The sequence below is a fragment of the Parabacteroides sp. AF18-52 genome (assembly GCF_003479145.1).
Classification (GTDB): domain Bacteria; phylum Bacteroidota; class Bacteroidia; order Bacteroidales; family Tannerellaceae; genus Parabacteroides; species Parabacteroides faecis.
This window is the reverse complement of record NZ_QUGR01000008.1, coordinates 115,607-230,949: the sequence shown is the minus strand read 5'-3', so window position 1 is coordinate 230,949 and position 115,343 is coordinate 115,607. Positions and strand designations below refer to the sequence as shown.

Sequence of the window (115,343 nt, the reverse complement as noted above, 5' to 3'; positions counted from 1 at the left end):
CATGGGGCCAATGACAAGGCGAGTGTGTGGGTTAGCGAACGAACGCCTCCTTTGGATGCTGCATATCCTTCACTGCCCGGTTCGTTCATCGGATTACGAGCGGATGATATGTTGATCACCCTGCCGTAAAGATTGGGAGTATCCAATGATTCGCGGTGGATAGCTAGCAGCCGCGATGTGATAAACACCGGTCGTAGGCTTACGGATAAGATTTGGTCAAAATCTTCCACACTTGTTTCCGTGATCGGGGAAAAGTCGCTGATATCTGCATTATTGATAATAATATCCAGATCTCCCCACTCGTCAAAGAGATGTTGCATGCAACTTTCAAGAGCCTCTTTGTCGCTGATGTCAACAGGATAAAAAGTCGTACCTGTTTTTTCAGCAGTCTCTCTTCCCGAAATCTCATTCCGGTCGCAGAAAGCGACCCGGTTGCCTGCCATACGGAATGCCCTGACGATGGCTTTACCGATCCCGTCGGCTCCTTCGGTTACGAAAACTCTTCGCATTTTATGAATAGGACTTGTTTTCTTTTTGCCATAGCTGCTTTTTGCCGAAGAAGTTTTTTTAGCCTGAAATTCTTCATATTTTTTTTCAAGATAGTTGTCTGCCATGATGTTATAATATTTATCCGATAAAATAGTTTTTGGGGTTGTCGTGATTGTCTTTTCAAAGGTACGGATAAATTTCTATTCTACATTGAAAAAGAGCTAACCGGCTTCGGAACCGGATCGGACACCTTCTATTAAAAATCTCAAATAGAAGAAAATGGAACAGTTATAAGGAAATATTCGTTGTTATGCCGGAAAGTTTATCCTTTATCTTTGCTGCAATGATAAGTACTAATATAGAATATGCCGTTATTGAGTATAAATCATTAAGCATTTATTATTCATAATTAAACTGTAGGGGTGTTTGGAAAGGGATTTTAGAACAGTCCGGCTTTTATTTTTAAGAGGTCGCACATTAACCAGGCGGCCTCTTTCTTCCTTACTTAATAGACTCCGATATTTTCCGGTATATCCCGGTATTTGGTCGGAGATACACCTAAATGTTTCTTTACATATTTTCCAAAGAAAGATAAGTTGGAGAAATTGAAATCATCCGCAATTTCTTTGATCGATTTATCGGAGTGTTTCAATTGGTATTTTATTTGTTCTATGGCTGAGTCGTTTATCCATTCCAGGGCGGTCCGTCCGCTGACCTGCTTGACGACAAAGGAAACGTATTTGGGTGAATAACAGAGACGGTCGGCATAATAGGAAACCGACCGGTGGAATCCGTTGTCTTTCGATACTTCCATAATGAAACATTTGAAAACATAAGAAGCCCTTTTTATGCCCGTTTCCGGCTCCTCTTCATTATCCAGTTCGGTGTCTGAATACTTGTAGATAGCGGCCATCATATCACAGAATATGGCTGAAAATAAATAATGTAATACATCTTTCTTATAATGAATAGATGGATCGTTTATTTTCTTTATGATAAGGTCTTCATATAATTTAATGGGAGATTTATCTTTTTCTTCAATATGCCGCAGGGGATTTTTATGAATATGAGATAATATGTTATTGGAAATTTCTTCTCTTTTTACGACACGCTGTAAAAAGTTGGTGGAAAATCCCATAATTCTGAGCTTATGGCTGCGACTGAATTTTGTCTGGCTTAGTATCGTAGTCGGCAAGCAGATTATGATGTCGTCTTTTTTTAGTAAATAGGTCTTATTGTTCATGTCTAGCTGAATAGATCCTTCCACACAAGAAATAATCAGGAAGAAATTCAATCTGATGGTAATATTATTATAAGAAATGTCTTCCAGATTGCGGGCAGCCACAACATCCTTGTCTACATAATCTATCATGTGACTAAAGTCCTTGAAATCCTCAACGTCTATCGTTGTTATTACGTTATTATCCATACTGTTTGCTTTTATCGGTGTAAAGATGAGCATTAAAAGAGTAACCGGAATATTCTATTTCTCATCTTTTTTATTCCAAAAGTCTACTGATTGGTATTTAGGCTATTAAAAAAGTGTAATAAAGAAAATGGGACAGTATTCGGGAATTTTGTGTTATCACGCTTTTATCCCCATCGCGTACTTTTGAGGCAATTTTTATAAAGAATATAGTATGTTAAAAGTAAATGGGAATTGGATACGACTGATAGGGATTGTCGGTTGTACGATGTGGATGACATCCTGTAAGCAAACACCGGATGTACAAGTGAAACCTTCTTATTCTGTGATGAAAGTGGCGTTGGCTGATAAAGAACTTTCAACTTCCTACTCGGCGACTATCCGGGGGCGGCAGGATATCGATATCTATCCGCAAGTATCGGGAACTATTGAGAAGCTCTGCGTGTCGGAAGGGGAGAAAGTGCGTCGGGGTCAAGTACTTTTTATCATAGACCAGGTTCCTTATAAGGCGGCTTTGCAAACGGCTATAGCCAATATGGAAGCGGCAAAAGCCGGATTGGGGACAGCAGAATTGACGTATGACAGTTCGAAGGAACTATATGCGCAGAAGGTTGTCTCGGAGTTTAGCCTGAAAACGGCTGAAAATACGTTTCTCACAGCCAAGGCACAATTGGTGCAGGCGGAAGCACAGGTCGTGAATGCCCGTAATAATCTGTCTTATACGGAGGTGAAGAGCCCTACGGACGGTGTTGTAGGAGCTTTGCCATACCGTGCCGGAGCATTGGTCGGACCGACCCTCCAGCAGCCGTTGACGACGGTGTCTGATAATTCGGATATGTATGTCTATTTCTCCATGACCGAGAACCAGCTTCTGGCTCTGACCCGGCAGCACGGGACGATGGACGATGCTCTGGCGAATATGCCGGAAGTGGATCTTCAATTGAATGATAACTCGTTGTACGGGAAGAAAGGTAAAATAGAATCTATCAGTGGCGTGATCGACCGGCAGACCGGTACGGTTGTGGCTCGTGCGGTCTTCTCGAATGAGTCGCGCCTGCTTCACAGCGGGGCATCCGGTAGTGTGATCATGCCGAGCACCTATAAAGACTGCATCGTTATCCCGCAGGGGGCGACCGTTCAGATGCAGGATAAGACCCTTGTATATAAAGTTGTAGACGGAAAAGCAACTTCTACGTTAATTACCGTAGCCGGAATAAATGACGGACGCGAGTACGTTGTGCTGACCGGTTTGAAGGCCGGTGATGAAATTGTATCTGAAGGTGCCGGGTTGGTACGTGAAGGAACACAAGTAAAATAAAAGTAAAGCTATGAAAGGTAATATATTTATAAAACGGCCGGTGATGGCTATATCCATTTCCGTGCTGATCCTCGCTGTGGGGCTTATTTCGCTTTTTACGCTGCCGGTGGAGCAGTATCCTGATATCGCACCGCCTACAGTCTATGTAACGGCCAACTATACAGGAGCCGACGCGGAAGCGGTAATGAACAGCGTTATCATGCCGTTGGAGGAGAGTATCAACGGGGTGGAAGACATGATGTATATTACGTCTACTGCTACCAATGCCGGTTCGGCTACCATACAGGTTTATTTCAAGCAGGGAACGGACCCGGATATGGCGGCGGTCAATGTACAGAACCGCGTATCCAAAGCACAAGGATTGTTACCAGCCGAAGTGACCAAGATCGGTGTGACTACCCAGAAGCGTCAAACCAGTTTCCTGCAGATCAACTCGTTTGTCTGTACGGATGGTAATTATGACCAGACATTCCTTGCCAATTATCTGGACATTAATGTGATTCCTCAGATCAAACGTATAGAAGGCGTGGGCGACGTCATGGAGCTGGGCGATACCTATAGTATGCGTATCTGGCTGAAACCGGAATTGATGGCCCAATACGGGTTGGTTCCATCGGATGTAACAGCCGTGCTCGGTGAACAAAATATCGAAGCGCCGACAGGTTCGTTGGGTGAGAACTCGATGAATGTTTTCCAGTTCACGATGAAGTATCGCGGACGTTTGAAGAGTGTGGATGAATTTAGGAACACGGTTGTCCGTTCGCAGAGCGACGGTTCGGTGCTCCGTCTGAAAGATGTGGCTAACGTGGAACTGGGTACACTTACCTATAGTTTCAAGAGTGAGATGGACGGTAAACCTGCCGTTATGTTCATGGTATTCCAGGTGGCAGGTTCCAATGCAACGGCTGTGAATGAGAAGATCACTGCTCAGATGAATATAATGGAGAAGGATCTTCCGAAGGGAACGGAGTTTGTGACGATGATGAGTTCGAACGACTTCTTGTTCGCATCTATCCATAATGTGGTGGAAACGTTGGTCATTGCCATCTTACTGGTAATCCTCGTGGTTTATTTCTTCCTGCAGGATTTCAAGAGTACATTAATTCCTTCCATATCTATTATAGTCTCGTTGATCGGAACATTCGCTTGTTTGATGATTGCTGGGTTCAGTATCAATATCCTGACCTTATTTGCTCTCGTGCTTGCGATCGGAACCGTTGTGGATGATGCGATCGTGGTGGTGGAGGCGGTGCAGTCAAAGTTCGATGCCGGATATAAATCCTCCTATCTTGCCACTAAGGATGCGATGGGAGATGTAACGATGGCTATCGTTTCCTGTACCTGCGTGTTTATGGCAGTATTTATCCCTGTGACATTCATGGGAGGAACATCCGGTATTTTCTATACGCAGTTCGGTATTACGATGGCGACTTCAGTTGGTCTTTCCATGATTTCGGCCTTGACGCTGTGTCCGGCTCTTTGTGCCATACTTATGCGTCCTTCGGATGGAAATAAGAGTGCGAAAAGTCTTAACGGACGAGTTCGTGCAGCCTATAACACTTCATTCAACGCCGTATTGGGCAAATATAAGAAAGGTGTCATGTTCTTTATCCATCACCGCTGGATGGTATGGACGCTGACCGCAGCAGCTATTGTTTTGCTGGCATTTCTGATGTCGAGCACCAAGACAGGGCTCGTTCCGCAGGAAGACCAGGGTGTGATCATGGTAAATGTCAGCACTTCACCGGGTAGTACGTTAGGTGAAACGACAAAGGTCATGGACAAACTGGAGGATATATTGAAAAATACTCCTGAAATAGAACATTATGCAAAGGTAGCAGGATACGGACTTATGTCCGGACAAGGAACCTCTTACGGTACGATCGTTATCCGTTTAAAAGACTGGAGCGAACGAAAAGGGGAAGAGCATTCGTCGGATGCCGTGGTTGGCCGCCTGAATACCCAGTTCTATGCGATAAAGGAAGCACAGATATTCAGTTTCCAACCGGCGATGATCCCCGGTTATGGTATGGGTAACTCCATCGAGTTGAACCTGCAGGACAAGACCGGTGGCGACATGACGGCTTTCTACAACTCGACTATGCAGTTCCTGGGAGCTTTGAATCAGCGTCCGGAAGTTGCGATGGCATATACCTCTTATGCGATGAACTTCCCGCAGGTGTCGGTCGATATCGATGCGGCCAAATGTAAGCGTGCAGGTATTTCACCGGCTACCATACTCGATGCCCTGGGCAGTTATTGCGGTGGTGCATATATTTCCAATTACAATCAGTTTGGAAAAGTGTACCGTGTGATGATGCAGGCTTCCCCTGAATACCGTCTGGACGAACAGTCGCTGAATAATATGTTTGTTCGCAACGGAACGGAAATGGCGCCGATAAGTCAGTTTGTGACATTGAATAAGGTGCTTGGTCCGGAAGTATCCAACCGTTTCAACCTGTACAGCGCTATCACAGCAAATGTGAATCCGGCTGAAGGTTATTCTTCCGGTGAGGTGCAGAAGGTCATCGAAGAGGTGGCAGCCCAGACACTGCCTACGGGATATGGTTATGAATATGGTGGTATGGCCCGTGAAGAATCGAATAGCGGTGGTGCGAAAACGCTGTTTATCTATGTGGTTTGTATTTTGCTTATTTATCTGATCCTGGCTTGTTTATATGAGAGCTTCCTGGTGCCGTTCGCCGTTATCCTCTCCGTGCCGTTCGGTTTGATGGGGAGTTTCCTGTTTGCTAAGATATTCGGACTGGAGAATAATATTTACCTGCAGACAGGGGTGATTATGTTGATCGGTTTGCTGGCGAAGACGGCTATTCTGATCACGGAATATGCGATAGAGCGCCGCCGTAAAGGAATGGGTATCGTCGAGTCGGCTTATTCTGCCGCCCAGGTTCGTCTGCGTCCGATCCTGATGACGGTGCTTACGATGATCTTCGGTATGCTTCCGTTGATGTTCTCCTCCGGTGCCGGTGCCAACGGTAACAGCTCGTTGGGAACAGGTGTTGTCGGTGGTATGGCAGTCGGAACGCTGGCGTTGTTATTCGTAGTTCCGGTGTTCTATATTATCTTCGAGTTTTTACAGGAGAAGATCCGTAAGCCGATGGAAGAAGAAGCCGATGTGCAGGTGGCTCTGGAGCAGGAGAGAAGTAATGCGGAGCGTGGCACGTCTGATATAAACAACTAAAATAATAAAATATGAAGAAGATAATCCTGTTATCCGCAGTTACTGTTCTGTTGAGCAGTTGTGGTATATACAGTAAATATAAACCGGAGACGGCCGTACCCGACAATTTGTACGGAGAAGGGATAGAGACGGCCGACACTGCCGGAATAGGTGACAGAGACTGGCATGAGCTTTTCTCCGATCCGAAGTTGCAGGCCCTTATCGAACAGGGATTGCAAAACAATACTGACTATCAGTCGGCACAACTCCGTGTGAAGGAGGCTGAAGCGGCTTTGATGTCCGCCCGCCTGGCGTTCCTGCCTTCCTTTGCCTTGTCTCCGCAAGGGACCGTGAGCAGTTTTGATGCCCGCAAGGCGACACAGACTTATTCGCTGCCTGTCACTGCCAGTTGGGAACTCGATATATTCGGGCGTATGCACAACGCTAAACTGCAGGCAAAAGCGGTTTACGCACAAAGCGAGGATTACCGGCAGGCCGTGCGGACCCAGCTGGTAGCCGGAATCGCCAATTCCTATTATACGCTGTTGATGCTGGACGAACAGCTTGCCATCACACGTGAGACGGAGGAGGCATGGCGTGAAACGGTTTCTTCTACCCGGGCCCTGATGAATGCGGGCATGGCTGATGAGGCGGCCGTATCACAGATGGAAGCTACTTATTATCAGGTACAGGCATCCGCCCTCGATCTGAAAGAGCAGATCAATCAGGTGGAGAACAGTCTGGCTTTGCTGTTAGCCGAGACGCCCCGTTATTTTGAACGGGGCACATTGGATGAGCAACAGTTTCCGGAGGACTTGTCGGTAGGTGTTCCTGTTCAGATGTTATCCAACCGTCCTGACGTCCGTTCGGCAGAGCGTTCACTGGAAGCAGCGTTCTATGGAACCAATCAGGCCCGTGCCTCTTTTTATCCTTCCGTAGTGCTGAGCGGGAGTGCGGGTTGGACCAACTCGGCCGGGGCGATGATTGTCAATCCGGGTAAGTTCCTGGCTTCGGCAGTCGGCTCGCTGACACAGCCTTTGTTCAACCGTGGACAGGTCATTGCCCAATACCGCATCGCGCAGGCACAGCAGGAAGAAGCCAGCCTGGCTTTTCAGCAGACTTTACTGAATGCCGGAAGCGAAGTGAACGATGCGTTGGTTGCTTATCAGACAAGCCGGGAGAAAACGATCTTGTTCGACAAGCAGATCGTTTCGCTGGAAAAGGCGTTGAAAAGCACCTCTCTGCTGATGGAGCACGGTACTTCTACTTATCTGGAAGTCCTGACCGCCCGCCAGTCTTTACTGAGTGCGCAACTGTCGCAAACGGCTAACCGTTTTTCTGAGATACAGAGTGTGGTAAACCTTTATCATGCACTGGGTGGTGGAAGAGAAAAGTAACATCTATCTAAGAACAGAAAATGATGAATCAAGCTGTTATAGGTACAAATGCCGGCATAGTTTGGAGGATAATGGATGGAGTTCGTATACGGCAACGCTGGAGTTTTTCTGAATTGAAAAGGGCTACCGGTCTTTCGGATATGGACTTGTATGCCGCTGTCGGCTGGCTGGCACGGGAAAATAAAGTAGAGTTTTTCACTGATTCCCAAACAGAAGATGATAATTTTTTTTTGAGTTTGCATTATTCTTATTGAAACCGTAAACCTTCTCTATTATTTATTCTAGATTTGGAGCGGGATTGTATCTTGGGAAAGATAGCAGTCCCGTTTTTTTATTTTCCTTTCACCTTCGTACTTCGGAGCACTGTTTGCGACACCAAATTATCCGTTTTATTCCTGTAACAGTAAAACCATATAACCTTCCCACGATGATAAAACATGTGTGGAAAGGCTATACTTCATTCTTTATATTATTATTTTTTCCAAATACAACGATAATTAAATCTACGGTTCGGTGCAGCATCACCATTCACACACAAAGAAATCGGGTCTTTCAATTCCGACGGGTTATCAACCCATTTAAAATCAAAGAAAAAAGTATCACCGACCAATCCCAGATCATCACGATTCACGGCCAATTCCAGACACTTATCTTTTATACAATAAGGAAGAACATCGACAGTCACCCATTCCCCACTCTTTTCGTCATACCGTTTCAACTCGGTCGATTTCCCATCTACCACCGTTTTGTTTATCAAATAATCATAGCCATACCAACCTGTCGAAGAATTATTATCCGCATCAATCAACAACAACATCCAGTTCGGATCCGTTGAAGGAGTCATATTATTCATTGTTTCCACATAGAAATAAATATTTTCTTTATCTACTGCTACTTTGGATAAGACAATATCATTCCTTCCGGAGTTATTTACATAATGGTTTCCACCATATCCTTTATAATCGCGATGAGTTATATCGCCTTTAGTATCACGATACTCGACTTTAACTTTATTCCATTTATCAAACTTTCCATTTACAGGCATCGTTTGATAGCCTTTATTCTCAGGTATCGGACGGACTCCTTTATAACGACGGATATTCTGTGCCATCTGCATATAGTAGTTATCGGTATAACCTCCTTTCATCGGTTGAATCGTACGGTTAAATTCTGCATTATACTGGTCTACAAAATAAAATGGATTTTTACGTCCCAGAAATTCCGTCGGTCCCGGTAATTCCGATCCCGGCGCTTTTCCTGAGCTGTATTTTCCGGCAGTCCATTCATTCCAGTCATTCAAATACAGAAACTGAGGATCATTTTTTAAAGCTTCTTCCCAACGATCCTGAAAGTAGATTCCATATGCAGTAGGATCATCCACTGTCTTTCCCAACCACGGGACATAAGTTGGTTCAGGCATATCATGGTCATTTAATCGAGGTTCTTTATGATCACGAGTCCAGGATTTTCCAACAATGGAAGTTGGATGTTGGGCGGGAGTAACGGCTGCCTGTTCATTTTTCCCCTGAAAAGTAGCAACCAAATCAGACGGATGCATTTTACAAACCCGTTCGTCACCCAAATCATAACCGAAACTCCAGTTTCCTTCCGTTCCGACAAAACGTTCGCCAGCCCATTCATAATATCCCCACCACATGGTTCTAAGCGTAAAGAAATCCTTTACTTCCCGTGTATAATCTGTATAGAACTCATTCGTATAGTCCGGATCATTATAATGGGGATACGAAGAATCGGTCAAAGCTTTCGGATCATAATGAGGATTCGGATTCTTTACACCGCCGCCATTAGCATCCATTGCCGGTTTTCCATTATATAATAATAAAGGTTTATCTCCCCAATAAAACCATAAATCTTTATATTTATTTTCTTTATACACTTTATCATACAAATCCTGCACAACCGAAATTACCGGTCCGTTAAAAGCCCAGAAACAAAATTGAGGAACTTTATTCCCTTCTGCCTTCATTTTTTGCATGGTGGTAAATAAAGTCTCCCATTCGTCCCAGTAACGAACGGCATTTGTTACATCCATAACTAAGACATCCACACCAGCATCAGCCAACATAGACATATCTTTACGGATTACATATTCGTCCCGGCTCAGAAAATAGCCGACCTCCGGTTCTCCCCAATGGTAAGATCCCTCCGTCCATGCCGGATGATTAGCATCCAAACGAGCTTCCGGTGCTTCTTCCAATACTTTACTGACATCTGCACGATAAGGAGATTTCAGATTAGCCAAATTATCCGAATGCCATGTAATATAAAAAATACCGACTACACGACGTTTGTCATCCTTAACATTACCAACCTCTTCCTGGCTCGGCATAGTCCGTCCCAAAGCATCGGTCGCCACCCATGTATCAGAATAAATATCCCAGTAAGAATCAGCAATATCAATATTCGATTGAATAGTATCCTTTTGATTTCCACATCCGGATAAAGTCGTTAGTAATCCTAAAACACCAAGCAGGTTTATACAAAGTTCATTAACAAGTTTCATAATCTATAAATTCAAAGTTTATAAAAATAAGATACAACAAAACCGATCCAAGATTCAAAAACGAATCCCGCATTCATTCAGTAACAAAAGATTATTATCAGGAAAAGTAATCCGGGTTACTTTTCCTGATAAATTTCTATCCGGTATATTCCTGACGGAAATCTGTAAAAAGAGACATCTCCCCTGTTTTCAATAAGCGGATAATCGTCTTTATCAAAAACTCGTTTATTGACATCTATCTTTTTATTATCGGGTAAAGCAACAATACCTAAAGTATTGGGAGGTAATGTTATTTTCCAGATCAACCGATCATTTTCCTGAGACCACTCGCTTTCTGTTTTCCCATAAGACGTATCTATCGATGCCTTCGCCCAATCTAAAAAGGAGGTCATTGTCGGTTCAAAGCGTATTACTTTAAATCCCGGTCCTGATATATCCGGACGTATCCCCGCTATATCTTCATAAAACCAGGTATCATAACTTCCTTGCATGGGATGATTCAGTGAAGATCCGGTTAAGCATACCTCCTTACTCTTCTTGTTTATCGGAAGAACTTCCCAAAGAGAGGTTGCATCTGCATCCGTCCACATATAAGCAAAACTATTTTCGCCTGTTTTAGTGAACATATCCCATGCGGCTTTACCATTGCCAAAACGCGATAAGGCTTGTCCGATACGTCCCAAACCAAAGATCCCGGTATGCATGAAATTATTATACTTCTCCTTCATATTTCTGGCTATTGCATCAGAAACAGCTCTCTCATCTCCTGCAGGAACCAACCCAAAATCAAGAGCCATCGCATCAGCAGTTTGACTTCCGAACGTTTTATTTTCTTTGTCATAAAATTCAGCAACAAAAGCTGCAGCTATCTTGTTTTTCAAATCGTTAAAATATTCAGCATCGTCATCATTACCTAATATAGCCGCTGTTTTAGCCATAATGGATGCATCTAAATAATGAAAGGCGGTAGAACTTAATGGGACAGGACAATCAATCGTATTGTTTCCTTCCGGCGGACACCAATCCCCCAAACCATAAGGCACAATATGTCTGGTTGGAAGCGTATCGTTAACCGACAAATGTTCCACATGTTCCACCCATTGTTTCATTTCATGATAATATGTACGTAAAGGTTCCTCATTTCCAAAATACAAATAAGTATACCAGGGTAATTGAACAACAGCTGTCCCCCAATCCGGAGAAGCAACCCCGCAAAGACGTTTTCCCGGAGCGATCATATATGGGATTCCCGGTGCTTTATCTGCAAAATAGAAGATCGTATTGAAAAGCTTTTGATGAAGTGTATTTTTTTCAAAAACGGAAGAGGTGGAACTTATGTCCTTCATATATTTCATCCAGAAATTATTCAGGTCAAAATTATAATTCTCGAAAGGAGCTACGGCATGTGCATCTCCTAACCAGCCACATCGTTCTCTATGGGGGCAATCTGTCGGTAGACCATGCGTATTACTTAGCATTGTCCTGATCGCCAGCTCATGCAACTTATTGATCTGTTGATCCGAACACTCAAATTCTCCTCTCTTGTTAACATCGGTATGTACAAGTATCGTTTTTATCCAATCCAATTCAGGTTCCGTCACCATACCGGAAAGTTCTAAATAACGATAACCATGGTATGTAAAACGAGGATTCCAAACCTCCTGCCCATTTCCGGCACAGATGTATTCGTCCGTTTGTACGACACCTGTTGCAAATACGCCAGTCGTATTATATTCTACCGAACCGTCCTCACGAAGAAGTTCTCCCATCCGCATTTTCAAATGCGTCCCTTTGGGTTGCTTTACCTTTATTTGTGGCACACCGGCAATATTCACTCCAAAATCAAATACCCAGTTACCGGAAGGATCTTTCCATTTCTTCACAGCTTTGATCTCATTTTTTAAACGGATAGGTTCTATAAGCTGAGGATATAAATCTATCGGAATATTGCTTTCAGCCAGTACAGCCTCATTCCAATTATCCGCTAAAATTCCAGCCTTTGACCAGTCTTTGATTTCCTTTGTTGCATCATAAACTTCACCTGCATAAATATTACCTTTTAATACCGGTCCGGGAATCCATTGCCAGGATTCATCCGAAACGATCGTTTCCTTAGAACCATCTTCATAAGTTATTTCCATTTGCAATCTGAAAAGAGGATCGCCATACTTCGCCCAGTCCCCCCAGACTTTGTCTTGTCCGTACCAGCCTTCACCGAGCATCACGCCTAAACAGTTTTCGCCTTTTACCAATCCGGATGTGATATCAAATGTTGAATATAAAGCATACTGCTCATAATTCGTTTGAGCAGGATCGAGAATCCTCTTTTTATCGACGAGTCGACCATTCAAATAAAGATCACCACATCCCAAACCACAAAAATAAACAACAGCTCTCTGTAGTTGCGTTCCTGTCTTCTCAGTATTAAATTCCTTACGAAAATAAGGCATCGGACCACCTTGCTTCCAAACAGAAGTTATCCATTTCGCTTTCCAATCAGACGTATTTAGTCCCAGGGAAAAAGATGCTGGTTCACTCCAGCTTGTCACTTGCCCTTTTCCATCCCAAATACGTAAACGCCACCAATAAAGCGATCCTTTTTCCAGTATAGCGACATCCGGACGAACATTCACTTGTTGCTCCGATTCCCTCTTTCCTGAACTCCAAATATTATTTCCCTTCTCTAAGTCTTTTCGGGAAGAAGCAATCTCTATTTCCCAGGCAGATTGAGTAACATTATTTTCTTCTGACTCGATGCGCCAACTAAGAACAGCTTCATCAACCCCTTCCGGGTTAACCAAACCGCGACACTTTAAATCCACCACTTTCACTTTACCTCCGGAATAGCCTTCAGTACATCCCATAAACCCAAAAAGAGAAATAAAAAACAACAAAAAACAAACACTCTTTGACTTCATATATTCCTTGATTTATTATATCTGATGAAAATAACATCTAAAGATATATTTAAATTACTTTTCATAGATATAAATGAGGGTGCTACAAAGTTTTTTTTCGGAAATTATCTGCATACACCCTCCTCTACTATTCAGATTTATCGAAAAATCATTTAAATCGTATATTTCTGATGTTTATTGTCACATCTGCATTAGTGCCGAAATCACAACGCATATAATCACCAGAACTACCCCAGCCGACAGTAGCCATTCCTGCTGTATAATCTTGTTCAAATGTTGTCCATTCCTCTGCTGCCGGAAACTCTATCGTCGTCGAATTGGCTTCAGACGGTCCGGAAGATGAAGTACACCAGAATATCTGAAGTTTAATACTCTTAGTAGACTTATATCGGAACACCATAGTAGAACCTTCTTTTGCCGCAGACAAACCGTTTGAATAAATATAAGGATCCCCTCCGGTCGTAACAATTGTATATTCATTCGAATTTTCCGGATTAGAAGCAACTAATGTCATATCATTCATATTTGCCTGGAAAGTGACATATTCCACATCCGGATAAACGACATCATCCGGATCTATGGTCGGAGTGATCATAAACTCTCTTTCAACAGACTTACTGCCATCTAACTGATTCACTGCACAAACCGTCAATTTTGTTTCAGCAATAAAACCGGTAACAGTATATGCCCCTGTTTGAGTTGCATTAATCGTAACTACCTGCTCCACATTCTTTTTATCTAAATATGAAACTATTAAGTCGACACCAACGAATGTCTCATTCGTCCAGGTAATTTTAGCACCTCCACTGGCAGACTCTATTCCAACAGTTTCAATCACATAATCTTTTGCCTTCTCTATGCCTAGAGGAATGCCTTTCACCGTTACGGACGAAGAGGACGCTCCACTATAGCCATAAGAGGTTAAAACAAACTCATGTTCTTCCGTATCCGTAAATCCTCCAACAACTACCGATACGTTATTACTTGTATCAGCACTATATTTACTAACCTTTTTATTCACATTTTCTCCCTGAGAATTTTGATAAGAAATCAATGTATAATAATAATCGGCCTCTGTCGGATTCGTCCAATTCAATGTCACAGAACCAATAAAAGGTGTACACTCCACATTGGTGACAGGATCTATATTTCCCTTATTATTGTCATCATCGTCGCATCCATATATAAAAAGCGAGATGAACATTATGAATAGAATATATTTCTTCATTGTATGCTTTTTTTAATTATATTCTCAATTACCACCCCGGATTCTGCCAGTTAGTACCCGTATGCTTCAGCATCTTAGCTACTTCTGTTTGTTTAATCGGGTAAAGCAAATATTTATCAGTATTTGTTCCGCGGGATGCAAGTTTGATTCGATTATAAGTGAAAGTTCCATCATCTTCTTTTACAATTTTCATTCCTGTCACAAAATTGTCTGTTTCACTTAAAATTTTCCAACGACGAACATCAAAGAAACGATGTTCCTCGAATGCCAATTCCACACGCCGTTCATTTCTATAACGTTTTTCAAAAGCATCTTTCGACATACCGGCAGATAAAACCGGCATACCGGCACGAGTTCTGATCTTATTAACCGCATCTCTGGCAGACAATGCTTCTGCCCCTACTTTTGAAGCGACCTGAACATCCGGGCCTACAGCCTGATAAGCCGCCTCTGCAAAATTCAAATACAATTCCCCCAAACGGAAAATACGCATAAGCCCATCTGCATCCTGCCCAATTCCGGATTTGAAATTATTGAATTTACGCATGTAATATCCAGTACGGGTATAACGAATATCTGTCACATTATCAGATATACCACAATTTCCACCCACATATGTTTCTACAACATCTCCAGTCGGTTGATCCAAATAACGGATTGATCCGTTATGATAGATCGATGCATAAAAACGAGGATCACGATTTGCATACGGATTTTTCGGATCATAAGAGGAAGCCGTATTCAGAATAGGTTGTAAATGTTCAGCATCCGAATAACCTAAAATAGGTTGAGTACCATCAATCATCTCATAACTATCTATCAATTCCTGCGAAGGTCCGGCACCAGCCTTCTCCATACCACTTGTGATAGGAGTACCTGCAAATTTCCAAACATTTGTACGCCAGGAAGTCGTTTCATAAATAGTTTCCTTATCCCACGAACGGCTTGGGTCCGACCGGGTAATAAAATAATATGCATATGCATTTTGGGCGATTGTAGGATCCGGAGCCTGGCTATACAACTCAAAACCATGTTTCAAACAAAGATCTAAAGTTTCTTTTGTTATTTCTGTTGCTTTTTCCCAGGTATATTTACCAGCACCGTTATCATTCCACAAAGGACTTGCTGCATACAAAGCTGTCTGAGATTTTACAGCACAAGCAAAAGCCCGTGTCAGTTTCCCTCTTTCATTATCATTAATTTGCCAACGGAAACCAACTGATTGTCCCTCAGATTCTGCTGTAGCCAAAGCTTTATCACATTCTGCAATAATAAAATCCGCACATTCTTCAAAAGAGGAACGTTTGTCTGTTGAGAAATCATGATTTGTCTCGTAAGGAGTCTCAATTAAAGGAACTCCCCCATAACGTTTTATCAGTTGTAAATAATAAAATGCACGTGCAACACGGACCTCTGCAATCCAACCGTTCTTTTCCACTTCATTAAAAGCATAAGTGGCCATTTCCGGATCATCGATACAAAGTAAAAATGTATTACAACGACGAATACCCTCAAAATAATGCGACCAGGGATCCATATAGCTGGCTGTTAACGGATTATATTCAGAAGTTGTATACCCTTTATACCATTTGGATACAGGACCATCCTGATTGTCATTCGCATCATGAGCTTCATCACAAAAAGAAGCCAAGGGTGTATTGGTATTTTCATACGTAAATCCAACCTGAGGCATATATCCCAGGCAATTGGAGTAATAAGCAGATGTACGTTCGTACCGATTGAAAATATCATTCAACGACACACGACCATCGGAAGCTATATCCAAGTCCGCACAGGAAGAACAACACAACGCGAAAGCGGCAACTATCAATATATTAATCAGATTCTTCATAATATCTATATTTAAAATGTTAAGCTCACCCCGATATTATACACTCTATACGGTTGGAAAGTACCCATGTTGGCCACTTCCGGATCTATATGTTTAGAGCGCATATTATCGATCGTAAACAAATTCTGTCCGCTTAAAGAAAAACGGATTTTTTCTGCAAAAACTTTCTTTGATGTATTCAAAGGCAATGTATAAGCGATCTCTGCGTTTTTTAAACGCAAGTAAGATGCATCCATAATAAAGAAACTGTTCGGCTGATGATTAGTAGATGCTTTCAACGACAAAGCCGGGTAAGTAATCTCTTCTCCATTATTCCAACGCTCAGGAGTCCATGCTTTTAAATGAAGATCAGTAAATACACCCTGATATTCAGATTCATATGCACCTACACCACTGATCGTTCTGGAAAATTTACCTACACCCTGAAATAATAGATTTACCTCAAAACCCTTATATTTAAAACCTCCGGAGAAGCTATAGTACTGCTGCGGAATTGAAGTATTCAAGATTGGAGCCTTATCCTTTTCATCTATTATTTTATCACCGTTTAAATCCTGATAAATAAAATCACCGACACGAGGAGTTCCAAATGCATACTTTAAACCGCTATTTTCTAATTCTTCCTGAAAATTAAACATACCATTGCCATTGCTATAATCAATCAGATATCCCCACTGTTGACCATAACTAAAACCTTCTGTACGATACGGATAAGCATATTCATTTGAATAAGGAGATTCATTAATATTAATAACCTTATTCTTATTATAACTGAAAGCGCCACCCACGTAAAAAGACCAGTCTTCGTTTATCTTTTTATCATACATCGCCTCTATTTCAAAGCCATGATTTTCCATTTTTCCCGTATTTGTCTTCGGATAGTTGGAAAGTACAGTTCCCTGATATTCAGGAACCAGACCGGCACTACTGACCAGCATATTATCACATAAAGATTTATACCAATCAAACGAAACGGTTAATTCATTGAACACCCCCAGGTCAAAACCATAATTCTGCTTTTTCATCTTCTCTGCCATCAAATCCGGATTACCTTTTAACCCTTCATTTCCGTTTACATCGATATAATCCAGATATAAAAATCGTTCTCCCCCCAGTTGGTCATTTGCCGTAATACCATACGAAGCTCTTAATTTCAAATTACTTAACCAATTCAAGTTCTCCATAAAAGCTTCATCAGAAACGATCCAGGCACCGGAAATAGCCGGAGTCACGATATACCGGTTATCCGGATGGAACTGCTCAGAACCCGAATATCCCAGATCTGCTTTTACAAAATAACGGTCTTTGTAACCATAGGTTGCAGTAAGTCCCAAACTTTCACGCTTATACGGTAACATACCGGATCCGGAAGAGACTTCTTTCTCCTGTTGCAAATAAAAAACATATCCCATAGCACTAACACTATGATCACCAAACGTACGTTTATAATCTACATTCGCAAAAAGATTCAAATTATAATAGAAAGTGGAACTTTTTCCGTAAGAAAGAGGGGTATTGCTATCTGAACCCAATAATGAAAAATCCAACTTTGACAAATCCTTTGAACGAACATAACGTTCAAAATTCTGAGTCGTAGTCGTCTGATTCACCGAATTCGTTTGATAAGCCATTGTCCCACTTACGGAGAGACCTTTAGTTAGAAAACCCATGTCCAAAGTCAACCCGGCCTGTGCGTTGATATTAGCGACAAGAGCCTGAATATAACCCGAACGGTTCAACATCCCATATACAGGAGTTTTTTCATTATCATGTGTTACGACCTGATTGCCATTGCTAAGACCTTCTCCAGCCGGGGTCAACGGACCATACATAGTCGGCGGCAGATTAAATATATGATTATAAATAGTCTCATTTCCATAACCCGCAGTCTTTTCTGTTTTAATATTTCCGGACAACCGCATGAAGCCACTTAAATAATCATTTATTTTCACATCAATATTCGACCGGAAATTAAACCAGTTATTTTTAGGAGTCGGATCATATTTGGAATCACTTTCATTAGCCGTTTTAAACGGCAACTGCTGGTGCATATAATTCACATTTGAAAAATAACGAACCCTGTCGGTTCCTCCTTTTACATTAACACCAACTCTGGACATTAAAGTCAAAGGCCGTATAAACATTTTATACCAATTATTATTCGGATATAATTCATTGCCTCCAGCCTGAAATTGTTCAATCTCTGTTTTAGAGAACTGAGAATAAGCCCCCAAACCATCATTATATCCAGCCTGATTTCTCATTGTTGTGTAATCAGAAGAATTAATAAACAGAGGTTCTTTCGTCATTTGCTGAAATGACTGGTCGAAATTCACCTCTACTTTTGTTTTTCCGATGTGTCCCTGCTTGGTCTTAATCGAAATTACACCATTTGCACCCTGAATACCATAAATAGCAGTTGTCGCAGCATCCTTCAGTATAGTTATTGATTCTATTTCTTTAGGAGTAATATACGTATAATTCGTATTAGGACAAATGATACCATCCACAATAACTAAAGGTTCCCGTCCGTTGATAGTCGAAAGTCCTCGGATCAGTTGCGTTACCCCAGTCGATGAAGAACTCAACGCTCCTCGGGATAATTCAGAATTTGTTTCTATGGTCGTCAGTCCGGTAAACCGACCTGCAAAAGTTTTTGTTAAGTTCGATTCAGGAGATTTATCCAAATCGGACCCCAAAGCTCTGGAAACAGCTCCGGTTACCGCCTTCCGGGGTAACGACATATATCCTAAATCGATCATCTCATCCATTTTCTCAGCATCATATGACAACTGAATAGATTCCTGATCTTCCAAATTTACAACAGAAACCTTTTTATCATCATAACCGATATATGAAACCGTAATATATCGACTACCATCCTTTATATCAATTTCATACGTACCATCAACTCTTGTCAGATACTCGCATTTCCCATTTTCCGACTTTAAAAGAGCTCCGGAAACCGGCTTTCCAAACTCATCAATGACAAACCCTTTCAATTGAATAGAAGGATCCGCATTCTGTGCCCAACTTAATATTCCCGGAGAACTCAAGCAAGCACAAATTGCCAATATGGATATTTTATTTTTTATGTAGCTCATAATTAGATTCTTTTCAAGTTATACAGCATATTACCATCCCTGATTTTGCCAGGAAACTCCTGTTGTTGACTCTAAACGGGACACCTCGTCCAACGGTAATGGCAATAATAAATCTCTATTCTGATATCCACCACGTGGATTTGACGAGATGTTATACCGTTGGTAATTAAATGAGCCATCATTATTTTTTGTAATTCTCATTCCTGTCAACCAGCGGCATGTAGCATTCAAATTTCCATCCGGCTTCTGCCAACGACGCAAATCAAAATATCGTACCTCTTCCCAGGCTAATTCAACACGCCGTTCATTGCGGACACGCAAAATCATTTCATCTTTTGATAAACCTGCAGGTAAAGCTGGCATATTCACACGGGCCCTTATCTCATCTACAGCAGCTTTAGCCTCTGCTATATGTCCCGATTCTGCTGCCGCTTCTGCATAATTCAGGATAATTTCTCCTAATCGGAAGAACTTCCAGTTTGAATTATTTATCGGATTCGTATTGGAAGCCTGTGGAGTAACTAATTTCCGATGATAATAACCTGTACGACTGTGAGCTCTGTCCGACGGATCCAGACTAATCCCATGTCGACCATCAACATAAGTTTCTACTGTAAAAACTTCTCCATTGTTCCATATTAAAGAATCACCATTACATAAAACAGTTGCAGTCAAACGAGGATCCCGATTTTTATATGGATTTTTAGGATCATACAGTTTATTCGCAGGATTATAGTTCGGTTGCAAATGTTTGTCGTCCAAATAAGGTTTAGACAAATCGAGTATCGGTTGACCATCTGCTGTTTCAAAAGCATCAACCAACTCCTGAGTAGGGCATGTACCACATTTGTAAGTACCATCCATACTACTTCCTATATAACCGACATGCCACACAAAAACACCACCGGCGCGATGCTGCCAAATCGTTTCTTTATCACGTGGTCCTGCTGAATAGTCTGCATTCTGACAAACCAGTTGATGGAAAGCCGCGGCACCATATGTTCCAAATGTAGAAGGATTTGTACATGTGGAAAATAATTCATACCCATTCTCTTTCAATTCCTCCACTGCTTGCTTATTCATCTGATAAGCTTCTTCCCAATGATCTTCTCCCTCATTAAACAAAGGACTGGCCGCAAACAACATCATTTTAGATTTAATAGCCCAAGCCAATGCTTTGGTTGCCCGCATAGCTTCATCTTCTGTTGTGATACGCCAGGGAAGTTCTGTAGAATTGAGACCGGCATCACAATCTTCTACAATAAATTTAACCACATCATATACCGTTTCGCGTCTTAATGTAGAAAAATCAGCATCAAACGCCACCGTTTTATCCACGATAGGAACTTTCCCAAACCATTTAACCAACTCGGAATAAAAAAATGCGCGCATAACATGTGCCTCGGCAGTAAAACGAGCACGTTCGGTTTCACTGTTAACTGCCGCCGTTCCTATATTTTCCAAAAACTGGTTGCACAGACGTATTTGTTGCCAGTATCTGGTCCAATAAGCACTATTGGCAGCACCATGTCCGTCGTGCATATCTCTTATCGGATGAGATGAAGCCGATTCATTCGCATTATACATTGCCTGAATACTTGTACCTTGCACCTCTTCCGAAGACCATCCTTCATCAGTACAAGCCGTCAATAAAGGATCGAAAAACCAATAGGCATACCCCTTTTGAGGAATATTGTTATAACAAGCATTCAATAAAGCCCCTACTTTATCCGGGTCTGCATATACTTCCTCCATAGTGAGCGTTCCGTCAGGAGCTACATCCAGGACATCAGAACAAGAATTCAATGTTCCCAGCAGAACAACTGAAGATATTAAGAAATATGTTAGTTTCATATAACTCTCCTTTCAATGATTAAAATGTCACATTAATACCAAAATTCATCATCTTAGTAATCGGATAATTTAGCTCTGCACTTTGTTCCGGGTCGATTGCATCTGTTTTCATGGCTTTCCATGTCAATAGGTTATTCCCGTTTACATAAATTCGTGTACTATTAATTCCGACTTTCTTCAAAAGCTTTTTAGGTAATGTATACCCTAGTTCTATATTCTTCAAACGTAAGAAAGAGCGATCCATAATAAAGAAATCATTTGCCTTCTGGCTAGTTCCGGGAGAGGACGCCAAAGCCGGGTATTTAATTTCTTCACCATTTGCATAACGTTCAGGAGTCCAGGCCTGCAAATGATAATCACTATAGAAACCAACCAAACCAAATTCTGTAGCTCCCCAACCAGTATATACACGGGATGCCTTGGCCATACCGGAAAATAAGAATGAAAAATCAAAATTTTTCCAATTTACAGAACCTGAAAAACCATATGTAATACGAGGTATATCACTATACTTGATCGGGGCCTGATCCTTCTCATCAATTACACCGTCTTCATTTATATCGATATAAAGAAAATCCCCCATACGAGGAGTTCCTCCTACCTGATAAGTAGCCAAAGCTTTGTCCAGCTCTTCCTGTGTATTGATATATCCATTACCGTTACTATAGTCTATTTTATATCCGAAACACTGTCCGATACTGTATCCTGTACTCCTGTAGCGATATGCATAATCAGCAGTCTTCTGTGCTTCATCCATAAAACGTTGGGTATTCTTATTATACGCAAAATTTCCCTTTACCGTAAATGACCAATCATCATTTAATCGCTTATTGTAAGTTGCTTCTAATTCATATCCATGATTATCAATACGTCCCATATTGACTTTTGGTAAATTGCCAAGAGCTACTCCCTGAATTTCCGGAACCGTACCACGGGAAATCAATACACCTTCACGTTTTTCTTTAAAATAGTCAAACGTAAAAGAAAGCTCATTAAACAACTGAATATCAATACCATAATTTTGTTTATAAGCAATTTCCCAGCTCAAATTGGTATTTCCTAATTTCCCTTGTGATATGGCTTGTCCACGTCCTAAAGAAGGTATCACTCCACCACCACTCGTAATGTTACTTATATACAGGAAACGTGTACTACCCAATTTATCATTACCGACTTTACCATAAGATGCCCGTAACTTCAAGTTAGAAACAACCTTATTATCTTTCAGGAAACTTTCATTACTTACTACCCAGCCTGCAGAGAAAGCCGGGAAAAAGCCAAAACGATGTCCCTTGGCAAATTGCTCGGAACCATTATACCCAATATTTACTTCTGCCAAATAACGAGAATCATATCCATAAGTAGCACGCGCTGAAACTCCTAACATATTATAAGGCAGATCCGCTGCATATTCCTGCCAATTATCACGCTGAACCAAAGCCATCCCCGTTACATCATGTACCCCAAATTTCCGGACATAATTCAACGAATATTGCATATTCATATAATAGTTGGTCGACATGGACTTCGAAAGAGAAATAGCATTATTTTCATTTGTTCTTACTTTTGTATAATAAGATTGTTCCTCTGCTGTTCTAGCGACCGATACACCATAAGCATCATACGAACGAACTCCCTGCAAGGTTGTCACGGCTTTTGAATCAAAAGAGATCATAAATTTGGTACTCAGTCCTTTCGTTATAAAATCCAGTCCCCAATCTACTATTAAAGAGGAATTTAAATTGGTATTTGTTTCCTGCTGATATCCTCTACGATTTATTTCCCCGTAAGTATTACGATCCTGACCGGACTGATTTATGACCTCACCAGCCGGAACAGATGTTCCATCTATCAATGTATAGCCATCTGCGGTCAATGGCCCCGGATCTGTTGGAGGTGTTCCCCAAATATAAGCCCTCATATTTTCAATCATAGCGGGAACGCTACCTCCAAAAAGAGTTTTTGTTTGCGGAGTATTTACTTTTTCCAAATAAGATGCCAGATTCAGAGAGAGTTTCAAATTGGAGGCAACCTTATAATCTAAGTTTGCACGAAAATTATAACGATCCGACTTATAACTTGGATCATATCCTAAATCTTTCTCTGATTCAGTACGGAACTGTCCTCCTTGTCCCAAATAAGCCGCATTCATAAAATAGCTTAATTTTTCAGTACCTCCGCTCATATTTACATTAACACGAGTTTGAGGAGACCATTTCTTAAAAAATTCACTATAAACATCTCTATCCGGATAAAATACGGGATCTTTGCCACTCCTATACATATCAATCATATAGTCCGTATAAGGTAAATCAGCTTCAGAATACCCATCATTACGAAATGCCTGATTACGTAACTCGGCAAACTCCCAGGAGTGAATACGATCCGCTTGTGCGGTAAATTGCTGCAAACTATAATCTGCAGAAATACTTAATTCTGTTTTTCCAACTTCGCCACGGCGTGTAGTAATCATGATAACTCCATTAGCCCCACGAACACCGAATACAGCAGTAGCGGAAGCATCTTTTAAAATGGATACGGAAGCAATCTCATTCGGATCCAGTGTAGAAATATTGTCGCGTGGCACGCCGTCTATTAAAATCAGAGGAGTTGCTCCATTTGTCGTACTTGCACCACGCAAATAGAATGTAACATCATCACCTCCGGGTTGTCCGGATGTCTGTAAAGCAGTCAAACCCGGTAAACGTCCGGCCAGGGCTGTCGACAAATTTGCAGCAGAACTTTGTTTTAACTCTTTTGTCTGTATAGCAGCTACAGCTCCGGTTACAGACACTTTCTTTTGAGAACCATATCCAACCACTACCACCTCTTCAAGTGTTTCTGTATCTTCCAGTAATGTAATGGACAGTTCTTTCTGATTCCCAACTTTTATCGTTTGCGTTACATATCCAATATAGGAAACACGCAATACGGACTGTGAAGTTACTTTAATGGAAAATCTACCATCCGCATCGGTAATTGCACCATTGGTTGCATTTTCCATGATGTTTACACCAATAAGCGGGAAACCGTCTTTATCTAAGACAATCCCTGTTAATTGGAATGTTTGCTGAAGAACTCCAGTCTTTTCCTGACCTTCCGGTATAACATAAGATTTTTCGGAATGACCATAGAGCGGGGTTAACAACAATGAGGTAATCAGTAAGGCGGATTTACCTCCTAATTTTGTTAATCTGACATTTTTCATAAAAGATTAGCTTATTGTTAATTATAAGCAGTTTGATAACAAAGCATATACATCATTATATATGTATTTGAGAGATTCATAAGTTTCTCCTATCCCAACAAAACAGAGAAAACTCACTTCCGAGGCAGTTCAGTGTATTTTGTTAATTTTTTCAATCATATACATTTTGTTTTATGACAAAAAAATCACAACTTCTATTCACTAATTGCAAGTATTTATTATTTAGGCAGTACTTCAGTTACGACAAAAAAGATCCTGCCACGAATCAAAAACAGATTATTTGCTTCGTATGAATGATTTTTTTAAATACAAGAAGTTGAATGAAAATTCCCAGGACGGGAAAGAATAGTTATTTATCCAGTTTCCCTACTTACTACCAGGGATGATTTACACAGGATAACCAAAATGGAATCTTTTAATAACACTAACCAGACACAAGATTTTATTATAGAATAATATGATTGACAAATCTTTTTGTCAATCATACAGGTTATAACCTGTATGATTGACAAATCTTTTTGTCAATCATACAGGTTATAACCTGCTTTTTTAGGTCTCTGTCCATCTGTCTCATTTATTTATACGTGATATAGATTTTAATAATATCAAAGGAACAAATTCTTTTTTTATTAAATATTAAAAAAATGATTTTTCAAGTTTCAATTTTGATAAATATATTTTCTGTTTTCTATTTTTCTAACAAATAAATCAATATATCTCCCGGAGATATCATCAGGGTTGCTGTATATGTGTCAGCCTGAACAAGACTACCATCTTTTAATACACGTTTTACGGACGGATCTGCATAAAAAGTAAGTTCCATCGTATCTTTCAGGTTTCTGTTTACAATAGTAAGATATTTTTTATCGCCATTTTCAATCAACGAAACAATAGCTCCATATCCATGTGTATCCAGCACCTTCACTTTTTCCGGAAGATTAGTCAATCGTTTCGTTCCTCTTGGTATCACACTTCCTGTATGTCTAACAGATAAAATTTTTGCACCTAAGAAAATTCCGGCAATTGATTTGATCTCTGCATTCATCTCTTTTACTAAATCATAAATTTCCGTCCGTTTACCATCCAGACCAATCGGTCCATGTTGATAATCATAGAAAGAGTCACCAGCCGGCGTCCAATAAGTAAAATATTGCAATCCCTGAGCTCCATAAACCAGGTCACTGTATAATTGTAGCCGTAAAGAAGCTTGTGTCGGAATAGGATACGGTCCATGTTTGGTCGCAAGAGCAAACGCCCAGAAATCTTTACCGACTTTCGCAGACTCATCGGAAAACTCTTCCAGATTTTCATACCATTCCGCTTTTAAGACATTATCACCAAGAACCGGATAATGGTCGAAAGATAGAAAAGGTAAAGGAACTTCTTTATTAAAACGGGAAACATACTCCCGGTAATTCTGAACACCTAAAAATTTTAAATGTTCCTCTCCTCCTGTTGGAAATAAATTCAGGTAACAAAATTTACTGTTGTCTACTGCTTGTATCCTTTTAGCCCAGGCTGCTAATGCAGCAAAATCAGCTACAACAGGTTCATCCCTTAAAAAATACCCAGCAACAGCCGGATGTTTCATAAACCTCCGAACAGTTTTCTCTGGTTCTTTACGCAATTCAGGACAAGCAATTATCAATTGAATGCCAACTTTATTTGCTGCATCAAGTGCTGTTTCCACCTCTTCCATAGTCGAATATTCACTAAAGTTTATGGTAAACCCAGCCTCTTTCAACTCCTTAAAACGTTCAACTGTCGCTTCATTTGCTCTAATACCATACCAAGCTATTATCGGCATTTGTGCAGACAAATTAAGTTTATCCTGCGCCTGTCCCTGTGCTGGAACGAGTAACAACAAAGACATTATCCCTAATATCCAATAGTACTTCATAACAACATATTTTTTTATTTATCTTCAATATAAAACACGATCATTTCAAAACGACATCTAATTTTTTTCCGGAATAAGCAGGTGAAATCGCCATAGTCAGATAACGACCGATCACCGAGCAATTGATCTTTTTACCATTAAAGTGAACATCTGCTTTTTTCACCTGTTCAGGAAGAGGTATACTTACTTTACCTTCACCAGCCACATATATTTGGTAAGAGGACATATTATCATCTACAGGCGAGAATGTAAGATCCACCGGACTATCAGCAAATTTATAATAGGTTCCATCAATAGTAATTTCACTACATTGCTGTCCGGAGAATGCGATCAACTGCTGACCGTCCAAACGAAACCCTAACGATAAACGTCCGTCAAATGACACCTCATGCCCATTTATTTTCGCTTGTTTTAGGTTTATCCGATCTGATGGAAGAGGATTTTCGAGTAATACTTTTGCATCGTCTTCCTGATTTCTTGAAAATCCGCCAAACCAACTTTCAGCATGTGTACGGTAATGTGCTACTACCATCGTCGTTGAATTCGGAAAAGAAGAGACAAAATAATCACCTGTCCTTGAAAGATATGACGGATTATCATTCACCGCGAATTTCCCGGTAGAAGGATAAGCTCCGCAAGCATTCAGTATTTCAAACAATGTACGGGTTTCATAACCCAAACTTGCCGATTGATCATCCCTCGGACGGAAACCACAATAACAAGCAATCCCTCCATTCGGATATTTTACCATTGTCCCAATCACTTTCTTATCAGAATGAGCTACAATCTCCGCATTGGAAGCCGGTGTTACAGGGTAAATACGGTCGACAATAAAATCTGTCAGAATCGCCTGCTCCGGAACATTAGACAAACTTTCTGAAAAATCAATTATTTTTCCGGATGCTATTTCTCCCATATAACAATCATGATGATATTGAGCTCCAAATAGTTTTTGCCATTGATCAATACAATTTACCCCACTCTTGTCAACCAGAGGTGGAGTACTGAACCAAACGACTTTTCCTCCTGCTTTAATAAAAGACTCCATCATATCCAGCAATCCCCTTTCCGGCAATGGTTCAAACATAACGACCAATGTTCCGTACTTCTTTTCTGCAACCTGAATATGTCCGTCCGATTGTACGGAACCCATTTCAAGCAGCTTATCGGCTGTCAGATAATTAGCATATCCATATTGTGTCATCCAACTGCCAAAACGCGGTTCTACGGCAACTAAATTCATCGGATAAAGAATCAATACCTCAGTATCACGGTGCACATTTCCCGTCATCAGGCGTATCGGCTCACTCGGACTGGCTCCATAGGCATAATTCACTGCCATTTTACGTTCCAAAGCCTTATCCGGCATACCCCAGGCTGCAGCATAAGCATTCGGATATTTATTGATCACACCAATAGACGCAGCCATTGCCGCCCCATAATAATTACGGTCACTCCATCCACCTTCTGCAAAATCATTACCGGTCGGTTGCAAATATTCACTCCATTTAAAATAATCGTAGCAAGCAGCAGATGCCTGATGCACTGTATTGCCCCAAACAAAATTGGAGGTATATTCATATTTATAACGATTGCTATAAAGTTTCTCACAATTCCAGTAATCAATAGTCGGACTTTGAGCCCACGAAGCATGCGCTGAAGTACTCAATTCATGGCCAAATAGCTTTTCACCATACTCTTTTGCATTTCTGAATAAATCAACAACATCATCATTCAGCATCCGGTAATATCGATCACGCAGCAAGAACGTACGATGTATTGCCTCCGGTGTTTCTCCCAAAACATATTGAATATTAACAACAGCATCAGTCGTTGGACGAAATATCGGAGCTCCATAAGCAAAATAAAGCATGTAACGATCGTCAAACTTCTGGTTATATTTCTCCGTATAGCGACGTGCCATATTCTCAGTCAAATAACGTTCTGCAAACTGCCCCTCTTCGTGATGACCAAAATAAAACCAATCCTGTTGAATATGCATTTCATCAGAGTAGAGAGAAGTCAAATTTACTTTTTTATCATGGTACTTTTTCAATAAATTATTTAGAAAACCCGGAGCATCCGGATCAAAATAGTCCATTTCCTGAGTTTCATATTCCAACATAACCATGACCCGGTCAGAACCTACACATTGTGTACCATCACCATAGATACGCAGGCGCTTCATCGGAATCGTTCCTTGCTCCGTAACTCCGATAGAATCAATCACCTCATATTTTACATTTTTCAATAAAACAATATCTTCCGGGTTTACTGACCGCATAGAGGTTGATACAACCTTTTCTTTAAAAGCATAAGCCTTTACACCTTTAAGTTTAACCGGAGTCTGTCCTTTATTATTTGTCCAAAACAATTGTTGCCACATCTGCAGACTGAATTGCCCTGTCCTAGGATTCCGTAACCCGACTTTATAAGCAAGCCAGCGCCCACTATTCCCTGTCTGATTCTTATAAGCCAAACCTAATTCAAGCGGACTAAGTAAACTCAGACACAGTCCCATATCCTGCTTAGATACAAAATCACTGATAATTCTTATCTTATCAACATATTCATCCATATCAGGAGTCAGATTGCGTTCCGTATTTTTATCAGTACGATATTGGCGGAAAAATTCATCAAATGCAACTATCAGTTCTTTTGAACCATAACTTTTTCCACGTTTACAAACATCACGAAGACTTTCCACCCGAGAATCATATCCTAATGAATTATCTATCTTTTTATCAGGATCTGTTAAATCATTCAATTGTTGATCACTTGTCAGAATAATTGTCTGTGCTTTTACATTACCGGTTACCAAAGCTATTCCTACAAACACAGATAAAGTCCATTTTACTATTGTGTTTCCCATAATCTCTAAATTTAAGTAATTCAAATATTATGCAACAAAAGTAGAATTCCTTTATTTGTATCAATTCACAATTCTGACATTTATGCCTACAATATTGACACACAAGTTTTCATAGCATATGTTTGTATAAAAACACTCACACTAGCCAAGCCTTTTACTATTAAGAGGGAAGAAAATCTCTGGCGGAGTATTTAGGAGTATTTATAGGATAAACACAAAAAAGCCACCCTTTAACAGGATGGCTTTTTATTCTATCTGGGTGAACGATGGGATTCGAACCCACGACCCTCGGAACCACAATCCGATGCTCTAACCAACTGAGCTACGCTCACCATTTCAGTCTCTTTGAGTATTTCTCTTTTAAGACGGTGCAAAGATAGATGTTTTTTATTATTCTGCAAGCGTTTTTCAAAGAAAAAATACAAATATTTTACTTGTAAATTGCTTTCTTCCCGGCTAACAGCGTATTACGCATCAAAGAAATGATTGTCATAGGACCGACACCTCCCGGAACCGGAGTAATATAAGAGCATTTCGGTGCTACTTCATCAAACTTCACATCGCCTGTCAGCTTATATCCGCTCTTAGTAACACTGCTCGGCATGCGGGTAGTACCCACGTCAACGATCACAGCACCTTCTTTCACCATATCGGCCTTCAGGAATTCAGGAACACCCAAAGCGACAATAATGATATCGGCACTCAGACACATTTCTTTCAGGTTGTTTGAACGACTGTGGCAAACCGTTACCGTACAGTTACCCGGATAACTTTTCTGCATCATCAACATAGCCATCGGCTTGCCGACGATATTGCTGCGTCCCAACACAACACAATGCTTACCGCTGGTTTCTATTTCATAGCGTTTCAGCAACTCAAGGATACCGGCCGGAGTAGCGGAGACAAAACAAGGAAGACCGATCGACATGCGTCCCACATTGATCGGATGGAATCCGTCAACGTCTTTACGATAATCGATCGCTTCAATAATCTTTTGCTCTGAGATATGCTTCGGAAGCGGAAGCTGTACAATAAAACCGTCTACATCCGGGTCATTGTTCAGTTCATCCACACGACGAAGTAATTCTTCTTCGGTCACATCATCTTCATAACGGATCAATGTGGATTTAAAACCAATCTCTTCACAGGTTTTCACTTTACTGGCCACATAGGTTTCGCTACCTCCGTCATGACCCACCAGAATGGCTGCCAAATGAGGGATCTTACCTCCTGCCGCTTTGATCTGGGCGACTTCTTCAGCCATCTCTTTCTTCATCTGAGCAGAGACCGCTTTTCCGTCCAGTAATTGATAATGATTGTCTTCCATAATATATGTCTTTAATGTTTATCTCTTTAATGAAGGAAATTTTTTACTTCCCGGTTTAGCGGCAGTAAGCATACGCATCATCTTACGGGTTTCGTCGAACTGTTTGATCAGTTTGTTTACTTCCTGCACCGTCGTACCGCTACCTTTGGCAATACGCTGGCGGCGAGAACCGTTCAGGATAGCCGGATTGACACGTTCGTCCGGAGTCATTGAATAAATAATCGCTTCAATACTCTTGAAGGCATTGTCATCGATATCGATATCTTTCAAGGCTTTGCCGACACCGGGGATCATGGAAGCGAGTTCTTTCAGGTTACCCATCTTCTTGATCTGTTGGATCTGGGCGATAAAGTCGTTGAAATCGAACTGGTTTTTGGCAATCTTCTTCTGTAAGCGCTTGGCTTCTTCTTCGTCGTATTGTTCCTGTGCACGTTCTACCAAAGAAACGATATCACCCATACCGAGGATACGGTCGGCCATACGTTCCGGGTGGAATGTATCGAGTGCATCCATCTTTTCACCGGTTCCGACAAACTTGATCGGTTTATCGACAACCGTACGAATAGAAAGAGCGGCACCACCACGGGTATCACCGTCGAGCTTAGTCAAAACAACCCCGTCGAAGTTCAGGCGTTCGTTAAATTCCTTTGCAGTATTAACGGCATCCTGTCCGGTCATGGAGTCCACGACGAACAATGTTTCGTCCGGTTGGATAGCGCTCTTGATAGCAGCGATCTCTTTCATCATCTGCTCATCGATAGCCAGACGACCGGCGGTATCGACAATTACGACATCGTTACCCTTTGCACGGGCTTCACGGATTGCGTTCATAGCGATCTCTACCGGATTCTTATTTTCCAGTTCCATATAAACAGGAACGCCAACCTGTTCACCGACTACACGCAACTGTTCGATAGCAGCCGGACGATAAACGTCACAGGCAGCCAGCAACGGCTTCTTATTTCTTTTGGTTTTCAGCATATTCGCCAACTTTCCGGAGAAAGTGGTTTTACCCGAACCTTGCAGACCAGACATAAGGATGATGGCTGGTGAACCGGCCAGATTGATATCGATAGCTGTTCCACCCATCAGGCTGGCCAGTTCGTCGTGTACAATCTTTACCATTAACTGGCTGGGTTTAACAGACGTAAGTACATTCTGTCCCAACGCTTTTTCTTTTACCGTATCGGTAAATGACTTAGCCACCTTGTAGTTTACGTCGGCATCAAGCAGGGCTTTACGCACATCTTTCAGTGTTTCAGCCACATTGATCTCGGTGATCTTGCCTTCACCTTTCAACAGCTTAAACGATCTGTCTAACCTTTCGCTTAAATTTTCAAACATAATTTGTATGTGTATTTATTTTTTTCTTTCTAATTTCTAATGTAATAGGGTGCAAAGGTAAGAAAAAGGATGTAATCCTCTAAATCTTTTTATTCTGCCACGCCGCTTTTTTCAAATAAATTACACTAGCCAACAACAAACCGCTATAATAAATCACCTCGGTCAGGAAACAAATCGCCACCGGAAGATGCAAACGCATCCCCGCCACATAGATAAACAGCGTATAAAAGACAAGCGTCACCACCTCCATCGCAAAAGCCGAACGGGTATTTCCCGTACCTGTCACCCCATTAAATACGATATTGGCAACAGCTGCTATCAGCAACGCTCCGGAGATAACATAGAGCGAAGGAACCGACGCATGTATTAAAGTAATGTCATTCGTATAAATCGACAATATGGCCGAAGGAAAAATACAAGCAATAAAAACACAGCCTGCCATAATGCTCAAAGAGATATAAGATATCTTACGAATGATCGGGATAACCTGGTCTTTATGACCGGCACCGATACTGTTACTGACAAAAGAATTGGTTGCGGTCGATAAAGAATTGACCGGGATCAACAGAACGATATACACACTACGGACAATATTGGCTATCGCCAACTGCCGTTGTCCCAGATGTTCTACTGCTACAAAAAGCAAAAAGTAAGTACTCAGCGATATAAAGTACTGCAACATCGTAAAGATGGAGATATTCAACACACGCTTCAGTAATTCAATATCGAACGACCGGAATTGATTCAGTGCATACTTCTTTATATCGACCGTCAAACGGGTATAGACTAAAAAGAAAACGATCGACACACCTTCTGCCACCACCGAAGCGATAGCTGCCCCCTTGATACCCATTTCAGGAAAACCTCCTTTTCCGAATATCAGCAGATAGTCGAGCAGCACATTGGTCAATGCCATCACAATAGCGTTCAATGTCAGCACCTTTGTCCGGGTAATACCGATAAACAAGGCACGGAACATCACATTCACAAAAGAGAAAAAGAAACCGAACACACGCCAGTCGAGAAACTCTTCCGTCGCCATCAGGATCGTATCGGAAGAGATCATCACCCGCATAATGTCTTTGGCAAAGAAACGGGACAAAGTAAACATCACAGCAGCCAGTGCCAGAAGGAAAAATACCCCCTGTATCATGACCGGTCCTACATCCTTGTACAGCTGCTCGCCATTCCTTCGTGCCATCACGATCTGCGACCCGGTGCTGAAACCAAATGCAATAGTAAACACACATATATAATAGAGCCCACCCATCGCAGAGGCTCCCAACTCAACTTCACCTACCCTTCCCAGGAAAGCCGTATCGGTCACATTAATAATATTCTGCGCCAATAAACTCAGAAAGATAGGGTAACTTACATTCCAGATCTGTTTGTTTGTATACATACTCTATAATAATTTCAAAACGAAAACATAGGGTCACAAAAAAAGCCCGCCGGCATCCGGCGAGCTTTCTTATTTTTATTTCTAAAACATTTCAATTGCTGCTTCGATGCTCTATATCAGTTTATTGGTTGCTGTATCTGGAAACACAACAGCCGGTTTAAATGTTTTGGCTTCTTCAAAATCCATCATGGCGTATGACATGATAATGATGATATCTCCAGGCTGTGCCTTTCGGGCTGCCGCTCCGTTCAGACAAATCACGCCTGAGCCTCGCTCGCCTTTAATGATATACGTTTCAAAACGTTCACCGTTATTGTTGTTCACAATAGCCACCTTTTCATTCGGAATCAGGTTGGCGGCATCCAGCAAATCTTCATCGATAGTAATACTACCGATATAATTCAGATTAGCTTCCGTTACCGTCACCCGGTGAATCTTTGATTTAACTACCTCTATAAACATCGTTTTTATATAATTTGATTATCATTAAATGTCCCTCAAACAAAAGTAGGGTCTTTTGCATTTAAAATAAGGGACTTTTGTCTTCAAAATAAGGGACTTTTATAATCAAAAGTCCTGACTTTTTCCGAACAGATATATCTCCTTATTTACCAGCTATTTATATTTTACATTATCGATCAACCGAACTTCACCGCAATAAACGGTGATACAGCCCACTACATAATCGGCATCCGACCAGTTTTTAATCGATTCCATCGTGTATCCGTCTACGATTTCGTAGTATTCAACACGCATAACAGGATCCGCATTGATTGTATTCACAACAAATTCGATCACCTCCTGTACGCTTTTTCCGGCTGCAAAGTTAGTACTTTCTTTTAACGTACGTGCAATCAGGGGCGCTTTTTGACGTTGTTCCGACGTTAATCGGACATTACGGCTACTTAAAGCCAGTCCGTCAGCCTCCCGGAGAATCGGGCAGGCATTAATTTTTACCGGAATGTTCAACTGTTTTACCATCGCACGGATCACGGCGATCTGCTGAAAATCCTTTTCCCCGAAATAAGCATTATCCGGTTCCACGGCATAAAAGAGTTTGCTGACAATCTGGGCAACACCGTTAAAGTGTCCCGGACGGCGAGCACCTTCCATCACTGCCGATACGGTTCCAAAGTCAAAAGTCCGTGTATCCGGTTCGGGATACATCTCTGCTTCTGTAGGAGCAAATACATAATTACAACCGGCCGGTTCCAATAATGCACAGTCATTATCCAGTGTACGGGGATAAGTGGCAAGGTCATTTTTGTCATTAAACTGGGTCGGATTAACGAAGATACTGACAACGCATACATCGTTCTCTTCTACACAACGCTTAACCAGGCTCAGGTGTCCGTTATGTAATGCTCCCATGGTGGGAACAAAGCCTATTTTCCTGTTATGCTGCCTTTCTTCGGCAAGATAACGCTTCAATTCTTGGATGCTGTTTACTATTTTCATCTTTTTTAGATGCTTATTGACGGTGCAAAGCAAATAAATAATTACCGTAAATGAAAGAAATTTATTATCTTTGTGCCGTCTTTATAAAACTAGTTTACAGAATGGATGCAAAAAAAATCTTGTTTATAGCCCAAGAAATAACACCCTACCTTCCCGAATCTGAGATTGCAACGATATGCAGGAATCTGCCGCAAGGCATTCAGGAGCGTGGTCGCGAGATCAGAACTTTCATGCCTAAATTCGGAAATATCAACGAGCGACGCAATCAGTTGCATGAAGTGATCCGCTTGTCAGGCATGAACCTTATCATTGATGATACGGATCACCCGCTGATCATCAAGGTAGCATCCATTCAGGCCGCACGCATGCAGGTGTACTTCATTGATAATGAAGACTTCTTCCAGCGTAAACATACTGTTAGCGATGAGAATGGGAATGATTATGAAGATAACGACGACCGTTCGATCTTCTATGTACGTGGTGTGTTGGAAACAGTGAAGAAACTTCGCTGGATCCCGGATGTGATACATTGTCACGGATGGATGTCTGCACTGACTGCATTATATATAAAAAGAATGTATGCAGACGATCCATGTCTTAAAAATGCAAAAATAGTCTACTCTATTTATAATGATGACTTTAATTCACCGTTAAGAAAAGAATTGGCCCACAAGCTGAAAACTGACGGTGCAAAAGACAGTGACCTGAAAGGCATCAAAGCTGATACCAGCTTTGTCGGCCTGACTAAACTGGCTATCGATATGGCAGATGGCGTGATACAAGGTAGTGAAACGATCAATCAGGATATCCTGGATTATATCGCCACTAAAAAGGACACTCCGTTCCTTCCTTATCAATCGCCGGAAACTTATATGGATGCATTCAACGAATTTTACGATGTCGTATTAGATTCTAAATAAGTGAGAGAAAAATGATGAATATCAAGCCTTTATTAATTGGCCTGGGCTTGGGAATAACAATCCTGAGTGGGTGTAGTGATGATTTGAATCTGGTTGGCTCGACAATTCAGCCTGACGGAGACAAAATGCCCGTGTATGTAGATACGTTCCAGATGCAAGCAACAACCTTGCTGATGGATTCGGTATATGCAAGAACTACTAGTGGACTACTCGGCGAGTTTTATGATCCGTTGTACGGTAATGTGAAATCTGATTACATCTGCCAGTTCTACTGTCCGGAGGATTTCAAATTTAAAAAGGAACCGATCAACGGTCAGATTGACTCTGTCGATTTTAAGATCATATATCAGAACAGTGCCTGGGTTGGTGATTCATTAGCTCCTATGCGTGCTCAGATATATCAGGTAACTAAAGAACTGGAAAGGGATTTCTATACAAACTTCGATCCGTTGGAATATTGCGATATGACGCAATCACTAGGTATGCAGACTTATACTGCGTATGACAACTCAGTTCCGGACAGCGTTAGAAATCATCTGGATAGCAGTGGCAATAATACTTATACTCCAACTATCACGATCCGGATGCCCAAAGAATTCGGACAGAAGTTTTATGACGAGTCCATCAAGAATCCGGGAACATTCAGCAGTCAGGAGAATTTCAATAAATTCTTCCAGGGTATATATGTGACGAATACATATGGTAGCGGAAATATCCTGCAGATCAGCTTTTCATCCATTTCTATCTATTATAAATTCAATATGAAAGGTAGTCAGGATCAGGATTCAACAGTACTTACAAGTGAGACATTCAATGTAACGAAAGAAGTATTGCAGTTGAACCGTTTCAAGAATACGGATTTAAACTCGTTATTGGAACCGAGTGATTCAATAGCTTATCTGAAAACACCAGCCGGTGTATATACCCAGTTAACTATTCCTGCACAGGATATCGTTGATAGAATAGGAGACCGGGTTATCAACAATATTCCTCTGACAATGAAAGCGTATCCACAGGAAGAATGGCAATGGGCACTTCCGGCTCCTGCTAATTTATTATTATTACCTAAAGATTCTTTGCCAACATTCTTTGTTAATAATAAGATAGAGGATAATAAAACGGCATTCCGTGCAGACTATAATGCCAGCAGTCGGTCTTATCCATTCGGAAATATCGCTAATTTAATGCAAGAGCATATAAAGAACAATCCGGATAAAGATATGGTATTACTTTTGATTCCGGTTGAACGTATTACAGCTAAATCAAATAGTTATTACGGCCAATCTCAAACATATACAACTGCATTAAATAACTATTTATTACCTTCAGGAGTGAAATTACTTAAATCCGAAGATGCTACAAAAATTATTGTAACTACAACAGAGTACAAGTAATATACCACAGACAATTTCTGTAAAACACTTTCCTAAACAGACTAAGTGATAAATTCATTTATAAGCAAAGAATCCGGTTTACACCGGATTCTTTTTTTTTAACATCAATCTAATTTTTCAGGAATACTATTGAATATTTCATTTACTTGTATTTGACCTGGAATGCATTAACTCATGTGTCCACGTACCAGGCCACCCTTCAAATTCATAGCATATATACAACTCTTCCTTTTCCGGATCGTAATAATTTGAAGCATTCATATCAACATAGACACCTTCTCTGATTATCAATTGATTATTGACGGGATTGCGAACTATATATTGCCGGTCATTAGAAGCATTGGCTGTTGTCTCCGCATCACAATAACAACGAGCACCATATCCTGTTTCATACGTATAAGGACCTGTTTTCTTTATGAACCGACGTATCGGATAACTACTCACACTCCAGTCCTTCGAATTCTTCTCCAATCCCTCAACGGTATACCAGCCCTGCAAATTATCAGGCCTATAAATAACAAAGATAGTCTTCTTCGACTCTTCAAAATAATATTGAGATACTGACTTCATTGTTATAGGTATAGCGTAAGAATGCCAGTTCTTTAAAGACTTTCCATCGACAGACACAGACGTTTTCACTTCTTTTTCTCCTGATTTCAAAATAATACTGGTTGTTTCTATCGAATAAGCATCTTTAGGCATCATTTCTATGAAGTCTTTCCCTTCTTTATTATAGGAATCCACTGCGTCCGGATCAATTTCCAATTCAAAATGAATATCTTCCTTACAAATAAAATCACTTCCTATCACTACATCATAAACAAAATTCATATTATCATAATGCTGTGAAAACCAAACATCCGTCACTTCTTCATTTGAGAACTTAAACGTGGGACGAAGTATATCCAGCACCAACAACAAATTTGATTTCCCCTTCGTTTCCTGAATATTGCCATTCAATGATTCTATCTTAAGAGGTATGACGTAATCCGAACGATATCCAAGATCATTAGCTATTTTAGCTATATCGACAGTAATATTTGATATTGCCCGTGTCTGATCCGCTGGAATTTCCAGTTCTCTTTCAGGCATAGAATAATACGCTTCGGGTAACAGTTTATACACTGTCTGATATATATTGTTATACTCTTCCAAATAGGCTTTGTCTTCCGATATTTTGACAATTCCTACTTCATCCGTCTCTCCGCTTTTATAAACAGCCACCGGATAAATATACGTTTCCCCCATATTATAAACTGTTTCTATCTGACAGGCATTATTCACAATATAAACTTTATTGGGTATTTCATCCATCATTTCTGAACATGAACAAAGTCCCAAGGAGAGCCATGCAAAAACCAAAAAGCTTTTCATATGATTATCTTATTAAGTTTAACAATTACCAACCTGGATTTTGTACCAAATTGACATTTTTAAAGCGCTCTGTATTGGCTATCGGATATATATACATTTTATCCTCCCATTTTCGAGGCTCTACTAAAACACGTTTATATTCAAACGCTCCATCTACACCTTTCTCTATTTCCAATCCATAGATCACATTGGTCCTATCTCCAATTTTCCATCGGCGGATATCCCAAAACCTCTGGCCTTCAAAAGCAAATTCAACCCTTCTCTCATTACGTACTTTTTCACGGAATGCATCCTGCGACAAAGACGTTAAAAGAGGCATACCTACTCTCTGTCTAATTTTATTTAATGCATCTTTCGCTGACAATGAAAACTCTCCACCAGTGTATTCTGGTCCATAAGCCTCATTCAAAGCTTCTGCATAATTCAAAAAAATCTCTGCATAACGGAAAATCACCCATACATGACGTTCTGAAGTGGCACTACCAGTAGTCAAATTAACAGATTCTTTCAAATATTTTTTCAAATAATAAGAAGTCTTGGAAGCTCCATTACGAGGATATCCATTTTTCCCACCTTGGTAAGATTCAACAGTTTCACCTTTCCATGTGGCACCGTTATAAAGCATCGTTTTGAATAACCGAGGATCCCTGCTATTCACATCATACATACTTTCCACATGTTTAGGATTATTAAAATCAAAAGTAGTCCCATCAATCATTTCAAATGCTTCCATCAAATTTTCACTGGGACACATGCCTGTATTACCACCTTCATACCCTACCGGAAAATTAGTAGACTCAAATACATTGCTATTTCCCTCCATCCGTTGAAGAATCAGACCTTTAGCATCCGGATTATTAACTACTTCTTCATTTATAATCTGATACCATCCTCCAGCTTCTGAGAGATCAATCAACTCTTTTGCCGCTTTTGCCGCTTTCAGCCATTTTTCCTTATCATTCGTCGGGTTATGTAAAGGACTGGCTGCATATAATAAAACTCTTGACTTCAATGCCAAAACGGCTCCCTTTGTTATACGTCCAACCTCTTTTCCCGGAACATCATTATAGTTAACAGGCAAATGATCTTTTATTGCATCGCACTCAGATGAGATAAAATCAGTCATGACCTCATAATCAGTTTGTAACAACTCATTCACATCTTCTATCTCCAGAGTTTTTTCAACCAAAGGAACATTTTTATATCGTTTTATCAACTCAAAATAGAAAAATGCTCTTAAAAAACGAGCCTCATACGGATAATACCGATACTGCTTCATCTGTTCCTCATAATCAACATTATACTGATTATCCGGGAAATCTCCCTGATAAGACTCCAAAAATATATTAGCTGCCCGAATTCCTGCATACAGATTTCCCCATTGATCATCTATCGTATTGATAGAGCTCCAACTTCCATTGGTAAATATATGTATAGAAGATGTCGGCCAAACATAAATGGCATCATCTGTAGCAGCATCCAGCATAGCACCGCCTCCCAAATCAGAAGGAAGAAACGAATAAACATGAGTCAACATAGATTTTGCACGAACGAAAACAGAAAAGATATCTTCTTTTTCATATCCTACTGATTCATCAAAATCCAAATAGTCGCAACCGGTAAAAGTACATAAGCCCAATAATCCGGTAAATAATATATTTTTCATTTTCATAATTCAACTCTTTAAATTAAAATTCGATATTCAATCCGATCAAATAAGCCTTCGATGTTGGATAATATGCACTGACCAATTCCGGATCCATTACTTTTACATGATCTGTCATAAATAAGTCTTTACCCTTTACGAAAAAACGTAGGTTAGACAGGAAGATCTTTTTACATAAAGATGCCGGTAAATTGTAATATACTTCCAAATTTCGAAGCTTCATATAAGCTCCATTTTCCATCCAGACCGAATTATTTCGAAAATTATTATCATTTGCCAACGTTGTTAATCTTGGATATTTAGCAACTTTATTATCAGGAGTCCAACGATTAGCCATGTAATAATTTGAAACTGTTTTATCAGAGCCTAAAGGCCAGTATACACTATTTACTTGTGTAACTAAAGTATAATTTGCTAATCCCTGAAAATCAGCCCTCACCCCAAAACCTTTATATTCAAATCCTAATCCAAACCCATAATAAATTTCTGGAATAGAGGTACTATATCCCATACAGACTTTATCGTACTCATTAATAATTCCGTCACCATTCTGATCTTTATATTTAATGTCACCGGGCTTCACATCGGAAAAAGTTTGTTGAGGACTATTCTTTATATCATCATCATCTTCAAAAAATCCGATTGCTTGCATAGCCGAATATTGTCCGATTCTACGATTGGTCATTTTTAAATAGTCTTCCGTCTTGTATTCTTCATTCATCTCTACAATATTAGTCCGCAAAAACGAAAAATTACCTCTTAAATAATACCGGAAGTCTTTCCCTATGACGTCCGTCCAATTCAAAGACAATTCTGTCCCATAATATTCATTAATACCGGAATTCATCATCGGTGCAGATTTCCCCAGTACAGAAGAAACAGCACCAGAAGAAGAAACCAACACATCCTTTTCTTTTTCATAAAAGGCTTCTAATTCTATATACAGGCGATCAAACAAATTTGCTTCCACCCCGATATTCGTTTTAAATGTCGTTTCGTTTTTCAAACCGCTTACAGGCAAACCACCTTCCGCACTTCCACTATTCCAAACCAAATTATTTCCGAAATAATAGCCATTACCACCATTCAGATTATAAAAATGTTTATCTAGTTCATAAGCATAAGGAGCTTTTCCAGTCATACCCCAGGAAGCCCTTAGCTTTAATTGCTTTATGAAATCCATATCTTTCATAAAATTCTCACGGGAAAGGAGCCATGCTGCAGAAACAGCCGGAAATAAACGGAACTTATCACCTTTAGGCATAGTGCTGTAACCGGCATAAGATACAGCCAGATTAAACAGATATTTATCATACAATCCGTAATTCACATTTGCGATCAAACTTTGTCCCAAACGAGAACTGTTTCTACCTGTATATGTATAACTAAACTGATCATAGATTAACGCTGCATTTAAATTACCCGCATTCCAGTCTTTTTCATAATTGATCGTGGCACGCAAAGTGGTCAGCATACTTTGTGATTCCAGCGAGTGATTAAAATCGAGTTCAGTTTCATTACTATAACGGGTAACAGTACTATCCAACAGTGATCCGTCGGATGCACGATGAGGAATAACTTCTTCATAAGCATATGATTTCGACTTCACATCCTTATAAGATGCCCGGTTATCATAAGCTATCGCCAACTCTGCACTCAATCCTTCCGCCAACATAGATAAATCTTGTTTTAGTGTTATATCCGCAAATAACGCTCGATCTTGCACTTGAGTAAAACCTGTACTGGCAATTTTAGCAATCGGATTACTCCAAGTACTGTTCTGCGACCAGATACCTCCAGCCGAACGTATAGGAAAAGCAGCCGAAGGTAAGTTATATAAAGTTGTTATTATCCCATCCATCCCGTTATTAGTATTATACTGTGATAAACGTCCCAATAAATTCAGCTTCAACTGAGTCGTTTTAGTCATTTCAATATCCAAATTTGTTCTGAAATTTAATTTATGGCTAAGAGCCTGCGTTGAATACCCTTCATTCAAATCCGTATGATCCAGAAACCCTGTCACATTAGAATAATTTGCCAATACATAATAACGTACCCTTTTTCCTGAACCGGCAAAAGAAATATTCAATTCGTTTGTCGAACCATGTTTACGCAGCGTTTCTCCCCACCAATCCACGTTAGGATACAAATAAGGATGACCCCCACTTCTAAAATCGGTTATATCATATGATGAATAGCGGGCAGGCAACCCGTCATTTGCTAATGCTTCATTCAACGCATCTGCATATGTCGCAGCATCCGCCAGTTCCGGCAATCTAACCGGAGTTGTAATACCATGATGATAATCGACTTTAATATCCATTGATTTATTACTACCCCGTTTAGTCGTAACAGAAATAACCCCATTACTGCCTCTCATTCCGTACATAGCTAATGCCGCAGCATCTTTTATCACAGAGACCGATTCTATTTCCTCCCGTGAGAGTGTATTCATAGGGCGCTCAAAACCATCGACTATAACTAAAGGCGAACGTCCTCTCAATTGAAATTTAGGACCTTCATAAGACGGCAGAGTCCAATTCTGCTGAACTGTCAACCCCGGCAATAACCCATACAATGCAAACTCAGGATTTACCTGACCAGAAATAGACAAATCTTCGTGAGTTACAGTAGAAACTGATCCGGTAGATATATTCTTCAATGTAGAAATATACCCCAACTGTATTTCTTTGGCATTTTTATCCATCTTAACCACTAAAGAGGGATTGTCCACCACTACTGTTTTCTCATACTCATTAAAAATACAGACTGTCGCTACCTTACCTTTTTCTATCGTAAACCGGGCATTCCCCTGTTTATCCGTCAGCACCGGTTCATACAGTACATCTTTTACGACAATAACAGCTCCCTCTATCGGTTTATTATTTGCGTCCAGTACAGTAGCCTTCACATCTATTTCCTGGGCATTTCCGACTAACGCGGAAAAAACAAATAATCCTATTGTATATAATTTGTTTCTCATCATATTAAATTTTGAAATTAACCATTACCATCCTGGATTTTGAATCAAGCCATACCGTTTATTCACTTCACTGGGAGGAAAAGCACTGAAATACCATTTGGGAGACCAGTTTTTCTTCCAGTAGCGTTCCGGTAATTTCCATTGCTCATAAGTAAACGGATTGTCCGGATTATTCGTTTTATAGATATACAAACCATGCAGATCTTGCTTAAAAATATCTTCCCGTTTCCAACGTACAAGATCAAACCAGCGAACTTCTTCAAAAGCAAATTCTCGCGCTCTTTCATCCAGAATTTCTTCCCGCAATTCTTCTTTCGAATAGACTTGAGGCAAATTCGGTAAATCGACTCTGTTACGAACCTTATTAATCCAGGAATAAGCCTCACCTATCCGACCTGTTTCATTTAGAGCCTCAGCATAACTCAGATAGATTTCCGGTAAACGCAAATAAGGATAATTCACAACCCGATAAGATAAAGTTGCATCATCACGTTCCCATAAAAACTTACGTGTACCAAACCCAGTTTTACATTGAAGATCGTTCATTGGACCACGCTCTTCTCCTCCTATATATAATTGCGCTGTCCTTCCCTGGAAATAATCGCCATTAACTAATACCGTTTCATACAAGCGCGGATCTCTATTAGTGAAAGGATCTTTCGCATGTTCCGGATTATTCCAATCAAACTTAGTGCCATCCATAAACTCAAATTTATTCACATAATCCAGCGTGACACAGCCTCCTCCATAGGTTCCCATATACTGAGGATGATAGAGGTTAGACCACCAATAAGGAGTAAAGTCATGTCTGAAACGACAGGTCGCAATCAAAATTTCGTTATTATGCCTTTTCCAATACGCATTTATAAAATCTTCCCTCGGATTCCCAGTATCTACCAACTGGAAAACTTCCCCATTTTTATTATTTTCCAAAAAGAAATCTTCACATGCTTTAATCACTTTTTCCCACCGCTGAAAATCTTTATTTCCATACCAAGTCATTTTCTTATCACTAGCTTCTCCTTCCATATAAGGTTCACTATCATTAAATATAGGACTTGCTGCCAATAACAGGACACGAACTTTTAATCCTAATGCACCAGCTCGACAAAAACGACCATCATTTTCTGCTGAAACCTGCCAGGGTAAATCTACAGCTGCTTCATCAATCAATTTTACAATAAAATCAACCATTTCCTCCAAAGTAGCCCTTGGATACTCATTTCCCTCATCTAAAGTTACTGCATGATCAATTATAGGAACACTGCCAAAATGTCTCATCATCTCGTGATAATGACTAGCTATTATCATTTTAGCTTCTGCTTTACCGCGTTTGATATCCTCTTCTGTCATATCCGGAACCCGATCTACATTCTCTATATAAATATATGCCCGGCGAATACCGATCCAACTATATTCCCGATCCGGATTATATCCATATTTAGTACTTGAAGATTCTTCTTCCGTTGCAGCATTATACTGTCCATTATAATATAATCCATCAACACCACCCCAAGTACAAAAAGTTTGGTCAATATCAGTCAATGCCTCCAAGCAGTCATACCCTAATTTATTTCCCATATAAGTCAACGGGAATTCTGTGGCAGGCTGATTGGGACCTACTATACCATAACGTAATGTCGAATAAGCGGCTGTCAATGCTCTGTCAGCATACATTTTAGAAGAAAAAATTGTATCCTGGGTAACATCTACCCCTGGAGCTTTTTCCAGAAACTTATCTCCGAATTTTATATCACTACATGCACAACATAAAGCGATTAGAGACACTGTGGTTAATACAGATATTCTGTTCATCATTTTTTTCATAAGATCTAAGTTTAAAATTTCACGTTGAAACCCAAATTAAAAATCTGAATATTTGGATAATTATAAGAATTACCCGTATTTCCTTCGGGATCGATATCCAACTTCTTCAATTTTGAGAAGGTTAATAAGTTATACCCATTCGCAAAAATACGTAGCGATTGAATCCCTAGCTTTTTCAATCCAGGCAAAGCCATATTGTATCCCAATTCCACATTTTTCAACCGGATATAAGAGGCATCCCACAACCATAGACTGGATGTTTGCTGATTATGGACTTTATTAGCAAATGTAAAACGAGGCATAGTAGCTGTTTCTGCCGTTTCCGGTGTCCAGCGTTCATTGGCCATATACTCCAAAAGACCACGATCATTCGTTGTTCCGAAAGGAGTACGATATTCAACTTGCAATAATCTCGACACATTCGTAGCACCTGTCCACTGCATCGAAAAATCAAAATTGTTCCAGGAAAAACCACCTAACAAACCAAATATATATTCCGGACGAGCACTATATCCAAAATAAGTTTTATCATCACTGTCTATTACATTATCATGATTTAAATCTTTATACATAGCGTCCCCTGGTTTAGCATCTACAGAATGGACAGGAATATTATCTTTCAATTTTCCATCTGCATCGAAATCGTCTTCAGAAAAAAAGCGATCAAAAATATACCCGTAATTCAATCCGATAGGACGCCCGGTCTGAGCCATATAAGGTTCATTCGGTTCCACCTCATCAAAATATTTTACTTCGTTCCGTGCAAACGACACGTTGAAACCTGTCCAATAATTAAACTTATTAACCTGATCTTGCCATCTCAAAGACAATTCATAACCATAATTATCCACCTTACCTATATTTACCAAAGGGAGATCGACTGCAATAATCGAAGGAATAGTTTTACGTTGAGACAATATATCCCGACGTTTTTCATAAAAGAAATCAGCAGAAAGTGATAATCTGGAATCCAAAGTTTTAATATCCACTCCATAATTTTGTTTTGCCGAAGTTTCCCAAGTCACATCCGGATTTCCTAATGTTTTTTCTATTGCTCCCGGTTGAATAGTAGAAGTTGTACCAAAATTATATCCATAACTACCAGTACTAGGATCGAAACTTCCTGCCAGATACAAAAAACGATATCCGGAAAATTTATCATTACCCACCAATCCGTAAGAAGCCCTCAATTTCAAGTAGTCCAATACTCGTTGATTTTTCATCCACTTTTCTTCCGTCATTACCCAACCGACAGATGCTGCCGGAAAAAAGCCATAACGCAGTCCCGGAGCAAAATTTTCAGAACCATTATATCCCATATTCAAATCAATCATATAACGGGTTTTGTAATCATAAGTAACTCTACCTACCAACCCGACATATCCGGTTGGTATTTCTGTATATACCGAAGGATAGTATGTTTTTTGCTGGTTATACAGTAACAAACCAGATACATTATGGTCACCGAATTGCCGGTTATAACGTAGGCTGAATTCACCATACCAGTCTCTATCTTTTCCATATGACTCACTGTAAGAAAGAACGTCTTTTGCACCTAAGTGACGAAATACAACCGTCTTATCAAAACCTGGATCTGTTATCGATATTGTCGGATCATCAATTGTCCCTTTATAAAGAGCTATATAATTGTCCTGAGCATTGTTAGCCCGGCTTTTCTTAAAATAATACGATGTATTATATGCAGCTTTTACCTCCGCTGAAAGTCCTTTTGTTATAAAATCGAGTTTCTGATTAATTGTAATATCAAAATTTAAAACGTTTTGAGTCGATTTATCATATCCATACAAATAATATCGGCTCAAGCCATCATCTTTAGATAATGGAATATAATAATCACTACTCTTCACATACTTTCCATCCACAATACCCGCACCACCAAAAGGTTGTCCCCAGATAATAGAACGCCACAAATCTGTATTTTTAGGTTCATTAGTCACCCCTACACGACCTCCGATATTGACTTTGACTAACGTTGTCTTAGTTACATCAATATCTAAGTTTGATCTGTAATTATAACGGCTATAAGTGTAATTAGGATTATAAGTCTCTTCAAATTTTCTCAGCATCCCATTCTGATACATATATCCTAAAGAGACAAAATAACGAACTCGATCCGTACCACCGGTAAGCGTCACATTATGCTGGGTTTGCCAGGAATATTTTTTCGTTATATAGCTTTCCCAATCAATGCTTGGAAAGATAAGAGGATCTTTTCCTTCCTTAAACATTTGAGTAACAAAAGGAGTAAATGTAAGTTCTTCCGGCTTTAAAGAGGGATTATCATTCAACTCTGTCTCCGAATACAACAAAGCATGCTTATAGCTATCCACGATAGATAAATGTCGGATCGCATGAGTCAAACCGGCCGATGAAGTCACCGATATAGACGTTTTACCTTTTTCTCCCCTCTTTGTTGTTACCAGAATAACACCATTAGCTCCTTTTACACCAAATACGGCTGTTGCCGATGCATCTTTCAGAACTGTAACATTCTCTATTTCATTCGGATCCATTTGAAAGAAAGAACGTTCTACTCCATCTACTAAAATCAATGGGCGAGAAGCATCTACTGATAAAGAGCCAGTTCCACGAACAAATATTTCTGGATCTTCAGCTCCGGGTTGGCCGGAAACCTGTACAGAAGATACCCCACTCACTGCTCCTGCCAATATATTTCCGACACTAGAACTAGGAGACTTTACTAATGCTTTAGTGTCTATAGATGAAATTGCACCTGTAATCGTTACTTTTTTTTGTGCACCATAAGCTACTATTTGTACCTCTTCCAGTTGTTCTGCCTTAATTTCTAATTCAACTTCTACACTTTGGCTTTCCTTCACCGAAATCTCTCGGGTAAAATAGCCTATATAGGAAATAACAAGAGTTAATTCCTTTTCCTCATTTGGCATACGAATAGAGAAATATCCATCCACATCACTCAAAACACCTGTAGTCGTATTTTTTATTATAATATTGGCTCCTATAACAGGTTCTTGAGTTATAGCATCAACCACTCGTCCTTTTACATATTTATTATCAACAGGTTGCTGGATAAGCTTTTTTATTTCAGTCTTTTCCTTCGTAGCTACTTGTTTTTTTATAATGATATGTTTTCCTTTGATCTCATAACTCAAACTCCTGTCTTTTAATACGTAATCCAATATTTGAGTCACAGATTTATTTTCTAAAGAAACAGACACTTCATCATCTAAAGAAATGACATCTGTATCAATCCAAAAAGAATAATCACTTTTATTCTCTATATACAAAAAAACATCCTTAATCGTCACTTTTTGTAAATCTACACTTAATACGGTAGTTAATGCCTCTACATTTTTACACAAAACATTTTGTGCCCAAAACATCAGAATAATAATAAAAAAGAACTGCCTTATCGCACTCCCAAAGCTCCTCGCCCTCCAATAGGTTCTCACTTCCCTTCGAAAATAGTGTGTTTTCATATTTTATTAAATTACAAATAAATAGATTAACTAAATACTATTGCTATCATAGCCTTTTCTCTCTCCTTTACAATTGATTTCTTAAACTAATTTCTCCATACTCTTTTATTTTTTAGAATAAATACTATATACATTATCTCTATATACATATTGAAGATCAAGACTACTACTTACAATATCCAGTATTTCCGTAATAGATTGATTAACTGAAAAACTACCATAAAAGACTTTTTGATTATAAGTCGTACTTTCCATTTGAATTTCTACATTATACTGTCGCCTAAGAGTTTGTATAATATCAGACAATGGTTCCATATCAAAACGAAGAATTCCCCTTCTCCAATCTGCCACTTTATGAATATCAATATATTTTTTGCTATACCCCGACTGTCCTTTTCTATAAACGATTTCTTCTTCAGGTTGAACAAACAACTGATCTTTTTCAGACTCAAGATTTAATGCAATTTTACCTTCCTGCAAAGCGACTTTTACGATTTCCATATCAGAGTAGTTACGAATACTAAATTTAGTACCATATACTCTGACTGAAACAGAGTCCGTTTTAACAATAAAGGGTAGCTGTTGATTTTTTCTCACACAAAAATAGGCCTCTCCTTTTAAATAGACTTCCCTGTTTTTGGTTCCATAATCAGAAGTATATTTAAATTCACTACCGGAATTCAACCAGACCTCAGTGCTATCCGATAAATAGAAAAATGAATGCTTACTATTAGGTACACAAACAATAAACTCTTCTGCCTTATGAACACTTGTACCTAAATAGTGATAGAAATAAAATCCGATAAACACACAAAAAAATAATACAGCAGCATATTTCATAAAAGATCGCAAATGATGCACAAACACTTTTTTCTGCGTATTCTTCTGACGTTTCAAAAATTGTTGATATGCCAGATCACCATTATACCTGCTTTGTTTCCAAAAATCTGTGACTAAATTTGCCTTCTGGTAAGATAGTAAATATTGTTTGTTTTCCTCTTGCTCATTCACCCACATAAAGAGACGTTCCGCATCTTCTTCTGATATGGAATGTTCTAAAAAAGCAATTATCAATTGGTCTATATCTTGTTTTTTCATGTACATAATCCTGTCTTTTATAATTAAGACGAAATTTATGTACAATAGGGTAGTGGCTTTTTTATTTTTATTTAAACATAATGATAAGAAGTATCTTTAGATAGTCTTTCAAATTGGCATGAAAAAACGCCAATGCCTTTTTCATATGGTACTTTACTGTATTAATAGATATACCTAATTTATCAGATATTAAAGAATAAGACATATCATGAAAACGATTCAATATAAAAACATTTCTGGTTTCTTCCGATAAAGAAGACAACAGAGTCTCTATACGATTTTCTAATTCACTGGAATTCAAGTGTTCCAAAGGAGTAATATTTTCATCTGCAATGGTTTCAAAAAGTAAATCTCTCAACTCCCGACTACATGAATGTTCTTTTTTATAAGCATTTGCATCTAAATAATCCAGACAAGCATTCTTTACAGATTTTATCAAATAACGTTGTATAGATTTATCTATATGAATAGTCTCTCTTCTTTCCCACAACTTAAAAAAAACATCACTTACGATCGATCGTGCAATAAAGTCATCTTCAACAAATTCATATGCAATCTGACATAAAATCGGATAATAACGCTCAAACAGATATTTATAAGCATCGTTATCCCCTTGTTTTATTCCTTGCACCAAATCAAACTCATCCATGTCATTCCAGAACTGATAAACAACCTAAATCTATTAAGATTCAACATATCTAAACAAAATAGGAGTATGCTTAAAAAGCATACCCCTTTTTTATATTCATAGTCTTGTAACGCAATTCATTTCCATAAAATCACGCTTCCGTTTTCTTCTTCGTTGTTGTTTTCTTTTTCAACTTTTCAAGCTCTTTCTGAAGATCTTCAATCTCTTCTCCCTGATTCTTGATTGTTGTAAGAAGTGAGTTAAGTTCCTCGTTTTCGATTGTTTCCGGGAACTGAGCATTTACACGGGCAATGAAATCAGATAAGACATTCATATAGTTATTGAATGCATCATACGGATTATCATACGGACTAAAACCGCTATTTCCATGCTTCGTACTCATATAGAAGAAATGATCGCTACTCTGTAAATAATTCCAGTCTTGTTTAATACGACGTTCTTCTACCAGGCCAACACGTTCGCTTATGCTGTTAATCTTATGGAATGCTTCCTGTTGCAGGACATTACCTAACCAGGAGCTGCAGTCCTTTTCTTCATCAACCCATGACATCGGATAAGGAACAGAAATCGAATCAACCGGTTTCAGTAAAGCAAACACTTCCGATGGTGTAGAGAAACCAATTCCCTTGTCAGCAGCAAAACGAGGCAATGCCTTAAAGAAATCGAATATACCAGTTTCAGCCGGATTTAAAGAGCCCAACACTTCATAATTCATAAACAGATTTATAATCTGTTCCGAATCCGGAGTAGCCGCGATCCATGAAATATATTTATCTGCAGTCAACGGATATTCATTCCAGTTATAGTTATTGAAACGCAAAGATAAATCTTCACTGAAACGGTCGTTCTTCAACAGCAGTTTCAATTGAGGCTGTATACAAGAGCTATACATATAGTTCGGACTCTTCCATCCCAGAATATGTTTTGCACCTTCAGTCAACATACCCTTGAAACCCATCTTATAAACTGCATCAGAAATATCGTCTGAATAGATCAACTCTGTATTACGGAACACTTTCGGTTTTACACCGAACAGGTCGTGTATCTTTTGCTTATGTTTCTTTACCTGATCCTGAAACTCTTCGATATTCTCGCCCAAAGAAGCCAGCGAGTGAGCATATGTTTCAGCCAGGAATTCCACATTGCCTGTAGCTGCCAACTCCTTAAAGCTATCGATCACTTCCGGAGAATAGATCTCCATCTGCTCCAAAGCCAAACCGGAAATAGAGAATGCAACTTTAAATTTGCCACCACTTGTTTTGATCATTTCCAGGATTGCCTTGTTAGCCGGCAAATAGCAACGTTCAGCTATACGACGCATAATTTCTTCATTCTGGAAGTCATCATAGTAATAATGGTCGTTTCCGATATCAAAGAAACGGTATCTTTTCAGGCGGAACGGCTGATGTATCTGAAAATAAAAGCAGATCGTTTTCATAATATAATTGTTTTAATTTTTGTCTTGTCGTTATTTATTAATCACTTGTTCGTAGATACGGCGAACTTTCTGTCCGGCATATTCCCACTTGATATTATCTACCTCTTTCTTTCCTTCCACTTTCAGGAATTCATGCATAGCCGGATAGGTAATAATAGAATACATGGCATCAGCCATCGCTTCAATATCCCAATAATCCACCTTCACCGCATAGTCCAGAATCTCCGCACAACCCGACTGTTTTGAAATTATAGACGGGACACCACATTGCATGGCTTCAAGCGGAGATATACCAAACGGCTCTGATACAGAAGGCATTACATACACATCACTAGCCTTGAGCACTTCGTACACTTGTTTACCTTTCATAAATCCGGTAAAATGGAAACGGTCGGAAATATTGCGTTCAGCCGCCAAACGGATCATCTTATTCATCATATCACCGCTACCAGCCATCACAAAGCGTGTTTTCGGAGCTTTAGCCAACACTTTAGCAGCTGCTTCCACAAAATATTCAGGGCCTTTCTGCATAGTAATACGTCCCAGGAACGTGATCACTTTATCTTTCACTCCCTTCTTATCCTGGATAGCCAGGATTTCGGGACTCATTGGTTCCACTGCATTATGAACGGTCGTTACTTTCGACGGGTCCTGATGATATTTTTCAATTACCGTCTGACGAGTCAGGTTACTAACAGTCATGATATGATCGGCATTATCCATACCGTTCTTTTCGATAGCATATACATCCGGGTTCACATTACCGCGACTTCTGTCGTAATCGGTTGCATGCACATGAATCACCAGAGGCTTACCGCTGACATTCTTTGCATGGATACCGGCCGGATAAGTCAGCCAGTCGTGTGCATGTATTATATCGTACTGCTCTGTACGGGCAATTACACCGGCTACAATGGAATAGTTATTGATCTCTTCCAGCAAATTATCCGGATAACGTCCGGAGAATTCCATACACCCCAGGTCGTTCACATGACGATAACTGAAGTCTGCATATATATGGTCACGATATTCAAAATATTTCTGTGGGTCCATAAACTTGGACAAGCGATTTTTCACATGTTCCATGTCTACATCGCGCCACACAATCGGGACATTACAAACTCCTATGATTTTAAGAAAACTCTGGTCTTCATCGCCCCAGGGTTTCGGTATACAAAATGTTATATCCATATCCGGCTGCATAGCCATGCCTCTGGTCAGTCCATAACTGGCCGTTCCTAATCCTCCCAGGATATGCGGAGGAAATTCCCATCCAAACATCAATGCTTTCATCTGGTACTTGTTTTATTCGGCGTTATACTTCTTCAATAAATCCACTACCCTGAGAATAGCGGCCACATTCATTGCAAACGAAATAGCACCACGACCGGTGAACGGTGGGTTACCATCGAACAACTCCGGTATAGTACCGATGCAATGCAATGACATTTCATCCTCCATACTTATCAACATACGTTCGGCAAAAGAGACACCGCTCTTTCCGAATACCCGAAGATAAGCTTCCAGATACGCTCCCAATAACCAGGGCCATGCCGTACCTTGATGGTAAGCCTGATCACGCTCGTATTGCGGACCGACATAATAAGGTCTGTAGCCTTCACTCTTCGGACTAAGCGAACGCAGTCCTTTAGGTGTCAACAGTTCTTTCGTAACAATATCTACGACACTGCGTTTCTGAACTCTCGTCAGCGGAGAATAAGGAACAGAAACAGCAAAGATCATATTAGGACGTACACTCCAGTCCACAATAGAACCATTCACCGAATCAAACAGATAGTTATATCCATTCACGAATGTTTCCTGGAAAGAAATATCCATTGCCTTGATCAGCTTATCGTATTTTTCGATTGGCACGCCGCCCATCAATTCTGTATAGAAACAAAGAGCGTTATACCACAGGGCATTGAACTCTACTATATAACCGGAACGAGGTACAACAGGTTTACCGTTTATGGTCGAGTTCATCCAGGTAATCGCTTTATCGCGGCCATTGGCAAATAGCAGGCCATTTTCCATCACCTTCATATCCGGATGTTTCTGCCCGGAGATAAACTCTAATATCTCATTCACAAATTCTCCATACAGTTCTTTGGCACGTTCGATACCTGCCTCTCTGGCATACTGTTGTATAGCCCAGATAGCCCACAGGAACACATCTGGTTCATCTATTTCACGAATAACTGCATCCGGTTTATTTTCAGCCATATAAGCCCTTACAGCCGGCATGGCTGTGTGCATAATCTTTTCAAAACGCACCGGGTCGGCAATAGACAGGGTACAACCGGGAAGTGCCACGAACAAGTCTCTTGCACGCACTTTGAACCACGGATAGCCGGCCAGCAGATAGGCATCGTCTTCTTTCGGACGAAAATAAAATTGCTGTGCCGAGTTCTTCAGACAGTTAAAGAAGCTGGTACGCGGCGTACGGGCATTCACCTCGTTTTCATACAAACTCTTCAAACGCGTAGTGGCAACCGGACTATCACCGGCACTGAATATGATTGATTCTCCCTTTTTGATAGGAATTTCAAAATAACCGGGGACATACAGGTCTTCCTTATACGGATAACCTCTTTCCTGTTCTTTCGGGTATTCAATCCCATTATACCAATAAGGTTCATAAACAAATTTCACTTTCTTATTGAACTGCATATATAATTCCGGATATCCATGATACATGCAAGTCTTTATCCCGTTGGGTACTTCTGTATACGACTGATTCACATTCCCGTTAGCCTGGGTTAGTGATTTTACGCTACGAAAAGCAAGGAAAGGGCGGAAACGGAGGGTGGTTGCAGAATGGGCGTCTTCAAGAGTGTACTTGATCATGATGCGGTTTTCATACAAAGAAAATACTTTTTCCTTTGAAAAAATAACCCCTCCAACCCGATAGAGTGTACGTGGAACTGTATCTGAACTATACTCGCGGATATATTTATGTCCCTTAGGGCTAAAGTTATCCCCTTGGTATTTATGTAAACCCAGGTTGAACTCCGCACCATGTTGGATCACTGTTTCATCCAGTGAAGAAAGCAGCACATGGTTATCGTCGTCTATCTCGGGCACAGGCATAACGAGTAATCCGTGGTATTTTCTTGTATTACAATCCACAACAGTCGTACAATGATAAGCCCCCGTCCGGTTGGTTCGGAGTACTTCACGAGTCAACGACTCCTCCAGGTTTATCATTACTGTTTTGTCAAATTTAAGATAACTCATATTTGTATTTGGTTTTAAGTTTATGCTTATATAATTAAAATGATATGATATCCAGACCAAATGTATCACTTAAAAACTAAAAAAACAAACTAGCTTTCATATTTATTTAGAAACTCTATTTTTTTAAAACAACGAAGATATTGATAAATAACAGATTAGAAAATGTAGCACGACCAGAGATGTGTTGTCAAACACATACTAAGTTGTTAAAAACATCAAATACACCACACTATGAATATCTTAGACTTGCTCTAAAAAGGTTCGAATTTCATTACTTTCGGACAACTACACTTGATTACGAGAACAAAATATTTATTCTACGGGTTATAAAACAAAGAATCGTATGTAATGAAGACTATTTCTTCACATTGTAATTGCTTGTCGATAATTGTCGGTAAACCTGTCGACAATTATAGGTAAACTTGTCGATAATTATGAACAAGTCTGCCCACAATTATCGATAGGCAAACAGATAACGAATCGAATAGGAAATCTGCAGGGGAATTATTCTATAACCCAGGTATTTTTTCCATATTTGCACCTTAAAAAGAAATATCAGGGAAATAATCAAGAAATATAATATATAATGTATAAGAGATATGACACAAACAGTAAATAATCCATTCTTTCAACAATATAATACTCCGTTTGCAACACCTCCTTTCAACGACATAAAGATCGAGCATTACGAACCTGCATTCGATGAAGGAATCAAACAACTGGAAAAAGAAATTCAGGAGATAGCAGAAAACGAACAATCTGCTACTTTCGAAAACACAATCGTTGCATTGGAAAGGAGTGGCAAGCTACTTGAAAAAGTAAGTTCAGTATTCTTCAATGTGCTTAATGCAGAAGCCAATGATGAAATGATGGATCTTTCACAACAAGTCTCCCCGAAATTATCGGAAAGTTCCAATAATATATTTCTCAACGAGAAACTGTTCGCACGTATTAAAAATATTTACGGACAAAAGGAACAGCTAAGCTTATCAACGGAAGACGCCAAATTACTGGAAGATACGTTCGAATCATTCTGCGTACGCGGAGCAAATTTAAGTCCGGAAGACAAGGAGAAATATCGTAAACTCAGTTCAGAGCTAAGTACCTTGACGCTAACCTTCGACCAGAATGCATTGAAAGACAAAAACAGATACGAACTGCTCCTCACAGAAGAAAAAGATCTGACCGGACTTCCCGAAAGCATCCGCGAAGCGGCAGCACACAGGGCAAAGGAAAAAGGGAAAGATGGTTGGCTGTTCAACCTGTCTGCCCCCAGTTATATTCCCTTCATGCGCTATTCGGCTCTACGCCCTCTGCGTGAAGCTATGTACCGGGAATATATGAGCATCGGAAATAAAGGGGATGAATATGATAACAAAGAGATTATCCGCCGGATCGTCAACATCCGGTTGGAAATAGCCCGGCTCATGGGACACAACACCTATGCAGAATATTCACTCAAACGAACGATGGCAAAAACACCGACCAACGTATATAGACTATTGGAACAATTACTAAAAGCTTATAAACCGGTTGCTATCAATGAATACAATGCCGTTCAGGGCTTCGCGATGGGGATTGAAAAAGAGAATATCACCGTCATGCCCTGGGACTGGAGTTATTATTCCGAAAAACTGAAGGACATCCGTTTCAATGTAAATGACGAGATGACGCGTCCGTACTTCGAACTGAATAATGTTAAAAACGGTGTCTTCGGACTTGCAACACAATTGTACGGAATCACATTCAGGGAAAACAAAGAAATTCCTGTTTACCATCCGGAAGTCGATGCTTACGAAGTATATGATGCCGACGGTAAATTTCTTTCTATCCTGTATACAGACTTCCATCCACGCGACGGTAAACAATCGGGAGCCTGGATGAACAGTATCAAAGAGCAATACAACGAAGCCGATGGTAACGACAGCCGTCCACAGATCATCATTGTTATGAACTTTACGCGTCCGACAAAAACCAAACCGTCCTTACTGACTTTCGACGAAGTGAATACCCTCCTGCATGAGTTCGGACATGCGCTGCACGGCATGTTCGCCAAAGGGAAATATGCCAGCCTATCCGGTACGAACGTGTATCGCGACTTTGTAGAACTTCCTTCCCAACTTATGGAAAACTGGTTGACGGAAAAAGAATTCCTGGATCAGATCGCCGTACATTACGAGACAGGAGAAAAGATACCTCAGGAGCTTATCCGCAAGCTAGTCGATGCCGCCAATTTCAACACAGGATATTTCTGTTGCCGCCAGCTGAGTTTCGGTATGCTGGATATGGCATGGCATACCCGGACAGAACCATTTGATGGAGATGTTATCGCTTTCGAGAAGCAGGCATGGGCACAGACCGTTATTGTTCCGGAAGTATCCGGGACATTGATGAGCAGCAGTTTCGGTCATATCTTCTCCGGAGGCTATGCAGCCGGATATTACGGATATAAATGGGCAGAAGTGCTGGATGCAGACGCTTTTTCCGTTTTCAAGGCAACCGGGATATTCAACCGTGAAACAGCCCGATCATTCCGTGAAAACATCCTGTCGAAAGGAGGAACAGAAGACCCGGCTATATTGTATAAACGCTTCCGCGGACAGGAGCCGACCATCGATGCCCTGCTTATACGAAACGGTATTAAACAGGCTGAACCGAAAGCAAATAGCAATTGATATAAAAATAGCTAAACATACAATAGTTAAATCAATTATATTTACCTTTGCTAGCTAAAATAATAAGTACAAAATCAGGTAAACAATGTGCGAAAAAACAGAAAAGCAATATGAATTAGATAAACGTTATCTGAGAATGGCCGCAGTCTGGGCCGAAAATTCATATTGCAAACGGCGACAGGTCGGTGCACTGATAGTTAAGGACCAAATGATTATTTCCGATGGATACAACGGGACACCTGCCGGTTTTGAAAATATCTGTGAAGATGAAAATAATGTAACCAAGCCCTATGTGTTACATGCCGAAGCTAATGCCATAACAAAAGTGGCGGCATCTTCAAACAGCAGCAAAGGGGCAACAATCTACGTTACTTCGGCACCTTGTATAGAATGCGCCAAACTGATTATCCAATCAGGTATTAAGCGTGTTGTATATTCAGAGAAGTATCGGATGGAAGACGGATGCAATTTATTGCAACGTGCAGGTATTAGCATAGATTATATTGATATAAACGAATAAAATATACGTTTTTATGGACAAAAACAGAAGGTTAACTATTTGGTTACCTGTTATCATTGCAGCAAGTATTGCTCTCGGTATCTTTATTGGGAACAACTATCTTTCTCTTACCCAGCATGGTAAACGCCGGATGTTTTCCAGCGGGAATAAAATAAATGCCATACTCGATATTATCGACGAACAGTATGTCGATACTGTGAATATGGGTAAGTTGGTGGAAGGCACAATACCTAAAATATTCAGTGAGCTAGACCCCCACTCCGTTTATATCCCTGCCGAAGATGCAACGATCGTAAACGAAGATCTGGAAGGTTCATTCAGTGGCATCGGGGTTTCATTCAATATGCAGACAGATACCATCCTGGTAATCAGCGTCATTCCTAAAGGCCCGGCCGAAAAGGCAGGATTATTGCCGTTTGACCGTATCATCACGATCAACGACTCCATTTATTCCGGGAATAACACCAGCCAGGCAAAGATTATGCGTACACTACGCGGAGCGAAGAACAGTACGGTTAAGCTTGGTGTGAAACGTGGAGGTGCTCCCGACCTGCTTTACTTCGATGTGACACGCGGAGATGTTCCGGTTAATTCCGTGGATGTTTCTTATGAGGTGAGTAAAGGAATCGGTTATATCAAAGTTAGTAAGTTTGGACGGACAACCTATAACGAATTTATCACAGCGATTGCCAAACTGAAAGAAATGGGATGCAGTTCTTTCGTCATCGACCTGCGTGGAAATACCGGTGGCTATATGGATGCTGCTATCAATATGGTTAACGAATTTATGCCGGAAGGACGGCTGATCGTTTACACAGAAGGTAAAGCATTCCCGAGAAACGATGTGTACACCAATGGTACCGGTACTTGCAAAGAGACTCCTATCGTTGTCCTGACAGATGAATTTTCAGCTTCTGCCAGTGAAATTTTCTCAGGTGCGATCCAGGATAATGACCGCGGATTGATCATCGGACGCCGTACCTATGGAAAAGGGTTGGTACAATCGCCCATCAAACTAAGCGATGGTTCAGAAATCAGACTGACGATTGCCCGGTATTATACGCCTTCAGGACGAAGTATTCAAAAAGACTATAAATTGGGAGATTCCGCAGACTACGATCAGGATCTGTATAATCGCTTCATTCATGGTGAATTCGATTCAGCTGACAGTATCAAGAATACACACACGGAAAAATATCATACCATGATCGGACGAACCGTCTATGGCGGTGGCGGTATCATGCCGGATATCTTCATTCCGCGTGATACGAGCGGCATCACTACTTATTTCACCAGCATTGTTAACAGCGGAACGCTTTATCTGTATGCTTTGGAATATTCTGATCAGAATCGTGAAAAGTTATCATCGTTCACGGATTATCAGGATCTGTACAAATATTTACAATCTCAACCTTTGTTGTACGATTTCACCAATTTTGCAGCATCCAAAGGCATCAAGAAACGTCCGAACCTGATCAATATATCAGGCAAACTGATCGAAAACCAGTTACATGCGTATATTGTACGGAATTTCTTCGACGAAGCCGGATTCTATCCGATCTTCCTGAAAGACGACCCTACTTTATTACGTGCCATTCAGATCATAAACGAAGGAAAATCGATTCCTACATTAGAGAAAAAAGATGCAGATAAAGGAATTGCAAGAATCCAAGCAACACCTTCGAAAATACATAGCCTCTCTAAAGAGTTCGTACGAGAAGACTACATTGCTTGATTTTTCTGAAACAATACTGAAGCAGCTGGAAGAGACTGAACTCTTCCGGCAGGCTTCTTGTGTCGCATTATACAACGCTATCCCCGGAGAAGTTCAGACAGCCACTTTTCTCGAAAAATGGTATGATAAAAAACAACTTCTCCTCCCACTGGTAGTTGGCGACGATCTTCGTTTATTACCTTACGAAGGAATAGATTCCTTAAAACCCGGTGTTTTCGGCATTCTGGAACCTGCCGATCAGGAAACGACTATTCCTGAAACGGATATTGATCTGATCGTTGTTCCCGGTGTGGCATTCGACCGCCAATTGAACCGCATGGGACGCGGAAAAGGATATTACGACCGGTTATTATCCACTTTACAGGCACCTAAAATTGGAATCTGTTTCGATTTTCAGTTACAGGAAATGATTCCGGTTGAACCTTTCGACAAAAAAATGGATATGATCATTACAGAAAAAGAAGTTATTACCGGATAATTATATCATGAATAACAGTAGCACCAGCATATTCATTCAAGCTCTTCACCAACCTTTCGCGGCATAAAGTAAGCTCACTCCTTAATACGGAAGAAGTCAGCGATACATATAATATATGATCGCGTACATATATATTACGGGTATATTGCATAACCATCGGTCCGAGCACCTCTTTCCAGGCACGTTCCACCCGAATCTCCAGAATCTTTTCATAAAGTTCCGTATTATCTTCAAAGAAATCTCTCAGGACTTCACCGATAGCTTGTGTGTTCCGCCGTTTCATACACGATCCTCCATAGGTTGCACCTCACCCTGTTCTACCCTGAACAAGGCATAATCATGATTCATAGCTTGCAGTATTTCATCCAGATATTTCCTGTTGGTATCAGTTATAAATATTTGCCCGAAACTGTCACCGCTAACCAGTTTTATAATCTCGGCAACACGAGCCGCATCCAACTTATCAAAAATATCATCCAAAAGCAAAATGGGAGTCGTCTGGCCTTTTCGGTTAAGAAAAGCGAACTGGGCCAGTTTTAGCGCAATCAGATAAGTTTTGTTCTGTCCCTGAGAACCGACTCGGCGGATCAGCTGCTCATTCAGTGTCATTTCCAGTTCATCTTTATGCACGCCGTTGGATGTATATCCCAGGATACGATCACGTTCCCTATTGGCAGCCAATGATTCTGTCAAGTCTCTATCCTCCAACTGGGAAATATAGCGTAATCCGACCTGTTCGGTAGAACGGCAAATAGTCTGATAGTACTCATTGAAAATAGGAATGAAACTCTCCACCAGTAGTTGACGCTTATCGAAAACCATTCTTCCGTACATACTCATCTGCATTTCCAATACTTCATACAAAGCGGCATCCGTACTTTGATTCTTAAGAAGCATATTACGCTGAAGCAACGCCTTGTTATACTGTATCAGAGCATGCAGATATTGCTTGTCCTGCTGTGAAATGATCAGGTCCAGAAATCGGCGTCGTTCGTCACTTCCGCCACGGATCAAATCCGAATCAGCAGGTGAAACCATGACTAAAGGCAATAGTCCGATATGTTCGGACAATTTTTCATATTCCTTTTTATTCCGCTTGAACTGTTTTCGCTGACGGCGACGGATAGCACAGAAAATATCCTCCGCCCTCCCTTCGTAATCATACTCTCCCTGGACCACACACATCTCCTGATCATTGTTGATGATCTGACTGTCAAGAGTATTTATATGGCTCTTACAAAACGAAAGATAATGGATCACATCCAACAGGTTCGTTTTCCCCATCCCGTTATTTCCAAAGAAACAATTCATTTTCGGGGAGAAAACAACTTCCGCCTGAAGAATATTTTTGTAGTTGAGAATAGAAAGCTTTCTGAGTATCATCTGTACTTTATTAATCGTACAAAATTAAAAAATATACTTCTAAGTATAGATTATATCAGTAAAAAAAACTACTTTTGCGCTTTGAATTGCCATTGGCATAAATCTGTAGATAAAATAATAAATAACTATAACACATTATGGCTACTAAGGGAAAAGACACCAACAAGGAGTTAGAAGTAGAAGAGATTGTTTCGAGATCGGAACAGTTCATTGAAAACAATTCAAAAAAGATCATTTACGGAATTATAGCTATCGCACTTGTTGTTGGAGCTGTTCTGGGAATTAAACACGGTTATTTGATTCCTCAGGAAAAGAAAGCAGCCGCTGCTATATTTAAAGGAGAACAGTATTTCGCTAAAGACTCTTTCAATCTGGCATTGAACGGCAATGGAGCTGATTTCGACGGCTTTGAAGGAATCATTGATCAATATGGAAGCACAACTTCCGGTAATCTGGCAAAAGCCTATGCAGGTATCTGCTATTTCAAAATGGGCGATACGGAAAAGGCTATTGATAAACTGAAATCATTCAGCGGAGATGACAACATGATTTCTCCGGCTATTATAGGTTTGATCGGTGACTGCTACGTAAATATGGGTAATATAAAAGAAGGTATCAGCTATTTCGAAAAAGCAGCCAAGAAAGCAGACAACGAAGTGATCAGTCCGGTTTATCTGAAAAAAGCAGGTATTGCTTACGAAAACCAGAAACAGTACAGTGATGCTGTTAAAGCATATACTACGATTAAAGAAAAATATTTCAACTCAATGGAAGCTGCCGATATCGATAAATATATCGCCCGTGCTTCTGCTGCTAAATAATATAATCATACGATATAAACTATATAAGAGGATGTCTCATCAAAAAAGGCATCCTTTTATTTTAAATATAGAGTTATGGCTACAGCTTATCAAAATTTATCAGATTACGACTTCAACAGCGTTCCGGACGGCTCAGAAATGACATTCGGTATTGTAGTCGCAGAGTGGAATAAGCACATCACAGAAAAACTACTGGAAGGTGCCTGTAACACGCTGGAAAAACATGGTGTAAAACCGGAAAACATATATGTCAAACGTGTACCGGGTAGTTTTGAACTGACTTTCGGAGCCAAACGTATGGCTGAAACAAAAGATGTAAATGCCGTGATCGTTCTGGGATGCGTTGTCAGAGGCGATACTCCCCATTTCGACTATGTTTGTTCAGGCGTTACACAAGGTATTACCGAGTTAAATCTGATGTATGATATTCCGTTCATTTTCGGTCTGTTAACTACTGACAACATGCAGCAATCGGAAGACCGAGCAGGCGGTAAGTACGGAAATAAAGGGGATGAAGCAGCAGTGACTGCATTAAAAATGATTCATTTTTCTGACTAAACGCTTGCAGGTTTCAAAAATAATCGTACCTTTGCATCGCAATTGAAAATAATAGGGGCAGTTACCAGAGTGGCCAAATGGGGCTGACTGTAACTCAGCTGTCTTTCGACTTCGGTGGTTCGAATCCATCACTGCCCACTAACTTTTCAAAAGCAATTAAAATTGCGGAAGTAGCTCAGTTGATAGAGCATTAGCCTTCCAAGCTGAGGGTCGCGGGTTTGAGCCCCGTCTTCCGCTCTCAAGAAAAGGATAATCGAAAGGTTATCCTTTTTTTATATGCAAAAGTCCCGACTTTCACAAGCCGGGACTTCCTTATTACTAACCAAAAAACTATGGAAAAATAAAGTTGATCAACTCTCTCCAAACAAAATACGTAAACTTAATCATAGCCCACTAATATTTTAGAAAAAGTAGTCCGACAAACGTCTTTATCGGACTACCCAAAGAAGAATCACTTCTTCTTTCTCTTCTTCATAGTCAAGGTATATTAACTCTTCATTATTTGTATCAAACTCTTAAACCTTTTCTTTCCAGCAAATGAATAACAAAAATCCCACGCAGACAAGAAAAAGCAAGATACAGAAAGGACAAAGCCATTTTTGTCACATGCCAAACCCGAAAACGACAGGTCTGTCAACAATTTGTCAACAAAACATATTTCTTTTGAATACTTGAAGATGCCGGTATTCGGTCGGAGATACATTTTTCACAGACCTAAAACTCCTGACAAAAGTTCGTGTTGTTTTAAATCCAGAAGCATCTGAAATCACGTCTATTTTCATATTGGATGGATCAAGTAATAAAGTACACGCGTATTTAATACGCTTTTCTCTAAGATAATTTGAAAAAGTTAAATCATATTTGGCTTTCAATGTTTTATTCACCAAATCTTTCCTGATATGGCACTGATGTGCCATTACTACTATATTTATATTTTTATCCTGAAAGTGTTTTTCATTTATCAGGAAATTATTAATCCTTTTGCACACTGTATCATATACAAGCTGATCTTCGGGAGATACTTCAGTTATATTCGTTGAACGAGTACAATTTATATACCCTAGACATTTATTCTGTACTTTATACAAAAAAAGAATGAATATCCTACATGTAACAACAATCAGGTAAACATGAAAAAAATTTCTCCCCATTATACTCTTTATTAGTCTGATTCAAGGTAATATTATCGTAAAGAAAGCGTTACCGCTTGAACTTCAAAGCAAATATAAGATTTAACAATCTCTTTTCCAAAGGAAATATCCAAATAACATTCTATCCCCCATTTTTCTAGTCATTTTGCTTTTTATTCATATCTTTGGGGCAACATAAATATATTAATAATCTACGGAGATGAACGAACAGATAAAACAGATAGCTGAGCGTCTGGCCGGATTGCGGGACGCACTGGAGATTACTCCTGAAGAGATCGCCAAGGTCTGTAACCTGACCCCAGAGCAATACCTGGAACTGGAAAGTGGTACAGTCGATATTTCAGTCAGCCTTTTACACCAGATTTCACAGGCATACGGTGTAGAACTTACAACATTGATGTTTGGCGACGAACCTAAAATGAGCTCTTATTTTATTACCCGTAAAGGTAAAGGTATCGCTGTTGAACGCACCAAGGCCTACAAATACCAATCGCTGGCTGCCGGATTTGTCGGACGTAAAGCAGATCCGTTCATGGTTACTGTTCATCCGAAACCGGAAAATGAGCCTATTTATCTGAATTCGCATCCCGGACAGGAATATAATCTGGTATTAAAGGGCCGCATGCTCCTGCAGATCAATAACAAAGATTTGATCCTAGAAGAAGGAGACAGTATATATTTTAATTCCGAACTGCCTCATGGTATGAAAGCGTTGGATGGAGAGAAGGTCAGTTTCCTGGCTATCATTTTATAAATTAAAAAGTCATGTTAGAAAGATTCTTAGATCAGACGACCTTTACGTCGCAGGAAGATTTTATAAATAACTTCAAAATAAAAGTACCCGAAAATTTCAACTTCGGATATGACGTGGTAGATGCTTGGGCTGCAGAAGAGCCCGACAAAAAAGCCTTGTGTTGGACAAACGACCAGGGTGAACATATTGATTTCACATTTGCCGAACTGAAGAAATATACTGATCAGACGGCCGCCTATTTCCAGTCTTTAGGAATCGGGCACGGCGACATGGTCATGTTGATCCTGAAACGTCGTTACGAATTTTGGTTTTCGATCATCGCACTACATAAGCTAGGAGCCGTAGTCATTCCGGCAACTCACCTGCTGACAAAAAAGGATATTGTCTATCGTAATAACGCTGCCGATATAAAAATGATTGTTTGTGCCGGCGAAGAAATTATCACCAAACATATTATCGATGCACTGCCGGAATCTCCGACTATCGAAAAATTAGTATCCGTCGGTCCGGAAATACCAGAGGGATTCGACGATTTCCACAAAGGGATCGAGAATGCCGCACCATTCATACGCCCGTCTCACCCGAACAGCAATGATGACATTTCATTGATGTATTTTACGTCCGGAACGACAGGTAATCCGAAAATGGTGGCACACGATTTCACTTATCCGCTGGGACATATCGTAACCGGTAGTTTCTGGCACAACCTGCACCGTGACAGCCTTCACCTCACCATCGCCGACACCGGCTGGGGTAAAGCCGTTTGGGGAAAACTATACGGACAATGGATTGCCGGAGCAACTGTATTCGTTTACGATCACGAGAAGTTCACTCCTGCCGATATGTTACAGATGATCCAGGATTACAAGATCACCTCTTTGTGTGCACCTCCTACGATCTTCCGTTTCCTGATCCGTGAAGATATGACGAAATACGATCTGTCTTCCCTGCAATATTGTACGATTGCCGGTGAAGCACTGAACCCTGCCGTATTCGAAGCATTCTATAAACTCACCGACATTAAATTAATGGAAGGATTCGGTCAGACGGAAACAACACTGACTGTTGCTACATTCCCATGGATGGAGCCGAAACCAGGTTCTATGGGGGTACCTAACCCGCAATACGATGTAGACCTGATCCGCCCGGACGGAACCCGCGCAGAAGATGGAGAACAGGGACAAATCGTTATTCATACGACTCAGGGCAAACCGATCGGTCTGTTCAAAGAATATTATCGCGATGCCGAGCTTACTCATGAAGCCTGGCACGACGGTATGTATTATACGGGCGACGTTGCCTGGCGTGATGAAGACGGTTATCTGTGGTTTGTCGGTCGTGCCGACGATGTGATCAAAAGCTCCGGTTACCGCATCGGACCGTTCGAAGTGGAAAGTGCACTGATGACACACCCTGCTGTTGTCGAATGTGCGATCACAGGTGTACCTGATGAAATTCGCGGACAGGTGGTAAAAGCTACGATTGTACTGGCGAAGGATTACAAGGAGAGAGCGGGCGAAGCATTAATCAAAGAATTACAGGATCATGTTAAGCGTGTTACCGCTCCATATAAGTACCCTCGTGTAGTAGAATTTGTCGAAGAATTACCTAAAACCATCAGCGGTAAAATCCGCCGTGTGGAAATCAGGGATAAAGATAAAAAATAGAAGATTACACGAAAATGACATATCAGTTTACACGGATAGCAGTAAAGATAGGAAGTAATGTATTGACAAGAAAGGATGGCTCACTCGACGTCACCCGTATGTCGGCATTGGTTGATCAGGTTGCGGAGTTACACCGCAACGGAGTAGAAGTGGTATTAATATCTTCCGGAGCAGTAGCCTCCGGAAGAAGCGAGGTGAAACCCGGTAAGAAGCTCGATGCCGTCTCTGCCCGCCAACTCTATTCAGCAGTAGGTCAAGCCAAGCTGATCAACCGCTACTTTGAGTTATTCCGCGAACATAAGATCGCTTGCGGCCAGGTTCTCACCACAAAGGAGAACTTCGGTAGCCGCACGCATTACCTCAACCAGAAACATTGCATGGAGGTGATGCTCGACAACAAAGTGATTCCTATCGTCAATGAGAACGATACAATATCCGTTACCGAACTGATGTTTACCGATAATGATGAACTATCCGGCCTGATCGCTACCATGATGGGGATGGATGCGCTTATTATCCTGAGTAATATCGACGGTATCTATAACGGTAATCCGGCCGATCCGGCAGCAACGGTCATCCGGGAGATTGACGGTGGTAAACAGGATCTTTCAGAATATGTACAAACCAGCAAATCTTCTTTCGGACGTGGCGGAATGCTGACGAAATGTACTATCGCGCAGAAAGTAGCTGACGAAGGAATCACCGTGATTATTGCTAATGGCAAAAAAGAAAATATCCTGCCTTCGTTATTGGCAAAAAGCAGCCAGACCGTATGTACACGTTTCATACCGGCATCCAAACCAGTCAGCAGCGTAAAGAAATGGATCGCTCACTCTGAAGGTTTCGCCAAAGGAGAGATACACATCAATCAGGGTACGGAAGAGGCCTTAACCGGAAACAAGGCTACCAGCCTGTTGTTGGTGGGCGTTACCGCTATCATCGGGGACTTCGAAAAGAATGATATCGTAAAGATCATTAATGAAGAAGGTGAACAGATCGGAGTCGGTTGTGCCGGATACGACAGCCGGGAAGCTACTGGTCTGATCGGTCAACGTGATTTGAAACCGCTTGTTCACTACGATTACTTATATCTGGATTAATTAATAGGTATGTTTAATCATGGGAAAAGATAATATCAGGAAATAATATGTCAACAAATATAACAGAGTTATTAAAGCAAAGCGTTACCGCATCCCGTCAACTTATCACGTTAAGCGACGAGGCTATAAACCGTATCCTGACCGATACAGCTGACGAACTGATAAACAGACAGGCGGAAGTTCTTACGGCCAACGAGAAAGACCTGGCCCGTATGGACCCGGCCAATCCCAAATACGACCGTTTGAAACTGACCACCGATCGCCTAGCCGGTATTGCCGGAGACATGCGGAACGTAGCCTCACTCCCCTCGCCGCTCGGCAATGTGATCAGTGAAGCCATCCGCCCGAACGGCATGGCAATCCGTAAAGTATCGGTGCCATTCGGAGTGATAGGCGTTATCTACGAAGCACGTCCGAATGTCACATTCGATGTTTTCTCTCTATGCTTCAAAAGTGCAAACGCCTGTGTACTAAAAGGTGGTTCTGATGCAGACGACTCCAATCATGCATTGGTTACTATCATCCATACCGTGTTGGAACGCCACGGCATCGACCCGGCCGTTTGTACTTTATTACCTCCCGAACGAGAAGCGACAACGGAACTGTTGAATGCCGTCGGCCTGGTAGACCTTATCATTCCCCGTGGCAGCAGTTCGCTGATCAATTTCGTGCGCGACAATGCCCGCGTGCCGGTTATCGAAACAGGAGCCGGTATCTGCCATACTTATTTTGACAAAGATGGAGATAAAGAAAAGGGACAAGCCATCGTAAACAACGCCAAGACCCGCCGGGTAAGCGTTTGCAATGCATTGGATTGTCTGATCATCCATCAGGAACGGCTCAACGATCTTCCTTTTATCTGCGATAAACTGAAAGATAGCAATGTCACGATCTATGCGGATGAGCAGGCTTTCACCGCTTTGTCAGGACAATACCCGCCAGCACTGCTGCAACCTGCCAACGAAGACAGCTTCGGTACCGAGTTCCTCGACTACAAGATGAGTATCCGTACCGTAGCATCGCTCGAAGAAGCACTGGAACATATTGCCTGTTACAGTTCTAAACATAGCGAAAGCATCGTCAGCGAATCATTCGAAGCTATCCGCCTGTTCCAGCAACAGGTAGATGCCGCCTGTGTCTATGCCAACGTATCGACCGCTTTCACCGACGGCGCACAGTTCGGTTTCGGAGCAGAAATCGGTATCAGCACCCAGAAGTTACATGCCCGCGGACCGATGGCTTTACCGGAACTGACGACTTATAAATACATTATCGAAGGAAACGGGCAAATACGAAAATAATACCTATTTTTGTATCCATCATTAAATTAATAATATGAGACATTTCACTTGTGTACAGGATTTAGGCGACCTGAAGCAGGCGCTTAACGAAGCTTTCGAGATCAAGAAAGACCGCTTTCAGTTCACAGAACTTGGCAAGAACAAGACACTGTTAATGATATTCTTCAACTCCAGCCTGCGTACGCGCCTCTCTACCCAGAAGGCTGCGATGAACCTGGGGATGAACACGATGGTTCTCGACGTGAACCAAGGAGCATGGAAACTGGAAACAGAACGCGGCGTCATCATGGATGGAGACAAACCGGAACACCTGCTGGAAGCTATTCCGGTCATGGGTTGTTACTGCGACATCATCGGTGTACGTTCTTTCGCCCGCTTCGAAAACAAGGAAGACGATTACAACGAAAAGATCATCTCTGAATTTATCAAGTACTCCGGTCGTCCGGTATTCAGTATGGAAGCGGCTACCCGCCATCCGCTGCAAAGTTTTGCCGACCTGATCACAATCGAGGAATATAAGAAAACAGCCCGTCCGAAGGTGGTTATGACCTGGGCTCCGCATCCCAAGTCTCTTCCGCAGGCAGTTCCCAACAGTTTTGCCGAATGGATGAATGCGACGGATTATGAATTTGTGATTACTCATCCGGAGGGCTACGAACTGGATCCTAAGTTCGTAGGCAATGCCCGTGTGGAATACGATCAGAAGAAAGCCTTCGAAGGTGCAGACTTTATCTATGCCAAAAACTGGGCCGCTTATACCGATCCTAACTACGGTCAGGTATTAAGTAAAGATCGTGCCTGGACTGTCGATACGGAAAAGATGGCACTGACCAACAATGCTTATTTCATGCACTGTCTGCCGGTTCGCCGTAACATGATCGTTACCGACGACGTGATCGAAAGCCCGCAAAGCATCGTGATCCCGGAAGCCGCCAATCGCGAAATTTCGGCACAGACGGTACTGAAAAAGATATTGATGGGATTATAACCCTAAAAACGAAGTCTCTATTTCGTTTCACAACTGGATTTCTTTCATATCACAGTTGGATTCCGTCTGTTTCACAGATGAGTTTCTTGTGTTTCACAACTGTGATATGAATAAATAATTGGACCTAATAAACACAACCTGCCGGATAAAGCGAACAAAGACCGAGGTAGCTGGCTATATCCGGAACATAATTTATCTCAACTAAAGCATGAAACATTCCTACTTACTTCCAGCTGGTCTGTCTTTTTTCATCATCTCCTTATTAATCGGTTGTAAACAACCTGAACAGTATTTTAAAGTAGCAGGAATACTTCACACTCCTTATCAGATTCAATTCTGTTATACCGAGTCGCTGGAAGATGAGATCCATGCAGAACTTCAACGTTATTACCATTGCCTCAACCCGTTCGATTCAACCTCAGTCATTTCCCAGGTCAACAGGAATAAAGACATAGAAGTGGACGATCTTTTTGTGGAGGTATTCAACAAAGCAAAGGAAGTATCCGAACAAACCAATGGCATTTATGATATTACTTGTGCCCCTTTCATCAATCTTTGGGGATTCGGGTTCAGCAAAAATGACAGTGTCACACCTGCGATGATAGATAGCATACGTGCTTTTGTCGGATATCAGAAAATACGTTTGGAAGGAAAGAAAGTAATCAAGGATGATCCACGCATCCTGCTGAATTGTTCTTCATTGGGAGATGGTTGCAGTTGCGAAGTCATTGCCCGTTTATTCGACAGTAAAGGTATTGAAAATTATATGATCGACATAGGTGGTGAAACGACAGTCAAAGGAGTCAACCCGAAAGGAGAGTGTTGGCGTATCGGCATCACCAAACCAAAAGACGATCCGATGGGTGTCAACCAGGAGTTACAGGAAATCGTACAGTTATGTGGTCGCCATGGTCTTGCCACTTCCGGTGACTATCGTAATTTCTATATCAAAGACGGAAAGAAATACGCCCATACTATCGATCCCCGAACCGGTTATCCGGCAGGTCAACCGATCCTCAGTGCCACCATCGTTGCTGCCGATTGCATGACAGCCGACGCCTACGCTACAGCTTTCATGGCCATGGGCCGGGAAGAAGCCCACAAAATCCTGCAACAGCATCCGGAACTGGAATATCTGTTCATTTATGCCGACGAAAACGGTGACTACCGGACCGAATCTTCTGAAAGGTTCCGCCAATATCTGGTTTCCAAACCGTAAAACGACAAATTAATTACCTTCTAAATCAAGACTTCGTCTATTTTAACCATCAACTTATTCCTGTTCCCGATTGTTCTATTATAAAACATAAAATAGAACATCATGGGCTTCAACATTGCAAAAACAGATAAGAAAAGGGTTGTTATTATTGGTGGTGGTTTTGGGGGATTAAAGCTGGCCAATAAACTGAAAGGAAGCAACTTCCAGGTAGTCTTGATTGACAAGAACAATTTCCATCAGTTCCCCCCCTTATTGTATCAGGTAGCATCATCCGGTCTGGAGCCGGGATCAATCATATTTCCTTTCCGAAAGATATTCCAGAAACAGAAAGACTTCTACTTCCGAATGGCAGAAGTGAAAGCCGTTATCGCCGAACGAAACCTGATCGAGACATCGATTGGTGAACTGAGCTACGACTATCTGGTGATAGCTTCCGGTACCATCACCAACTTCTTCGGCAACAAGACTATTGAAGAGAAAGCATTACCGATGAAAACGATCCAGGAAGCTCTCGAACTAAGGAACACCCTGCTTTCAAACTTTGAAAAGGCTACAATCTCTACCGATCCGGAAGAAAAACAAGCACTGATGAATGTGGTTATCGTTGGTGGTGGAGCCACTGGCGTAGAAGTTTCCGGAGTACTGGCTGAAATGAAAAGATTCGTTATGCCGAAGGATTATCCGGACCTGAAACAGTCGGATATGAATATCTATTTGATAGAAGGTTCTCCCAGGTTACTTGGAGTAATGTCTACCGAAGCATCCGAGAACGCAGAGAAATTCCTGAAAGAGATGGGCGTAAACATCATACTGAATAAACGGGTAACAGACTATCAGGATGGAAAAGTCATACTGGACGACAACTCCACTATCACAACCAAAACCCTCGTTTGGGTCAGTGGTGTAACCGCCACGCATTTTGATCATATCGATAAAGAAGCATTGAACCGGGGTGGCCGGATCACAGTCAATGAATTTAACCAGATGCCAGGGATGACAAACGTATTTGCTATCGGTGATGTTTGTTTCCAGACAGAAGAAGAATACCCGAACGGCCATCCGCAAGTAGCCCAGGTAGCTATCCAGCAGGGAAGTCTGCTTGCAGATAACCTCAAACGCCTGGAATCGGGAAAAACATTGAAAGCCTTCCATTACATAAATCTCGGAACACTAGCTACCGTAGGACGCAACAAAGCTGTCGCCGATCTAAAAAAGCTGAAGTTACAAGGGTTTATTGCCTGGATGGTGTGGATGCTGGTTCATTTACGTTCTATCCTGGGGATCAAGAATAAGCTGATGGTACTGATAGAATGGGTATGGAGCTACTTTACTTACGATCAGTCTATTCGTTTGATACTCTATATACCCAAAAAGAAAAAGGATACAATATAAAATACAAACTTATCCCCGTAGTTGAAAACTCAGATTTCAGGCTACGGGGACAAGTTGATTATAAACTATAAGTAAGCGTTAACCACGTAACCCGGGCATCCCGATTACGGATTTGCTCCATATGCATTTTGCTCGTATCGATAATCGTTGTCTCCTCCAGACCGTCGAAGATATTATTGATACTTAAGTTAGCACGTAATTTACGATTCATAAAATACTGCGAGAGTCCGGCATTCACACTGCTGTGGCTCTTTATTTTTCCCTGTGGTGTTAACTGGTCCGAAATAAAGAAACCATCCAACTGAAACTCGGTGGTCGGTGTTATGGCAATACTTACACTCCCCTTCCAATCCGTGCAAACCATCGATTTCTTTTCATCATAGCCGACCGTACGCCCGTCGATCTCATCTTTATATACATTTCCGGAGAAACCGATATTCAGTATACGGATAGGATTCCAGTTGCCGGACAGTTCAAAACCGAATGACTGGCTGTGTCCGATATTCTCTTTCTGCCAGACAGACTCATCATTCACCACTTCCATGATCCGGTTTGACTTATTCCGGTAATAAATAGCCGGAGAGAAACGGAAACGATCCGCCACCAATAAATAAGACAACTCCAAAGAATGAATGAACTCATCTTTCAGGTCAGGATTTCCCTGTGTCAAATGCGTCGGGTCGCCATACTGAATGAAAGGATTCAGATCCGCTCCGTAAGGACGGATCACCCGTTGCAGATAACTCAACGACAGGCTACCGGATTTACTTGTTTGCAAAGATAGTTTCACACGTGGATAGAGATGGAAACGAGTATGACTTCTTTCCGAATCCGAAGTCCTCGACTTATCCACTTCCGGGACATAAGTCTTAAACTCCTGTGCATTTATCTCCGCCTGTAAACCAGCCTCGGCTGAAAAACGATTCCATCGCTTATCTACAGAAGCATACAGCAAATGAGTATTCCGGTTGAAAGAATAATCGTATGTCTTATTTTCTACCGGAGTCCAGATATCGTCATCCAGGCTGATATCGTTCGTCTCAGTCCTGTACTTTTCATCTTTTATACGTCCGATATAACCGGCTTTGAAATACCAATCGTTTGTAAACAATTTACTGAATGCGGCAGACAAATAATAATTATGTTTGTCCTGATTGGCGAACATATTATCTTTCTTCAGGATATTTCCGGTGCCCGGCTTTTCATTCTCATACTGATTATCCTCGTCGTAACTAAAATCATTGTAATTGAATGTCACACTCAACTGGTCCAGCGGATTGGCAAAACGATGATTCCATCTCGCTTCCACAGCATAAGCATCCTGACGCTGGTCGTTGTAACGGTGGCGCGTCATCTGATTCTTCACAGTCCCGTCCGGATTCAAGACCTTATTATTGATCCCGCCATAACGGCTGTAATCCATTAAATGATACAGTCCATATACCGTCAGCAGGTCATTTGAAGTCAGATCGTAACCAACGCTCAAATCCGCCAGATGAACATCGGGACGTGCCTTCGCATTGTTATTCATCAGGGTTGTACCCGCCTCCGTCCATGTAGTCTTATCGAATGAACGTTCACGGTATTCCTTACGATAATTATATTTTCCGACAATATGGAATTTACCCGGATGCAGATTGACGACCGCACCGACATTATACCGTTCCTGTAACCCGGCCCCCAATGTAACCGTCAAAGGAGAATCGGATTTCGTATAGTTGGCAGAAGAAAGATTCAGTACACCGGCATCACCGTCGGGAACCAGCAAGATGTCGGGCAGGGCAGACATGGAGATACGGTTGAAGAACAAAGCAGGCAACTGGATCAGGACATCTCCGCTATATTCTTCCAGCAATCCGTAAGGAATACCGTTGATCAGCATCCCCGCCTTACTGGAACCGCGATAAGTCACTCCCCCTTCAATATCAGTGACCAGCGAAGGCATCTGGCGAAAGGCTTCCGAGACAGTCCCCGTCACACTACTCAGGTTCTTATCAACCTGCAGACGTTTGACCTCTCCCCCGTTCAAACCGGAAAAACGCTTTCCCTGTATTTCTACATTTTGTAACAACAGATTCATGTCGACCGGATTCTGGGATGACAACGCATGGCTGAACAACGCGACAACTGGGATAATGAGTAGATTTCTTTTCATATTGATATACCGTTATAAACAAAAAAAGTCTGTATGTGTAAGCATACAGACTGTCCTTCTAACTGTTTACTGAATATTATTCAGCAGGAGCAGCTTCTGTTTCAGTAGCAACAGCAGTTGAATCACCTTCAGCAGGAGCAACTTCTTCTGTTACTGTTTCTTCTTCAACAACTGCAGGAGTTTCTTCTACTGTAGTTTCTGTTTCAGCAACTTCAGCATTTGATTCTGCAGATTTGTTACCACAAGATGTGAAAGAAACGGCTGCAACGATAGCAGCAAATGCAACTAACTTTTTCATTTTGTCTTTAATTTAAACGGTCTATAATATCTTCTTGTCTTAAAACGATGCAAATGTATGTATTAATCAAATATGTTGTACAACATAAGAGACTTTTTTTTCAAATATTTTTTGCAACGAATGCAAGAGACTGTTAATCAAGAGACAATAATAGAGATTAGTAGTTACTGTATAAATATCTTTTAATACTTTTCTTCGGAGTCTTCTCAAACTCGGTCGGGTATAACTGTATTTCAGATACCACTTCATAGGAAGCCAGTTGCTTGTTCAACTCAATCCGGTTCTGTTCCATAATGACTGGCAGATCGGTATGAGAAATACCGGTTCCGTCCACCGTATCATAATCTGGATAAACCAAAGCCACCAACTTACCGTTTTTTTCGATAACGATACTTTCCATGACAAAAGGCAGGTTGTTTATCTTCGATTCAATCTCTTCCGGATAAATATTCTGTCCGCTGGCACCCAGGATCATTGTCTTACTGCGGCCACGGATAAAGATACGATTATCGTGGTCGATCGTTCCCAGGTCGCCGGTATGAAGCCAGCCGTCTTCGGTAAAAACATTTTTAGTCGCTTCTTCATTCTTATAATAGCCTTTCATGACGTTCTCACCACGAACCTGAATCTCCCCTACCGTATTATACGGATCATCAGAATCGATACGTACCTCCATAATACCTTTCAGTATCTGCCCGCAAGAACCTAGTACATATTCGCGATTATTGTCATAACTGATCAGCGGTCCGCATTCCGTCATACCGTAACCGATCGTAAACGGGAACTTGATCTTATACAGAAAATCACTTACTTCCTGGTTCATGGCAGCTCCACCAACAATCACTTCACGGAAACGACCACCCATAGCATCCACCAGATGTTTACGGATCTGTGCATAGATACGGGAATCCAGCAAAGGGATATTCAGAGCCAGCTTCATCGTCGTCTTACTCAACTGGGGAAGGATCATCTTCTTATAGATCTTTTCCAGAATCAGCGGAACGGTCAGGATCAGGTTCGGCTTCACCTCTTCAAATGCTTTCAGCAAAATCTTCGGAGAAGGAACTTTTCCTAACATATAAACATGTGCACCGACAGCCATCGGTACCAGGAAGTTGAAAGCACAACTATAGGCATGCGCCAACGGCAGGAAACATAATTCACGGTCGCCACGATACATCAGATCCAGTGTCTTGGCATAAGTCACATTACCGGCCAGGTTGTTGCCGGTCAGCATAACACCTTTACTGAAACCGGTCGTACCGGAAGTATAATTCAGCAGGACAACCTTGTCGTTATCCAATTCCGCATATTTAATATCGTTCTTGGAAAATCCGTTCGGATACTTCTCTGCCATCTTTTCATCCATCGACTTCATCAGCTTCTGGATACTTTCGCCATCACGCTGATGCAGGCAACGGAAATCGGAAAGAGAGAATACACCGCGTATCTCTTCGATCTTATCTTCTTCCAACGAATCCCAGATACGGTCGCTGACAAACAGGAACACCGATTCGGAATGGTTGATAATATGATGCACGTCATTCGGATTGAAATCCTGCAGGATCGGTACTATGATCGCACCATAGGTTACAGCCGCCATATAAACAATACACCAGCGGGCACTGTCTTTACCGATCAGGGCAATCTTATCCCCCCGACGTATCTGACATTCCTCAAACAAAATATGGATGCGTGCAATCTCCTTCGCAACATCTTCAAATGTAAAAGTGACGTTCTTGCTGTAATCTGTTAAGGCGGGTAACGACCAGTTTTCCTTGAAACTGTTCTCGTATATCTTAATGAAGTTCTCTTGTATCATAGCACAGATGCTTAAATTTCGTGCAAAAATACAGACTATCCGGCAGATACACAACAGATAGGGAGAGTTTAACCCTTAACCGCTACATTCATCTGCCGGTTTATATTCTATTTTTTGTACTTTGCCAACATAATCACCGGATTGGCTTCCTCATCCAAACCCGCTGCAATTTCTTTCAGTTTGCCTTTCAGCTGTCCTTTCTCATAAGCCTCGACGAGGTCAGGAGCCTGCAAAGACTGGCTGATTGCAATTTCGGAGTTGCGGGGTTTAAAGAGGAATGAAATCGATCTCTTATTTGAATAATCACCATTGTACATGGTAAACTGAGAAAGAGTCTTTTCCTGTTTGTCATAGAACAAATCGGTACCAGGGAATCCTTTAAACGTTTTGTAGTCAAGCTCTTTCTTCATAGTCCGCATAAAATAATAACGATCGGTAATAACGGTCGGGAAAAGAAAGACTTCGGTTTCCATGGTATTGATGGAGGGAGTCCGCGCAATGACAGGATACATATTGCCATCAGCCAAATAGTTGTACAACGTATCGGACGAGGTGTTCACAAGTATCCAATTATTCTGATTGGGGAACATCAGGTGAAACTCAGGCACAACCGTCAGTTCATCTTTCATAATGACCGGTGTCTTATACGCTTTAAAAGGGATTCGGATTTCACGGGTGACACTTCCGTCTTGCTTGGAAACAAGCAAATGGCATGCCTGTTCATCTTCTTTCGGTGTCGAATATTTCTTATAACAAATCAAATGATCACGATCATAATTGAAGATATCGTCATAATAGCCGGTATCTGCATACTTGAAACTTCTCTTATAATTTCCGAACAGGTCATACACCGATATTTTTCGTGCGGGATAGTCAGAGACAAACATTTCACTGTTATCTTCATCCAATATAATAGAGTTAATCCCTGAATATTCCTCGGCACCTTGTCCAAAGCGGTTTATCTTCTTTATCCCTTTTCCGGTCGCCCTGTCATACACGAAAATACTCCCGTCCCGCATATTCCTTACTACTATGACCTTCTTACCGATGGCTTCCACAATGCCCTGCGTAATAAATTCGTCATTTGTTTCCAACGGAACATATTCCACATCCATAAAATCCTGTAGAACCAGTTCCTTCTCGGGATAACTGGCGCTGACATCCACTGTGATAAGATCGTCATGTTGGCTACCGGACTGCTGGCATCCTGTGAATCCTGCCATTGAAAGGAGAATCATTACCAGACTTGCATTTAACTTTTTCATTTCTTTCTGTTTGTTATACATATTAATTACGAACATCTTCACACTTGAACGAATAAATCGTACGAAATATACGTACTCACCATCAAATAAACAACTTAATTTATATTACACACTTTATCTTTAACAATCATTATTGATCTATTTACCTAATCACAGAAAGTAAACACTGTATGAAACAAATCTTATCCCTGACCAGACTCTTACGTCTGGCATCTTGCTCTCTAAAAGAAAACTCCGATAATAATTCTGGTTGAACCCTAATATGAAGTATGTAAAATGGCATGCAGAGGGCATCCATATCTGCCCAATCTACATGCCATTCTAAATATATTCTCCTTATACGTGCTAATCTGGAATAACAGTTAATTCACTCAAATCTACCTTATCCAATTTCTTATTTTTATAGAAAGGACAATAAAACAATAGATCTTCAACACCTTTAATTTGCTCAAATCCAAGCTTTTGATAAAAAGCCGTCAATTGTTTGAATGCTTTCTTTTCATTGGTTTCTAGCCCTTTATACCAGTTCTTGTCTTCCCAAGTATCTTCTCCCATACAATGTTCTCCTTCAAATTGTAAAGGGAAAGGATGAATAACAAACAAACCACAAGCTGTCATAAAATGGAATATCGTATCTTTGATCACTTTCTGAGAAATACCATATCCCCTATACTCTGGAATAAGTACCAACCTATCCAATACTCCGATATTCAAACTCAAGCTACATTCCGGATATTTATCCAGAATAACAGAACAAATGTTTTCATTTTCCAGATCAAAGACCTGATCTCCTATAAAAAATAAATCCGGGTCTGTGTCAAACAGTTCCGGTAGGCTAAAATGATCTTCAATAGCTTGATTTATTAGTATCAATTTTAATCTAGATTTACCGATTAACACTTCTTCTTCGGTTTCTATATCTGAAGCATAAATGTCAATAAATACATTTTGAATATATCTATAACCTTCCAATTCTCCTGTACCTGAGCTAAAGGAATATTTAAAACTTAAAAATAACTCTTTCATATTATATCATTATATTAGTTTGTTACAAAATTGGCTGAAAGTTATTCATAATAATTCATATAATTGCTATTTACTATTCACTATATCATATAAAAAACAAAGTCTTTCACTAAGTTTAAATAAATAACGACATTGCTGTAACCAGATAAAACATCAACAATCTACATGTCAATAATTTTAGCTACATTTGCGCGATAATTCAATCGCAATGATAGACAAAACCGTATTTGAAAACAAAATAGCTGCTTATTATACCCTGGGCTGCAAGCTCAACTTCGCAGAGACCTCCACGATAGGAAAGGTTCTTGCCGAACAGGGGGTACGCAAAGCCCGTGCGGGTGAGAAAGCAGACATCTGTGTTGTTAATACCTGTTCCGTGACAGAGCTTGCCGACAAGAAATGCCGCCAGGCTATCCGCCGGATCAGCAAACAACATCCGGGAGCCTTTATCGTTGTAACGGGTTGTTACGCACAGCTCAAACCGGAAGAGGTTTCCCATATAGAAAGTGTCGACCTGGTTCTCGGTGCCGAACAGAAACTGGATATATTAATGTATCTGGACGACCTGAAGAAAAAAGAAGAAGGCGGTGCAGTGATCGCCTCGCAAACGAAAGATATACGCACATTCTCCCCTTCCTGCTCAGCAGACGATCGTACTCGCCATTTCCTGAAAGTGCAGGACGGGTGCGATTACTTCTGTTCTTACTGTACCATTCCCTTTGCCCGCGGACGGAGCCGCAACGGTACCATCGCCAGCATGGTGGAACAGGCACAGGAAGTAGCCCGCAAAGGAGGTAAAGAGATTGTACTGACGGGAGTCAACATCGGTGACTTCGGTAAATCGACCGATGAAACATTCATCGACCTGATCCGTGCACTCGACGAAGTGGAGGGTATCGTGCGTTACCGCATCTCTTCCATCGAACCGAACCTGATCACAGACGAAGCGATCGACTTCGTTGCTTCCAGCAAACGATTTGCCCCTCATTTCCATATTCCCCTGCAAAGCGGAAGCGATGAAGTTCTGAAACTGATGCGCCGCCGTTACGACACGGCCCTTTTCCGACATAAGATCGAGAAGATCAAGGAGATCATGCCGCACGCCTTTATCGGTGTGGATGTGATTGTCGGTACCCGCGGAGAGACGGACGAGTTGTTCGAAGAGGCACGCAGCTTTATCGACAGCCTGGACATCAGTCAACTGCATGTGTTCAGTTACTCGGAACGTCCGGGAACACAGGCTTTGAAGATTGCCCATTCGGTAGACCCGAAAGTAAAACATGCACGTAGCCAGCAACTGCTGGACATTTCCGACAGGAAACTACATGCCTTCTATAATGCCCATACCGGCAGTCAGGCGGAAGTTCTGTTCGAACATACCCGGAAAGGAGGCATGATGCATGGCTTCACGGAAAATTATATCAAAGTAGAGATACCTTACGACAGTTCGCTGGTAAACGAGACCCGACGGGTAACACTGACCGGCTGGAATGAAGACCGTACCGCACTGAATTGTGAATTAGTAACAAACAGCTGATATGTGGAATAAAATTCAATACGGATTGATCTATTCATGGGCCAAAGTTCATGCTTTCCTGCCCATGCCGGTATTATATGTACTGTCAGATATCCTGTATGTACTTATCTATAGGGTAATCCGTTACAGGATAAGAGTAGTCCGCCGCAATATGGAAGCTTCCTTTCCCGAAAAGTCCAAAATAGAACTTCGCAGGCTGGAGAAAGCCTTCTATCATCACTTTTCCGACTATATTGTCGAGACGATCAAACTGGCTCACATATCGCCGGAGGAAGTGTTACGCCGTGCCCACATCAAGAACCCCGAAGTCGCAACCAAGCTACAGGCGGAAGGACAAAATACGGTTATGATGTTGATGGGACATTACGGAAACTGGGAATGGTTCAGTGCCTCTAGCCTGGTATATACGGAATCCAGACTATGGCAAATCTACCGTCCCTTGAACAATAAGGCAGTCGACCGCCTGTTCATCTTTCTCCGTACCCGCTTCGGTTCGTATGGTATGAAAAAGAATGATACGGTACGCGACATGATGACACTGAAGCGCGAAAACAGCAAGAACATCGTGATCTTCATTGCAGACCAGACACCAAGCAAGGCGAACCTGCATTACTGGACAAACTTCCTGAACCAGGACACTCCGATGCTGAACGGCGCCGAACGTATCGCACGAAAACTGGACCTGCCGGTTATCTTCCTCGATGTACAGAAAGTGAAGCGCGGATATTACACGGTTGAAATGAAGTTAATGACAGCCCATGCCAAGCAAACTGCCGAAAACGAGATTACCGAATCGTATGCCCGCATGACGGAGAAGATGATCCTTCGTAATCCGGCTTATTGGCTCTGGACTCACAAACGTTGGAAATACAAACGAGAAGATGCATAGTAATTCAAAAAAAGTCGCTATTGTTATATTGAACTGGAACGGTTGCAAGCTGATGGAGAAATTCCTTCCGTCGGTCATCGATTACAGTCCTTCCGAACTATCTGAAGTAGTCGTTGCCGACAACGGTTCTACGGATGCCTCCATTGCTATGCTGAAAGAAAAGTTCCCGTCCGTACGGATCATTCAGCTCGATAAGAATTACGGCTTCGCCGAAGGATACAATCAGGCAATCAAGCAGATAGACAATGAATATACCGTTCTGCTGAACAGTGATGTCGAAGTTACACCGGGCTGGCTCGATGCTCCATTGTCTGCTCTCGAAGCCGACACGACAATAGTTGCCGCCCAACCCAAGATCAGGGCACAGCGTAATAAGGAATATTTCGAATATGCCGGGGCTGCCGGAGGTTATATGGACATTTACGGCTATCCTTACTGCCGGGGCCGCGTACTACATATCGTAGAAAAAGATAATGGCCAGTACGACGCGCCTGCCGATATCCTTTGGGCTACGGGTGCCTGTCTTTTCATCCGTACAGCTATTTATAAGGAGATAGGCGGGCTGGATGCAGGTTTCTTCGCCCATCAGGAAGAGATCGATATGTGCTGGCGCCTGCGTTCCCGCGGGTATCGACTGGTATGTACACCCGGATCGGTTGTTTATCATGTTGGAGGTGCTACCTTACAGGTGGAAAGTCCCCGGAAGACCTTCCTCAATTTCCGAAACAACCTGCTGATGATTTACAAGAATCTTTCCGAAAAAGACCTGAAGCATGTGATGCGTGCGCGTTTCTTTCTGGATTATATTGCGGCCACCAAATTTCTGCTATGCGGATACATTCAGAATGCCAAAGCGGTATACGAAGCTCGGAAAGCATTCTTCGAAATGAAGCCGGATTATGTTGCCAAAAGGAAAGAGAACCTTGCTAAAACAACACTGGCTACTATCCCGGAACTGATGCGCAACAGCCTTATTCTCTCTTTCTACCTGAAAGGGAAAAAGAAGTTCACCGACCTTTAGCCGTTTCCTCACTACAAATAAGAGGAGACATAGTAACCTTTAAGTCTTTTTCTCCTAACCTTTATAAAAGTAAGATGCAGAATTCATAAATGTAAGGCTATCCTTACATTTATGAAACTATAGTGTTACATTTACGCAAAGCATACCTTACAGACTCAAAAGTCCGGACAAAAAAGATTAATAGTAAGAATGAAAAAGATTAGATCTAACGGCAAGCGGGCTTAGGGTAGCAAGGATATCACATCCCATAAAGAATCAACGGTAAAAAAACGAGGGCTGACAACCGGCTCATCTACCTTTTCGTGCGCCCAGGTCGTTTGATAAGGTACGTGGATGGCATAGCTTCCCAGTTCCAACGGAGGAAGGATATCTGAACGGACAGAGTTCCCTATCATCAAGAACTCTTCTGGTTGTATGTCGAGATGTTTCAATAACAGACGATATTCCCTGTCGGTCTTATCGCTCATAATCTCCACATGATGGAAAAGATGTTCGATTCCCGAACGGCGTAACTTTTGCTCCTGATCGAGCAGGTCGCCTTTCGTTACCACAATAAGGCGATAACGACCCACAAGGGCATTCAACGTCTCCTCCACTCCGTCCAGAAGTTCTACTGGTTTGGACAGCTGTTCTTTTCCCAAAAGAAGAATCTGCTCCAATACGTTTGCCGGGACTGTCCCGTCCGTAATACGGATCGCCGTTTCCAGAACAGAAAGGATATAAGCTTTCACACCGTAGCCATAAAGAGGCATGTTCCTGCTTTCCGTCCTGAACAACTCTGCCGATACGGTATCCCCATCCACATAAGGGGCCAACAAAAGACGAAGCTTCTGCTCCGTCTCCAGGAAATAAGTTTCATTCACCCAAAGCGTGTCATCGGCATCAAAACCGATGACCTGTATTCCTTCTATCATAAATTAGCTTGTTGTAGTATGTCAATCATTATGGGTTTGAATCCGCTTACAAAACATTCCACAGCAATAACCATCAGGATAAGGCCCATCAGACGCATCATCACGTTGTTGCCTGTCTCACCCATATACTTGTTCAGCCGGGTAGATGCCCGGAGAATCAAGAAGGTAATAAAATAAACCAATGCTATGACACTGATAAGCAGTATCTTTTTTATCAATGTATCTGCATCGTCCATCAACATGATGCCGTTGGCAATAGCGCCCGGCCCACATAACATAGGGATGGCCAACGGAGTGACGGAGATGTCGTTTACATAGGTCTTTACCTCATCGTCTTTCAGTTTTGCTTTGGAATAACGTGCCTGCAGCATATCGAATCCGATGGTAAAGATAATAATACCTCCGGCAATACGGAAACCATTTGTGGAAATACCGAAGAATGTGAAGAGGAACTGGCCGGAGAAAGTAAAGACCATCAAGGTTATAAACGATACGATCGTTGCACGGCGGACAATGGTTTTACGTTCGTCATCACTCATTCCGTTCGTCATGGTCAGGAAGACCGGCATAGTGCCCAACGGGTTTGTCAGTGTAAAAAAGGAGGTGAAGCACAAAAGGGCGAAAGGGAGTAAGGTGTCCATAATAACAATGATTTAATAGGTTTATGTAGGGGCGGGTTTGCCCCCCCTACGTATGTTTATTCATCCCACACCAAATAAGCGGAAACCAGCCAATGGTTGAGCTTGTTGCCGTCTATCTCCTGGGCTTCGGGGATGCTGACCGTCAGGGTATGTTCGCCCGGTTGGATATCGGTCAGTTCCACTTCTTCGGGAACGACATCGGAACCCGGACACCAGTTGGAACGGGAGAAGTCGGAAGAAGCAACCGGTTCTTCCACCTCTTTTTCGGCATACCCTTTAGGACCGATATAAGAAGCCAGACGTTTCTCCAACCAAACACCTGTCGCCGGATTGAAACGGCGGAAAGAGGCACAATCGTTACGCCAGGGGATGAAGTTCAGAACTTCCTCTCCATCTACCGAGATAACATTCTGCTTCTGGACAAACTCGTCACCACCGTTATGACCGCCATGCCCTGTTACGATATATTTCAGGCGGACGTTCTTTGCACCTTCCGGGATAGTAAAACCGGTCGAGACGTCTTTGCGGGCAAAGATATCGGGATAGGATTGTCCGATATAATAAACAGTGTTCATCAACGGTTCGACATGTCTTTTCGTCAAAGCATCACAAGTGATATCCGACTCGTCCACATCGATTGTCACGCTAGCAATATATCCCTCGGCCGTCCAGGTATCGATAAAGACACCAACATAAGCACCACCTTCCAGCAAAGGATACAAGTCGGTGATATTCTGCTCCCAGCTTACGCTATCGGCCCACTGGTCGATATAAACAGGTTTACGCTTGCTGCTCAGACTGTCGTCCGCACTGCTGTAATGACCTACACCGAACGGAGTCATGAAACGCATCAGTTCGACAGTCGGTTCATAATCTTCACCGGAGACGATACCGATCATATTTTCCAGCTTCGTACTGTCTACAGCCGGAAATTGTTTCTCCCCTTTGGCGATATTCAGCAAATTGATCGCTGACTCTTTCGGCAGGATAAAGCAGGAACCCGACTTATCCCAACGGTCGCCGTTGGATGCGATCGTCACTTTCAGGTTGACGGAAACATTGCGCTTATAGTCAGGCAACGTGACCTTTTTCAGAATGATACGTCCGTTTACCAGATGATAGATACTATCCGGTCCCGGCTCACTATAACCGGCATACTGATCCGGTGTGAACTTCACCGGCGTGTCATGAAATACCTGCACGGAATAGTCACCCATTGCCGGTAGTTCGCGGTGCCCGCATGCCGTCAGCAACAGGGCACCTGCCAATGAAAATGAGAATAAGATTTTCTTTGTCATTGTTGTTTAGAATTTAGTAAGTTCTTTAATCAGCTGTTTCTGTCCCGCAACCTTATCCGCATGAATGCAAGGACCGGTAACACAACCACCTTCGCAAGCCATGACCTCGATAAACTGTGCCGGGGCTTTGCCTGTTTTGGCATAGGCACGAAGCAGGGCGACATTCTTTTTCGTCAGGTTGGCAACCTGTACGGCGTTCACCTGTTCCCCTTTCAGATACACTTTCACGGCATTGATAACACCGCCACTCTGGGCAAAGCCATGCGCTTCACGCACAGAATTATAGAGAACGGAGAAGGGTTTTGCTTCTTCTACTTTGATATCCAGTCCTTCCAGAATAGAACCAATCTCTTCGAATGTCAGTGTGAAATCGACTGCCGGGTCCATCTTCACCTCCTTGCGCTTGGCTACGCACGGACCGATAAAGACAACCTGGGCATTGGGGTATTTCTCTTTAACGATGCGGGCGGTATAATACATGGGAGAACCGGTAGAAGAGATATATTTCTTCAGATCCGGAATATGTTTCTCCGCCAACTGCACATAGGAAGGACAGCAACTGGTCGTCATAAAGGGTTGTCCTTCTTCCAGTTTCTCTTTCAACTCTTCTGCTTCCCGGCGGGTCGTTTCCATCGCTCCCTGGGCTACTTCAACAATTTCCGTGAATCCCATCGCCTTGATCGCACCATATACATTTTCCACCGGCGCACTGAATTGTGCCAGGATGGAAGGAGCTACAATGGCGATCATCTGCTCCTTATTACGCAAGCGCTGTAAGACATCGAACACCTGCGATATCTCGAAGATGGCACCGAAAGGACAGGCATTCACACATTTACCGCAATAGATACATTTCGATTCGTCGATATGCTCTACGCCATATTCGTCCTTACTAATCGCCTTCACCGGACAAACTTCTTCACAAGGGATCGGAATATATACGATGGCATGGTAAGGACAGTTCTGATGGCATTTACCGCAACTGATACAGGTATCATGATCTATCCGCGCCTGTCCGTTCTTCTTGAACTGGATGGCGTCTTTCGGACAGTTCATATAACAACTACGCGCCACACAACCACGGCATAGGTTTGTAATTTCATAGTTTACTTGTACACAGGAAGAACATGCCTCATCAACAACACACATCAGGTTTTCCTTCTTGTTTTCCGAACGCAACAGAGCCTGTTTTGCGTACTCTGACAACGGAGTCAGTTCGTCTATTTCATCCTGCATATCGAATCCCAGCAGAGGAAGTGTCTTGTATTTCCAGACAGCACGCTCCTTATGTACACAGCAACGGCCTATCACTTTCGATTTACGGGGACTTAATTCTATGGGCAAACGGTCAATCTCGTCCAGGAGACGATTCTCTTTCCAAAGTTTCACTAACTTCGCCATCAATCCGTGGCGCACAATCATTACGTTGTTGGTAAATGCCATGGTGTTTTGTTTATTTGTGCTTTAATTATGCAAAGATAGAGAAAGTTCTCCAAAAACTAACTGTAGGTCTCTCTAAGAATTACAGAGGCACTGTAAACATCTCCGCCAAAAGGGGGATTCAGTTTGGAGAGTTTCAGTTCGATCATAAGAAGTTGGGGGAACGTTTCCTTTAATGCCGCCAGGATACGTCCGGCAGCATGTTCGATCAGCTTGGATGGAATTGCCATCTCTCTCTTAACAACCTCGTAGACAACGGCATAATTTATCGTATCTTCCAGAGTATCGTCGGCTACCGCTTTATCAAGAGGTGCCGTTAAAACAAGGTTCACCACAAACGTATTACCGACCCGTGTCTCCTGTGGGGCGACACCATGGTAAGCGTAAAATTTCATGGCCTCCAGCTCTATTTGTACTGTCATTTTTCGTTATTTTATCTGTAAAAGTAGATAAAGTAAACCTTTCTGCAAAAAAATAGTCTATATTTGCGATTCAAGCAACAAAGTATCATGATGGGAATAAAACAAAAAGACGAAAACTCTGCTGGTGGCCTACATAACACCCTTGCCACCGGAACAACCGTAAAAGGTAATATTATTACAGAAACCGATTTCAGATTAGACGGCCAGGTAGAAGGCGATATCAGTTGTAACGGCAAGATCGTTGTCGGACCGAAAGGACAAGTTATCGGTAATATTGTCTCTTCCAATGCCGAGATCCTGGGCGAAGTAGAAGGTTCCGTACGTGTCAGTGAAAAATTAGTCCTGAAAGCTACGGCAAATATCAAAGGAGATGTGTTTGCACAGTCACTCGAAATAGAACCGAATGCCCGTTTCAACGGAGTTTGTAATATGTCACCCGATACGACAAAGAAAACAAAAGCCCAGTAAATTACTACCGGGCTTTTTTATTGTTATATCCTGTTCTTATTTTCTTCCTGAAGCAGTAATCAATTCTGCAATCTTATCATTAAACCGATCTTCCGACAACAGTCTTTCCAACGGGATATGCATCCGGTAACGCCAATAATGATTGGAATTGGCAGGTACATTGATCCGCTCCGATTCAATATCTTTCCTTTTTACCGTATCGTCGATGGCAAACCAATCCTGTAACGGGATAATGGTCAGCATGGAGTTTGTCGCCAGATGATTTTCCACAATACGGGAAGCAATCTCCGACGAACATTCTTCCGGCGCCTGTCCCTCATAATGCAATACATTATTATAATAGCGTTGTATCTTTCCCCGGTCTTCTTTCCACCAGCTCCGGAGTGGCGACATATCATGTGTCGATGTCGTACAAACGGAATGATAAGGCAGATTATGCATATCGGTGAACTCGCTCTGCGGACTCTTGGGCATCCGTTCTATTTCGAGACTAAGGATCTGAAGTTTGTTCATGACATCGGGTACGGAATCAGGTATCATTCCCAAATCCTCACCGCACACCAACATATTGGTACTTCCAACCAATGGCGTCAGGCGCTTAAATGCCTGTGCTTTCCAGAAATCGTTATGACGGTGATAGAAGAAATCCCAATACAACTGGTCGAATGCATACTTATCGGAAGTATTCAACTCACTGTACATATAAGAATGACTGGCGGAAATACGGGGATGATACTTTTCCTTTTCCTGCGGATCACGCAAAAACAGAACTTCATTGGCTATGGCAAACAAACCCTGTTTTATCCGCAAAGAAACACCGTCTGTTTTACCGGAAAACAGAGTTTCGATCTTCCGTTGTGTATCGCAGAACGATTTCAAAACAAAATGATTGGATGAAGACTGGGCCAGATAGGTTCCCTCCACTTCTTCAGCTAAATCGCCAAATAGTTCGGGCAGGAACTTCCGGTTAATATGCGGTGTCGTAAACCGGGCTTCATTGAATACCATACCATATTGTTCTATCTCGTCCTCGGTAAGAGGTAAAGCCGGATTAAAATGACCGCAAAGTCCCTGGATATAATCCAACGGCACTTCCCATATACGGAAGAAACCTAATATATGGTCGATACGGAAACAATCGAAATAGTCGCTCAACTTACGGAAACGTTTCTTCCACCAGGAGAAATTGTCTTTCTCCATGATATTCCAGTTATAAGTAGGGAATCCCCAGTTCTGTCCGTCCACAGAGAAGTCGTCGGGAGGTGCTCCGGCCTGACCGTTCATATTGAAATACTGCGGCTCCGTCCAGGCATCGATACTGGTCCGGTTTACTCCGATCGGAAGATCACCCTTCAGGACAATACCGTTTTTACGGGCATAGTCGGATGCCGACTTGAATTGTACATGGAGTATATATTGCAGAAAATAATAGAACGATATTTCCGGATATGCTCCGCTATCTTCCGAACATAATTCACGTATCTGAGATTTGTTATAGGTCGCATTCTTATCCCATTTGTTAAAGTCGGATGTTCCATACTTTTCACGCAGATAGCTGTAAGCGGCATAAGGAATCAACCAGGATTGGTTCTGTTCGAAAAACTCCTGATATTCCGGAGTCGACAGAACAGACTGTCCTTCCTGACTGAAGAACTCACGGCAATAAGCCAGCTTATATCCTACTGCAACTTCATAATCGACGAAGTCTTTTGCATTCAGTTCCTCTTGTTTTGCTTTATAGAAAGCGGCACGGCCTGCATCCTTCAATTCTCCCATCTGCGGCAGGCAGATATACATCGGATGAAGGGCATACACGGAGATGGCACTATACGGATAAGAATCCATCCAGGTATGACTCATTGTCGTATCATTCATAGGCAATACCTGAATAATACGCTGGCGGGTTTTCTTCGCCCAATCGACCAGCATCCGCAAGTCTCCCAGATCACCGACACCGAACCCTTGTTCGGAACGTAAAGAAAATACGGGGATAACTGTTCCCGCACACCGCCATAAAGGTAAATTATCACGGAAATACAATCCGGAAATCATTACCGTTTCTCCGAAATCCTGTGAAGGTAAGTCGAGCTTCCGGTTCTCATCTTCCTCCCAATATAAAGGTTGATGTTTATCATTGTCATATACCAGGAATTTATATTCCAACGGATAAGTGATGTCATTCGCATCCAGGTCGATGTGCCAGTCGGGGAATGTATCGCAACTAAGTATCAACGCTTTATCCGGATGCCAGTTTCCCAGACATTCCTGATTCCCGGTAATGGCAATACTTTGCGATTTCTCTACACGGGGAGCAGATATCTTAATGGTCAGTTTCTTTCCGCTTTTTACAACTCTTTCATATGTATTACAGGGATGTGCAAACAGGCTTTTGGTAAAAGCCGAAGAGTAAAAGGCCAGATTAGCCGGACGTATCTGCCAGTAATCATATAGCGTATAATGATTGGCATGTCCTTCAAATGTTACCTGATGGTTTTTCTCCCACTCTTCAAATATCTGTTTGTCGTTTATACTTAAAAAGTAGCGATATTCAATGGTCTGCTGAGGCGATGTAAGTTCCAGTTCCAGCTCAAGCTGCCAGTTTCCATCCCCTTTGTAGTTCATTTCTTTCGCCAAAGCAGGCTCCCATGAGCCAAGCTCGGGAATAGATCCAACCACACATAACTTCTGACCCCAAACGGTATGGAAGTTTATATTAAAGGTGACTTTCATGTGTATCAAATTTAGTTCCGGAGACGAAGGTATAAAAAATGCGGGGATTTTCCCCGCATTCCTATAAAAATATTTGTAGTGTTACACTTATCCGCACTTTGAAGCTCCGCAGTTTGTACAGATCAGACACCCTTCCTGATAGATAAGGGTTTCCAGACCGCAGTTCGGACATATCTGTCCTTTTACCTCCGTACCGTTCGGCAGATATTTCTTCAAGGCACGTTCAACACCGTTCTTCCAGGTATTGATCGATTCATTATTCAGTTCCATACCCTGAACCAGCTTGATAACCTGGTCGATAGGCATACCGTAACGCAATACTCCGGAGATCAGTTTTGCATAGTTCCAGAACTCAGGATCGAACTTTCCGTCCAGGCCTTCGATGGTCATCTTATAACCACGTTTGTTTTTGAACTGGAAATCGTAATGTTTCTTTCCATCTTCATCGTAGCTCTTGATGATTGTTCCCTTAGAAACATTCTTCGGCAACATGATACCTTCATCATCATCTGCAAGCCCAGTAAAGATCTCATATGGACGACCGTTCAGCAAACCAACGAAAGCGATCCACTTCTCACGATTATTCTGGAATTTAACCACATCGGCTTCCAGTTCACGCGGACGTGTTGAAACGATCACCGGCGGTTCCATACAGTTGCAATCGTCTTTCTTCTTCTTTTCGGTTGCCAGCAATACACCGGAGCGTGAACCGTCACGATAAACCGTACAGCCTTTACAGCCGCACTTCCATGCTTCAACATACAGAGAATCTACCAATTCTTCCGATACGTCAGCCGGCAAGTTGATGGTTACACTGATAGAATGGTCCACCCATTTCTGGATACGTCCCTGCATGCGGACTTTCTGCAACCAGTCCACATCATTCGATGTAGCCTTATAGTATGGTGATTTAGCAACCAGCTCATCAATTTCCTCCTGTGTATATTTCTTAGTAACGGAATAACCGTTGGCCTGCATCCAGGTAACAAACTTATGATGGAATACTACATATTCTTCAAATGCGTCTCCTGTCTCATCCACAAAATCGACACGGGCTTCCGCATCATTCGGATTTACCTTACGACGGCGTCTATATACCGGCAGGAATACTGGTTCGATACCGGAAGTTGTCTGTGTCATCAAACTGGTCGTACCAGTCGGAGCAATCGTCAGACAGGCAATGTTACGACGACCGTATTTCAGCATATCGGCATACAGTTCCGGATCAGCCTCACGCAGACGGTTTATGAACGGATTTTTCTCTTCACGTTTTGAATCGTAAATTTCGAAAGCTCCACGCTCTTTCGCCATCATTACCGATGAACGGTAAGCTGCCAAAGCTAACGTTTTCTGGATCTTCTCTGCGCATTCCGTAGCCTCTTCCGTTCCGTAACGCAGACCTAAAGCGGCAATCATATCGCCTTCAGCTGTGATACCCACACCTGTACGACGTCCCTGCAATGTCTTCTTCTGGATCTTTTCCCACAAATGACGTTCAGTTTCCTTCACTTCCATCGATTCCGGATCAGAGTCGATCTTTTCCAGGATCTTTTCGATCTTTTCAGATTCCAGATCGATAATGTCATCCATAATACGTTGTGCCAGTTCTACATGCTTTTTAAACAGGTCATAGTCAAAATAAGCATCTTCTGTAAACGGATTCACCACATAAGAATAAAGATTGATAGCCAGCAAACGGCAGCTATCATACGGACAAAGAGGTATTTCACCACAAGGGTTTGTAGAAACCGTACGGAAACCAAGATCTGCATACGAATCCGGAACTGATTCACGAAGAATAGTATCCCAGAATAAGACCCCAGGTTCAGCAGACTTCCATGCGTTATGGATGATTTTCTTCCACAAAGCCGGTGCGTCAATTTCTTTCACCGTTGTCGGATCATTCGAATCGACCGGGTATTGTTGTTTATACGGACTGCCGCTAACCACAGCATTCATAAAATCATCATCAATCTTTACAGATACATTTGCACCTGTTACTTTGCCTTCTGTCATTTTGGCATCGATGAAAGACTCCGAGTCCGGATGTTTGATCGATACACTTAACATTAACGCACCACGACGTCCGTCCTGTGCCACCTCACGTGTCGAATTGGAATAACGTTCCATAAACGGCACCAATCCTGTCGATGTCAATGCTGAATTCTTTACAGGAGAGCCTTTCGGACGGATATGAGACAAGTCATGTCCTACACCTCCGCGGCGCTTCATTAACTGAACCTGTTCTTCATCGATACGGATAATTGCGCCATATGAGTCTGCTTCTCCATCCAATCCTATAACAAAACAATTAGAGAGTGAGGCAATCTGGTAATCATTGCCAATTCCCGTCATTGGACTTCCCTGAGGAACGATGTAACGGAAATGATCAAATAGGTCATAAAGTTCCTGTTCCGATAACGGATTAGGATACTTTTTCTCGACACGAGCAATTTCATTAGCTAACCTATGATGCATATCTACGGGAGATTCCTCATAAATATTCCCGAATGCATCCTTCAAGGCATACTTGTTTACCCATACTTTAGCGGCAAGCTCGTCGCCTGTAAAGTACTCCAGTGAAGCTTTAAATGCTTCATCGAATGTGTAAGTTTTATGGTTCACGATAAATACTGTATTAATAATAGTGCAAGTTTAAGAATACTTTATTTATTGACCAAATTATTCAACAACTAAAATCGAAACGAATTCAAGGTTTTCCATTTCTCTTTATACACCATATGATTATCAATGAAATAACTTTTCACACCATCGAAAATATTTTCCAAAAAGAAAACATCAACACATTCAATGTTTTCCAAAACAGAAAAGGATGCTATAAAAATAACATCCTTTTTAATCTTTATATGTAGAGATTTATTAGCCTCTCAACTTCACTTCGATCTCTTCTACCGAAGAACGGAAAGATTTACTCGTTTCCATCTGATCTTTGATCGTTTTACAAGCATGCAGTACAGTTGCATGGTCTTTCTTTCCGACAATCTTACCGATGTGGGAGAATGAACAATCCGTATATTTTTTGGCAAGATACATCGTTATCTGGCGAGCCTGTACTATTTCGCGTTTTCTGGAACGGGTCTGAATAACCGCCTGGTCCAAATTGAAGTAATTACAAACTATCTCCTGGATCATCTGAACAGAAAGCTGCTTCTTTTCCAAGCGAACAGCCTGACTAACGACACGCTTAGTCAAAGGCAGATCTATTTCCTTATTATTGATAACAGCATTTGCCATCAACGAAACAAGAATTCCTTCCAGGTCACGAACATTTTCCGTTACATTATTTGCAATGAAGTTAAATACCTCATCCGGTATAACGATACCATCATGGTTGATCTTATTCTTCAGGATTTTCTTTCTAAGATCCAGGTCCGGACGACTTAACTCAGCAGTAAGTCCCCATTTCAGACGGGTGATCAATCTCTCTTCCATACCCTGCAGGTCGACAGGAGCCTTATCCGAAGTAAGGATTAACTGCTTACCTAACTGATGGAGGTGATTAAATATATGAAAGAATGTATTCTGAGTCTTATCCATACCGATCAATTCCTGGATATCATCCAGCAACAACACGTCGATATTCTGATAAAAATTCAAGAAGTCATTCGTCGTATTTTTACGGATCGCGTCAGTAAACTGTACACGAAACAAGTGGGAAGAAACATATAACACCTTCTTTTCCGGATGGAGTTCGCGGATACGGGTTCCTATGGCATGACACAAATGTGTCTTTCCAACGCCAGACGGTCCGAAAATGAACAGCGGATTAAATGTTGTTTTTCCGGGATTCTGAGCAACGGCTTCACCAGCTGTACGCACCAACTTATTACTGGTTCCTTCAAAATAGTTATCAAAGTTATACTTGGGATTCAATTGAGGATCTAAATCCTGCGGTGCAGTTTGAATAAATGGATTAGGAGCCTTATTTGCATCTTTGGGAGTTATTTTCTTTACTGCTACTGAACCATTTTCTGCCGGATAATCCACCGTACCACCAGTTGTCTTATCTACCATCACACGGTAGTTAAGTATTGTACCCTGACCAATCACACGATACAATGTAACTTTCAGTACATTGACGTATTTCTCTTCAAGATATTCATAAAAGAATTGGCTTGGCACCTGGATCGTGAACTTATTATCCTCGTAGGATAACGGGACGATCGGCATGAACCATGTGTTAAAAGCGGCCTCCGGCACGATGTCTTTTATGACAGCGAGGCATTTATTCCACAATGTCTGATATTCAGTTTGCATGATTTATTACTCTCCCAACTATACTTTTTTATTTTTCCGACTACAAAGTTTAGAAATTAATTCGTAAAAAAAAAGTGCCGAATTATTTGGTTCTTTTGAATGTTTAATATCCCATTTACTTTCAAGCAGTTATAAAAACAAAACTGATTTACAGCCACTTACACACTCATCTATTCACGAAGCCTTTATTTTGGGGCACTTTTATTAACTACGCTATCCCACTGTTTTCCATGCAAAAGGACCTATAGAGTAAGTTACTTTCCTCTATCTAAAGGCCTTATGCATGCCTACAATTATGTATATATATATTTTTCCTTAATTGGAAAATTTCTAAATAAGATTAGACTCTTTAATCATCTTTTTGGTCAAAAAACAGAAAAATGAACATATCTTTTCGGATTCTGCTTCAGATCCAGCAACAACCTGGAAGCATTCAGCATCGTACTATCCAAATTATTATATAAACTCCTGTCATTCAACAATAAGCCCAATGTATTATCCTTCTGATTCAGCTTGTTTGTAGTTAGTTGCAGGTTCGCCAAAGTTGCATTGATCGAATTGACCGTGGTGGCCAAATCCAGCTCCTTCAATCCGGAACTCACTTCATTAAAATTACCGGTTATTACTTTCAGGTCAGAAACGATACCCGGAACATCTTTACTCAGCAAACTATTCAGCTGGCGGGTGGAAACCTCCAGGTTCCCTGTGGTCTTCGCAATATGATCCAGGGACTGAGATATTGCCGGATGATTGATCAAGGCCTGTAAGCCGCCCAATATCGAATCCAGCTTAGGCAAAAGCACTTCTACCCCCGGCAAGATCTTTTCCTGTACGGCCTGCATCATATCCTCCTCCATGCGCCCCTCGATTGTAGCACCTGGTTTCAAATAGTCTTGTACATATTTATTCAGATGAATATGAAGCTCTCCACCACTTAAAAGCGTCTTTATAATAGTTATATAACTCCCTGAAGTCAACCGCATCTCATCGTCAAGACTGATCTCAACCGTTATTTTATCAGTATTCTCATAATCATAAACAATACTTCTCACCAACCCCACTTTAAAACCGTCAATGAAAACAGGACTAGAGACTGTTACATCTTTTACATTATGAAATGTGACAAAATAATGATTTACCGGTTTAAATAAATTTATACCTTTCAGATAATTAATCCCGAAATAAAGCAATGCCAGACTGACTATACTCACAAGTCCGATCTTTGCCTCTTTGGTCAATATACTTTTCATCCCTTTAAATTATATGTTTCTCTTTAATATTTCACCTTTTTGCCATCTTTAAAAGCCACGATAAACGCATCTTTAAAATCTTTAGCTACCTGCCTGCGCAACTTCCTGATCGAATCAAAATCAGTCGTTTCACCACAAGTATATTTATAGATTCCTTTCTCCACGAAGTAATCCACATTCTTATATCCTTTAAACACTTTTGCCCCCGAAGAAAGTTTTTTATCCGAGGTAAGAATTTGCACTTTATAGACAATTTTACCTGTTGTGACTGATTTTGTTCTCGCAGCGGTAGTTGTACTCTGCCTTTTTTGTGAAGAGACGGAAGACTTCTTCTTTCTATTTAGAATATCCTGTTCGCTACCGGGTGCTACCCCTTCTTCTACTTGCTCATCTGCAAAATAAGAAGTTTCTACCGATGTCGTTACGCTTCCGGAAGAAGAATTCCCTCCCGATACTCCTCCTTGCTTTCGGTCATATTCTTTTTTATATCGAGTAAATGCATCGAACAAAGCATTTGCCAGTTTATTTTGTCCATCTGATGATTTCATAAAATGTTCCTCATCGCGATTCGAAATATATCCCAGTTCTACCAATACACTCGGCATACTCGTTTTCCTTAAAACCAAAAAGCCAGCCTGTCTTACCCCTCTGTCAGCCCGTTTAGCAGACACAAAACACTTTTGTATCTCCGAGGCAAAACCTATACTTTGTTCCATATGCTTATTTTGCATAAACTCAAAGATAATATAGGATTCAGAAGAATTCGGATCAAAGCCTTCATACTTTTGTTCATAATTATCCTCCAGTAATATAGCCGAATTCTCACGCATAGCCACCGCCAGATTTTCATCAGTACGAGCCAAACCCAACGTATATGTTTCCGTTCCCCGAGCTGTACTACCCTTTTTAACTGAATTTGTATGGATAGAAATAAAAAGATCCGCCTTATTCCGATTCGCGATATTTGCACGTTCATCCAACTCAATAAAGCGATCAGTCTTGCGGGTATAAATAACTTTTACATCATCGTGGCTCGCAGATATCTTATCTCCCAGTTTCAAAGCTACCGAAAGATTGATTTCTTTTTCATTGATAACCGTACCTCTCGCTCCCGGGTCCTTTCCACCATGACCAGCATCAATCACGACAGTAAACGTTTTCTCCCTCGCCTGAAGTACAGGCTGGGTCAAAAACAAGACCATCAGCAGATTAATACATAGAAAAGATATCCTAGCCATTTTACAGTATTTTTATGCAAATTCGGGGCAAATGTAGCATTTTTTTGCTGATTAAGCGAAGTCTTTTTCTATAAATAATTGGTCGTCTCTTGTTTACAGCAAAGAGAATCCAATATTAGAAAACAGATTTAGCCCAATAATATGAAAACTACAAATCAATTCTATAAAAAGAAAGACGGAAAATAAAAAAGGGCAAATCCCGAAGGACTGCCCTTTTCACTTTATATCGTTTACTGAATTATTCAGAAACTACTTCGAAAGGAATTTCAACAGAAACTTCCTTGTGAAGTTTAAGGATTGCTTTGTAGTTACCTACTTCCTTAACAGCATCCTTAATATAGATGATCTTACGTTCTACTTCAAAACCAGCCTTTGCCAAAGCTTCAGCAACCTGGATATTTGTAACAGAACCGAAGATTGTACCTGTTGAACTGGTCTTTGCACCGATAGTCAATGCAACGCCTTCCAACTTAGCAGCCAATGCCTGAGCATCTTCTTTGATCTTAGCCAATTTGTGAGCACGCTGTCTCAGGTTTTCAGCTAATACTTTCTTAGCAGACTCAGAAGCGATTACTGCCTTACCCTGGGGGATTAGAAAGTTACGTCCGTAACCGTCTTTTACTGTTACGATATCGTCTTTGTAACCTAAATTGATTACATCTTCTTTCAAAATAACTTGCATATTCTGTCTCCTCTCTTTTTATTATTTCATTAAATCGGTTACGTAAGGAAGCAACGCCAAGTGACGAGCTCTTTTTACAGCCTGAGCGATACGACGCTGGAACTTCAAAGATGTACCAGTGATACGACGCGGAAGAATTTTACCCTGTTCGTTCAGGAATTTCTTCAGGAATTCAGGATCTTTGTAATCGATATACTTGATACCGTTCTTTTTGAAACGGCAATATTTCTTTTTCTTAACGTCTACTGAAGGCGGAGTTAAATATCTGATTTCTGATTGAGTTGCTGCCATGATTAATTCTCCTTTACTGTTTCTTTAGATGATTTCAGATTTCTTCTCTTAGCGGCATATTCTGCTGCATATTTGTCCTGGCGGAAAGTCAGGAAGCGGATCACACGTTCGTCACGACGGAAGTTAACTTCCAAAGTAGCGATAGTTTCCGGATTTGCCTTGAATTCAACCAGCTGATAGAAGCCTGTTGTTTTCTTGTCGATAGGATAAGCTAATTTGCGCAATCCCCAATTTTCTTCGTTCACGATTTCTGCGCCTTCTGCTTTCAGGAGGTTCGTGAATTTTTCTACCGCTTCCTTCATCTGTGCGTCAGACAAAACGGGAGTCAAAATGAAAACGGTTTCGTAATTGTTCATAAAACGCTGTTTTATTTTTGTTAATACTTAAAATTTGCGGTGCAAAGGTAAGGAGAATTATTTACACCACAAATACTTCGATTCTTTTTCTTAGTATTTTATCTAAAAAAGCAAGAATGGTTTCAACACATTCCCTTCCGCATCTTCCGGATAAAGCGCCCCTTCTGCTTCAAGCTGGGCACTCATGGCTTTCACCATCGCTTTTACCCGGTTGCCGTCACGAAGGGAGAGATCGAGCGATTCGCCCGGGTCGTTCTTCAGGTTGTATAGACGGTAACGGGGTTCGGCCGGCCTTTCAGGATTATAGTAGTAAATCAGCTTCCAGTCGCCATCGATATAGGTGGTGAAATAACTTCCACGATGTTCGTGAGGAAAATGCATCAATACTTTCTCCGAGCGGGTAGCGTTCTTTTTCCCTTCAAACTGAACACGCAAGTCCACACCATCGATCGTATGTCCTTTCGGATTGTCAGCTCCGGCAAGAGACAGAACGGTCGGAAACAGATCCATGACCGTACCCAATTGCTGCTGGATCGCGCCTGCTTCTATCGGTAATTTCTTTTGATTTGGATTTTGTGCATCCGGCTTTCCCCAGCAAGCAATGAACGGAACACGGACACCACCCTCATATTCCGTTCCTTTCTTTCCCCGTAAAGGAGCAGAAGAGGTATATCCTTTATCATCACCGAGAGGAGCGTCGGAACCATTGTCTCCCAGGAACATGATCAAGGTATTTTCTGCTATACCTAGTTCTTCCAGATGATCCATAATATCGCCCAGCGATTTATCCATACCTTCTATCAAGGTGGCGAAATCGGCTGCTACCTTCGGCTTTCCCGTATAACCGTAATGAGCGGCAAAGCGTTTGTCGGCTTCAAACGGACCGTGAACAGCGTAATGAGACATATATAAGAAGAAAGGTTTCTCCTCTCCCACCGCCTTATTGATCTGTTCGTTGGCCTCCAGGGTTAAAGCCTCGCTCAGAAAGACATCCGTACCGTGATATTTCTCCAGTCCCGGCACGGCACGGCTTTTATTCCCTTTTATATTTCCGTAGCCATTCTCACCATAGTAACTACCCGGCTGCCCGATCGAAGAGCCTGCGATATTTACGTCGAAGCCGATATTCTGCGGATTTTCACCTTCACTGCTCTGGCATCCGAAATGAGCCTTACCGACATGGATCGTCTTATATCCGGCATCGTGTAGGACACGGGGCAAAGTAACATCACTCTTCGACAGGCCTTCCCAGTTCCATTCTTCGGGTCCGAAAGGGGTTTTGTTATTACTTTCGGAGTTGATCCAGTTGGTTGTTCTGTGCCGGGTCGAGTTTTGTCCGGTCATAATAGAGGCACGCGACGGAGAACTTACACTCTGTGCATAAAAAGTAGAGAAACGGATTCCCTGACGGGCCATGCGCTCCATGTTAGGTGTCTGATACCAATCGTTCAACGGATAACGGACCGGATTCCCCTCTGCATCCGTCAGGAAAGGCAAAGAGGTATCCATCAATCCCATATCATCTACCAGAAAAACGATTATATTCGGACGTTCCTGCGCAATCATCGGCTGTCCGGTCAAAAGCAATAAACTCGATACACATAAAGTTTTCTTCATAATACTTATATTATATTTCTATTTCAGTAACCAGCGGTTTAAATGATTTCCGGGAGACAGCACAACGAACTTATAGAATTTCGAAGACGGCAATGTTTGCAGATCGACTGTATATTCCGTCGCTCCGGCAGGAAGCTCTGCGACTTTTATCCACTCGTCTTTCCCTCCCTCCTTGAATTTATTGTCGGCTGCGGCATAAACCGTAACGGGGACATTTCCCGAATAAGATTTCCAAGAGAGTTCCACCATATTATCATAAGGTAAAGTCTGCAAATCGTAAATATCCGTTTTACCGATGAACGGCATGCCATCCTGTTCCCAAAGGACTAATTGCGGCACCTCGAATCCCATGTAACGGCAGATAGAAGGGGCAATATCCGTGATCGCCAGACCGCCCGCCTTGAAATGGTTGTTTACCGGAACGTTGGTCGAAATCCAGGTAGTACGTTCGCGCTCGGATTGCCCTCCGTGTCCGTGACCATTCTCGCCACGACCATGGTCGGTCGTTACTATGATCATCCACTCTTCATCAAAATTAGCTTCACGATATTTGACAGCTTCCCAAATACGAGCAACCTGGTTGTCAGCCTTCCGAACATATTCATCGAAAAAAGCTCCGTTTCCGGCAATATGTCCCGCGTCGTCGGTATACCACAGATAAACCCAACTCAGATCAGGGGCATCTTTACGGATTCCTTCGGCAGCATCCTTCGAAATTTGTTCGTCTATATCGAAAATATGCAAATCTTTTTCCTTCTTCGGGAAGCGGATTGTATCGAGATCGTAACCGTCCTTTACATAATCTATTTTCAAATGGTTTGTTTCCTTCTTTCCTTCCCCGATCAAGACGGTACGGTTGTCTGTCCAGCTGGAATAAATGGCTGTTTTGTAATCTTTGGGTTGTTCTTTGGCTATCCGGAAAATAGTCCAGTAGTTATAATTGGGTTTCAGGTCGGAGTTACCCCCTACGTTATGTTTATTAAACCAGGTAGCCGTCAGCAGATTGGTATAACCGATGGCTGAGATCGTTGCAGTCTGTGAATATCCGCCTATCTCACCTCCGGTGTAAGCCCTCGCATAAGCTCCTCTGGAAGCAATATCGAATATGGCCGGCGTATGAAGCCGCTCGATCTGGTCGGCAGGAACTCCGTCAATGATTATATACACAGCTTTCTTTGTTTTTGCAAACAAACTGGTGCAACACAGGCTAACCAGCAACAAATAATAAATACGTCTCATAACTATCTCCCCTTTATGATTATAAATGAAGTCCTAAAAGTACACATTTCTTTTATTTAATGAAATAAAGAGCATGACTAATCATATTAATCGAAAAACAACGCCTATCTAATCTGCTTTAAAGCTCAAAAAACGGAATTTAAATAGTTTATACTATCTACAACATCTACAATCATGTCATAGACTCCTTGTAAACAGACTTCTTATACAGTGGTTGTAGATGATAATATATCTACAATATTTATTTGTTATCTACCACTTTATATGCCATTCTGCTTTTCAATAGAGAAAGGGATAAGGACGAATAAAAAGTTTCTATAGGAGGAAACTAAAGTTTCTTGCCTGGGAAACTTTAGTTTCGTACTGAATAAACAAAAGTTTTCCAGGCAGAAAAACAAACAAATCATGTCAGGTAACAGGTGGTGGACATAGAGCGAATTGTTGTAACCTATAAGTGTAGGATGGTTGTATTCAGTACTCATAAAGTAGTAAATAGTGGTAGATATGGTCTTATTATTGTAGATAATAAGAAGAAATATCCTTTTGAGCTCGATATTTAAAATTTAAACAGGCTCTAAATAATAATAGGGAAAAGATCAAAACACCGGTTCTTTTGTGCTAATAGTTTACCTACCTTTGTAACCGGAACAATGACATACCCGTCGCGGTTATAAAAGGAAAACAATTATGAGACGCAAACTGTATTTTACTTCCTTACTTATTTTTCTGGCTATCAGCATGTATGCCCAATACGTCCCCGATGTATTGGGAGACGGATACCTGCGGCGTACGTTTCAGATGCCTGACGATTATGAAGGGAAAGTGGTCTGTACATTGGTAAAAAAACCCCAACTGCCCGATGTGAAACAAGCAGTATTGTATATTCATGGTTATAACGATTATTTCTTCCAAAAGCAACTGGGAGACAGCGTGAATGCACATGGCTACAATTTTTATGCGATGGACTTGAGGAAATACGGACGTTCCATCCTGCCCAATCAGAATCCGTTTTTCTGCAAAAGCCTTACAGAATATTTTGCAGATATCGATACGGCACTGGCAACCATACGCTCGGAAGGGAACGACAAGATTCTCTTGATGGCCCATTCTACGGGAGGATTGATCACACCTTTGTATCTGGACAGCAAGAATGGTCATCTACCTGTTGACGGACTGATACTGAATAGTCCTTTCCTCGACTGGAATTTCGGCTGGTTTATGGAGAAGATCACTATCCCGGCTGTGGCATTCGTCGGAAGACTTTTCCCAAATCTGACCGTACAGGGTTACGGTATCGCCTCTTATGCACATAGTCTGTTGAAACAATTCAAGGGGGAATGGGAATACGATACGAACTGGAAAATGATTAACGGACATCCTAAAAAGGCGGGGTGGATAAAGGCGATTCAGGAAGGACAGCAGAAAGTCCGGAAAGGATTGAAGCTGGATTGCCCGATCCTTGTGATGTCGTCCAACAAATCTTATCCGGAGACGAAAGAATGGCATAACGAATATTTGTCGTCCGATATCGTGCTCGATGTACATGATATTCAAAAGTATGCCCCTAAGCTCGGAGAGCATGTCACACGCGACACAATACCCAATGGCATTCATGACCTGATCCTTTCGGAAAAGGCATCCCGTGACTATACTTACCAAACGGTATTCGACTGGATAACAGCAAAGAACTTCTGATCATTTCCTTCGCGGAGCGGCAATGTGCTGCTTGGTCAGATTATTCATATCTTCCAGAATATAACGGTTGACATAGCTGAAGCTGAAACGGAAAAAATAATCGCGCAACGTTCCGGTATTGGCAGGAGAAGTCAGACTGTGCAGGTGGTTTAAAGCTATAAAAGTATAACCTTCACGGGGAATACGGTTGAAAAACTCGACCTTGGTACGGTCCAGAGCCACAATATCTCCATCGTTTTCCGCGAAACCGTTCATAGCTTCTTCCCAGGTGATCTGCGTACGGTCTTCGTAAACGGCCCACCGGTACACATCCTTGCCGTTCACTTTTTCCGGCAATGTGTTCGAATGGTGGACGAGGATATAATCATTACGCATGTCACTGTCGCTATGGATCCAGATATCCAGCACCTTATACTGAGCGGAGTTATCAAACTTGATATATCCGTTCTTACATATCTGCGGAGAAAAGATATTCCGCTCCACATCCGTAAAGTAAATCAGATTGCTGCCGAAGAAGTCCTTTCTGGAAACAAACTCGGAGAATAATTTAGCGATCTTCGCCTGGTCGGAGCAATGGACAAACTCCGGTAATTCCTTAGGAAAGTTCTTCCGGCAAATCAGGCTGAACTCTTTCAACAACTCATTCGGATCACGTTCTTTCTGAATCTCGACAAAAGACAATATCTCGTCCACTGAACGGAACCGTTGGTTGTTATCCTGTGTCAGACAACGTTCCACAATCTGGTCATACAGCTTCAAAGACGGGAAGACTTTACTTATCGCGACATCGTTGCTGGTATTGCCAAAAGCATACCATTGCAAGACTTCTCCTATCGCAGTAATATCCGAGTAACCGGAGTCGCTGTTCTCAATGATGGAGACATCGGTCAACACAAACTCATTATGGTCATCCACCAGGATATTACGCGGCCTGATTGCTCCGTGGCAGATCCCCATGCTATGCAGAAAATGAACGGTATTCGTTAAGAAACGGAACAGCTTGAGAAAAGTATCCATAGAAAGAATATTCCTATATTCTTCCAATGAACATTTATATAGTTTCATGACCAGGACAGGAATCTCTTCCCCTTGTATGGTTACAATATCAAAGTCAGCATACTGCACAATGTTATCTCTCGTTTCCAGAAGAGAAATTGTCAGGTATCTGGCTTTAAGCTTATTTAACCACATCTCCTTTCCCGAATCGTCACCCCTGAACAAAAAGAATTTCAAAGCTACATCCTTTCCATTCATGCGGGCTTTGAAGACAATGCCGGTTTCTCCTCTTCCTAAAGGTCTGGAATCTAACAGGCATTCCCCCAAAGATAATGAAATTCTATACTTTTCAAGTTCAAGAAATTCAAAAAAAAGTTGCTTATCATCCATATTAAACGTTGTAAATCAAGCCGTGACAACAAAGATACAATTATATTTGTATTTTTATAATGCTTAAGCTTCTTTTTTAAATGCTTCAATAGTAGCATTATATTTATCATTACCTTTGTTGCGGACAAAAAATAAATAGAATGAAAGCCTTACATATTATATTTGCAGGAATAATTTTGCTCTGTATTTCGGTTCATGGTTATTCCCAGATCAACAAAATACAAGATTCCACTATTTATAAAGCAGAGCTGTTCGGTTCTGCAGCTACAGGTTCAAATACTCCGTTCTGGATGGTAAGCAATCGGTATGGAGTTGTCCCGTTGGATGCGGGGAACGGTTTCTTAAATGCCGGTGTATTCCATAATCAGCATTTCGGAAGTAAGTTTCGCTGGGGGGCAGGCCTTGATCTTGTGGCAGCTGTACCACGCCATCGCAATATATTCATTCAGCAGGCTTATGCGGAAATAGGATACAGGAGTTTATTGCTCAGCATCGGTAGCAAAGAACGTTACAATTCGTTGTGGGACCGTAACCTGAGTTCGGGCGATATGGTCCAATCGCCTAATGCCCGTCCCATTCCTGAAATAAATTTAAGTATGCCTGAATTTACTGTGGTGCCACTAACCAAAGGCTTGCTTCAGGTTAGAGGAGATTTTGCCATAGGCAGGTCATTTGATACCGATTATCTGGAAGACTTTGCCAATGCGAAACAGACTTATGTAAAGAATGTATTATGGCATCATAAATCCTTTTTCCTTCGAATCAAAGATACAAGAAACGATTTTCCTTTGTCTTTCACCTTGGGAGCACAACACTTTGCACAATGGGGAGGGACATCTACTGATGCCAGACTTGGGAAACAGCCTCAATCTTTTAAAGATCTGATACGCGTTATTTTTGGACAAAAGGGAGGAGACGACGCTTCTCTATCCGATCAGATAAATGTATTAGGTAGTCATTACGGCTCTTTCGACTTTAAGTTAAGCTATACAATGAAAGATTGGGCTGGACATTTTTATTATCAACATTATTTCAACGACAAATCAGGAATAGAGTTTGCAAATAAAAGCGATGGCTTGTGGGGAATACAAGTAGACTTGCCTACTATTCCCTGGTTAAATAAAATTGTTGGCGAATATCTGGTAACAATGAACCAAAGTGGCCCCATGCACTTTATTACATTCGACCGTGATAAATGGCAAGGCGGACGCGGAGGTGGAAACGATGATTATTACAACAATGGAGAATATCGGACAGGTTTCTCTTATTTCAACCGCGGGATAGGTTCTCCACTGATCCCGGCACCTGAGTATAATAAAGACGGAGCTTTGGGGTTTGAGAACAATCGTGTTAAAAGCTGGCATATCGGAGCTGAAGGAAATATCAATACACTTCTCTCCTATCGTGTGTTGTTCACGGCTATGAACGGTTGGGGTACCTCCTACTTTCCATTCTTAAACAAAAAATACGGAACTTCCACTCTGATAGATATCAATTATACGCACCCTCAGTTAAAAGGATGGCTCTTTACCGGTTCTGTTGCAGCCGATACAGGAACAATGCTAGGGAAAAATGTCGGCTTCAGTCTGGGTGTAACTAAAACCGGCCTGCTAAAAGCCTGGAAGTAACATCATTTATATTTGTCCCATAAAGCGGAAGCTATAATATCCTGAGTACGATCTGCAAATAGCTGCATCCCTTTATGGGATGGATCCATATCGTTTGTCGGAATAGCGGGATGGATCACCATCTCCATCTTATGGCGATGCACATTCAGCGAACCGATCGGTAATACATCAAAAGGTCCGTTCAATGTAATCGGTATGATCGGCAAATGTTGATCGAGTGCCATCTGATAAGCCCCCTTTTTAAAACGGATCATCTTACCGGTATATGTACGTGAACCTTCCGGGAATACCACTACGGATGCACCGTTCTTCAAACAACGTTCAGCTTCCTGTACACTACGGATAGCAGCTTTAGATGTCGAGTTATCGACAAAAATAAATCCGGCAGCCCGGCAAGCAGCACCGACAAAAGGAATCTTTCCAATCCCGGCTTTCATAACCCATTTAATCGGAACTCCCAGAAAACCATAAATCAGAAAAATATCAAATGCCCCCTGATGATTCGCCACAAAGACGTACGATTGTTTACGGTCTATATTCTCCCGCCCCTTTACTTTCACCGGACAAAGTGCCAGATAACAAGTCAGCCGTGACCATATCATGCCCGGATAATAAGCGAAAATCTTTTCTTCTCCCAATAAACAACCAACAATAACGGTTAGGGCTGTAATGATAGTAAGCACCACAAAGACAGGTACAAAAAACAGCCATAAATAAACCAAGTAAAGTATTCGTAGCATATATAACTGTATTGATACTACAAATATAGGAGCTAAATTCGATGGTTTCATTATTTTTATTCTAAAATATTTTTGCAATCGGGTTATTATTACTTTATTTGCGGTAGAAAAGAAAATAATTATAAAAACATCTATAACCATGAACGAATTAGTTAAAAATCTTGGGGTAATCGTGCTCTTAATCGGTGTAATTATTCTTGCTGTACCGGCTATTACCGGAGGTGTAACTAACACTATCCTTATTGCAGGTTTAGCTATTATCATCCTTGGTTACATCAGCCACATCGTTATCAACAAGAAAGTGCAGTAACACACATGCTTAAAAATTAAAAAGGGATCGTTTCTTGATAATTGAAACGATCCCTTTTCTTTTAGAAAGATACTATAAATCAAGCCTCTCCCTGAACACCACCCATCGGCGGTATAAAATCTTCGAAGTTAGCAGTCTTATTACCACCTTTCAACTGTTCTTCATACTTAGCCAGGTTATCCTGTAAAGCAAAGAATAGTCGTTTGGCATTATCCGGAGTCAGTATGACACGACTTTTTACCTGTGCTTTCGGAGCTCCCGGAACCACACGGATAAAGTCTAATATAAACTCGGATGTTGAATGTGAGATAATTGCCAGATTGGCATAAGTACCTTGTGCCATTTCTTCAGACAGTTCTACTTGTATCTCGTTAGACGGTTTGTTATTGTTCTCCATTTTTCTTTATGTTTTAAGTTTAACTAATCGGGCACAAATATACAGATATAAGAAGTATCCATGAAATATAATGCAAATAAAAAGGGCCACCTTCACAGGCGGCCCTTTTCCAGTTGTGTTTTTAATTCTCAATTCTTTAGACCAATGTAAAAAAAATACCTTATTGTGTTTAATATTTATTATCCTGACTTTTAGGCTAAGGTTTTTTTCAGTTCAAACGCATATCTGCATCATGAACGTTACAAAGATACAAACTGTACAAAAAACCTCCAAACACAAAATAGCTATTAACTAATATTTCTTCGATAATTAACAAAATAAAACATCTACAAAAATAGACATAAATGGAATTACTCCAATATACATTTCTCTATAGACCAATATATTCTATTTAATTACCAAAGTTGTAATAACCGGACAATGATCGGACGGATAAAGGTGATTGAGTGTATCTGTTAAGACGCCATTATTCATAACCTTTATGTCGCCTTTTACGAAAATATAATCAATCCACTCACGTTTTTCCAAAGGGATTCGTCCATAATCATGGAAAGTCCATTCCGGACCATATTTCAAATCTGCTATTTCACGTGTATGAGTGATATGCCGGGGATCGTTTACATCTGTCAACACCTTGATAGGGTCATCATCCGGAGTTGCATTAAAATCACCTGTAACAATAACGGGCAATCCCTTGGAGAGCTTATGAGCTTCCTCCAAAACTAACGAGGCACCTTCATGACGGGCTACTTTTCCCATATGGTCCAGATGAGTATTCAGGAAGAAAAACTTTTTACCGGATTCCTTATCCTTAAAGATCCCCCAGGTAGCAACACGTTCACAGGCGGCATCCCAGCCTTTTTTACCTACAGCATTCATATCTTCCGCCAACCAGAAATTACCGCTGTCTTCAAGCACAAAACGGTCTTTCTTATAGATGATCGGAGCGTACTCGCCTTTTGTCTTGCCATCTTCCCTACCGACACCGACAGATGTATATTCGGGCAAACGGCTCAGAAGATCATTCAACTGATGATTCAACACTTCCTGTGCACCAAAAATATCGGTATTATAGAACTTAACCAAATTGGCAGCCAGATCCTTCCGGTTACTCCACTGATTATCTCCGTCATCTTTTGTATCCATACGGATATTAAACGTCATTACCTTTAATGGCACACCTGGTTGCTTAGCCGATAAGAAACCGGCAAACAATAAAACAGAGAGAATACTCAATAAAATCTTTTTCATGATACTTTATATGTTTAGTTATTATAGGCGATAGACAAAAGTAAGCTATCTATGCAGATTAAGCAAATTAACAAAAACAAAAAAGGCTCCCAGAAAATACCGGAAGCCTTTTTTATATTATCTGATAAGTTTTTTACTCATCATCTTTATCCATTGTATTAAAATCAACAACATTCTTACGGTTAGCAAAGATGCGTTCAAATTCATCTTTAGCACCGACAACCAACTTGTCGAAATCTCTCTGGCCTGTACCAGCCGGAATCAAGTGACCGCAGATAACGTTTTCTTTCAAACCTTCCAGACGGTCTACCTTTCCGTTGATAGCAGCTTCGTTCAATACCTTTGTTGTTTCCTGGAATGATGCAGCCGACATAAAGCTGTTAGTCTGCAATGCAGCACGTGTAATACCCTGGAGGATCTGGTTGGCAGTAGCAGGAACGGCATCACGAACTTCAACAAGTTTCATATCACGACGTTTCAACATACTGTTTTCATCTCTCAACTTACGGGCAGTTACAATCTGACCTGCCTGCATTGTCTGAGAATCTCCCGGATCGGTAATAACTTTCTTACCCCAAATACGGTCGTTTTCATCCATTACTTCCAGCTTATCAACGATCTGCTGTTCCAGGAAGCGTGTATCTCCCGGATCAACCACTTCTACCTTACGCATCATCTGACGAACGATAACCTCAAAGTGTTTATCGTTGATCTTCACACCCTGCAAACGGTAAACGTCCTGTACTTCGTTCACGATATATTCCTGAACGGCAGTCGGCCCCTTGATAGCAAGGATATCCGAAGGAGTAGTAGCACCGTCAGACAACGGCATACCAGCACGGATATAGTCATTTTCCTGAACCAAAAGCTGTTTTGACAGAGGTACCATGTACTTCTTCACTTCACCGAGCTTAGAAGTTACAGTGATCTCGCGGTTACCACGTTTGATCTTTCCGAATCCAACTTCACCGTCGATTTCAGAAACGACAGCCGGGTTAGACGGGTTACGAGCTTCAAACAACTCGGTAACACGGGGAAGACCACCGGTGATATCACCAGCCTTACCTACTGCACGCGGAATCTTAACAAGAACTTCACCAGCCTTAACCGGATCACCGTTCTCTTTAACTACGTGAGCGCCCAGAGGTAATGAGTAATTCTTCAGGTAATTACCGTTTTCATCTACGATATGAGCAGCCGGAGCTTTTGTCTTATCTTTAGATTCAATGATGATCTTTTCCTTCAAACCTGTAGTTTCGTCACTTTCAACTTTGTAAGTAACACCTTCTACTACACTTTCGAATTCAATCTTACCGGAAACTTCCGATACGATAACAGCATTGAACGGGTCCCATTCGATAATTACGTCACCCTTACTGATCTTGTCTCCATTGTTGAAGAACAATTTAGAACCGTAAGGTATATTGTGAGTCAGCAATACGATCTTTGTATTCGGATCGACGATGCGCATTTCAGCCAAACGGCTTACTACTACCTGATACTTCTTACCAGCTGTAGCATCGTCAGCTTCAACAGCACGAAGTTCGTCAATTTCCAAAATACCGTCATATTTAGATGTAATGCTGTTTTCTGTAGCAATGTTAGAAGCGATACCACCGACGTGGAATGTACGCAGTGTCAACTGTGTACCCGGCTCACCGATAGACTGTGCAGCGATAACTCCGACAACTTCACCTTTCTGAACCATGCGGCCTGTTGCCAGGTTACGACCGTAACACTTAGCACAAACACCTTTCTTGGATTCGCAGGTAAGTACTGAACGGATTTCCACACTTTCAATAGGAGAATCCTGAATCATCTTAGCAGCATCTTCGCGAATTTCTTCACCGGCAGCTACAATCAGTTCACCAGTCAACGGATGCTGGATATCATGCACTGATACACGGCCCAGAATACGTTCATACAGAGAAGCGATCACTTCTTCGTTATTCTTCAGTTCTGTACAAATCAGACCACGCAATGTACCACAGTCTTCTTCATTGATGATCACATCATGCGATACGTCCACCAGACGACGAGTCAGGTAACCAGCATCGGCAGTCTTCAAAGCGGTATCGGCCAAACCTTTACGAGCACCGTGAGTAGAGATAAAGTACTCCAACACAGACAAACCTTCTTTAAAGTTTGAAAGGATAGGGTTTTCAATAATCTGACCACCTTCAGCACCACTCTTCTGAGGTTTTGCCATCAAACCACGCATACCAGACAGCTGACGAATCTGTTCTTTAGAACCACGGGCTCCAGAGTCCATCATCATGTATACAGAGTTAAATCCGTCGTTATCAGCAGTCAACTGCTTCATCAGGATATTAGATAACTTACTGTTGACATGTGTCCAGGTATCGATAATCTGGTTGTAACGTTCGTTGAAGGTAATGAAACCCATGCTATAGTTAGCCAGGATCTGTTCTACTTCATCGTAACCTTCCTTAACCAGTTCATCTTTTTCAGGCGGGATAAGTACGTCGGCCAGGTTGAACGACAAACCTCCCTTAAATGCCATGTAGTATCCTAAATTCTTGATATCATCCAGGAATTGAGCAGTACGGGCAACACCGCAAGTCTTAATTACCTTACCAATGATATCACGAAGAGATTTCTTACCAAGCACTTCGTTGATATAACCAACTTCAGCAGGAACGAATTCGTTTACCATCAAACGACCTACTGACGTTTCAGTTAATACCTTAACGATCTCACCATTTTCATTAACATCTTCTACATACACTTTGATCGGAGCGTGGATATCCACTTTCTTTTCATTGTATGCAATTGTTGCCTCTTCCGGTCCGTAGAATACCAGACCTTCACCTTGTGTTCCGGGGCGCAGTTTTGTAATATAATACAAACCAAGCACCATATCCTGAGAAGGAACGGTAATAGGTGCACCGTTAGCCGGATTCAAAATGTTGTGAGAAGCAAGCATCAACATCTGTGCTTCCAATACAGCCTCATTTCCTAAAGGCAAGTGAACAGCCATCTGGTCACCGTCGAAGTCGGCGTTGAATGCCGTACAAGCCAACGGGTGCAACTGGATAGCCTTACCTTCGATCAATTTCGGCTGGAATGCCTGGATACCCAAACGGTGCAGTGTCGGTGCACGGTTCAGCAACACAGGATGACCTTTCATTACATATTCCAGAATATCCCAAACAACCGGTTCTTTACGGTCAACGATCTTCTTAGCAGACTTAACCGTTTTTACGATACCGCGTTCGATCAATTTACGGATAACGAAAGGTTTATAAAGCTCGGCAGCCATATTCTTCGGCAGACCGCACTCATGCATCTTTAATTCAGGACCAACAACGATAACCGAACGGGCAGAGTAGTCAACACGTTTACCCAGCAAGTTCTGACGGAAACGACCTTGTTTACCTTTCAAACTGTCGGATAATGACTTCAGCGGACGGTTAGCGTCTGTCTTAACAGCACTCGATTTACGAGAGTTGTCGAACAGAGAGTCCACAGCTTCCTGAAGCATACGTTTTTCATTACGTAAAATTACTTCCGGAGCCTTAATATCAATCAATCGTTTCAGACGGTTATTACGGATAATAACACGACGATACAAATCATTTAAGTCGGATGTTGCGAAACGTCCACCATCCAGCGGAACCAACGGACGCAGTTCGGGAGGAATGACAGGAACAACCTTCACGATCATCCATTCCGGTTTGTTACGACCTCTGGATGCACGGAAAGATTCTACAACCTGCAAACGTTTCAAAGCTTCGTTCTTACGTTGCTGTGAACCATCTGTACTTGCACGGTGACGCAGTTCGTAAGAAAGAGAATCCAGATCCAAACGAGCCAGCAAATCATAAACGGCCTCAGCACCGATCTTTGCAATGAACTTATTGGGATCAGTATCTTCCAGCATCTGGTTTTCCTTTGGCAGGTTATCCAGAATCTGCAGATATTCTTCTTCCGAAAGTAGGTCTAATTCAGCAACTGTGTCTACACAACCCGGCTGAATAACCACATAACGTTCATAATAAATGATAGAATCCAGTTTCTTGGTAGGCAAGCCTAACAGATACCCGATTTTGTTGGGTAGAGAACGGAAATACCAGATATGAGCGACAGGAACAACCAAATGGATATGTCCCATACGTTCGCGACGCACTTTCTTCTCTGTAACTTCTACCCCGCAACGATCGCAGACAATACCTTTATAACGGATACGTTTGTATTTTCCGCAATGACACTCGTAATCCTTGATCGGACCGAAGATACGCTCACAGAAAAGACCGTCACGTTCAGGTTTGTACGTACGATAGTTAATCGTTTCCGGTTTCAGCACTTCGCCACTAGAGTTTTCAAGAATCTCTTCAGGAGAAGCCAGACCGATGGTTATTTTTGAAAAGTTACTCTTTATCTTGTTTTCTTTTCTAAAAGCCATATTGTTTATTTATAAAGAGTTATCAATAGATAAAGTAGATGAGCCGAAACTCATCTACTTATATTGTTGTTGAATTAATCCAGAGTAAAGCTTAAACCTAAACCTCTCAGCTCATGGAGCAATACATTCAGAGATTCCGGAATACCCGGTTGCGGCATCGGATCACCTTTTACAATTGCTTCGTAAGCTTTAGAACGTCCTACAACGTCATCAGACTTAATTGTAAGAATTTCCTGAAGAACATGTGCTGCACCGAAAGCTTCCAGTGCCCAAACTTCCATTTCTCCGAAACGCTGACCACCAAACTGTGCTTTACCACCCAGAGGCTGTTGAGTAATCAAAGAGTACGGACCGATTGAACGAGCGTGCATCTTATCATCAACCATGTGTCCCAGTTTCAGGAAGTAAGTAACACCAACTGTTGCCGGTTGGTCGAAACGTTCACCTGTACCACCATCATACAGATAAGATTTACCGTACCGTGGAATACCCGCCTTGTCAGTCATTTCGTTCAGGTCATCCAAAGATGCACCATCGAAAATCGGAGTTGCAAACTTAACACCCATTGTTCTACCAGCCCAACCTAATACAGCTTCAAATATCTGTCCAAGGTTCATACGAGAAGGCACACCCAGCGGGTTCAAGCAGATATCAACCGGAGTTCCGTCTTCCAGGAACGGCATATCTTCCTGACGAACGATCTTGGAAACAATACCTTTGTTACCATGACGACCGGCCATCTTATCACCTACCTGGATCTTACGTTTCTTAGCAATGTAAACCTTCGCCATCTGAACGATACCTGTCGGCAGTTCATCACCGATAGTAAGATCGAATTTCTTACGTCTCAGTTCGGCATCCAGTTCTTTATATTTCTTCAGATAGTTCAGGATCACCTGCTTGATAAGTTCGTTCTTATCAGCATCGGCAGTCCATTTACTAACCTGAACAGCATTGTAATCCAAGTCTTCCAAAGCCTTGCGAGTAAACTTAGCACCCTTTGCAATCACTTCAGTATTCATATAGTCCTTAACACCCTGAGAAACTTTACCAGTGGTAAGAGTCAATAATTTCTCTACCAGCAGGTTTTTCAGGTCGGCCATCTTCATTTCGTATTCTTCATCCAACTTCGGAAGAATAGCCTTATCTGTCAATCTGGACTTACGTTTCTTAACCGCTTTAGAGAATAAAGCCGTATCGATAACAACACCGCGAAGAGACGGAGTTGCTTTCAAAGAAGCATCCTTCACGTCACCAGCTTTATCTCCGAAGATTGCACGAAGCAATTTTTCTTCAGGAGAAGGATCAGATTCACCCTTCGGAGTAATCTTACCGATCAGGATATCACCCGGTTCGATACGAGCACCTACACGAACAATACCTCTTTCATCCAAATCCTTAGTCGCTTCTTCACTTACGTTAGGAATATCAGACGTTAATTCTTCCATACCACGTTTTGTTTCGCGAACTTCAAGGATATATTCATCCACGTGAACAGAGGTAAAGAAGTCTTCACGAACCATACGCTCGTTCAGTACGATAGCATCCTCATAATTGTAACCCTTCCATGGCATATAAGCCACTTTCACATTACGTCCTAAAGCAAGTTCTCCATTCTGTGTAGAATAACCTTCAGTAAGGATATCTCCTGCTTTTACACGCTGACCCCGATGGCAGATCGGACGAAGGTCAACAGTAGTACTCTGGTTAGTCTTACGCCACTTCGGAATTACATATGTCTTAACCGCATCTTCGAAGCTTACGAAATCTTCATCTTCTGTACGGTCATATTTAATCTTGATACAAGTTGCATCTACAAATACAACTTCACCGTCACGTTCGGCCATGATCTGTGTACGTGAATCGCGGGCAACCTGTGCCTCGATACCAGTACCTACGATCGGAGCATCCGTACGCAACAAAGGAACTGCCTGGCGCATCATGTTAGATCCCATCAACGCACGGTTCGCATCATCATGTTCCAGGAACGGAATCAGAGATGCAGCAATTGAAGC

General features: G+C 41.5%; 81 protein-coding genes and 3 tRNA genes (2 of these 84 running past the window's edge). 28 read left to right on the top strand and 56 right to left on the bottom strand.

All coding sequences use genetic code 11. From position 1 onward, the window contains the following. Together DWX23_RS14970 and DWX23_RS14965 are read right to left on the bottom strand one after the other, a co-directional pair. Positions 1–614, bottom strand: partial view of an SDR family NAD(P)-dependent oxidoreductase gene (locus tag DWX23_RS14970; RefSeq protein WP_122375056.1) — the 5' portion only. 211 nt of this gene lie to the left of the window's left edge; only the first 614 of its 825 coding nucleotides appear in the window; its start codon is at positions 612–614; the stop codon falls past the left edge of the window. 380 nt (positions 615–994) lie between these two features. Further along, positions 995–1,918, bottom strand: coding sequence for an AraC family transcriptional regulator (locus DWX23_RS14965; protein ID WP_122353857.1), 924 nt, complete (start codon positions 1,916–1,918; stop codon positions 995–997). Positions 1,919–2,129: 211 nt separating this feature from the next. On the opposite strand from DWX23_RS14965, the gene DWX23_RS14960 reads away from it, so the two are divergent. The 4 genes from DWX23_RS14960 to DWX23_RS14945 are packed head-to-tail and all read left to right on the top strand — an operon-like array spanning position 2,130 to position 8,065. Beyond that, positions 2,130–3,233 (top strand): efflux RND transporter periplasmic adaptor subunit, encoded by a 1,104-nt coding sequence (locus tag DWX23_RS14960; protein WP_122375055.1) that lies wholly within the window; start codon positions 2,130–2,132, stop codon positions 3,231–3,233. A gap of 10 nt (positions 3,234–3,243) precedes the next feature. Continuing rightward, complete coding sequence (locus tag DWX23_RS14955; protein WP_122375054.1) at positions 3,244–6,435, top strand: efflux RND transporter permease subunit; 3,192 nt, start codon at positions 3,244–3,246, stop codon at positions 6,433–6,435. 11 nt (positions 6,436–6,446) lie between these two features. Then, complete coding sequence (locus tag DWX23_RS14950; RefSeq protein WP_122375053.1) at positions 6,447–7,811, top strand: efflux transporter outer membrane subunit; 1,365 nt, start codon at positions 6,447–6,449, stop codon at positions 7,809–7,811. A 20-nt stretch (positions 7,812–7,831) separates the two neighbouring features. Next, entirely contained in the window at positions 7,832–8,065 is a 234-nt protein-coding gene (locus DWX23_RS14945; protein ID WP_233587621.1) for a winged helix-turn-helix domain-containing protein, read from the top strand. A gap of 218 nt (positions 8,066–8,283) precedes the next feature. Here DWX23_RS14945 and DWX23_RS14940 read toward each other — a convergent pair whose 3' ends face one another. The 15 genes from DWX23_RS14940 to panC all read right to left on the bottom strand — a co-directional run bounded on the left by DWX23_RS14940 (position 8,284) and on the right by panC (position 34,802). Next, the gene (locus DWX23_RS14940; protein WP_122375052.1) at positions 8,284–10,335 is read right to left on the bottom strand and encodes a hypothetical protein; all 2,052 of its coding nucleotides are present in this window, start codon (positions 10,333–10,335) and stop codon (positions 8,284–8,286) included. Positions 10,336–10,451: 116 nt separating this feature from the next. Further along, positions 10,452–13,253, bottom strand: a complete 2,802-nt coding sequence (locus DWX23_RS14935) for an alpha-L-rhamnosidase (RefSeq protein ID WP_122375051.1) — start codon at positions 13,251–13,253, stop codon at positions 10,452–10,454. Positions 13,254–13,401: 148 nt separating this feature from the next. Then, positions 13,402–14,481: a DUF4959 domain-containing protein gene (locus DWX23_RS14930; protein ID WP_122375050.1), complete on the bottom strand. Its 1,080-nt coding sequence runs from the start codon at positions 14,479–14,481 to the stop codon at positions 13,402–13,404. A 28-nt stretch (positions 14,482–14,509) separates the two neighbouring features. Continuing rightward, positions 14,510–16,333 (bottom strand): RagB/SusD family nutrient uptake outer membrane protein, encoded by a 1,824-nt coding sequence (locus tag DWX23_RS14925; protein ID WP_122375049.1) that lies wholly within the window; start codon positions 16,331–16,333, stop codon positions 14,510–14,512. Between the two features lie 11 nt (positions 16,334–16,344). Continuing rightward, positions 16,345–19,437 (bottom strand): SusC/RagA family TonB-linked outer membrane protein, encoded by a 3,093-nt coding sequence (locus DWX23_RS14920; RefSeq protein WP_122375048.1) that lies wholly within the window; start codon positions 19,435–19,437, stop codon positions 16,345–16,347. 30 nt (positions 19,438–19,467) lie between these two features. Continuing rightward, positions 19,468–21,291 (bottom strand): RagB/SusD family nutrient uptake outer membrane protein, encoded by a 1,824-nt coding sequence (locus DWX23_RS14915; RefSeq protein WP_122375047.1) that lies wholly within the window; start codon positions 21,289–21,291, stop codon positions 19,468–19,470. A 19-nt stretch (positions 21,292–21,310) separates the two neighbouring features. Further along, a complete protein-coding gene (locus tag DWX23_RS14910) occupies positions 21,311–24,499 on the bottom strand; it encodes a TonB-dependent receptor (protein WP_122375046.1) in 3,189 nt (1,062 codons plus the stop codon). Positions 24,500–25,187: 688 nt separating this feature from the next. After that, the gene (locus tag DWX23_RS14905; protein WP_122375045.1) at positions 25,188–26,399 is read right to left on the bottom strand and encodes a hypothetical protein; all 1,212 of its coding nucleotides are present in this window, start codon (positions 26,397–26,399) and stop codon (positions 25,188–25,190) included. Between the two features lie 40 nt (positions 26,400–26,439). Beyond that, a complete protein-coding gene (locus DWX23_RS14900) occupies positions 26,440–29,271 on the bottom strand; it encodes a hypothetical protein (protein ID WP_122375044.1) in 2,832 nt (943 codons plus the stop codon). A 258-nt stretch (positions 29,272–29,529) separates the two neighbouring features. Next, positions 29,530–29,603: transfer RNA gene (locus DWX23_RS14895), tRNA-His, on the bottom strand. Positions 29,604–29,701: 98 nt separating this feature from the next. After that, entirely contained in the window at positions 29,702–30,598 is an 897-nt protein-coding gene (gene folD / locus DWX23_RS14890) for a bifunctional methylenetetrahydrofolate dehydrogenase/methenyltetrahydrofolate cyclohydrolase FolD (protein WP_122375043.1), read from the bottom strand. Positions 30,599–30,616: 18 nt separating this feature from the next. Next, positions 30,617–31,942, bottom strand: a complete 1,326-nt coding sequence (gene ffh / locus DWX23_RS14885; RefSeq protein WP_122353799.1) for a signal recognition particle protein — start codon at positions 31,940–31,942, stop codon at positions 30,617–30,619. Between the two features lie 79 nt (positions 31,943–32,021). Further along, a complete protein-coding gene (locus DWX23_RS14880; RefSeq protein ID WP_122375042.1) occupies positions 32,022–33,344 on the bottom strand; it encodes an MATE family efflux transporter in 1,323 nt (440 codons plus the stop codon). A 111-nt stretch (positions 33,345–33,455) separates the two neighbouring features. After that, positions 33,456–33,806, bottom strand: coding sequence for an aspartate 1-decarboxylase (panD, locus tag DWX23_RS14875; protein ID WP_122353801.1), 351 nt, complete (start codon positions 33,804–33,806; stop codon positions 33,456–33,458). Between the two features lie 153 nt (positions 33,807–33,959). Then, a complete protein-coding gene (panC, locus tag DWX23_RS14870; RefSeq protein WP_122375041.1) occupies positions 33,960–34,802 on the bottom strand; it encodes a pantoate--beta-alanine ligase in 843 nt (280 codons plus the stop codon). Between the two features lie 101 nt (positions 34,803–34,903). Here panC and DWX23_RS14865 point away from each other — a divergent pair, with 101 nt between their 5' ends. Further along, a complete protein-coding gene (locus DWX23_RS14865; protein ID WP_122353803.1) occupies positions 34,904–35,722 on the top strand; it encodes a glycogen/starch synthase in 819 nt (272 codons plus the stop codon). Between the two features lie 14 nt (positions 35,723–35,736). Continuing rightward, the gene (locus DWX23_RS14860; RefSeq protein ID WP_122375117.1) at positions 35,737–37,116 is read left to right on the top strand and encodes a DUF4270 domain-containing protein; all 1,380 of its coding nucleotides are present in this window, start codon (positions 35,737–35,739) and stop codon (positions 37,114–37,116) included. Positions 37,117–37,254: 138 nt separating this feature from the next. Here DWX23_RS14860 and DWX23_RS14855 read toward each other — a convergent pair whose 3' ends face one another. The 10 genes from DWX23_RS14855 to DWX23_RS14810 all read right to left on the bottom strand — a co-directional run bounded on the left by DWX23_RS14855 (position 37,255) and on the right by DWX23_RS14810 (position 54,876). Further along, a complete protein-coding gene (locus tag DWX23_RS14855; RefSeq protein ID WP_122375040.1) occupies positions 37,255–38,490 on the bottom strand; it encodes a DUF1735 domain-containing protein in 1,236 nt (411 codons plus the stop codon). A 25-nt stretch (positions 38,491–38,515) separates the two neighbouring features. After that, positions 38,516–40,162: a RagB/SusD family nutrient uptake outer membrane protein gene (locus DWX23_RS14850; protein ID WP_122353805.1), complete on the bottom strand. Its 1,647-nt coding sequence runs from the start codon at positions 40,160–40,162 to the stop codon at positions 38,516–38,518. A 16-nt stretch (positions 40,163–40,178) separates the two neighbouring features. Further along, positions 40,179–43,142, bottom strand: coding sequence for a SusC/RagA family TonB-linked outer membrane protein (locus DWX23_RS14845; RefSeq protein ID WP_158607081.1), 2,964 nt, complete (start codon positions 43,140–43,142; stop codon positions 40,179–40,181). Between the two features lie 24 nt (positions 43,143–43,166). Further along, the gene (locus DWX23_RS14840) at positions 43,167–44,969 is read right to left on the bottom strand and encodes a RagB/SusD family nutrient uptake outer membrane protein (RefSeq protein WP_122353807.1); all 1,803 of its coding nucleotides are present in this window, start codon (positions 44,967–44,969) and stop codon (positions 43,167–43,169) included. An 11-nt stretch (positions 44,970–44,980) separates the two neighbouring features. Next, positions 44,981–48,451, bottom strand: a complete 3,471-nt coding sequence (locus DWX23_RS14835; RefSeq protein WP_233587619.1) for a TonB-dependent receptor — start codon at positions 48,449–48,451, stop codon at positions 44,981–44,983. A 105-nt stretch (positions 48,452–48,556) separates the two neighbouring features. Next, the gene (locus DWX23_RS14830; protein WP_158607080.1) at positions 48,557–49,549 is read right to left on the bottom strand and encodes a FecR family protein; all 993 of its coding nucleotides are present in this window, start codon (positions 49,547–49,549) and stop codon (positions 48,557–48,559) included. Positions 49,550–49,616: 67 nt separating this feature from the next. Continuing rightward, the gene (locus DWX23_RS14825) at positions 49,617–50,198 is read right to left on the bottom strand and encodes an RNA polymerase sigma-70 factor (RefSeq protein WP_122353809.1); all 582 of its coding nucleotides are present in this window, start codon (positions 50,196–50,198) and stop codon (positions 49,617–49,619) included. Positions 50,199–50,328: 130 nt separating this feature from the next. Beyond that, entirely contained in the window at positions 50,329–51,636 is a 1,308-nt protein-coding gene (locus DWX23_RS14820) for a glycoside hydrolase family 57 protein (protein ID WP_122353810.1), read from the bottom strand. Between the two features lie 30 nt (positions 51,637–51,666). Then, positions 51,667–52,929, bottom strand: coding sequence for a glycosyltransferase (locus DWX23_RS14815; RefSeq protein ID WP_122353811.1), 1,263 nt, complete (start codon positions 52,927–52,929; stop codon positions 51,667–51,669). Positions 52,930–52,941: 12 nt separating this feature from the next. Further along, positions 52,942–54,876 carry a glycogen debranching enzyme N-terminal domain-containing protein gene (locus DWX23_RS14810; RefSeq protein WP_122375037.1) on the bottom strand — a complete coding sequence of 645 codons (1,935 nt, stop codon included), beginning with the start codon at positions 54,874–54,876 and terminating at the stop codon, positions 52,942–52,944. A gap of 599 nt (positions 54,877–55,475) precedes the next feature. Between DWX23_RS14810 and DWX23_RS14805 the strand changes: the two genes are divergently transcribed. The 4 genes from DWX23_RS14805 to DWX23_RS14790 all read left to right on the top strand — a co-directional run bounded on the left by DWX23_RS14805 (position 55,476) and on the right by DWX23_RS14790 (position 60,284). Next, positions 55,476–57,551, top strand: a complete 2,076-nt coding sequence (locus DWX23_RS14805) for a M3 family metallopeptidase (RefSeq protein WP_122375036.1) — start codon at positions 55,476–55,478, stop codon at positions 57,549–57,551. A gap of 85 nt (positions 57,552–57,636) precedes the next feature. Next, positions 57,637–58,071, top strand: coding sequence for a dCMP deaminase family protein (locus DWX23_RS14800; protein WP_122353814.1), 435 nt, complete (start codon positions 57,637–57,639; stop codon positions 58,069–58,071). A gap of 13 nt (positions 58,072–58,084) precedes the next feature. Further along, positions 58,085–59,806, top strand: a complete 1,722-nt coding sequence (locus DWX23_RS14795) for a S41 family peptidase (RefSeq protein WP_122353815.1) — start codon at positions 58,085–58,087, stop codon at positions 59,804–59,806. Next, positions 59,763–60,284, top strand: coding sequence for a 5-formyltetrahydrofolate cyclo-ligase (locus DWX23_RS14790; RefSeq protein ID WP_370450100.1), 522 nt, complete (start codon positions 59,763–59,765; stop codon positions 60,282–60,284). Before DWX23_RS14795 ends, DWX23_RS14790 begins: the two co-directional genes overlap by 44 nt. On the opposite strand, the gene DWX23_RS14785 is transcribed toward DWX23_RS14790, so the two are convergent. Then, on the bottom strand, positions 60,274–60,567 hold the full coding sequence (locus DWX23_RS14785) for a DUF721 domain-containing protein (protein ID WP_122353817.1): 294 nt from the start codon (positions 60,565–60,567) through the stop codon (positions 60,274–60,276). The genes DWX23_RS14790 and DWX23_RS14785 overlap by 11 nt on opposite strands. Continuing rightward, positions 60,564–61,667: a DNA replication/repair protein RecF gene (locus DWX23_RS14780; RefSeq protein WP_122375034.1), complete on the bottom strand. Its 1,104-nt coding sequence runs from the start codon at positions 61,665–61,667 to the stop codon at positions 60,564–60,566. Before DWX23_RS14780 ends, DWX23_RS14785 begins: the two co-directional genes overlap by 4 nt. A gap of 137 nt (positions 61,668–61,804) precedes the next feature. Between DWX23_RS14780 and DWX23_RS14775 the strand changes: the two genes are divergently transcribed. From DWX23_RS14775 to DWX23_RS14760, 4 genes are all read left to right on the top strand, one after another. Continuing rightward, positions 61,805–62,488 (top strand): tetratricopeptide repeat protein, encoded by a 684-nt coding sequence (locus tag DWX23_RS14775; protein WP_122375033.1) that lies wholly within the window; start codon positions 61,805–61,807, stop codon positions 62,486–62,488. Positions 62,489–62,563: 75 nt separating this feature from the next. After that, complete coding sequence (gene ribH / locus DWX23_RS14770) at positions 62,564–63,046, top strand: 6,7-dimethyl-8-ribityllumazine synthase (protein WP_122353820.1); 483 nt, start codon at positions 62,564–62,566, stop codon at positions 63,044–63,046. Positions 63,047–63,101: 55 nt separating this feature from the next. Then, positions 63,102–63,184, top strand: a tRNA-Tyr gene (locus tag DWX23_RS14765). A 26-nt stretch (positions 63,185–63,210) separates the two neighbouring features. Next, positions 63,211–63,283: transfer RNA gene (locus DWX23_RS14760), tRNA-Gly, on the top strand. A gap of 407 nt (positions 63,284–63,690) precedes the next feature. Here the strand turns inward: DWX23_RS14760 and DWX23_RS25315 are convergent. Next, positions 63,691–63,963 (bottom strand): helix-turn-helix domain-containing protein, encoded by a 273-nt coding sequence (locus DWX23_RS25315; RefSeq protein WP_158607079.1) that lies wholly within the window; start codon positions 63,961–63,963, stop codon positions 63,691–63,693. Positions 63,964–64,396: 433 nt separating this feature from the next. Here DWX23_RS25315 and DWX23_RS14750 point away from each other — a divergent pair, with 433 nt between their 5' ends. The 7 genes from DWX23_RS14750 to DWX23_RS14720 all read left to right on the top strand — a co-directional run bounded on the left by DWX23_RS14750 (position 64,397) and on the right by DWX23_RS14720 (position 72,618). After that, positions 64,397–64,951 carry a helix-turn-helix domain-containing protein gene (locus DWX23_RS14750; RefSeq protein ID WP_122375031.1) on the top strand — a complete coding sequence of 185 codons (555 nt, stop codon included), beginning with the start codon at positions 64,397–64,399 and terminating at the stop codon, positions 64,949–64,951. 11 nt (positions 64,952–64,962) lie between these two features. Further along, a complete protein-coding gene (locus DWX23_RS14745) occupies positions 64,963–66,618 on the top strand; it encodes an AMP-binding protein (protein ID WP_122375030.1) in 1,656 nt (551 codons plus the stop codon). Between the two features lie 14 nt (positions 66,619–66,632). Beyond that, complete coding sequence (gene proB, locus DWX23_RS14740) at positions 66,633–67,718, top strand: glutamate 5-kinase (RefSeq protein WP_122375029.1); 1,086 nt, start codon at positions 66,633–66,635, stop codon at positions 67,716–67,718. Positions 67,719–67,765: 47 nt separating this feature from the next. Beyond that, positions 67,766–69,019: a glutamate-5-semialdehyde dehydrogenase gene (locus DWX23_RS14735; protein ID WP_122375028.1), complete on the top strand. Its 1,254-nt coding sequence runs from the start codon at positions 67,766–67,768 to the stop codon at positions 69,017–69,019. A gap of 34 nt (positions 69,020–69,053) precedes the next feature. Continuing rightward, positions 69,054–70,007: an N-acetylornithine carbamoyltransferase gene (locus tag DWX23_RS14730; protein WP_075558714.1), complete on the top strand. Its 954-nt coding sequence runs from the start codon at positions 69,054–69,056 to the stop codon at positions 70,005–70,007. 208 nt (positions 70,008–70,215) lie between these two features. Beyond that, entirely contained in the window at positions 70,216–71,226 is a 1,011-nt protein-coding gene (locus DWX23_RS14725) for an FAD:protein FMN transferase (protein WP_122375027.1), read from the top strand. A gap of 102 nt (positions 71,227–71,328) precedes the next feature. Beyond that, the gene (locus DWX23_RS14720) at positions 71,329–72,618 is read left to right on the top strand and encodes an NAD(P)/FAD-dependent oxidoreductase (protein ID WP_122362388.1); all 1,290 of its coding nucleotides are present in this window, start codon (positions 71,329–71,331) and stop codon (positions 72,616–72,618) included. Between the two features lie 58 nt (positions 72,619–72,676). Here the strand turns inward: DWX23_RS14720 and DWX23_RS14715 are convergent, their stop codons facing one another. The 5 genes from DWX23_RS14715 to DWX23_RS14695 all read right to left on the bottom strand — a co-directional run bounded on the left by DWX23_RS14715 (position 72,677) and on the right by DWX23_RS14695 (position 79,184). Continuing rightward, a complete protein-coding gene (locus DWX23_RS14715) occupies positions 72,677–74,773 on the bottom strand; it encodes an outer membrane beta-barrel family protein (RefSeq protein WP_122375026.1) in 2,097 nt (698 codons plus the stop codon). 76 nt (positions 74,774–74,849) lie between these two features. Continuing rightward, positions 74,850–75,071, bottom strand: coding sequence for a hypothetical protein (locus tag DWX23_RS14710; RefSeq protein WP_028726975.1), 222 nt, complete (start codon positions 75,069–75,071; stop codon positions 74,850–74,852). Between the two features lie 157 nt (positions 75,072–75,228). After that, positions 75,229–76,893, bottom strand: coding sequence for an AMP-binding protein (locus DWX23_RS14705; RefSeq protein WP_075558717.1), 1,665 nt, complete (start codon positions 76,891–76,893; stop codon positions 75,229–75,231). Positions 76,894–77,000: 107 nt separating this feature from the next. Continuing rightward, a complete protein-coding gene (locus DWX23_RS14700) occupies positions 77,001–78,158 on the bottom strand; it encodes a 6-bladed beta-propeller (RefSeq protein WP_122375116.1) in 1,158 nt (385 codons plus the stop codon). Between the two features lie 345 nt (positions 78,159–78,503). Beyond that, entirely contained in the window at positions 78,504–79,184 is a 681-nt protein-coding gene (locus tag DWX23_RS14695) for a hypothetical protein (protein WP_075558718.1), read from the bottom strand. Between the two features lie 208 nt (positions 79,185–79,392). Between DWX23_RS14695 and mtaB the strand changes: the two genes are divergently transcribed. From mtaB to DWX23_RS14680, 3 genes are read left to right on the top strand one after another with little or no spacing between them, the layout of a single operon-like run. Next, complete coding sequence (gene mtaB / locus DWX23_RS14690; RefSeq protein WP_122375025.1) at positions 79,393–80,721, top strand: tRNA (N(6)-L-threonylcarbamoyladenosine(37)-C(2))-methylthiotransferase MtaB; 1,329 nt, start codon at positions 79,393–79,395, stop codon at positions 80,719–80,721. Between the two features lies 1 nt (position 80,722). Then, on the top strand, positions 80,723–81,610 hold the full coding sequence (locus tag DWX23_RS14685) for a lysophospholipid acyltransferase family protein (protein WP_075558720.1): 888 nt from the start codon (positions 80,723–80,725) through the stop codon (positions 81,608–81,610). After that, complete coding sequence (locus tag DWX23_RS14680) at positions 81,603–82,631, top strand: glycosyltransferase family 2 protein (protein ID WP_122375024.1); 1,029 nt, start codon at positions 81,603–81,605, stop codon at positions 82,629–82,631. The genes DWX23_RS14685 and DWX23_RS14680 overlap by 8 nt, the downstream gene beginning before the upstream one ends. Positions 82,632–82,852: 221 nt before the next feature. Here the strand turns inward: DWX23_RS14680 and DWX23_RS14675 are convergent, their stop codons facing one another. Genes DWX23_RS14675 through folB form a run of 5 tightly spaced genes read right to left on the bottom strand, consistent with a single transcriptional unit; the run spans position 82,853 to position 87,346 of the window. Beyond that, positions 82,853–83,542 carry an HAD family hydrolase gene (locus DWX23_RS14675; RefSeq protein WP_122375115.1) on the bottom strand — a complete coding sequence of 230 codons (690 nt, stop codon included), beginning with the start codon at positions 83,540–83,542 and terminating at the stop codon, positions 82,853–82,855. After that, on the bottom strand, positions 83,542–84,186 hold the full coding sequence (locus DWX23_RS14670) for a MarC family protein (protein ID WP_122375023.1): 645 nt from the start codon (positions 84,184–84,186) through the stop codon (positions 83,542–83,544). Before DWX23_RS14670 ends, DWX23_RS14675 begins: the two co-directional genes overlap by 1 nt. Before the next feature lie 56 nt (positions 84,187–84,242). After that, positions 84,243–85,484: a PNGase F N-terminal domain-containing protein gene (locus DWX23_RS14665; protein WP_122375022.1), complete on the bottom strand. Its 1,242-nt coding sequence runs from the start codon at positions 85,482–85,484 to the stop codon at positions 84,243–84,245. Positions 85,485–85,490: 6 nt separating this feature from the next. Further along, the gene (locus tag DWX23_RS14660) at positions 85,491–86,927 is read right to left on the bottom strand and encodes a monomeric [FeFe] hydrogenase (protein WP_122375021.1); all 1,437 of its coding nucleotides are present in this window, start codon (positions 86,925–86,927) and stop codon (positions 85,491–85,493) included. 56 nt (positions 86,928–86,983) lie between these two features. Then, positions 86,984–87,346: a dihydroneopterin aldolase gene (folB, locus tag DWX23_RS14655; protein ID WP_122375020.1), complete on the bottom strand. Its 363-nt coding sequence runs from the start codon at positions 87,344–87,346 to the stop codon at positions 86,984–86,986. An 87-nt stretch (positions 87,347–87,433) separates the two neighbouring features. On the opposite strand from folB, the gene DWX23_RS14650 reads away from it, so the two are divergent. Further along, a complete protein-coding gene (locus tag DWX23_RS14650; protein WP_122353844.1) occupies positions 87,434–87,814 on the top strand; it encodes a polymer-forming cytoskeletal protein in 381 nt (126 codons plus the stop codon). 36 nt (positions 87,815–87,850) lie between these two features. Here DWX23_RS14650 and DWX23_RS14645 read toward each other — a convergent pair whose 3' ends face one another. From DWX23_RS14645 to DWX23_RS14600, 10 genes are all read right to left on the bottom strand, one after another. Next, positions 87,851–90,544 carry a 4-alpha-glucanotransferase gene (locus DWX23_RS14645; protein ID WP_122375019.1) on the bottom strand — a complete coding sequence of 898 codons (2,694 nt, stop codon included), beginning with the start codon at positions 90,542–90,544 and terminating at the stop codon, positions 87,851–87,853. A gap of 87 nt (positions 90,545–90,631) precedes the next feature. Beyond that, complete coding sequence (locus DWX23_RS14640) at positions 90,632–93,169, bottom strand: adenosylcobalamin-dependent ribonucleoside-diphosphate reductase (protein WP_122375018.1); 2,538 nt, start codon at positions 93,167–93,169, stop codon at positions 90,632–90,634. Positions 93,170–93,424: 255 nt separating this feature from the next. Next, complete coding sequence (gene dnaA, locus DWX23_RS14635; RefSeq protein WP_122353847.1) at positions 93,425–94,822, bottom strand: chromosomal replication initiator protein DnaA; 1,398 nt, start codon at positions 94,820–94,822, stop codon at positions 93,425–93,427. A 365-nt stretch (positions 94,823–95,187) separates the two neighbouring features. Beyond that, positions 95,188–96,072 carry an MlaD family protein gene (locus DWX23_RS14630; RefSeq protein WP_122353848.1) on the bottom strand — a complete coding sequence of 295 codons (885 nt, stop codon included), beginning with the start codon at positions 96,070–96,072 and terminating at the stop codon, positions 95,188–95,190. 23 nt (positions 96,073–96,095) lie between these two features. After that, entirely contained in the window at positions 96,096–97,310 is a 1,215-nt protein-coding gene (locus DWX23_RS14625) for an N-acetylmuramoyl-L-alanine amidase (protein WP_122375017.1), read from the bottom strand. Positions 97,311–97,548: 238 nt separating this feature from the next. After that, a complete protein-coding gene (gene rplI, locus DWX23_RS14620; RefSeq protein WP_122362415.1) occupies positions 97,549–97,992 on the bottom strand; it encodes a 50S ribosomal protein L9 in 444 nt (147 codons plus the stop codon). Between the two features lie 21 nt (positions 97,993–98,013). Further along, entirely contained in the window at positions 98,014–98,283 is a 270-nt protein-coding gene (gene rpsR / locus DWX23_RS14615) for a 30S ribosomal protein S18 (protein WP_007654155.1), read from the bottom strand. 2 nt (positions 98,284–98,285) lie between these two features. Further along, complete coding sequence (gene rpsF, locus DWX23_RS14610; protein ID WP_122274690.1) at positions 98,286–98,639, bottom strand: 30S ribosomal protein S6; 354 nt, start codon at positions 98,637–98,639, stop codon at positions 98,286–98,288. A 102-nt stretch (positions 98,640–98,741) separates the two neighbouring features. Continuing rightward, positions 98,742–100,256 (bottom strand): sulfatase, encoded by a 1,515-nt coding sequence (locus DWX23_RS14605; protein ID WP_122375016.1) that lies wholly within the window; start codon positions 100,254–100,256, stop codon positions 98,742–98,744. Positions 100,257–100,274: 18 nt separating this feature from the next. Next, positions 100,275–101,495: an alkaline phosphatase family protein gene (locus DWX23_RS14600; protein ID WP_122375015.1), complete on the bottom strand. Its 1,221-nt coding sequence runs from the start codon at positions 101,493–101,495 to the stop codon at positions 100,275–100,277. 687 nt (positions 101,496–102,182) lie between these two features. On the opposite strand from DWX23_RS14600, the gene DWX23_RS14595 reads away from it, so the two are divergent. After that, positions 102,183–103,190: an alpha/beta hydrolase gene (locus DWX23_RS14595; protein ID WP_122375014.1), complete on the top strand. Its 1,008-nt coding sequence runs from the start codon at positions 102,183–102,185 to the stop codon at positions 103,188–103,190. Here DWX23_RS14595 and DWX23_RS14590 read toward each other — a convergent pair whose 3' ends face one another. Next, entirely contained in the window at positions 103,191–104,576 is a 1,386-nt protein-coding gene (locus tag DWX23_RS14590; protein WP_122375013.1) for a protein kinase family protein, read from the bottom strand. 140 nt (positions 104,577–104,716) lie between these two features. Here DWX23_RS14590 and DWX23_RS14585 point away from each other — a divergent pair, with 140 nt between their 5' ends. Further along, on the top strand, positions 104,717–106,204 hold the full coding sequence (locus DWX23_RS14585) for a capsule assembly Wzi family protein (RefSeq protein WP_122375012.1): 1,488 nt from the start codon (positions 104,717–104,719) through the stop codon (positions 106,202–106,204). Between the two features lie 2 nt (positions 106,205–106,206). Here DWX23_RS14585 and DWX23_RS14580 read toward each other — a convergent pair whose 3' ends face one another. Then, the gene (locus DWX23_RS14580; protein WP_122375114.1) at positions 106,207–106,944 is read right to left on the bottom strand and encodes a 1-acyl-sn-glycerol-3-phosphate acyltransferase; all 738 of its coding nucleotides are present in this window, start codon (positions 106,942–106,944) and stop codon (positions 106,207–106,209) included. Positions 106,945–107,083: 139 nt separating this feature from the next. Between DWX23_RS14580 and DWX23_RS24995 the strand changes: the two genes are divergently transcribed. After that, positions 107,084–107,254, top strand: coding sequence for a hypothetical protein (locus DWX23_RS24995; protein ID WP_183672097.1), 171 nt, complete (start codon positions 107,084–107,086; stop codon positions 107,252–107,254). A gap of 79 nt (positions 107,255–107,333) precedes the next feature. Here DWX23_RS24995 and DWX23_RS14575 read toward each other — a convergent pair whose 3' ends face one another. The 4 genes from DWX23_RS14575 to rpoB form a co-directional block, all read right to left on the bottom strand. Next, positions 107,334–107,651, bottom strand: a complete 318-nt coding sequence (locus DWX23_RS14575; RefSeq protein ID WP_007654170.1) for a DUF3467 domain-containing protein — start codon at positions 107,649–107,651, stop codon at positions 107,334–107,336. A gap of 387 nt (positions 107,652–108,038) precedes the next feature. After that, positions 108,039–108,902, bottom strand: a complete 864-nt coding sequence (locus DWX23_RS14570; protein WP_122375011.1) for an endonuclease/exonuclease/phosphatase family protein — start codon at positions 108,900–108,902, stop codon at positions 108,039–108,041. A 133-nt stretch (positions 108,903–109,035) separates the two neighbouring features. Beyond that, positions 109,036–113,328, bottom strand: coding sequence for a DNA-directed RNA polymerase subunit beta' (rpoC, locus tag DWX23_RS14565; RefSeq protein ID WP_122356272.1), 4,293 nt, complete (start codon positions 113,326–113,328; stop codon positions 109,036–109,038). Between the two features lie 74 nt (positions 113,329–113,402). Beyond that, positions 113,403–115,343: the 3' portion of a DNA-directed RNA polymerase subunit beta gene (gene rpoB / locus DWX23_RS14560; protein ID WP_122356274.1), read on the bottom strand. Its footprint extends 1,872 nt past the window's final position; the window shows 1,941 of its 3,813 coding nt (coding positions 1,873–3,813); its start codon lies beyond the right edge, outside the window — the gene reads right to left on this strand; the stop codon is at positions 113,403–113,405.

What these genes read in the sequence shown, in the direction of transcription:
- DWX23_RS14680 (WP_122375024.1), top strand. Translation starts at nt 81,603, where the DNA reads ATGCATAGTAATTCAAAAAAAGTCGCTATTGTTATATTGAACTGGAAC.
- DWX23_RS14735 (WP_122375028.1), top strand. Translation starts at nt 67,766, where the DNA reads ATGTCAACAAATATAACAGAGTTATTAAAGCAAAGCGTTACCGCATCC.
- DWX23_RS14915 (WP_122375047.1), bottom strand. Translation starts at nt 21,291, where the DNA reads ATGAAACTAACATATTTCTTAATATCTTCAGTTGTTCTGCTGGGAACA.
- DWX23_RS14930 (WP_122375050.1), bottom strand. Translation starts at nt 14,481, where the DNA reads ATGAAGAAATATATTCTATTCATAATGTTCATCTCGCTTTTTATATAT.
- DWX23_RS14590 (WP_122375013.1), bottom strand. Translation starts at nt 104,576, where the DNA reads ATGGATGATAAGCAACTTTTTTTTGAATTTCTTGAACTTGAAAAGTAT.
- DWX23_RS14600 (WP_122375015.1), bottom strand. Translation starts at nt 101,495, where the DNA reads ATGAGACGTATTTATTATTTGTTGCTGGTTAGCCTGTGTTGCACCAGT.
- DWX23_RS14935 (WP_122375051.1), bottom strand. Translation starts at nt 13,253, where the DNA reads ATGAAGTCAAAGAGTGTTTGTTTTTTGTTGTTTTTTATTTCTCTTTTT.
- DWX23_RS14665 (WP_122375022.1), bottom strand. Translation starts at nt 85,484, where the DNA reads ATGACAAAGAAAATCTTATTCTCATTTTCATTGGCAGGTGCCCTGTTG.
- DWX23_RS14830 (WP_158607080.1), bottom strand. Translation starts at nt 49,549, where the DNA reads ATGAAAAAACAAGATATAGACCAATTGATAATTGCTTTTTTAGAACAT.
- DWX23_RS14900 (WP_122375044.1), bottom strand. Translation starts at nt 29,271, where the DNA reads ATGGGAAACACAATAGTAAAATGGACTTTATCTGTGTTTGTAGGAATA.
- DWX23_RS14880 (WP_122375042.1), bottom strand. Translation starts at nt 33,344, where the DNA reads ATGTATACAAACAAACAGATCTGGAATGTAAGTTACCCTATCTTTCTG.
- DWX23_RS14945 (WP_233587621.1), top strand. Translation starts at nt 7,832, where the DNA reads ATGATGAATCAAGCTGTTATAGGTACAAATGCCGGCATAGTTTGGAGG.
- DWX23_RS14780 (WP_122375034.1), bottom strand. Translation starts at nt 61,667, where the DNA reads ATGATACTCAGAAAGCTTTCTATTCTCAACTACAAAAATATTCTTCAG.
- mtaB (WP_122375025.1), top strand. Translation starts at nt 79,393, where the DNA reads ATGATAGACAAAACCGTATTTGAAAACAAAATAGCTGCTTATTATACC.
- DWX23_RS14575 (WP_007654170.1), bottom strand. Translation starts at nt 107,651, where the DNA reads ATGGAGAACAATAACAAACCGTCTAACGAGATACAAGTAGAACTGTCT.
- proB (WP_122375029.1), top strand. Translation starts at nt 66,633, where the DNA reads ATGACATATCAGTTTACACGGATAGCAGTAAAGATAGGAAGTAATGTA.
- rpsF (WP_122274690.1), bottom strand. Translation starts at nt 98,639, where the DNA reads ATGAACAATTACGAAACCGTTTTCATTTTGACTCCCGTTTTGTCTGAC.
- DWX23_RS14910 (WP_122375046.1), bottom strand. Translation starts at nt 24,499, where the DNA reads ATGAAAAATGTCAGATTAACAAAATTAGGAGGTAAATCCGCCTTACTG.
- DWX23_RS14670 (WP_122375023.1), bottom strand. Translation starts at nt 84,186, where the DNA reads ATGGACACCTTACTCCCTTTCGCCCTTTTGTGCTTCACCTCCTTTTTT.
- DWX23_RS14785 (WP_122353817.1), bottom strand. Translation starts at nt 60,567, where the DNA reads ATGAAACGGCGGAACACACAAGCTATCGGTGAAGTCCTGAGAGATTTC.
- DWX23_RS14580 (WP_122375114.1), bottom strand. Translation starts at nt 106,944, where the DNA reads ATGCTACGAATACTTTACTTGGTTTATTTATGGCTGTTTTTTGTACCT.
- DWX23_RS14605 (WP_122375016.1), bottom strand. Translation starts at nt 100,256, where the DNA reads ATGAAGAAAACTTTATGTGTATCGAGTTTATTGCTTTTGACCGGACAG.
- panC (WP_122375041.1), bottom strand. Translation starts at nt 34,802, where the DNA reads ATGAAAATAGTAAACAGCATCCAAGAATTGAAGCGTTATCTTGCCGAA.
- DWX23_RS14685 (WP_075558720.1), top strand. Translation starts at nt 80,723, where the DNA reads ATGTGGAATAAAATTCAATACGGATTGATCTATTCATGGGCCAAAGTT.
- DWX23_RS14815 (WP_122353811.1), bottom strand. Translation starts at nt 52,929, where the DNA reads ATGAAAGCATTGATGTTTGGATGGGAATTTCCTCCGCATATCCTGGGA.
- DWX23_RS14905 (WP_122375045.1), bottom strand. Translation starts at nt 26,399, where the DNA reads ATGAAGTACTATTGGATATTAGGGATAATGTCTTTGTTGTTACTCGTT.
- DWX23_RS14820 (WP_122353810.1), bottom strand. Translation starts at nt 51,636, where the DNA reads ATGAAAACGATCTGCTTTTATTTTCAGATACATCAGCCGTTCCGCCTG.
- DWX23_RS14645 (WP_122375019.1), bottom strand. Translation starts at nt 90,544, where the DNA reads ATGAAAGTCACCTTTAATATAAACTTCCATACCGTTTGGGGTCAGAAG.
- DWX23_RS14810 (WP_122375037.1), bottom strand. Translation starts at nt 54,876, where the DNA reads ATGAGTTATCTTAAATTTGACAAAACAGTAATGATAAACCTGGAGGAG.
- DWX23_RS14725 (WP_122375027.1), top strand. Translation starts at nt 70,216, where the DNA reads ATGAAACATTCCTACTTACTTCCAGCTGGTCTGTCTTTTTTCATCATC.
- folB (WP_122375020.1), bottom strand. Translation starts at nt 87,346, where the DNA reads ATGACAGTACAAATAGAGCTGGAGGCCATGAAATTTTACGCTTACCAT.
- DWX23_RS14570 (WP_122375011.1), bottom strand. Translation starts at nt 108,902, where the DNA reads ATGAAAAAGATTTTATTGAGTATTCTCTCTGTTTTATTGTTTGCCGGT.
- DWX23_RS14860 (WP_122375117.1), top strand. Translation starts at nt 35,737, where the DNA reads ATGAATATCAAGCCTTTATTAATTGGCCTGGGCTTGGGAATAACAATC.
- DWX23_RS14950 (WP_122375053.1), top strand. Translation starts at nt 6,447, where the DNA reads ATGAAGAAGATAATCCTGTTATCCGCAGTTACTGTTCTGTTGAGCAGT.
- dnaA (WP_122353847.1), bottom strand. Translation starts at nt 94,822, where the DNA reads ATGCAAACTGAATATCAGACATTGTGGAATAAATGCCTCGCTGTCATA.
- DWX23_RS14800 (WP_122353814.1), top strand. Translation starts at nt 57,637, where the DNA reads ATGTGCGAAAAAACAGAAAAGCAATATGAATTAGATAAACGTTATCTG.
- ribH (WP_122353820.1), top strand. Translation starts at nt 62,564, where the DNA reads ATGGCTACAGCTTATCAAAATTTATCAGATTACGACTTCAACAGCGTT.
- DWX23_RS14630 (WP_122353848.1), bottom strand. Translation starts at nt 96,072, where the DNA reads ATGAAAAGTATATTGACCAAAGAGGCAAAGATCGGACTTGTGAGTATA.
- DWX23_RS14855 (WP_122375040.1), bottom strand. Translation starts at nt 38,490, where the DNA reads ATGAAAAGCTTTTTGGTTTTTGCATGGCTCTCCTTGGGACTTTGTTCA.
- DWX23_RS14805 (WP_122375036.1), top strand. Translation starts at nt 55,476, where the DNA reads ATGACACAAACAGTAAATAATCCATTCTTTCAACAATATAATACTCCG.
- DWX23_RS14705 (WP_075558717.1), bottom strand. Translation starts at nt 76,893, where the DNA reads ATGATACAAGAGAACTTCATTAAGATATACGAGAACAGTTTCAAGGAA.
- DWX23_RS14835 (WP_233587619.1), bottom strand. Translation starts at nt 48,451, where the DNA reads ATGAAAACACACTATTTTCGAAGGGAAGTGAGAACCTATTGGAGGGCG.
- DWX23_RS14585 (WP_122375012.1), top strand. Translation starts at nt 104,717, where the DNA reads ATGAAAGCCTTACATATTATATTTGCAGGAATAATTTTGCTCTGTATT.
- DWX23_RS14960 (WP_122375055.1), top strand. Translation starts at nt 2,130, where the DNA reads ATGTTAAAAGTAAATGGGAATTGGATACGACTGATAGGGATTGTCGGT.
- rpsR (WP_007654155.1), bottom strand. Translation starts at nt 98,283, where the DNA reads ATGGCAGCAACTCAATCAGAAATCAGATATTTAACTCCGCCTTCAGTA.
- DWX23_RS14720 (WP_122362388.1), top strand. Translation starts at nt 71,329, where the DNA reads ATGGGCTTCAACATTGCAAAAACAGATAAGAAAAGGGTTGTTATTATT.
- DWX23_RS14710 (WP_028726975.1), bottom strand. Translation starts at nt 75,071, where the DNA reads ATGAAAAAGTTAGTTGCATTTGCTGCTATCGTTGCAGCCGTTTCTTTC.
- DWX23_RS14595 (WP_122375014.1), top strand. Translation starts at nt 102,183, where the DNA reads ATGAGACGCAAACTGTATTTTACTTCCTTACTTATTTTTCTGGCTATC.
- DWX23_RS14730 (WP_075558714.1), top strand. Translation starts at nt 69,054, where the DNA reads ATGAGACATTTCACTTGTGTACAGGATTTAGGCGACCTGAAGCAGGCG.
- DWX23_RS14625 (WP_122375017.1), bottom strand. Translation starts at nt 97,310, where the DNA reads ATGGCTAGGATATCTTTTCTATGTATTAATCTGCTGATGGTCTTGTTT.
- ffh (WP_122353799.1), bottom strand. Translation starts at nt 31,942, where the DNA reads ATGTTTGAAAATTTAAGCGAAAGGTTAGACAGATCGTTTAAGCTGTTG.
- DWX23_RS14965 (WP_122353857.1), bottom strand. Translation starts at nt 1,918, where the DNA reads ATGGATAATAACGTAATAACAACGATAGACGTTGAGGATTTCAAGGAC.
- DWX23_RS14660 (WP_122375021.1), bottom strand. Translation starts at nt 86,927, where the DNA reads ATGGCATTTACCAACAACGTAATGATTGTGCGCCACGGATTGATGGCG.
- DWX23_RS14775 (WP_122375033.1), top strand. Translation starts at nt 61,805, where the DNA reads ATGGCTACTAAGGGAAAAGACACCAACAAGGAGTTAGAAGTAGAAGAG.
- DWX23_RS14865 (WP_122353803.1), top strand. Translation starts at nt 34,904, where the DNA reads ATGGATGCAAAAAAAATCTTGTTTATAGCCCAAGAAATAACACCCTAC.
- DWX23_RS14750 (WP_122375031.1), top strand. Translation starts at nt 64,397, where the DNA reads ATGAACGAACAGATAAAACAGATAGCTGAGCGTCTGGCCGGATTGCGG.
- DWX23_RS25315 (WP_158607079.1), bottom strand. Translation starts at nt 63,963, where the DNA reads ATGGCACATCAGTGCCATATCAGGAAAGATTTGGTGAATAAAACATTG.
- DWX23_RS14695 (WP_075558718.1), bottom strand. Translation starts at nt 79,184, where the DNA reads ATGAAAGAGTTATTTTTAAGTTTTAAATATTCCTTTAGCTCAGGTACA.
- DWX23_RS14840 (WP_122353807.1), bottom strand. Translation starts at nt 44,969, where the DNA reads ATGAAAAAAATGATGAACAGAATATCTGTATTAACCACAGTGTCTCTA.
- DWX23_RS14795 (WP_122353815.1), top strand. Translation starts at nt 58,085, where the DNA reads ATGGACAAAAACAGAAGGTTAACTATTTGGTTACCTGTTATCATTGCA.
- DWX23_RS24995 (WP_183672097.1), top strand. Translation starts at nt 107,084, where the DNA reads ATGAACGAATTAGTTAAAAATCTTGGGGTAATCGTGCTCTTAATCGGT.
- folD (WP_122375043.1), bottom strand. Translation starts at nt 30,598, where the DNA reads ATGGAAGACAATCATTATCAATTACTGGACGGAAAAGCGGTCTCTGCT.
- rpoC (WP_122356272.1), bottom strand. Translation starts at nt 113,328, where the DNA reads ATGGCTTTTAGAAAAGAAAACAAGATAAAGAGTAACTTTTCAAAAATA.
- rplI (WP_122362415.1), bottom strand. Translation starts at nt 97,992, where the DNA reads ATGCAAGTTATTTTGAAAGAAGATGTAATCAATTTAGGTTACAAAGAC.
- DWX23_RS14715 (WP_122375026.1), bottom strand. Translation starts at nt 74,773, where the DNA reads ATGAAAAGAAATCTACTCATTATCCCAGTTGTCGCGTTGTTCAGCCAT.
- DWX23_RS14745 (WP_122375030.1), top strand. Translation starts at nt 64,963, where the DNA reads ATGTTAGAAAGATTCTTAGATCAGACGACCTTTACGTCGCAGGAAGAT.
- DWX23_RS14650 (WP_122353844.1), top strand. Translation starts at nt 87,434, where the DNA reads ATGATGGGAATAAAACAAAAAGACGAAAACTCTGCTGGTGGCCTACAT.
- DWX23_RS14845 (WP_158607081.1), bottom strand. Translation starts at nt 43,142, where the DNA reads ATGAGAAACAAATTATATACAATAGGATTATTTGTTTTTTCCGCGTTA.
- DWX23_RS14940 (WP_122375052.1), bottom strand. Translation starts at nt 10,335, where the DNA reads ATGAAACTTGTTAATGAACTTTGTATAAACCTGCTTGGTGTTTTAGGA.
- DWX23_RS14920 (WP_122375048.1), bottom strand. Translation starts at nt 19,437, where the DNA reads ATGAGCTACATAAAAAATAAAATATCCATATTGGCAATTTGTGCTTGC.
- panD (WP_122353801.1), bottom strand. Translation starts at nt 33,806, where the DNA reads ATGTTTATAGAGGTAGTTAAATCAAAGATTCACCGGGTGACGGTAACG.
- DWX23_RS14850 (WP_122353805.1), bottom strand. Translation starts at nt 40,162, where the DNA reads ATGAAAATGAAAAATATATTATTTACCGGATTATTGGGCTTATGTACT.
- DWX23_RS14955 (WP_122375054.1), top strand. Translation starts at nt 3,244, where the DNA reads ATGAAAGGTAATATATTTATAAAACGGCCGGTGATGGCTATATCCATT.
- DWX23_RS14700 (WP_122375116.1), bottom strand. Translation starts at nt 78,158, where the DNA reads ATGAAAAAGTTAAATGCAAGTCTGGTAATGATTCTCCTTTCAATGGCA.
- DWX23_RS14825 (WP_122353809.1), bottom strand. Translation starts at nt 50,198, where the DNA reads ATGGATGAGTTTGATTTGGTGCAAGGAATAAAACAAGGGGATAACGAT.
- DWX23_RS14925 (WP_122375049.1), bottom strand. Translation starts at nt 16,333, where the DNA reads ATGAAGAATCTGATTAATATATTGATAGTTGCCGCTTTCGCGTTGTGT.